The following is an 86981-nucleotide window of genomic DNA, read 5'->3' as shown; positions in this document are numbered from 1 at the left end:
TGTTCGTCTTCCTAATCCATACCTGACGCCTGCTGGCGCCTTTTCCATGACGCTCACGACAAGGGCTTTTGACCAATGCCGCTCATGGTGGTTTGCAACCCGCTCCTGCAAGCCGATTGCGAGGGGCCTACCCTCATCTCCTACGCCGCTTGCTGCGGCACACTGAAGTCGGCCACCCATTTCTGGTTTGGCGCCTCGGCATGGAACCGCCGGTCGAGCACGTTCTCCGCCACAGTGCTACGTGCTCCGCGATCCTTGGGCAAGCCTCGGCGTCGAGGACGAGCGCGTAACGCCTACTCACGCATCAAACGCTCGATGCGGTGCAAGCCACATGACAACCCTTGCTCAAGGACGTCGTGCCACACCCGCCGTGCTCCATAAGTGCGATCACTACGCACAAAGCTTTGCCTTACCTGAACAGCAAGCTGCTCGTCTTTTCGACTACGCTGGCTCTGCGGACGCGTCAGCCAGGCATAGAAACCGCCCCTCGAGACACCGAGCGCCTCGCACATCAAATTGACCGGCCAGACTCCTCGGTGCTTCGCAATGAAGCCGAACTTCAAATCGACTCCTTCGCGAAGTAGGCCGCGGCTTTTTTCAGCAGATCGCGCTCCATCTTGAGCTTGGCGACTTCCTTGCGCAGCCGTGCTATCTCCGCGTCCTGTGCCGTCATCTTGCCGTTGCCTGGGAATGCTTCTTCGGGTTGCTCGCGATGCTCGCGCACCCACTTGCGCAACACATTCTCGTGCACATCCAGATCCTGGGCCGCTTGGCGTACCGATACCCCGCGCTCCTCAATCAACTTCACAGCCTCGAGCTTGAACTCGCGACTGAACTGCCTTCTTGCTGCCATTGATTCCTCCTGACTCCATTTTCCACCTTAACTTGGTGTCTGTGGAATCGGCAGCAGGCCAGTTTTGTTACCCCACGAGGTCCACGCGTACGCACCTACGACTGTTAGATGACGGTCAATCAGATCGCTGAGCTTGACCGTAAACAGCTTCGGCTAGCATCTAAACCGCATAATGTATAAACAATTTATATCATTTTTTTAAAGTCATGGACGAATCAACGTCGAAGAAATCATTGGCCAGATCGGGAGAGAGAAGTAGGGAGACGCCCGCTATCAAACCTTTGTACCTAGAGCTAGCTGCTGTATCAGCCACTGTCTGCTTGGCGATGGCCACGATCCAGCGCCTTGTTCGCACGGGCAGCTTTCCAAGGCCTCGTCAATTATCGGATCGACGAGTGGCTTGGCTTGTTCGAGAAATTGAAGAGTGGGCCGAAGGTCGGCCCACGTCGGATCTCCCGCCACCGCTAAACACATCAAAGCAAAAAGCCGCCGTATCAAGGCAAGCTCACAGTGAAGACTGAGCTACTACTTCGTAGTGCTCACTGAGTTTAGTCAGCCATTCTCGGCGCTCGCGATCATACGCGTACTTATCATAGACACCTGCCACCCCATCCGGCATGTGCCCGATCACGGCTTCCGCAATCTCCCTGCGGCAGCCGAGCGCGGACAACTGAGTTCTACCGGTCCGACGCAAGTCATGTGGTGACCAATGGGTTACCGGCAAACGAGGCCTTATCTGCTCTGGACGGGTCTTCGAATAGGGCTGGTGATACCAGACTCCCACTCCTACCACTTTTTGTTCCACATGGCCGCTCTTTCCCGTGGACGGGAATAGATAGCCACTCTTCACAACCGCGATACGCCGGCGAACAACATCTACAGCCCGTCCAACCAGCGGTACCCGCAAGTCCATGGCCTCCTCGTGTCGCTCGTTCTTGGTTTTCGCCTTGGGAACGGTCCACCATACGCCGTCGGGCTCTTCCGAGATTTCACTGACTTCCATTGCGACGAGCTCCGAACCCCGTGCACAAGTCCACATATAAAGAATCAGGAGGTCATGGACTGCTTTCGAAAAGTTGGGTAGCCAACGAATCAACGCGCCCTGCTCCGCCGGCGTCAAAAAGCGCTTCGCTGTTCCGATTCGTTTGCCCTCGCGGACGCGCCCCTTGCTGCGAAGCTTTCCCCGCATAATGACGCGCCACCAGTTGGGCACATCCTCGGGGAGTTTGCCCGCGTCGTGACCGAAGTCCCACGCCGCGCCAAGCTCGAGCCGAACGCGCCCGGCTTGTACGGGGGTTTCGATAAATGTGTGCAACAAGGCGAATGCCCGTGCTCGGGTAACCTTCGCGGGGTCGAGATCGCCAAACTCTCCAGACCACTCTTCAGGACAAGTCGCACATAACGCATAGTTCAAGGTCCGACTGGTCTCGTCGATGCCTTTCTGTTTGCGCTTCCGTTCTATGTGCCCGGTTAGATAAAAATCGACCAATTTACGCACCGTCAGCGTGCGGTTCGACTTCACGCGCGCAGCTTCCTTCTCTTCGTTTTCCCGGGCGCGCTTGGCGCGACGCTCGGCAGCTGGGTCCTCACCGCGCGCGCGCTGGTCTCGCAATTTTTCCCATTCAACCTTCGCCGCATTGATCGATACCGCAGGCCAGGCACCGATCTTCACTTGGCGCATCTTGCCATCGACCGGGCTCTTGTAGCGATAGATCCACGCACGCGTCGTGGATGACACTTCGAACCGGAGACCTGGGCAGTCGGACATGGTGTAGTGCTCCCCCGGAGCTAGCAACTTGGCCGCCCTGGCATCAAATGCCATTGTTTCCTCCTTTCGCGTACGTTGACTTCATGCCGTGCAGCCAAGTGTAGGGTGTGCTCTGCAGCGTATCCTTGAGCCTCCTCGGATTGTCGGCTCCGCGCGTCCAGGCGTAGGCTCGGCGTAGCTTTTCACGTATACTTGCCGACCCTGCATCTCGCGCCGCAGGTCGACCAGTAGGACATGGTAAAGTGCACGTCTGGCGACAGCAGCTCGGCCACCCCAGCATGGTGCACATCACTCTCCCAGCAGAGGGGCCGGCGTAGCTTTTTGACCGTCCGCGACACCGGTTTGCTCCCTCAGCGTAGGTTCGACGGCAGAGCATCGAAAAAGCTACGCCAATCCGTGAAGTGAAGCGATGCCGTGTGATGCGTCGTGATGTGATCCAGATCCGGGCGAGCCAAAGGAATCCGCAACAAAATCATGAAGTTAGACGACGACATGCCGTTAGATCAACAATTTACCAAGTCCGGAAAAAGCCATCACACCCCGATGATGCAGCAGTACCTGAGCATCAAGGCCGACTACCCCACGATGCTCGTCTTCTACCGGATGGGCGACTTCTACGAGCTGTTCTTCGAGGACGCCGAGAAGGCCGCGCGCATCCTGGGCATCACCTTGACGGCGCGCGGCAGCTCGGGCGGGAATCCGATCAAGATGGCGGGCGTGCCCTTCCACTCGCTCGATCCTTACCTCGCCAAGCTCGTCAAGCTGGGCGAGTCGTGCGCGATCTGCGAACAGATCGGCGACCCGGCGCTGAGCAAAGGCCCGGTCGAGCGCAAGGTCGTACGCGTCGTCACGCCGGGGACGCTGACGGATGCCGACCTGCTGCCCGAAAAGGCCGAGCGCCCGCTGCTCGCCGTGTGCACGGTCGCGAACCGCAAGGTGGTCACGACGGGTCTCGCGTGGATGTCGCTCGCCAGCGGGGGACTCCGGCTGATGGAATTCGCGGGCGACGCCCGTGCGGCCGCCGTGCGCCTCGTGCAGGAACTGGAACGCATCGCGCCGGCCGAAGTGCTGCGCGCCGACGGCGGCGCCGACCTGTTCGAAGAATCGCCGGTCGGCCACACCGCGCGCGTGCCGGATTGGCATTTCGACGTCGTGCACGGCCACAAGGCGCTGCTCGACCAATTGGGTGTCGCTACCTTGTCCGGCTTCGGCGCGGACGGTCTCGGCGCCGCGTTCGGCGCGGCCGGCGCGCTGCTGCGCTATGCCCAGGCTACGCAGGGCCGCGGCCTGCAGCACGTGAGGAGTCTCGCGGTCGAATCGGAGAGCGAATTCATCGGCCTCGATGCGTCCACGCGCCGCAACCTCGAGCTGACGGAGACGATCCGCGGCCACGAGTCGCCCACGCTGTTTTCTCTGCTGGACGGCTGCCGCACGGCGATGGGTTCGCGCCTGTTGCGCCACTGGCTGCACCACGCGAAGCGCGACCAGCGCGTGGCCCGCGCGCGCCACGAGGCGATCGAGGCGCTGGCCCAGCGCGAGGCCATGCACGACCTGTCGGCGACTCTTGCACACGTGCCCGACATCGAGCGCATCACGACCCGCATCGCGCTCTTGACGGCGCGTCCGCGCGATCTCGCGAGCCTGCGCGACGGCTTGACCCAACTGCCCGCGCTGCGCGAGCAGGTGGCGCGCTGCTTCATCCCCGGCGACTCGTGCCTGCTGCGCGACATCCACGACGCCATCGCCGTGCCCGAGGCGTGCGCGGACCTCTTGCAACGCGCCATCGCGACGGAGCCGGCCGCGATGGTGCGCGACGGCGGCGTGTTCGCGCGCGGCTTCGACGCCGAGCTGGACGAGCTGCGCGCGCTGTCGGAAAACGCGGGCCAGTTCCTCGTCGATCTGGAAGCGCGCGAGCGTGCGCGCACCGGCATCGCCAACCTGCGGGTCGAGTACAACCGCGTGCACGGCTTCTACATCGAAGTCACGAACGGCCAGGCCGACAAGGTGCCGGATGATTACCGCCGCCGCCAGACCCTGAAGAACTGCGAACGCTACATCACGCCCGAACTGAAGGCGTTCGAAGATAAAGCCTTGTCCGCGCAGGACCGCGCGCTGGCGCGCGAAAAACTGCTGTACGAGCTGCTGCTGGCCGACCTCGCGCCGCACATCGCGTGCCTGCAGCGCATCGCCTCCGGCATCGCGCAGCTCGATACCATCACCGCCCTCGCCGCCCACGCCGTGCGCAACAACTGGTGCATGCCGCAGCTGGTCGAGGAGCCCTGCCTCACCATCGTCGAGGGCCGCCACCCGGTCGTCGAGAACCAGATCGAGCGCTTCATCGCCAACGACTGCAAGCTGTCCAACGACCGCCGCCTGCTCCTGATCACGGGCCCGAACATGGGCGGTAAATCGACGTTCATGCGCCAGGTCGCGCTGATCACGCTGCTGGCCTATGTCGGCAGCTATGTGCCGGCGACGAGCGCGACGATCGGTCCCATCGACCGCATCTTCACGCGCATCGGCGCGTCGGACGACCTGGCCAACGGCCGCTCGACGTTCATGGTGGAGATGACGGAATCGGCCACGATCCTGAACGGCGCGACCGAGCACTCGCTTGTGCTGATGGACGAAGTGGGCCGCGGCACGTCGACGTTCGACGGTCTCGCGCTCGCGTGGGCCATCGCGCGCCACCTGATCGAGACGAGCCGCAGCTTTACGCTGTTCGCCACGCACTACTTCGAATTGACGCAGCTGCCGGAACAGCATCCGAGCGCGGTCAACGTGCACCTGTCGGCCGTCGAGCACAAGGACAGCATCGTGTTCCTGCATGCCGTGCAGGACGGCCCGGCGTCGCAGAGCTACGGCCTGCAGGTCGCGCAGCTGGCGGGCGTGCCGCCCGGCGTGATCCGCGCCGCGCGCAAGCACCTGGCGCGGCTGGAAGCGCAGGCGCTCGATGCGACGCCGCAGCTCGACCTGTTCGCGCCGGCGCCGTGCGACGACGGCGACGCCGACGCCGCGCCCGCGCCGGCACCGATGCACGCGGCGGCCGAGTCGCCCGCGCTGACGCTGCTGGACGCCATCGATCCCGATGCCCTGACCCCGCGCGAAGCGCTCGAACGCTTGTACGAGCTCAAGCGGCTGGCCTCGGCCTGACGATGCCGCGACGCCGCTCGCTTCTCCTGTTCGTCCTCGCCTGCGCGCTGGCGGGCGGCGCGCGCGCGGACGCCCGCGACGATGACGCGCACCGTTTCGCCATCATCGGCCACGGTTTTACCGATGGCGGCGAAAAACGCCTCAAGCAGGCGCTCGCCGACAATGACGACAAGGACGTCGCCTTCCTGGTCGTCACCGGCATCAAGGGTGCGAACGAGCCGTGCACGGACAAGCTGTACCAGAAGCGGCGCGAGCTGATCGACGATGCGCGCCGGCCCGTCATCGTGCTGCCGGCCGGCAGCGACTGGACGGAATGCCGCAACAGTGCCGGCCGGACGAATGCGATCGAGCGCATGAACCGCATCCGCGAACTGTTCTACGGCGAGCCGTCCACGCTGGGCGCGCGCAAGCTGCCGCTGACGCGCCTGTCGATGAGCCCGCGCTTTCGCAGCTATGCGGAAAATGCGCACTGGTCGGTCGGCAAGGTGCTGTATGCGACCGTCAACATGCCGGCCAATAACAACCACTACCTGAACGAAGCGGGCCGCAACAGCGAGTACGAGGACCGGCTCGTCGCGAACCGCTTCTGGCTGCACCGGCTGTTCGCCATCGCCAGGCGCGACAAGCTGGAAGCGATCGTGCTGTTTTCCGAAGGCGATGTGAAGGCGTTGTCGCAGCCGACGGGCCTGCGCGCCCTGCTGCGCGGCGCCGTGCCGGACAACGACGGCTTCGCGGAGCCGCGCCGGCTGATCCTGTCGCTGGCGCAGAAATTCCGGGGCAAGGTGCTGCTCGTCGACGGTACGCGCATGCGTGCAAGACCCGTCATCGAATGGCGCGGCAATGTCGGCCATCTGGCGGCCGGCGCGGATGCGCTGGAGGTGGTGGTGAATCCAGAGACGAAGACCCTGTTCAGGGTCGATCCCCGCAAGGTCGAGACGGCGAACGGCGCAAGGAAGGACTGACGACCCGGCCGCAGCCGGGTCGACGCGCACCGCGTGCGTAGGTGATTATTGCAGCGGCTGGCTACGGAAGTGGTCGCCTTCTTCGCTGTCGTCGATCTCGCCGTGACCGTGGTCATGGCCGTGGGCGCCGTGCACGTGGCCGTGCGCGATCTCTTCCGGCGTGGCGGCGCGCACGTCGATCACGGACAGGTCGAAGCGCAGGGCCATGCCGGCCAGCGGGTGATTGCCGTCCAGCACGACCTTGTCGTCGGCCACTTCGGTGACGGTGAAGATGACCGGCTCTTCGTCGCTGCCCTCGGCCATGCCTTCGAACTGCATGCCGACTTCGATCGGTTCCGGCAGGCGGTTGCGGTCCTCGACCTTCACCAGGTTCGGATCGTAGTCGCCGAACGCGTCTTCCGGCTCGATCTGGATGGTCGACGTGTAACCCACGTCCTTGCCGTCCAGCTCTTCCTCGATCTTCGGCAGCGTGTTCTCGTAGCCACCGTGCAGGTAGACCATCGGCTGGGCGCCGTCTTCGATCAGGTTGTTCTGAGCGTCGGACAGTTTATAGTTGACCGACACAACCGTGTTCTGGGCAATCTTCATTGCACATCCTTTCGTGGGTAAGGTCTCGATTATACCCGGGGGCCTCGAAAAACCTACTGCTACGGTTTTTCGAGGCCCCTTTAGGCAGCGAGTTTACCAGCCTGGTTATAATGGCACATGCAAAAATTACAGCTCCTCGGCAATATCACGCCCGCCCAGTTCCTCCGCGATTACTGGCACAAGAAACCCCTGCTCATCCGTCAGGCCATCCCCGATTTCAAACCGCTGCTCAAGGTCGACAAGCTGGCCGAGCTGGCCAAACTGAACCACGTCGAATCGCGCCTCGTGACGCTCACCGACGGCAAGTGGGACATGCAGCACGGCCCGCTGGCCGAACTGCCGTCCAAGGCTCAGCGCGAATGGACCATGCTCGTGCAGGGCGTCAACCTGCACGAGCCGAAGGCCGATGCCCTGCTGCGCCAGTTCCGTTTCGTGCCGGACGCGCGCCTGGACGACCTGATGGTCAGCTATGCGACGGACGGCGGCGGCGTCGGTCCGCATTTCGATTCCTATGACGTATTCCTGCTGCAGGCGCAGGGCAAGCGCCGCTGGCGCATCGGCGCGCAGCAGGACCTGACGCTGGTCGAGGGCCTGCCGCTGAAGATCCTCGCCAACTTCGAGCCGGAAGAAGAATTCGTGCTGGAACCGGGCGACATGCTGTACCTGCCGCCGCACTACGCGCACGACGGCGTCGCCGAGGGCGAATGCATGACGTATTCGATCGGCTTCCGCTCGCCGTCGTTCCAGGAACTGGGCGAAGCCTTCCTGCAGTTCATGGCCGACTCCATCGACCTGCCGGGCCGCTATGTCGACCCGGGCCTGAAACCCGCGAAGAACCCGGCCGAGATCCCGCGCGACATGCTGGCCACCGTCACCGAAGAACTGAACAAGGTGCGCTGGGACGAGGAAGACGTCACGATCTTCATGGGCGAATACCTGTCCGAGCCGAAACACAACGTGTTCTTCACGCCGGTCGCAAAGCCGCTGACGGTGGGCCGCTTCATGGAACAGGCGGCGAAAAAGGGCCTGAAACTGTCGCCCAAGACGTTGATGCTCTACCGCGGCAAGCACGTGTTCATCAACGGCGAATCGTTCGCCGTCGGGCGCGCGGACAAGGTCGTGCTGGACGTGCTCGCCAACGAGCGCGGCTTGCCGGGCAGCCTGCTCGACCAGGCGTCGGACGACGTGCTGGAAGCGCTGTACACCTGGTACCAGGACGGCTGGATCGAGCTCGGCTGACATGAACGCGTCCTTCGACACCCGCGCCGCGTTCCAGCAGCAGCTGGACGAGGTATGGGCGCGCGCGAGGGCGACGCTCGTCATGTTCGATCCGGACTTTACGTTGTTCCGGCTGGGCGCGCCGGACGTGGACGCGGCACTGCGCCGCTTCCTGCACGCCGGCGGCCGCCTGCGGCTGGCGCTGCACGATCCCGCGCACCTGGAACGGGAGGCGCCCAGGTTCCTGCGCCTGCTGCGCGATCATGTGCACGGCATCGAGTGCCGACGCACGCCGCGGGCACTGCGCGCGCTCACGGATTCGTTCTGCATCGCGGACGACCTGCACATCGTGCGGCGCTTTCACAGCGATCACCTGCGCGGTGAGGCGGTCTTTGACGCACCGCAACAAACCGAGCTGTCGCGCCTGCGTTTTGACGCCATTTGGGCAGAATCACAAGCTGGTATACAGGCCAGTGTTTCCGGTCTGTAAATACTTGTTTTGGCTTGGTTTTCTCTATGAGAACTAGCGCACGGACAGGATGTATCCTGTTGCCTGAAGATGAACCTTGCCCGATCTGGCAACTGTTACGTCTTGACACGACTTTTCTATTGCGATTCAGTAAATTTGGCTATAATATCGGGTTAGGAAGGTTCCGTTGTCTGTAGGCACTTTTTCCAAAGTATACAAACAAGAGAATTCCTGACGAGCGATAATTACCGGTAATTATTCATCGCACCACCCTTTTGAATTAATTAAGGAAAAACCATGAAAAAATCTCTGCTGATCGTTTCCCTGCTGGCTGTTGCTCTGGCTGCCTGCTCGAAGAAAGAAGAAACCACCGTGACCCCGGCGGCTCCGGCTGCTGAGACCACCGCTCCGGCTGCTGCTCCGGCCGCTCCGGCTGCTGACGCTGCCGCTACCCCGGCTGCTCCGGCCGCTGCTGACGCTGCTGCTTCGGCCGCTTCGGCTGCTGCTTCGGCTGCTTCGGCTGCTGCTGACGCCGCTTCGGCTGCTGCTGCTCCGGCTGCTTCGAAGTAATTCGAATCGCGCTAAAGAAACCGGCCTGCGGGCCGGTTTTTTTACGTCCATTGCTTTTACATAGAATTGGACCGATAAAAAAACCGGCCACGCGGGCCGGTTTTTCATGCAGGCAAACCCAGATTATTTCAGCTCGTCCGCCAGCAGCTTGAGGATCTTGGCGCCGGTCGGCGACGTTTCCGGCTTGCCGTCGTTCGTCTGCACGGTCACGTCGGTCGAGGTCGCGCCCTGTGCCGTCGACACGATCACGCGGTATTTCTGCGCTTCCTTGTTCTTGTCTTCGCTACCGAACAGCTTGCTGAAGAAGCCTTCCTTCTTGACCGCGTCCGGATCGACGTAGCGCACGAAATAAATGCCCTGCACGCGGTCGCGGTCTTCCACCGTGAAGCCGACGCGGTCCAGCGCCAGGCCCACGCGGCGCCATGCGCGGTCGAAGCCTTCGTCGACGACGACCTTGCTGCCTTCCAGCTTGGCGTGCTGCGGTTCCAGCGGCGCGTTCGTCACGAACGCGGTCGCTTCCTTGACCTTGGTGCCGGTCAGCTGGGCCATCAGGCGGCCCAGGAATTCCGCTTCCAGTTCAGGATCGTTCGGACGCGCGGTCCAGGTGGCCTGCTCCTTCTGCGGACCGGTCAGCACTTCTTCCGCGCCGCGGTGGCTGATGTAGATCTCGGTCGAACCGTCCGGACGGCGCTCCAGGCGGGTGCGGAACTTGTCGCGCTCACCGGTCGAGTACGCGGAATCGAATACCTTGCCGATGGTGCGGCGGATGAAGTCCTGCGGGATCTTGGCGCGGTTCTCGGCCCAGTTCGTTTCCATGATGCCGGTCTGCGGCGACTCGGTCTCGACGGTGAAGCCCGAGTTATGCCAGAACTCCAGCAGTTGCGGCCACAGTTGTTCCGGCGTTTCCTTGATCACGAGCCAGCGCTGGTTGCCGTTGCGCTCGATGCGGATGGTGTCGGTGGGCACCTGGCCGATCTGTTCGCCGGACGCGGCCGCGATGGCCGGCGCGGCGCCGCGCTGCTGCTGGAAGCCGGACGCGGTGGCGATGCCTTTGCCATCCGGCACGGCGTAGCGGTTGTCCTTCTGCAGCTGGGTCAGGTCGGGCGGAATGTCCAGCGGTGCCGCTTTCTTGGAAGCCTTGTAGTCCACCTTGTCCGATTCGAACACGGTCGTGCACGCGGCCAGGCTCAACGCGATGGCGGTCAGGGCCACGGTGCGGGCTGCGGTGGAAGTCATCATCTTGCGATTCGTCATATCGTTAAAGCTGGTAATCAAAGGACGCCGGAAGCGCGCAGCGCGGTGCGGACGGTGTCGTGGTATTGCGCGGACAGCGGGGCCAGCGGCAGGCGCAGGCCGGCCGGCATCTTGCCCATCTCGGCCAGCGCCCATTTCACCGGCACCGGGTTCGGCTCGACGAACAGCTTGCTGTGCAGTTCGAGGACGCTGTTGTTGATTTCGATGGCGCGGGCGGCGTCGCCGTTCAGCGCGGCCTTGCACATCTCGGCCATCGCGCGCGGCGCCACGTTCGCGGTCACGGAGATGTTGCCGGCGCCGCCGCACAGCATCAGCGCCAGTGCGCTCGCGTCGTCGCCCGAGAACACGCCGAACGACTTGCCCTTGCCGGCAAACGAACGGTCGATGTCGCGCAGCAGCTCGATGCCGCGGGCCAGGTTGCCGGTCGCGTCCTTGATGCCGATGATGTTGTCGATGGCGGCCAGGCGCAGCACGGTCTCGTTGCTCATGTCGGCCACGGTCCGGCCCGGCACGTTGTACAGGATCACCGGCAGGTCGGTCGATTCGGCGATCGCCTTGAAGTGGCGATACATGCCTTCCTGCGACGGACGGTTGTAGTACGGGACGACTTGCAGCGACGCGTCCGCGCCCACTTCCTTGGCGTGACGGGTCAGCGCGATCGCTTCGACCGTCGAATTGCCGCCCGTGCCGGCGATGACCGGAATGCGGCCGGCGATGTGGTCGACGGTCAGCTTGATCAGTTCGCAGTGTTCGTCCGGGCTCACGGTGGCCGACTCGCCGGTCGTGCCGACGATGCAGATTGCGTCCGTACCTTCCGCCACATGCCAGTCGAGGAGTCGGCGCAGGCTGTCCCTGTCCAGGCTTCCATCCTCGAACATCGGTGTGACGATTGCTACTATGCTGCCCTTAATCATAATCAGTGGACCGTGCCGTTAATAAATAAATGTCGATTGTAGCGGATAGCCTGGCGTTATGGTTCATTCCACACCATATAAATGGCATGGTTACAGGTTGGTTACATATCGAGCCTGACTGCTCCCGGATCGACTTCCCGTCCCGCCGCGCACAGCCTTTGCACGCGCGCCGGACGGGGCGTCTCGATGATCCCGTCCTCGTAGGCGAGGACCTTCAAACCATGGCGTGCGGCGACGTCCAGCAGTTCGCCGGGCGCCAGCAGGAACGCCGGGCTGGATGGTTTGCCGAAGCGTTCGTTCCCGAGCGCGAAGGTTTCGTAGACGAGGATCCCGTTCGGCGCCAGTGCGCCCGCGAGATGCGCGAACAGCGGCCGGTGCAGGTAGTTCGTGACGACGATGCCGGCAAAACGTCCCGGCGCGAACGGCCATGCGCCGCCCTCCGCTTCGAGGTCGTACTGCAGGGTCGTGATGCCGGGACCGGCCACCTGCGCGAGCGATGCGGCGTCGCGGTCGACCGCGAGCACGGGATGGCCGAGCGCCGCCAGCAGGCGCGCATGACGGCCGCCGCCGCACGCGAGATCGAGCGTCTCGCCCGGCGCGATCGCCGGCGCGAAGCGCGCGACCCAGGCGGATGGACGGTCCGTCACGAGTAGGACAGTCCCATGACTTCGCGCACGTCGCGCATCGTTTCCTGCGCCAGCTTGCGCGCCTTCTCGCAACCGTCGGCGACGATGGCGCGCACGAGCGACGGATCGTCGACGTACTGCTGCGCGCGCTCGTGCATCGGCTCCTGCTCGGCCAGCACGGCTTCCACGACGGGCTGCTTGCACTCGAGGCAGCCGATGCCGGCGCTCGTGCAGCCCTTCATCACCCAATCCTTCGTGTTCGCGTCGGAATAGACTTCGTGCAGCTGCCACACCGGGCATTTGAGCGGATCGCCCGCGTCGCTGCGGCGCACGCGCGCGGGATCGGTCGGCATCGTGCGGATCTTCTTCGTGACGGATTCGGGATCTTCGCGCAGCGAGATCGAATTGCCGTAGCTCTTGGACATCTTGCGGCCATCGAGACCCGGCAGGCGCGATGCTGCCGTCAGCTTCACTTGCGGCTCGACGAGGATGATCTTGCGGCTGCCTTCCAGGTAGCCGAACAGACGCTCGCGGTCGATGTTCGACAGGCTGCCCGCCTCGTCCAGCATGGCCTGCGCCTGTTCCAGCGCGGCAGCAATGCCGTCCTGCTGGTACGCGGTGCGCAGTTCCGCATACAGCTTGGCGCGCTTGCTGCCCAGCTTTTTCACGGCGTCCAGCGCCTTCTGCTCGAAGCCCGGTTCCTTGCCGTACAGGTGATTGAAGCGCCGCGCGATCTCTCGCATCATCTCGATGTGCGGCACCTGGTCCTCGCCCACGGGCACCTGCGTGGCGCGGTAGATCAGCACGTCGGCCGCCTGCAGCAGCGGGTAGCCGAGGAAGCCGTACGTCGCGAGGTCGCGGTTCGCGAGGTTCTCGATCTGGTCCTTGTACGTCGGCACGCGCTCGAGCCAGCCGAGCGGCGTGGCCATCGACAGCAGCAGATGCAGTTCCGCGTGCTCCGGCACTTTCGACTGGATGAAGATCGTGGCCTGGGCCGGGTCGATGCCGGCCGCCAGCCAGTCGATGACCATGTCCCACGTGCTTTTCTCGATGATCGCCGGGTCGTCGTAATGCGTGGTCAGCGCGTGCCAGTCGGCGACGAAGAACAGGCAAGGCAGTTCGGACTGCATGCGGATCCAGTTCTTCAGGGCCCCATGGTAGTGGCCAAGGTGCATCAGCCCGGTCGGGCGCATGCCGGAAACGACACGGTCGGGAAACATAGCGGTATCAGGTCAGGAGAAAATTCAGGGGATAGACGATCAGGTGCAGCAGCAGGTTCGCGATCACGCCGACCCAGAACAGCCAGTAGCCGATCACCTTCAGGAAGATCAGCGCGAGCAGGATGATGAAGCCGTACGGCTCCAGGCGCGCGAACTGGAATGCGGCCTTGTGCGGCAGGATGGAAAACAGCACGCGGCCGCCATCCATCGACGGGATCGGCAGCAGGTTGAACGCCATCAGCCACAGATTCGTCTGCACACCCGCCTCGGCCACGAGGTGCGGGAACGACTCCTGCACCCCGAAGTAGTCGAGGAAGATGCTCAGCAGGAGCCAGATCAGCGCCATCAGGAAGTTTGCGCCCGGACCGGACAGCGCGACCCACGCCATGTCGCGCTTCGGGTTGCGCATCTGGCCGTAGTTGATCGGCAGCGGTTTCGCGTAGCCGAACACGAAGTGCACCGTCAGGTACATCACCACCGGAATGACGATGGTGCCGATCGGATCGATGTGGGCCAGCGGATTGAAAGTGGTACGCCCGGCGGCGTGTGCGGTGTTGTCTCCGAAGCGTTTCGCGACGAACGCCTGGGCGGCGTCGTGCATCGTCAGCGCAAAGAGGACAGGCAGTGCATACACTGCCAGATTGCGTATGAGTTCATCCATAACCTGCGATTCTATCAGAGCGCGCGGCGCGGCGGCCCCGGCCTACAGGCCGAACGCGGCCGGATCGCCCCGGCCTTCGCGTACGAGCGAAGCAATGGGCCCCGTGAGGTCGATGATCGTGGTGGGTTCGAGCGTGCCGGCGCCGCCGTCGATCACGAGCTCGATCTGCCTGTCGAGACGCTCGCGCACCTCGTCCGGATCGGACAGCATGTTGTCGTCGCCCGGCAGTTGCAAGGTCGTGCCGATCAAGGGTTCGCCCAGTTCTTCCAGCAGCGCCAGCAGGATCGCGTTTTCCGGCACGCGGATGCCGATCGTCTTGCGCGACGGGTGCGACAGCCTGCGCGGCACTTCCTTCGTCGCTTCCAGGATCACCGTGTACGGCCCCGGCGTGACGGCTTTCAGTTGCCGGTACTGGCGGTTGTCGACGCGCGCATACGTGGCGATCTCGGACAGGTCGCGCACGAGCAGCGTCAGGTGGTGCTTCTCGTCGACGCCGCGGATGCGCCGCAGCTTTTCCACGGCCGCCTTGTCGTCGAGGCGGCATACGAGGGCGTACGCGGAATCGGTCGGCGCGGCGACGATGCCGCCGCCCTGGATGATCTGCGCGGCCTGGCGGATCAGGCGCGCCTGCGGATTCTGCGGATGGACTTCGAAATATTGGGTCATCGCGCGAACCCCGACTGGCGCAGCGCCTGGAGGGCCGCGATGCGTTCTTCCATCGGCGGGTGCGACGCGAACAACGCGCCCCAGCCGCTGCCGTGGCCCGAGATGCCCGACGCGGCCATCGATTGCGGCAGCGCGCCCGGGTGCATGCCGGACAGGCGCGCGAGCGCATGCTGCATCGGCAGCGGGCTGCCCAGCAGCTGGGCCGAACCGGCGTCCGCGCGGAATTCGCGCTGGCGCGAGAACCACGCGACGATGATCGACGCGACGATGCCGAACAGGATCTCGCACACGAACACGGTGATCGCATAGCCGAAGCCCGGCCCGCGCGCGTCGTTCCCGCGGCGGAACACGACGTTGTCGACGAAGAAGCCGACGACGCGCGCGAGGAACACGACGAACGTGTTCACGACGCCCTGGATCAAGGTGAGCGTGACCATGTCGCCATTGGCCACGTGCGCGATCTCGTGGCCCAGCACGGCCTCGACTTCCTCGCGGTTCATGTTGGCGAGCAGGCCCGTCGACACGGCCACCAGCGCGGAATTTTTGAAAGCGCCCGTCGCGAACGCATTCGGCTCGCCCTCGTACACGGCCACTTCCGGCATCGCGATGCCCGCGCGCTGCGCGAGGTTGCCCACGGTGCCGAGCAGCCATGCTTCGGTGGCGTTGCCCGGCTGTTCGATGACGCGCGCGCCGGTGGACATCTTCGCCATCGGCTTGCTCATCAACAGGGAAATGATGGAACCCGTGAAGCCCACGACGAGCGAAAACACGAGCAGCGCCCCGACGTTGATGCCCTGCCCGCCGACCGGACGCCCGACGCCGAGGACGTTCAGCACGATCGACAGCACGAGCACGACGGCGAGGTTGGTGGCGAGGAACAGCAGTATGCGCTTCATCTGGGGAGCCTCAGGATGGGTTCAATATCAGTCCGACAAGATAAGGGCTGGATGTTGAAATTTCAAGCTCGTTTGCGCGTAAACGTCGTCCCTGCAGAGGCAGGGACCCAATTCGTCGTCCCTGCGGAGGCAGGGACCCAATTTCACGTCGCGTCGACGCACAAAACTTGGGTCCCCGCCTTCGCGGGGACGACGGCATGCATGTTGTGCTACCGGTCAGAACCAGTCATGCCAAACCGGCGTCACCCCACTCGGCAGCGGCGGCAACTGGTCGAACTCGACGCGCGACTCCCCCGGCGCGTGGAAATCCGTCCCGCGCGATGCGAGGAAACCGTAGCGGCGCGCCACCTCGGCATACGTCGCGTACTGGTCCGGCGTATGGCTGCCCGTGACGACCTCGATGGCATTGCCGCCCAGCTGCTTGAATTCGTCGAACAGCGCGCCCTCGGCCGTCGCGTCGAAGCGGTAGCGGCCCGGATGCGCGATCACGGGGACGCCGCCCGCCGCGCGGATCCAGCCCATCGCATCGGCCAGCGTCGCCCAGCGGTGCGGCACGTAGCCCGGTTTGCCTTCCGTGAGATAGCGGCGGAACACCTCCGACGTGTTGGAACACTTGCCGAGCTCGCACAGGTAGCGCGCGAAGTGCGTGCGCGACAACAGGTCCGGATTGCCGACGTATTTCAGCGCGCCTTCGTAGGCGTTCGGGATGCCGGCCTGGTCGAGCTGCGCGGCGATCTCGCGCCCGCGCGCGTCGCGCCCGTTGCGCGTGGCGGCCAGGCCCTGCACGAGGGTCGCATTGTCTTCGTCGACCTGCAGGCCGACGAGGTGCACGGTCTCGCCGGCCCACGTCACGGAAATCTCCACGCCCGGCACGAAGCGCATGCCCAGTTCCTCGGCCTTCGCGCGTGCGGCCTTGATACCGCCGATTTCGTCATGGTCCGTCAGCGCCCATGCATCGACACCGCCCTTGCGGGCATACGCGGCCACGGCGGCGGGTGCGAGCACGCCGTCGGAGACGTTGGAGTGGCAGTGGAGATCGACTTTCATGGGCAGCATCCGGACAGGGTATCGTTTCGAAATACCATTGTACGCAATGTCAGCCCGCGAGGAACGCCTCGATCATGCGCGCCAGCACTTCGGGTTGATCGTGGTGCAGCATGTGCCCCGCATCCGGCATCATGCGCGGCGTGACCTTGGCCAGCTGCGCGAGCCGGCGGTCGACTTCGTGGCGCGCCTCTTCCTTCGGGCCCATCCAGCGCCACATGTCCGTGTGCTCGGCCTCGACCCACAGCACGGGCGCCGTGATGCGGCGCCAGCACGCGAGCACCTCTTCCACCTGGTACAGCAGCGGCCCCGGCATCTTGTGCGCCGGGTCGCCCAGGATTTCCCACTCGCCCTGCGCATTCTGCGCGGCCCAGTGCCGGGCGAGGAAGGCGGCGCGGTCGGCAGGCAGGCGCGGGTTCGTCTTGCGCAGGCGCGTCGCCACCTCATCCAGGCTGGCGTAGCCGCGCATGGCGGGCGGGACCTTCACTTCGTCGAGCCACTTGGCGTAGCGGCCAGGCGCCTGGTCGGGGCGCGTGGCGGGCAGCCCGAAGCCTTCCAGGTTGATCAGCCTCGCGATGCGTTCCGGCCGCACGCCCGCATACACGCTCACGATGTTGCCGCCCATGCTGTGGCCCAGCAGGTTCACGGGTTCGCCGGGCGAATAATGGTCGAGGATCGCTTCCAGGTCGGCGAAGTAGTCGGGGAACCAGTACGTGTCGTTGCCGGAGCGCCCGGTCAGGCCGAAGCCGCGCCAGTCGTGGGCGATGACGTGCCAGTCGCCCTGCAACGCGTCGACGACGAACTGGAACGAGGCCGACATGTCCATCCAGCCATGCGCCATGAACAGCTTGGGCGCGCCCTCGCGGCCCCAGTGGCGGACGTGGGTGCGCAAGCCGCGGATGATGAGGAATTCGGAGCGGGACGGTGTCATGGCGGTTCCTGTTTGCGAGTTAAATTAGTACGACCGTTCGCATTATAAGCACGAAGCTTGTAATCCTGCAGGCCAGCCCCATCTGGGCCCCTTACGAGCGTGAAGGCGTAAAATACGGGCATCTCAACCTTCCGCGAGCACTCCATGGCGATTTACCAGCTGGGCGAAGATGCGCCCGAGATCGATCCGTCGGCCTATATCGCCGATTCGGCCACCTTGATCGGCAAAGTGACGGTCGCGGCGGATGCCTCGGTGTGGTCCGGCGTGACGATCCGCGGCGACAACGAGCGCATCACGATCGGCACCGGCAGCAATGTCCAGGAAGGCACGGTGATGCACACGGACATGGGCTTTCCGCTCGTGCTCGGCAAGAACGTCACCGTCGGCCACCAGGCGATGCTGCATGGCTGCACCGTCGGCGACGGCGCGCTGATCGGCATCCAGGCCGTGGTGCTGAACGGCGCGAAGATCGGCAAGGGCTGCCTCGTGGGAGCCGGCGCCGTGGTCACCGAAGGCAAGGAGTTCCCGGACGGTTCGCTGATCCTGGGCGCCCCGGCCAAGGTGGTGCGCACGCTCACGGAAGACGACCTGCTCCGCTTGCAGGGCAATGCCGCCAGCTATGTCGAGCGCGGCAAACGCTTCAAGGCGGAGCTCAAGAAAATCGGATAAAGAATGACGACTGATACCAGCAAGGACACCCTCCAGAAATTCATCTTCGACAACGCAGCCGTCCGCGGCGAGCTCGTCGAGATCTCCAACGCGTGGCGCGAGATCCAGTCGCGCCACGTCTACCCGAAGGCGGTGCGCGCCTTGCTGGGCGAAATGGTCGCCGCGGCGGCGCTGCTGTCCGCCAACCTCAAGTTCAACGGCTCGATCGTCATGCAGATCCATGGCGACGGCCTGGTGAAACTGCTCGTCGTCGAGTGCGACGCGAACCTGCGCATGCGCGCCACCGCCAAGCTGCGCGAAGGCGCGGACGTGCCGGACGACGCATCCGTCGCGCAATTGCTGAACCAGCATGGCCACGGCCGCTTCGTGATCACGCTCGACCCGCAGGACAAGGTCCCGGGCCAGCAGCCGTACCAGGGCGTCGTGCCGCTCGTCGGCGAGGACATCGCGACCGTCATCGAGAACTACATGCTGCGCTCGGAACAGATGGACACCAAGCTGTGGCTGGCGGCCGACGAGAACGTCGCGCGCGGCCTGCTGCTGCAAAAGCTGCCGCGCAATTCCAACGTCGAAGGCCAGGTCAAGCAGGCCAGCGAGGAAGAAGACCTCGAGACGTGGACCCGCGCCGTCATGCTGGGCCAGACCTTGAAGCAGGAAGAGCTGCTCACGACCGACGTGGAAACGCTGCTCCGGCGCCTGTTCTGGGAAGAGACGATCCGCGTGTTCGACCCGCTGCATCCGGTCTTCCACTGCACCTGCTCGCGCGAAAAAGTGGGCAACATGCTCAGGATGCTGGGCAAGGAAGAAGTCGAGTCCGCCCTGCACGACCTGGGCGAACTGGGCATCAACTGCGACTTCTGCGGCAAGCACTACGGCTTCGATGCCGTCGACTGCGCGCAATTGTTCGCCAGTGACACGACGGCCGACGCCGTGGCACCTGCTTCCAGCATCAAGCACTGATCGAACAAGGGGACGTCATTGACGTCCCCTATCATTTTGATTGGTAATATAAACTGCGGCTATTGGTGGTTCCTGCTAAGCTGTCATTAATGACAAACGGACAGGAGAACACCATGAGCAACATCAATATCGGCATCAGCACCGAAGACCGCGCCAACATCGCCAATGCCCTGTCGCGCGTGCTGGCGGACAGCTATATGCTGTACCTGAAGACCCACAACTTCCACTGGAACGTGACGGGTCCGATGTTCCAGACGCTGCACATCATGTTCATGGAACAATACACGGAACTGTGGAACGCGCTGGACAACATCGCCGAACGCATCCGCGCCCTCGGTCATTTCGCGCCTGGCACCTATGCCCGCTTCGTGGAACTGTCGTCGATCAAGGAAGAAGCCGGCGTGCCGAACGCGCAGGAAATGATCCGCCAGCTGGTCGACGGCCAGGAAGCGCTGATCCGCACGGTGCGCGAGGCGTTCAAGATCGCCGACGAGGCCAATGACCAGCCGAGCGCCGGCATGCTGAGCGACCGCATGGAGATCCACGAAAAGAATGCGTGGATGCTGCGTTCCTTCCTCGAGAACGGCCAGTCGGCCTGATCCCGCCTCTTCTGCCGCAGACGGCCCCTGATCAGGGGCCGATGCGGCATCCTCTTTATTGCCGGTCGGAAGTTAACCGGCAACCCTGTCGGAATTCCCTGATTCCGGATGACCGGCCGGTTCAAATTGCGCTGCATCAATTGGTTTAAATCAACGACGCGTTTCAATGGCCTCCAGTGTACGAACTCGTGCACTTGAGACCGGGAATGTGTCGCTTTTTCGCGTCCCGTTTTGCAAACTTTTGGAGAACCGGATGAAATCAGTACGCAGCAATGATGCAGCCACCAACGCCAACACAGCCACAGTCCAGGGCGCACCCCGTAAAGTGGTCGCCCGCTACCCCATCGCCACGATCGGTTCGCGCACCCGCCGCGGTGGCGAAGTCGTGCTCGCATCGCAGGGCGAGCCCGCGGACGATTTCCGCATCGCCTGCGTCGGCGACCGGGTTCGCTACCCGGACGGCAGCGAGAGCGTGATCGTGTCCGGCGCCGGACATGCGTCGACGTATGCGAACCGGCCGATCGCTCTCGTGGGCAGCCATATCGCGAACGGCGACCGCATCGTCGCGCGTGCGCAGAGCATCGGCGAGATCGTCGTCGTGGAAGGAGAACCGATTCCCGGCCTGCTGGAGCCGGGTTATGCGCCGCCGGGCGCCGTCGGGGCCGGCGCCTGACAGGGGCGCGGCCGCCGGCGTGCGCGGCTGCAATCAGTGGCGGCAGCGAACGCCGGCGGGCGCGAGAAGCTTGATCAATTGGGTGCGCCGTCGGCCGGACGGTGCAAATCGATGACCTTCATGATGGCCAGCAGGCTATCGAGGCCCATCTCGCCGCGGTTCATCGCCGCGGCGAGCAGGTCGCGCGGCAGGCCGGCCGCGGCGGCCAGGTGCGTGAGGCCCGCGGAGCGCGCGACCAACTTCAGCGCCTCCGTCATGGTGTCGGGATCGCCGGCATCGAACGCGGCGGCGAGGTAGCCCGCGACGGCCTCGAGCGTGTCGAGCGCCGGCGGGGAAGATTCCGTGGGGGTCATGGCGCGCCCTTCTTGACCTTCGGCGGCGGTGGCGGCGGCGGTTCCGTCATCATGACGGCCGGCTTCTCGTCCTTGCGCAATACCTGCACGAAGATCTCGTTCGACTTGATCATGCCGAGGTCGTAGCGCGCGCGTTCCTCGACGGCGCCGAGGCCGTCCTTCAGGTCGCGCACTTCCGATTCCAGCTTGGCGTTGCGGGCTTTCAGCTGCTCGGTCTTGGCGCGGCTCGCGGCCACCTGGGATTCCAGGTCGGCCACGGTAAGCCAGCCGCCCTTCCCCAGCCACAGGGGATACTGGATCAGCAGCAGCAGGGCTGCCAGGGCAAGGGTGATGAGGCGCATGGATGAATACGGCTGGCGGGGTGTCGACACGAGCCCGGCGAACGAACCCGTGTCCATACTACTCGATTACTTCAGGTTGTAGAACGCGTCGCGGCCCGGGTAGCTGGCGATGTCGCCCAGGTCTTCCTCGATGCGCAGCAGCTGGTTGTACTTCGCCATGCGGTCCGAACGCGACAGCGAGCCCGTCTTGATCTGCAGGGCGTTCATGCCGACGGCGATGTCGGCGATGGTCGAGTCCTCGGTCTCGCCCGAACGGTGCGAGATCACGGCCGTGTAGCCGGCGCGCTTGGCCATCTCGATGGCGGCGAAGGTTTCGGTCAGGGTGCCGATCTGGTTGATCTTGATCAGGATCGAGTTGGCGATGCCCTTCTGGATGCCTTCTTTCAGGATCTTGGTGTTGGTGACGAACAGGTCGTCGCCCACCAGTTGCACCTTCTTGCCCAGGGCGGCGGTCAGCGTTGCCCAGCCTTCCCAGTCGCCTTCGGCCATCGCGTCCTCGATCGAGACGATCGGGTACTTGTCGCACCAGGTGGCCAGCATGTTGGTGAAGTCCTGGGCCGACAGCTGCAGGCCGCCTTCGCCTTCCAGCACGTACTTGCCGTCCTTGTAGAACTCGCTGGCGGCGCAGTCCAGGCCGATGGCGATGTCCTGGCCGGCCACGTAGCCTGCCTGCTCGATCGCTTGCATGATCAGCTTGATGGCTTCTTCATGGTTCGCGACGGACGGGGCGAAACCGCCTTCGTCGCCGACGGCCGTGTTCAGGCCCTTGCTGTGCAGGATTTTCTTCAGGGTGTGGAACACCTCGGCGCCGTAGCGCACGGCTTCCTTGAACGACGGGGCGCCGACCGGGATGATCATGAATTCCTGGATGTCCAGGTTGTTGTCGGCGTGCGCGCCGCCGTTGATGACGTTCATCATCGGCACCGGCATCTGCATCGCGCCCGAACCGCCGAAGTAGCGGTACAGCGGCAGGCCGGATTCTTCGGCGGCGGCCTTGGCGACGGCCATGGAGACGGCCAGCATCGCGTTCGCGCCCAGGCGGCTCTTGTTCTCGGTGCCGTCCAGGTCGATCAGGGTGCGGTCCAGGAATGCCTGTTCGTTGGCGTCCAGGCCCATGATGGCTTCGCTGATCTCGGTGTTGATGTTCTCGCAGGCCTGCAGCACGCCCTTGCCGAAGTAACGCTTCGGATCGCCGTCGCGCAGCTCGATGGCTTCGCGCGAACCGGTCGAGGCGCCCGACGGGACGGCGGCGCGACCCATCACGCCGGATTCCAGCAGCACATCGCACTCGACGGTCGGATTGCCGCGCGAGTCGATGATTTCGCGGCCGATGATATCAACGATAGCACTCATGGTAATTCAATCTCCAGAAAGTAAAAAAAGCCAAAGCGCGAAATGGGAGGCGTTAAGCCGCAAACACATCCCACCGTCGTTCCCGCGCAGGCGGGAACCCAATTTTTGCTCGCGATTCGGTAACGCCGGCAATACTTGGGCCCCCGCCTGCGCGGGGGCGACGTACTTGTCGTACTTGTGATTCAGCCGAACGCAGGACCCCTTGGTACACTCGAGCCCCGCTTCCGTTTATTCAGTCGGGGGCAGAGCCCACCCGTGTGATTCGGGCTCCGACCCCGATTATCAAGAAAAATCGGACTCGATAAATCCAGCCTTCTTGACGATGCGGTCGATATCGACCAGTGTGGTCAGCAAATCCTTCATGCGGGCGAGCGGCACGGCATTCGGGCCGTCCGACAGCGCGCATGCGGGATTCGGGTGGGTTTCCATGAACAGGCCCGACACGCCCGCCGCGACCGCTGCGCGCGCCAGCACGGGCACGTGCTCGCGCTGGCCGCCGGACGACGTCCCCTGCCCGCCCGGCAGCTGCACCGAGTGGGTGGCGTCGAACACGATCGGGCAGTTCGACTCGCGCATGATGGCGAGCGAACGCATGTCGGAAACCAGGTTGTTGTAGCCGAACGAGACGCCGCGCTCGCACGCCATGAACTGGTCGGACAGGCCGGCTTCCGCAGCTGCGGCGCGCGCCTTGTCGATCACGTTCTTCATGTCGCCCGGTGCCAGGAACTGGCCCTTCTTGATGTTCACGGGCTTGCCGGAACGGGCGCAGGCGTTGATGAAGTCGGTCTGGCGGCACAGGAAGGCCGGCGTCTGCAGCACGTCCACGACGCTCGCGACGACCGGGATCTCTTCCTCGGTGTGCACGTCGGTCAGGACGGGCACGCCGATTTCCTTGCGCACGTCGGCCAGGATCTCCAGGCCTTTTTCCATGCCGGGGCCGCGGAACGACTTGCCGGACGAACGGTTCGCCTTGTCGAACGACGATTTATAGATGAACGGGATGCCCAGCGCCGAGGTGATTTCCTTCAGCTGGCCGGCGACGTCCATGGCCATCTGGCGCGACTCGATCACGCAGGTGCCGGCGATCAGGAAGATCGGCTGGTCGAGGCCGACGTCGAATCCGCACAGTTTCATGCTGCATCTCCTTGCAGTGCAGGCGTGTTTGCGGCCTGCTTGTTGCCGCTCGCTGCCTGGTGGGCCAGCGCGGCCTGGATGAACGACGAGAACAGCGGGTGGCCGTTACGCGGCGTCGACTTGAACTCGGGGTGGAATTGCACGCCCATGTACCACGGGTGGACATTGCGCGGCAGTTCCATGATCTCGCACAGGTCTTCGTTCGGCGTACGCGCCGCGACGACGAGGCCTGCAGCTTCGACCTTCGGCAGGTAGTAATTGTTCGCTTCGTAGCGGTGGCGGTGGCGCTCCGTCACGACGTTGCCGTAGATCTCGGCGGCCAGCGTGCCCGGGTTCACGGCGCAGGTCTGCGCGCCCAGGCGCATGGTGCCGCCCAGGTCGGAATTGACGTCGCGCTTCTCGACCTTGCCGTCGTGGTTCTGCCACTCGTTGATCAGGGCGACGACCGGCTGGTCGGTCTCCGGATCGAATTCCGTCGAGTTGGCGTTCGGCAGGCCGGCCATGTGGCGCGCGTATTCGATCAGCGCGACCTGCATGCCCAGGCAGATGCCCAGGTACGGGATCCGGTTTTCGCGGGCATAGCGGGCGGCCATGATCTTGCCTTCCACGCCGCGCTTGCCGAAGCCGCCCGGCACGAGGATGGCGTCGTACTTGGCCAGGTTGGCGCAGCCCGTCGACTCGATCTCTTCCGAGTCGATGTATTCGATGTTGACGCGGCTTTCCGTGTGGATGCCGGCGTGGCGCAGCGCTTCCGTCAGGGACTTGTACGACTCGATCAGGTCGACGTACTTGCCGACCATGCCGATCGTGACTTCGTGCTTCGGATTCTCCAGCGTGTGGATCAGCTTCGTCCACATCGACAGGTCGGCCTTGGGCGCCTCGAGGCCGAGGGCGTCGAGGATGATGTCGTCCAGGCCCTGGTCGTGCAGCACCTGCGGCACTTTATAGATCGTGTCGACGTCCCACACGGAGATGACGGCCTGCTCTTCGACGTTGGCGAACAGCGAGATCTTGGCGCGCTCATCGTCCGGGATGCGGCGGTCGGCGCGGCACAGCAGCGCGTTCGGCGAAATGCCGATCTCGCGCAGTTTCTGCACCGAGTGCTGGGTGGGCTTGGTCTTCAGTTCGCCGGCGGACGAGATGTACGGCACGAGGGTCAGGTGCACGAACGCGGCGCCCTTGCGGCCCTGGCGCAGCGACAGCTGGCGCGCGGCTTCGAGGAACGGCAGCGACTCGATGTCGCCGACGGTGCCGCCGATCTCGACGAGCGCGACGTCGACGCCTTCGGCGCCGCGGCGGATGTAGTCCTGGATCTCGTTGGTGATGTGCGGGATCACCTGCACGGTCTTGCCGAGGTACTCGCCACGGCGTTCCTTGCGGATCACCGATTCATAGATCTGGCCGGTCGTGAAGTTGTTCACCTTCTTCATCCGCGTGCTGATGAAGCGCTCGTAGTGGCCCAGGTCCAGGTCGGTCTCGGCGCCGTCGTCGGTGACGAACACTTCGCCGTGCTGGGTGGGGCTCATCGTGCCCGGGTCCACGTTGATGTACGGGTCGAGCTTGAGCATGGTGACTTTGAGACCGCGCGATTCGAGGATCGCGGCGAGGGAGGCGGCCGCGATCCCTTTACCCAGGGAAGACACGACGCCGCCAGTGACGAATACGAATTTGGTCATTGTGCAGAAGGTGCCGAACGGCACGCGCGGGAAATAGAAATTATACCTTAAACCTGCAAATACTTCCTCATTCCATCTTGGCAACATATCCCATTGCCAACAATGGGGAACTATGGCTACACTGGTGATCTTTCTTCCATGTCAAGAAAATCGGCCATGCACGCACCTGACGACCGTCCTTTCGATGCGCCGACTTCGCATGGCCTGTCGTTCTCCGGCAGCGGCGCCGAATACTTCCGCATCTGGATCGTCAACCTGATGCTGACGGTGGCCACGCTGGGCATCTACTCGGCCTGGGCCAAGACCCGCCGGCTGCAGTATTTTTACCGGAACACCCAGCTCGCCGGCGCCGGCTTCGACTTCCGCGGCGACCCGAAAGCGATCCTGCGCGGACGCATCCTCGCGGTGGCGCTGCTGGCGGCGTATCACTACGCGTTCGGCTTCTCGCTCAAGGTGGGCGTCGTCACCGTCGCACTGCTGCTGGCCGGCCTGCCCTTCATGATGCGGTCCGCGCTGCGTTTCCGCCTGTCGAACACGGTCTACCGCGGCCTGCCGTTCGGCTTCGCGGGCGGCATCAAGGAGGCCTACATCGTGTACTTCGTGCCGGTGGCGATCTTCGTGCTGCCCGGCGCGCTCCTCGCCCTGATGCCGGGGAATCCCGGCGTCGGCGCCATCTTCCTGCTGTACCTGTGCTGGCCGCTGATGCATGGCGCGATGAAGGCCTACCAGCACAAGCACCTGATGGCGGGCGACCAGCATGCCGCGTTCGGGCTCGACACGGCGGACCTCGCCAAGCCCTACGTGCGCGCATTCCTGATCGGCCTCGGCGTGATGGTGGTCGTCGGCCTGTCGATCGGCCTCTCGGTGTATCTGGCGCGCGGGCAAAAGTCGGCGGCGGCGTTCGCGGCGTTCCTCCCGGCCATCCTCGCCATCGTGCTCGCGTATCTCTACATGCTGCTGATGGGGCCGTACATCCTCGTGCGCATGAACAACCTGGCCTGGTCGGCCACATCCTTCCCCGGCATCCGCATCACGTGCGCGATGCGGACCTGGCCCTATCTGCGCCTGCAGACGGTCAACGTGCTGCTGACCCTGCTGACGTTCGGCCTGTTCCGCCCGTTCGCCGTCGTGCGCACGTGGAAATATCGCGTGGCCCACCTCAGCGTCGACGCGCCGGACGGGTTCGAGCAGGCCGTGCTGGCGGCGCGGCGTCCACCCGCGGCGGCGGCCGGCGACGGCATCGCCGACTTCCTCGGCGTCGACCTGTCGTGGTAAGGAGCGCAAGATGATCGCAGCCCATTTCTTCGATGGCCACGACGCCCGCCTGCAACCGGTCGGCCTGGACGTACGCGATGGCCACCTGCACGTCGATGCGTCCGGGTTCGAACGCAGCTTTCCCCTGGCGGACGTCGCGCTGGCCGAACCGTTCGAGCAGGCGCCGCTCGTGCTGCGCCTCGGCGACGCCACCTGCGAGGTGCCGTACGGCCCGGGACGGCAGGCGCTGCTGGCCGCGCTCGGCTACCGCAAGAGCGCCGTCGAGCGCTGGCAGGCACGCTGGCCCGCCGCCCTCGCCGCCCTCGTCCTGCTGCTGGCGCTGCTCGGCGCCGGTTTCGTGTGGGGCGTGCCGGCCGCCGCCGAATTTGTCGCCGCGCGCCTGCCGGCCTCGGTCGACACGAAGCTCGGCCAGGCTGCGCTGGCCGGCCTGGAAGCGCAGGGCATGCTGGCGCCGTCGCGCCTCTCGGACGACCGCATCGCCGACGTCGAAGCCCTGCTGCCCCGTGCGCTGCCCGCGCACCCGCGCGTGCCCGTGCGCCTGCTCGTGCGCTAGTCCGGCACGTTGGGCGCCAATGCGCTGGCGCTGCCGGACGGCACGATCATCGTGACGGACGCGATGGTCCGCCTCGCGCTCGACGACGACAACGAACTGGACGACAACGGCAAAGCCGCCCTGCTGGGCGTGATCGGCCACGAGGTCGGCCACATCGAACGGCGCCACGCCACGCGCGCGATGACGGGGTCGTCGCTGACGGCCGCGATGTCGGCCACGCTGTTCGGCGACTTCAGCGCCGTCGCCGCCGGCCTGCCGGCCGTGCTGACGCAGATGCGGTATTCGCGGGCGATGGAGCTGGAAGCGGACGACGACGCGGTCGCGGTCCTGCGCCGCAACGGGCTAGAACCGGACGTGTTCGCCGATGCCCTGGAGGCGCTGGAACGCGCGCGTCCGGGCGAGGACAAGCTCCCGCGCTGGCTGAAGAAATCGATGTCGTATCTGTCCACGCATCCCGACACCGCCGAACGCATCGCGCGCCTGCGCAAGACCGCCCGCTGAAGCAGTTGTCAACCTCATCATTGCTGTTAGCCGGCATGCATGAAGCTGTCACATGCCGGCAACATTATGGTGCTTATATGCACACATTTCGTGCACTGAGTTCCACAAAGCAACATAAATTTTCTTCCTGTACGTAGAATCAAGCCGGGAACAGTTTGTTACCTCTTCCCCACAACAATCACGCTTGAATCAAGGAAGAACCAAGATGGGCTTTCTCGCCAATATGAATATTGCGAAACGTCTCGGCGTGGGCTTCGCCCTCGTGCTGGGCCTGACCCTCGTCATCGCGGCCGCCGCCGTCTGGCGCCTGAACACGATCGCGGATGCGACGCGCGCGATGATGGCCGTTCCGCTGGCCAAGGAGCGCATGATGGAGGAATGGCATATGCAGACGTTCGCCGCCGTGCGCCGTACCGCCGCCATCGTCAAGAGCTCGGACCCCAGCCTCGTCGAATTCTTCAAGGCCGACGGCGTCAAGACCGCCAGCCGCTCGACCGAACTGCTGAAGCAGATCGAAGCGTTGCTCGACAGCGACGAGGAACGCGCGCTGTTCGGCCGCATCACCGAACTGCGCAAGGCCTACACGTCGTCCAAGGAACGCGCCATCAAGGCCAAGGCCGCCGGCGACACCGCGGAAGCCGAGCGCATCCTGAACCAGGAATATGTACCGACGTCGGAAGCCTACGAAGGCAAGCAGGCCGAACTGGTCAAGATGCAGCAGGACCGCATCGACACCGTCGCCAAGGAGATCGACAACGCCAGCCGCCACAGCGCGCGCATGATCATGATCGTGGCCGGCGTCGCCGTGCTGTTCGGCGCCGCCTGCGCGTGGGTGCTCGCGAATGCGATCGTCCGTCCGATCCGCCAGGCCGTCGACGTGGCCGAGAAAGTGGCCGGCGGCGACCTCACCCAGCACATCGACGCGAACGGCACGTGCGAAACCGGCGCCCTGCTGCGCGCGCTGCGCAACATGAACGACAGCCTCGTCGCGATTGTCGCCCAGGTGCGCAGCGGCACCGATACCATCGCCACCGCGTCGGCCGAAATCTCGGCCGGCAACATGGACCTGTCCTCGCGCACCGAACAGCAGGCCGGCTCGCTCGGCACAACGGCCAGCACGGTCGAGGAACTGACGGGCACCGTGCGCCAGAACGCGGACAACGCGCGCCAGGCGAGCCAGCTGTCGATCGCCGCGTCGGAAATCGCCACGCAGGGCGGCGCCGTCGTCGACCAGGTCGTGCAGACGATGGGCGCGATCAACGATTCGTCCAAGAAGATCGTCGACATCATTTCGGTCATCGACGGCATCGCGTTCCAGACCAACATCCTCGCGCTGAACGCCGCCGTCGAAGCGGCGCGCGCCGGCGAACAGGGCCGCGGCTTCGCCGTCGTGGCGGGCGAGGTGCGCACGCTGGCCCAGCGCTCGGCCGCCGCGGCGAAAGAGATCAAGGCACTGATCGTGGACTCGGTCAGCAAGGTCGAGGACGGCACGAAGCTGGTCGACCAGGCCGGCATGACGATGAGCGAAGTGGTCGACAGCATCCGCAAGGTGAGCGACATCGTCGCCGAGATCGCCAGCGCCAGCGGCGAGCAGAGCACCGGCATCGAACAGGTCAACCACGCGATCGCCGACATGGATTCGTCCACGCAGCACAATGCCGCCCTCGTCGAGGAATCGGCGGCGGCGGCTACCGCGCTGCGCGACCAGGCCGACAAGCTGGCCGAAGTGGTCGCCCTGTTCCATATCGACTCGAAAGCCATGACGGCACCGAAGGCCGCGCCCGCACCCGCTCCCTCGCGCGCCGTCGTGCCCGTGAAGACGAGCGTCCGCAAGGCGGCGCCAAAGGCGGCCGCTACCGAGGAGTGGGAGACGTTCTGAAGCCGTCCGTGCGTTCCCGGCCGAACCGGCGCGCCGGACTCGGGTTATCCTTGTGCTCCCGGACTGGAATGAGGCGAGGAGACGGAAAATGTCTTACGAGGAACGCGACGACTACGGCATGTACAAGAACAAGCATGGCAAGGGACCGGGCCCGGAGCTGATGGGCGCGAACACCCTGATCGGCGACCACGTCCACAACCTGCAGAACGAGCACCTGGGCGTCATCAAGGAATTCATGGTGGACATGCGCACGGGTGCCATCGCCTACGCCGTGATGTCGTCCAGCCGCTTCCTCGGGCTGGGCGAAAGACTCTTCGCCGTGCCCTGGCAGGCGCTGACCCTGGACCCGCGGCACAAGCGCTTCACGATGGACATCCCCAAGGAACGCATCGCCAGCGCGCCCGGCTTCGATACCGACCACTGGCCGGACATGGCCGATACGCGCTGGATGGGCGAGGTGCACGCGTACTTCGGCACCTCGCCGGTTACGGTTTGACCGGGCGACCTCGCTGAATCACGTCGTCCGATAATTGTCCAGGCTCGATTTGAGCTTGGCACCACAGCTCGTCACGTCGTCCTCGAAAGCCATGGAGACACCATTGATGCGATGGTGCGGTGACCCGCTGGCGATCGTGCAACCGCTGTGCCCTTGAATCGGACAACTGCACGCGTCGCCAACGCAGGCCACGGGAATGCCATTCACCTTGAAATGGCTGGCACGGGCACTGATCACTTTTCCACCGTGACTTGTCGCGTCGCCTAGCCGAATCACATTACGCATGTTTGCCTCGATCAGTGCCGTGCAGTCGCCAGGTCTTTCATAGCCGGACTTTCTTCTGCCCCGAGAACAGCGCCAACCGTCGGCGGCTTGTAGTTGTCGGAGTCAACAGCCGGCTTCACCTGGTGCTTGAACACATCCCGGCCCTCCTGCTTGCTCAGGGACGCCTCGGTCGGAGGGCTGATGAACACGATGCTTCCCCCTGCGGGGTCGCGCAGGTTGATCGCAGCCGACGTGCCTCCATGGATATAGCTGCCCATCACGCCCAGCGCCATCTGCATGAAGAACGTAGCGGCACCGGTATTGCCGAGGCGGCGATCGGTGTTGATGAATTGCGCCGTCTTACTGGTGTCGATCTCGCGCCCGCCCTGCGCGGCATAGGCATGCAGCACGCCTTCCAGGGCCGCCTGCTGGTCAACATGGTCGCCGAACGCACCGACGATCCGGGCCGGACCTTTTGCGCGCTCCGCGTCAGGCAAGGTCTGCAACGCTTGCTGCCAGCCGGCCTCAAGGATCTTCTGGCGGGCCTCGCGCCGCTTGACTGGCTGGCCGTGCTCGTCCTCGAACTTCACGAAGACAGGGCGGTGGATGTAGCCGAGCGAAGGCAGGTTGTCGAAGGCTTCCATCTGGTTGCGGTTCCATGGGACGGGGAACCACGGGGTCGGTTTCCAGTCCTTGGGCGGATCGTTCATCCAGCGGCGGAAGGCGGCCAGCGAGATGTCGGCTTCATTCTTGTCGAAGACCGGGCGCTTGGCGAAGACGGCTACGGCCTTCAGCCATTCGGCGACAGTGGGATTGCGGCCGCCGTCGAATTGTTCCGGGTGGGCCAGTTTTGCCGGCGTTGGTGCTGACTCCTTCAAGTGGTAGTACATCCTTCGAAGATTTTCCTGCAGATAGTCGTTGGCCGGGTCGTCCCATACGTAAGGTCGCAACGGCTCGACCCGCTCGCGTCGCGCCAAGACGAAAACAGCCGTGGAATCGGGCATGTCAGGGATATAGTAGCCATCCCTGATGAGCCGCGGAGCCTCTGGCGGAAGATCGCCATCACGTGTGGCCGAGCTGTCGTCCGCCAGAAGGATGACATATGGCAGGTCCGGATGGCTGTCGAAAAACGCGAACACCTGTTCTAGCAACTGGTCGGGGCGTTCGCTCAGCTGCCATGGTCCCGTGACGAACAGATGCCATGCCATGCCGGTGGTTTCCGCGCTGGCGGCCAGTCCTGCGATCGGCCGAAGCTCGCTCGGCTGTTGCGCAGGATCGGGAATCGGACTTCCGGCATAAAAGCTGGGGACGCCCCAGAACATCGGGGATGAGTCGGCGCCGTTTTCCAACGCGTCGCAGGCACGTCCACCGCTCGCGCCAATCTTGTCGTTAGCCGCCCATTCGTATTTGTTAGGATCCTGCTCGCGGATGCTGGTGAAGGGCGTCCCCATCTGAAGGACGTCCCACAGCTTCCCCTGCCGGTATTTTTCGTAGGTCACCCCAAGGCCGATCACTTCCAGCACGTATTCGCGGCGTGCCTTCCCGGCACGGGCGGCGGCTTCCTGTTCCTGGAGTTGCTGGTTTTTCTGCTGCCACTCGCGCTCGCGCGCGTTAGCGGCAGATGAAGCGTAAAGCCATTTGCCACCAAACAGCAGGATGACCAACACTAGCGGTACACTGAACCAACGCATTCTATCCATCGTCGTCTCCACGCTGACTTTTGCCAGTTCCGGGTGCAAGACCCGAAAATCGAGCATCATCCACAACAGGCATACAAAGGGAAAAGCGATGACCGCACCGGCAAAATACCGCCACGTCGCGGGTCGCTTGACGTCACTCGCAACTCCGATCGCCGGACTGCTCATGACGTCACCTTCATGTCGCTCGTCTGGGTTACGCGTTTTCCGGCCGTGGTCTCGGACACGACGATCCCCCACAGTTTCCCCGTCAACAGCGGAAGGCATGGAGGCAGGTTGCCGAAGCTGTAGTACTTTGCGTTGCCCTCGATGAGCTCACGCCGCCACGGTGGTTCGCACTGGAGGTAGGCACCGAAATCGGTCACGAACTTCTCCCATCTCAATATGCCGGGACGGGGTTTTTCCTTTGAATCCGGCATCTTCAACCGCCAATCCGCCACCGCACACAAATACGCATAAAACCTGGGATCACTGGACGCCTTCCCGCTCCCGATCGCGACATCATAAGCGGTCACCTGGCTATGGTTCCTGGCGCTGTCGAAGATGGCACTGTGAAAGGACTTTGCACCCAGTTCATGCTGCCAGCGCCGTCGCGCCACGTTCGGACTTTCGCCGATGACCGCGAGCACCCTGCCGTCCGGATGACGAATGGCGCTCAATACCGTGAACTTATCGTCTGGATTGGAATTGTTCGGATTCTTTTCGGCGTTGTACGCGGCCTCCATGCGCTGCAGGTCCAGGCCCGCGCACAAGCCGGCTTCCACGTCGGCATACCCGGCGCCCACATCGTTCACGCCGTGGATGATGATGATGTTGCCCGGCTGCTCCCGCGGGTGTTCGATGACTTTGTCGGACGCCCGCTTGTGCTGCAATACCGTCGTGGTCGTGTGCGCCACATACTCCGGTTTCGGATATTTTCCGGCCATCTTCTCCTCCCATGACGTTATTGTTCGCCACCTCGCATGAGCCCGATCTCGGCCATGTGCATCGCATCGCGTTCGATCAGGCTGGACTTGCCGTCGGCGCTGCTCCGGGCCTGTAACGCCGATCCATCGCTGAGCGCGATATTCAGCTTTGCGTCCTTGACGACCGCACCCGGCGGCCTCTCACCGGTCTCCAGCGGAATACCGGGCGCGTAACGGACCACGAGTTTCTGGTCCGCATTGCCATGGCCAAAACTCGGGAACCCGGCCGTCATGGTCTCCGGTCCGTCATAGAGAAAGTCTGGAGCATGGAACTTGAGCGGTTGTTTACTGCCAATGACGGGCGGACCGTCGCCCAGCTTCAGGAATGATCCGTCCTCGGCCACCAGCAGAATGACCTTGGCGGAGATTTTGGCCATACCTTCGGTCGCGGATAGCGTCAGGTTCTTGGCCGAGTTGATATCCGTATCGTCGTGCTGGCTCTGGAGCAGGACCTTGCCGAAGTGGGCGATACCGGTAAGGCCGTCATGGTGGGCGAACAGCGAGATGCCTTTGCCCGCGTTGAGATTGAAGCGCTGTCCTGCCGTCAGTTGCAGGTGCTGCTGCGCCACGGTATCGATGTTGCGTGCCGAATAGCTGACGATCGCACTAGTGCTGGCAAAGCCGATACCGGCTGGCGACGTGATGCCGATGACCGGCTCTCCCGGCTCGGCCGCTTCAGGCGCGGTGTTGCTGCCGTTTTCCCAATGCCTGAAGCGGGTCAGCAGTTTGTTCTGTTCCCCGGCGTCGAGCGACAGGCCATTGTGTTCAGCCGCGTAACTGCCAAGTGCGTTGCATAGCTCACCGCACTCGCGCAACAAGTCCAGGAAATCGTCGCGTGCCAGTTGTCTGCCTTTCGTGGCCGCGCCCCCCAACAACTTCCATGAACTCAGCAAGATGCCGCGGGCTGCACGCAAGGCGATCGTTTCATCGCTGCGCAACTCGGCCCCTTCGCCCCGCGGGGCGGCGCCGCCATCTCGGCGCGGCTCGGTCAAATAGCCCAGGTTCAACTCAGTCGACCCGTGGTCGCTCTCCAACTGCGCGCTGATCTGGCCCGGCGTATCGTCCAGTCGAAGCTGGTTGCCGCGCGCGCCCCTCACTTCGCGTGACCGGATACCGGACTGGTACTTCGTATCTGGCAATCGGCCCTCATGACGAAAGGCTGGCGGCAATGCCGCCCCGTTGAATACCTGTCCAACGATGATGGGCTTGTCCGGATCACCGCCGGCGAAGTCAACAAGTACTTCGGTGCCAACTGGAGGGAGCAGACGCGTGCCGCACTCGCCGTGTGTACCGAGCGCACTGCCGGCCCAACTGGAGGCGACGCGGACCCACGCCGAATCCCGGTCGGAATCGGAACTGCCTGCGCCCCCTGCATGAACATGGTCTTCCGGGCGGGCGGACTGAAAGCGGATCTTGACGCGTCCCAGCTCATCGCACCACACCTCCTCGTTCGCGGGTCCGACCACGATTGCCGTCTGCAAAGCGACAACCGGAAGCGGAGCGGGAGGAGGAACAATGCGGACGTCATGCCGCACACAGGTAAAGCGGGTTCTGAAGCGGATCGGCTCGCCCTTGACGTCGGCGAAGGCAGCATAGTCGCCGGCATCCCAGCCATTGCGATTCAACAGCCGTTCGACGCGTGCATCGATCTCGACAGGCAAATTGTTCCGCGCCGCGATATGTTGGCTCGTGACGACAAAATCGCGTTCATTGGTGGGATGCGTATCGATTTCGGGATGGCCTTCGAGGCTGAACCATTCACCAACCGACAGGTCGCGCACGCCACCCTCACCATGAAAATGCTTGGATTCATAATCGTGAAACGCCATCCGGACATCGCCCAGGTCGGAAAGATCGCGTGCGGTGTCGCCCAAGTGCGGCGGCGCGACCCAGTAATCGTCTAGAACTGCGGCCAAGTCATTTCCTTGCTCTCCTTGGTCGATCCGAGACCTCGTATGCGCTGCCATGAACGCGCTGCCGGAGGGCTGCTTGTAATCCCAGCTGTATAGCGACGCACTGCCCGGTCGCAGGCTACGGGCAGCGCCCCATCCATCGATTGCGTCACGCTCCTCCGTGGCGGCATCGCGGTGGAAACGCACGGTGCCCGCCATGTTCCGCGCGAGTTGGTTGGGGTCATCGAACAGCACCATTGTGTGGCCGATAGCAGGTTCTTGTCCGCGCCTTGCCTCGCGGCCCGGCAAACCACTGCGGAATATCGATGCAATCCCACGCCGCCACAGCAGGCGCCGGATGAATGCGGCGTCGGACTCGTTGTGCTGCATAATCAGTTCGCGTTGCGGATGCTTGTTCTCGAGCCCCGGGGCGATTTCCAGTTCGAATGTCGCGCGCAGCACGCTGCTGCGCGCGTGCCATTCAGACACCAGCGACCTGACGACATCCAATTCGCTCCGGTTACGAAACACACGAGTGTTGTTGCGGCCTTCCATGACCGACATCGCATCGCGTACGACCAACTGGTATGTCGCGAGAGCACCATCGCTCTGGCCGGATACTGCCTCGGTAACGATCCCGCAGATACGACGCAACTTTCCTCGATCGGTGACAATGCGCAGTTCGGCCGGCACGCCAATGAAATCCTTCAGTGCCAGGCCTGCATCGTCCGCCACGCACAGAATGCGGTAAGTAAAACCGCCGCAGATCGCTTCACTGCCGTGCACACGCTGAGGCAACAGCACGTCGTCACGCATGCCATTGGACCGAGCCAGCACAAGTCCGAGCGGACGTTCGCGCGTGGCGAGCCTGTATTCCGCCAGGTCGATCGCTTGCCCCATAATGCCCATGCCCATTACGACTCCCTCGATGTCAGTAGGCCATAGCGGCCATATCGTGATCAGGAACTCAGGAAAGGCATAATGATTCACGCACGCCTGATGTCTCATCATGCGTTGACGCAATTTTGGTGGAGAAATTACAAGAACGGCGAACCAATAAGGTCGCACAAGTGCCGACCGGAGCGATGCGGCCTTATGCTCCGCCGGGTGTAGAAACCGGCGGAGCGCGGCGGGACATTGCGCCCCGCCGTTTTTTACTTTTTCGCCGGCATCAGGTCGAGCAGGATCGCCGTCTCGGCCTTGATGGTGTTGACGACGGTCGGCTTGAAGTCCGGCGCCCACTGCGGCGAGTGCGTACCCGGCAGCGGCTGGCCCGCCTTCTTCGCGGCGTCCAGGCGGGCTGCGTCGACGGCGCCCACGTGCAGCAGGATCGCCTTCACGCCCGGCTGCTGGCCGTACTGCGAAAAGTCTTCCGACGTCATCTTCGGCGGCATCTCCTTCACGAACTCGGGGCCCACCGCGCCCTGCACGGCCTTCACCATGCGGGCCAGCGTCTCCGGATCGTTATAGACCGAATCCGTACCCGGCTTCACTTCCACCAGCGGCTCCTTCGGCGCGCCGGCGGCCATCGCTTCGCCCTTCGCTTCGCGCGCGATGCTGGCCAGCACGCGCTTGCGCACTTCCGGCTTGAAGGTGCGCACCGACAGCTGCATGGTCACCTGGTCGGGAATGATGTTCGCCTGCGTACCGCCGTGGATGCTGCCCACGGTGATGACGACCGGGTCGATCGGATTGTTCTCGCGCGAGACGAGCGTCTGCAGCGCCAGCACGATGCGCGACGCCATCACGATCGGGTCGCGCGCCTCGTGCGGCACGGCGCCGTGGCCGCCCTGGCCGAACACGGTGATGCTGACGACGTCGGACGACGCGCGGAACGGACCCGCGTGGTACATGATCGTCCCGGACGGCATGGACGCGTCGTCATGGAACGACAGCGCGTAATCCGGCTTCGGGAAGCGCGTGAACAGGCCATCCTTCAGCATCGCGCTCGCGCCGTTCACCGGCTCCTCGGACGGCTGGCCGACCAGCATCAGCGTGCCGCTCCAGGCCTTGCGGTTCCCGGCCATCAGCTTCGCGGTACCGTACCACGCCGACATGTGCAGGTCGTGGCCGCAGGCGTGCATCACGGAGACGGTGTCGCCGGCGGCGTTCTTCGTCGTGACCTTGCTGGCGAACGGCAGGCTCGTTTTTTCCTGGACCGGCAGTGCGTCCAGCTCGGTGCGCAGCATCACGGTCGGGCCGGGGCCGTTGCGCAGGATGGCGACGACGCCGGTGCCGCCGACACCGGTCGTGACGTCGAAGCCCAGCGCCTTGGCGCGCTCGGCCAGCTTGGCCGCGGTCTGGTGTTCGTTGAACCCGAGCTCGGGGTTGCGGTGCAGGTCCTGGTACAGCGTCTCGATGGCCGGGTAGCTGGCGTTCAGCTGTTCGGCGAACGGCGCGGGCAGCGCGGCGGCGCCGGCGACCTGGGTGCCGATGACGCCCGCCAGGAACAGGGTGGTGCGGAGAATGCGGGAAGATTTCATGGGTATCCGTGAACAAAAAAAACGGGTGGACGATGCCGCCACCCTTTTTTACGCTAACAGATGCGTCCAAATGCGACAATGGATCGTTTAACAATCCCCAGAGGAGGCTTGTGGAAACTACGTAGTGGAGTGTTGCGTAAAAGTTTCTTTACAGTATTTATTTATTCCAAATGGAAAGTATGATGCGTACAATACGCCCCTTCGTTTCACAAGGAATCACGATGGGACTCATTGCAAACATGAAGATCGGCCGACGGCTCGGCCTGGGCTTCGCCCTCATTCTCGCGATGACGGTGGCGATCGCCGCGGTCGGCGCGTGGCGCCTCACCGAAGTCGCCAATGCGACCAAGGCCATGATGACCGTGCCGCTCACGAAGGAACGCCTGATCACGGACTGGTACAGCCTGAACTACGCCTCGATCCGCCGCACCGCCGCCATCGTCAAGAGCACCGACCCGTCGCTCGGCCCGTACTTCAAGGACGACGCGGCCGCCTCGGTGAAGCGCGCCGCCGAACTGCTCAAGCAGATCGAGCCGCTGATCGCGGCCAGCGGTCGGGAACATGACCTGTTCGCGCAGATCCTCGAACAGCGCAAGACGTACAGCGCGTCGCGCGACGGCGCCGTCAAGGCCAAGGCCGACGGCAACGCGGACGAAGCCGCGCGCATCCTCGACCAGGCGTTCACGCCGGCCGCCCAGAAATACCAGGCGCTGCTGCAAGACCTCGTCGCCATGCAGCGCACCAGCATGGATGCCACCGCCGCCGCGATCGATGCCGACGCGACGCTCAGCACCCGCCTGATCGTCATCTTCAGCAGCTGCGCGCTGGCGCTGGGCGCCCTCGTGTCGTGGCTGCTCACGCGCGGCATCGTGCTGCCGATCCGCGCCGCCGTGGCCGTGGCCGAGACGGTGGCCGCCGGCGACCTGACGCACGCGATCGAAGCGCATACGCAGGACGAGACGGGCGCCCTGCTGCGCGCCCTGCGCCACATGAACGACAGCCTGGTGGGCATCGTCAGCCGGGTGCGCGGCGGCACCGATACCATCGCGACGGCCTCGCGCGAGATCAGCGCCGGCAACCTCGACCTGTCGGCCCGCACCGAGCAGCAGGCCGGCGCGCTGGAAGAAACGGCCGCGTCGATGGAAGAACTGACGACGACCGTGCGCCAGAACGCGGACAATGCGCGCCAGGCCAACCAGCTCGCCATCGCGGCATCAAGCATCGCCACGCAGGGCGGCGCCGTGGTGAGCGAAGTCGTCACGACGATGGGCGCCATCAACGCGTCGGCCAGCCGCATCGCCGACATCATCGGCGTCATCGACGGCATCGCCTTCCAGACCAACATCCTCGCATTGAACGCGGCCGTGGAAGCGGCGCGCGCCGGCGAACAGGGACGCGGCTTCGCGGTCGTGGCGTCGGAAGTGCGCAACCTCGCACAGCGCTCGGCCGCCGCGGCGAAGGAGATCAAGGACCTGATCGCCACGTCGACGGCCAACGTGGACGCGGGCACGAAGCTCGTCGACCAGGCCGGCGCGACGATGGAACAGGTAGTCGGCAGCATCCGCCGCGTGACCGACATCATGGCCGAGATCACGAGCGCCACGCAGGAGCAGACGGGCGGCATCGAGCAGGTCAACCAGGCCATCGGCCAGATGGACCAGGTGACCCAGCAGAACGCGGCGCTCGTCGAGGAAGCGGCGGCAGCGGCGGCGTCGATGCAGGAGCAGGCGGCGACGCTGGCCGAGGTGGTCGGCGTGTTCAAGGTCGAGCGCGGGTTCAGCCTGGCGGCGCGGGTGGCGGCAAGGCCCGTCGCACGCCCGGCCCTGCCGGCGACCTTCTGATCCTTACACCTTGCGCACGCTGCAGACCGTGTCGAACCACGACTGCATGCCCACCAGCGGCGCCGGATTGACGGGCAGGATGGCGTTGATGTTCACGCCGTTGCCGCGCCCGCCGCGGTGTGCGTCCCACCACACGCCGTTCGTGAGGTCGTCGACGCGCGGCGCCGGCGCAAGGCTCTTGCGCATCGACGCCTGGCCGGTGGCATCCAGCACAGCGTCGCGCGCGCCCGCGCGGCCCTGCGCGGCGCGCCCGCCCACCTGCCAGCCCAGCGAGTTCGACACGGCCAGCACCTTCGGATGGATGGCGTCGGTGACGAACACGCGGATGCGCGCGCGGCCCACCACCTCCTCGCGTCCCGCGGGCGCGGCCTTGAAGGCGACGTCGCCCCGGGCGCCCGAGCGGGGGCGGTAGGTCGTCAGTTCGACCATGTCGCCGGACTTCACCCCGATGCGCCGCGCCACCTTCGGATGCATCCACATCGGGTTGTCGTGCACGATCTCGGACAGGTATTTCTGCGACGCCGTGCGGCCCTGCGTGTGCACGTTCCACTTGAACGTCGTCAGGACGAAGCGATCGTCGGCAAGCCGGTCCAGGCCGGGCACGGGATGGAATGCCGGCATGCCGTCGTCCGTCATGCCCGCCTTCGTCGCGACCTCCGCCACTTCCGGCGCGAGGATCTCGAAGCGGCGCGACGGCGTGGCGAACCCGCGCAGCGGCTCGCCCTTCACCATCATCCCGATGGCGCGCTCCTTGCCCGTCTTGTCCATCTTGAGAATGCGGCCCGTGTCGTCGACGCGCGTACCGTCCAGTTGCGCAGCACCGAGCCTGCGGCGGTACACCTCGTAGGTCTTGGGCCGGCTCGTGTCCACGTGCACGCCGTAGTGTTTCATGTAGTCGAAACCCGACGCGAACGTGCGGCCGTCCGGACCTTGCGTCGGCAGCTTCGAACACTGCGCGCGCACGAAGTCCTCGTGCGTACCGAACGCGAAATACTTCGCCTGCTCCGGCGCCAGGCGCCGGCCCACGTCGAACAGCACCTCGGGGAAGGACCGCGCCTCGCCCGGCGGCGCCGTCATCGGCTGGCGCAGCATCACGTAGTGCTGCAGCTCGAGGTTGTTGCGGATGTCCATGCCCCACCGTTCGAGATAGGTCGCATCGGGCAGGATCAGGTCGGCCCAGTGCGCCATCTCGGAATACACGATGTCCGAGCAGGCGTGGAACGGGATCAGCTTTTCGTCGGCCAGCACGCGGGCGGCCGTCGTGCGGCCCTCCGGCCACGTCATCGGGGACACGACCGTGTAGCTCAGGTAGACGTCGAGCTGCGCGCGGCCCTGCTCCAGGTAGTCGTACACGACCTGGCCCACCTTCATCTTCTGCCACCGGTTCGCCAGCGGCCATTCGGGCGGGTCTTCCAGGTCGGTGCGGATCCTGGCTTTGGGCGGCTCGGGCTGCGGCGCCGGGTACTTCGCCGGCGCCAGCTTCTCCTCGAGCCCGTAGCAATAACCGCCCGGCCGCCCGACGGAACCGACCAGCGCATTGAGCATCACGACGGACCGTTCGTTGTTGAAGCCGTTGTAGTGCGCGCCCGTGCCGCGGTTGGTGAACGCGGCGACGGCGGGACGCGCGCGTGCGAACTCGATCGCGATCCGCTCGATGTCGGCGGCCGGCACCCCCGACTGGGCCTGCGCCCACGCCGGCGTGCAATCCGTCAGCCACGTGCGCAGCTGCGCCTCGCCCGGCTGCACGAAGTCCTCGATGAAGGCGCGGTCGTGCAGGTTCTCGCGCAGGATCACGTGCGCCATCGCGAGCGCGATCGCGCCTTCGGTGCCGGGATGCGGCTGGAACCATTCGTCGCTGCGCCCCGCGGTATTCGACATGCGCACGTCGAACGTCACGAGCTTGGCGCCGTGGTCGAAGCGCGCCTTGACGACCCGTTTCACCAGATGCAGGCCGCCCTGGTGCGCCTCATAAAAATTGGCGCCGAAGTTCAGGAAGTAGCGGCAGCGCTCGGCGTCGATCGATTCCCAGTCCGTCTCGCCCAGGCTCACGTAGTTGGCGGCGCGCTTGTTCGACGAGCACAGCGCGCGGTGGTTCAGCAGGACGGGCGAGCCGACCGCGTTCAGGAAGCGCGCGAACTCGGCTTCGTAGCGCGAGCGGCCCTGGTGGATCGCCACGCGCTCCGGGTGGCCGGCGGCGATGCTCTTGCGGATGCGCGCCGCGATCTCGTCGTACGCCTCATCCCACGTGATGCGCTTCCACAGGCCCTCGCCCCGCTTGCCCACGCGCTTGAGCGGGTACAGCAGGCGCTCGGGATACGTGTTGATCGTGGGACCGCTCTGCCCCTTCGCGCACGTCATGAAGCTGCCGAGGTTCGGATCGAGCGGATTGCCGCGGATCTTGACGACCTTGCCGTCCTCGACGAACCCTTCGATGCCGCACACGGTGGAGCAGTTCAGGCACACGCTTTTCACCGCCGTGGCCGTGCGGTAGTCGACGTGCCGCTTGCGCGCCTTGCCGTCCGCGTCGGTCGCGTAGTTCAGCGGCTCGGCGAGACCGGCCGCGGCATCGCCCGGAGCGAGGAGGATCGTTTCGCCGACCGCCAGCGTGGCCAGCGCGCCCAGGCCGGACTTGAGAAAACCGCGACGTTCCATTATTTGCCTCCCTTCGGCTTGGCCGTCGCATTGCCGACGACGGTGCCGTAATCGGCGCGCAACTCGGCCCACGTGTCGATCTCGTACGTGAACGGATCGTGGTTGCGGCCCTTCGGCAGCTTGTTCTCGACGGCGCGCGGCACCACGGTGCCGATGCCGCGGTAATGCACGGCCGGCCGCGTACCTTCCTGCGGCTTGAGCACGGCCAGGTCCTTCCCGTGCCGCGCGTTGAAGCGGCTCACGGCGCTGCCCGGATCGTTCAGGTCGCCGAACGCGAACACGTCGGCGGGACAGGCTTCCACGCAGGCCGGCTGCATGCCGGCATCGAGCCGGTGACTGCAGAAGTCGCACTTGTCCGCGACCTGCGCGACCGGATCGATGTGGATGGCGCCGTACGGGCACGCGGCGATGCAGTCGCGCGACCGGTCGCAGCTGTCCACGTCGATGCGCACGATGCCGTCCGGCCCGCGGCTGATCGATTCGGTGGGACACGCCTTCAGGCACGGCGCATCCTCGCACTGCATGCACAGGGCAGGCAGGAATGCGCGCTTCGGCGTGACCTTGCCGGCGGCGTTCTTGCCGTGGAAGTCGTGGTAATAGACCTTGGTGCGGAACATGCCGAGGTAGACCGAGTTCTCGACCTTGCAGGCGACGGAGCAGGCATGGCAACCGATGCAGCGCTCGGTGTCGATGGCCAGGCCCCAGTGCGGAGTTTTTTCAGGTGTCATGGCGTGAAGAATGGTGGGCCGCGCGGGCGCGAAACCCGCGATGATAAACGATCGCGCCGCGCGGCCCCTTCACATCGCGTTACGGCGCGGCCGCGAAGTGGCGGTTCACGCCACTGAGGATCGCCCGGAACGACGCGGTCATGATGCTGCCGTCCACACCGACGCCGAACAGCGAGCCGCCGCTGCCGACGCGCAGCTCGACGTAGCACGCGGCCTGCGCATCGGCGCCGCGGCCCAGCGCGTGCTCGTGGTAATCCATCACCTTGACGTCGAGGTCCAGCGCATTCACGAACGCGTCGATCGGGCCGTTGCCGATGCCGTGGCGGGTCGTGCGCACGCCGTCGGTCTCGATGTCCACCTCGAGCCGCGTGCCGTTTTCTCCTTCATTCGACATGGCATGACCGCGATAGATGTAACGGCCCGGGTCCAGGTACTGGCTGCGGAAGATCGCGTGGATGTCGGCGGCGGCCACTTCACGCCCGCTGCTGTCGGTCGCGTGCTGCACGGCGCGGCTGAATTCGATCTGCAGCCGGCGCGGCAGCACGAAACCGTATTCCTGTTCGAGCAGGTAGGCGATGCCGCCCTTGCCCGACTGGCTGTTCACGCGGATCACGGCATCGTAGTTGCGCCCCAGGTCCGCCGGATCGATGGGCAGGTAAGGCACTTCCCAGATCGCGTCGGATTTCTGCTGCGCGAAGCCCTTCCTGATGGCGTCCTGGTGCGAGCCGGAGAATGCGGTGAACACGAGGTCGCCCGCATACGGATGGCGCGGGTGGACAGGCAGCTGATTGCAGTCCTCGACGCACTGGCGCACCGCATCGATGTCGGAAAAATCGAGCCCCGGGTGGATGCCCTGCGTGTACAGGTTCAGCGCCAGGGTGACGATGTCCACGTTGCCGGTGCGTTCGCCGTTCCCGAACAGACAGCCTTCGACGCGGTCCGCACCCGCCATCACCGCCAGTTCCGCCGACGCGACGGCCGTGCCGCGGTCATTGTGCGGATGGACGGACAGGACGATGGCGTCGCGGCGCTCCAGGTGGCGGTGCATCCATTCGATCTGGTCGGCATACACGTTCGGCGTGCTGCACTCGACCGTCGACGGCAGGTTGACGATCATCCTGCGGTCCGGCGTCGGCTGCCAGATCGCGGAGACGGCATCGCACACCTCCTTCGAAAACGCCAGCTCCGTCATGCTGAACGTCTCCGGCGAGTACTCGAACACCCATTCCGTGCCGGGCCGCGCGTCGGTCAGTTCCTTGATCAGGCGGGTGCCGTTCAGCGCGATCTGCTTGACGTCTTCCCGGGTCGCGCCGAACACGATGCGGCGGAAGGCCGGCGCGATCGGATTGTAGAGGTGGACGATGGCGCGCCGCGCGCCCTGCAGCGAGTCCACGGTACGGCGGATCAGGTCCTCGCGCGACTGGGTCAGGACCTCGATCGTCACGTCGTCCGGAATGCGGTCTTCCTCGATCAGCTTGCGCACGAAATCGAAATCCGTCTGCGACGCGGAGGGGAACGCGACTTCGATTTCCTTGAAGCCGATTTTTACGAGCTGCTCGAACATGCGCAGCTTGCGCTCCACGCTCATCGGCTCGATCAGGGCCTGGTTCCCGTCGCGCAGGTCGGTACTCATCCAGATGGGCGGGCGTTCGATGATGCGGTCCGGCCAGGCGCGGGACGTGGTGGAAACGGTCGGGAAACGGCGGTACTTTGCTGCGGGGTTCGACAACATGGACAACTCCTTGTCAGGGCTGTGGGAAAACGCTGGCGTGACGGGTCCCGCCGCATGGCGCGCATGCGGTGCGAAAACCCGAACGAAATCAGAGGTGGCGGAAAGGCTGCCCGGCTGCCACGGGGCACGTGGCCAGGCAACCGGACGCTAGTCGAAAGACGGGAGTGAACATGGCATGGCGAACCTTATTCTGAAACCTCGGCGGTACGGCACGGCAGACGAACTGAGGACGATCTGCGGGAATGGCGATTCAGGCCAGGTGCGGTAGCACTAGCGGTAGCGCTAGGGAAGTCAGGAAGGTGAGGTTCGCGGTGAGCATTCTTTTAATATAAAAAGTTTATGCCGATTGTGTCAAGCAAAACCTAGCAAAAGTCACGACTGCGCGCATCGAGCTTGCCGAGCAGGTGCGACATGTCGACGAGGCGCCTGGCGACGAGGTGACGCACTTCGCCTTCGCGCTGCCACACGCCGTACACGCCCAGCAGCGACGCGTTCAGCACTTCGCGCCGCTGCTGTTCGACGAGCTGCGGCCAGACAATCACGTTGATGTTGCCCGTCTCGTCCTCGATGGTCAGGAACAGCACGCCCTTCGCCGTGCCGGGGCGCTGGCGCACGGTGACGATGCCGCACGCGCGCGCCAACTGGCCGTTCTGGAAATCGTGCAGCACGTCGGCCGGCAGGAAGCGCTGCGCCAGCAGCCGGTCGCGCAGCAGCGCCAGCGGATGGCGGCCCAGCGTGAGGCCCTGCGCGCGGTAGTCGCCGACGATCTCCTCGCCCTCCTGCGGCGCCGGTAGCTCGGGCACGTCCTCGACGGGCGCCGTGGGTTTTAATAAATCCTTGTCCGGCACGGCGCCGGCCGCCTCCCACAAGGCCTGGCGGCGGTGGCCCGCCAGCGGTCCGAGCGCATTGCCGGCCGCGAGCACCTGCAAATCGCCGCGATCGAGTCCCGCGCGGCGCGCGAGGTCGGCGACGTTCGTGAACGGCCGGAGCGCGCGCGCGAGCTCGATGCGCTCCGCCGCTTCCTGTGCCATCCCGCGCAGCATGTGCAGGCCGAGGCGCACGGCGGGCTGGCCGCGTGCATGATCGTCGAGATCTTCCAGCGTGGATTCCCAGGCGCTGATCGTGATGTCGACGGGACGCACCTCGATGCCGTGCCGGCGCGCGTCCTGCACGAGCTGCGACGGGCTGTAGAAGCCCATCGGCTGGCTGTTCAGCAGCGCGCACAGGAACGCGGCGGGCTCGTGGCACTTGAGCCAGGAACTGGCATACGCGAGCAGCGCGAAGCTGGCCGCGTGCGATTCGGGAAAGCCGTATTCGCCGAAGCCCTGGATCTGGCTGAAGATCTGCTCCGCGAACGACTGGTCGTAGCCTTTGGCCAGCATGCCGCCGACGATGCGCTGGTAGTATTTTTCGAGCCCGCCCTTTCTCTTCCACGCGGCCATCGCGCGGCGCAGCTGGTCCGCTTCGCCCGGGGTAAAACCGGCCGCGAGGATCGCCACCTGCATCACCTGCTCCTGGAAGATCGGCACGCCCAGCGTGCGTTCCAGCGCGACCTTCATGTCCGGGCTCGGATACTTGACCGGCTCCTTCTGCTCGCGCCGCTGCAGGTACGGATGCACCATGCCGCCCTGGATCGGGCCGGGGCGCACGATCGCGACCTGGATCACGAGGTCGTAGAACGTCCTCGGCTTCATCCGCGGCAGCATGCTCATTTGCGCGCGCGATTCGATCTGGAAGACGCCGACCGTATCCGCACGGCGGATCATCGCGTAGGTGGCCGGATCGTCGTGCGGGATGTCCTGCATCTCGAACGTCGTGCCATGGCGCAGGCCGACCAGTTCGAACCCGCGGCGCAGCATCGACAGCATGCCGAGCGCCAGCACGTCGACCTTCATGAGGCCCAGTTCCTCGAGGTCGTCCTTGTCCCACTGGATCACGCTGCGGTCTTCCATCGTCGCGTTCTCGATGGGGACCAGGCGCGACAACTGCCCGCGCGCCATCACGAACCCGCCCGGATGCTGCGACAGGTGCCGCGGAAAACCGAGCAGGCGCTGCGCCAGCGACGCCCATTGCTGCGACAGCGGCGCGTCCGGATCGAGCCCGCTCTCGGCCAGGCGGTTCAGCAAATCGGCCTTGCCGTCGAACCAGTGGTGCTGCTTGCAGACCTTGTCGACGATGGCGAGGTCCACGCCGAGCGCGCGGCCGCTGTCGCGCAGCGCGCTTTTCGGGCGGTAGCTGATGACGACGGCCGCCAGTGCCGCGCGCGTGCGTCCGTACTTCCGGTAGATGTACTGGATGACTTCCTCGCGGCGCTGGTGCTCGAAGTCGACGTCGATGTCGGGCGGCTCGTTGCGCTCCTTGGAGATGAAGCGCTCGAACAGCAGGTTGCCGCGCGCCGGATCGACTTCCGTGATGCCCAGGCAATAGCACACGGCGGAATTGGCGGCCGAGCCGCGGCCCTGGCACAGGATCTGTTGCGAGCGCGCGTAGCGCACGATGTCGTACACGGTCAGGAAGTAGTGCTCGTAGCGCATCTCGGCGATCAGCGCGAGCTCGTATTCGATCTGCGCCTGGACCTTCGCGGGGATGCCCTCGGTGAAGCGCCGGTGCGCGCCGATCCACGTCTGCTCGCGCAAATAGCTCGCGGCCGTGTGGCCGGCCGGGACCACTTCGTCCGGGTATTCGTAGCGCAGCTCTTCCAGCGAGAACGTGCACAGGCGCGCGATGCGGACCGTCTCGTCCAGCGCCGCGCGCGGATAGATGTTCGCGAGGCGCACGCGCGAGCGCAGGTGCTGCTCCGCGTTCGGCGCCAGCTGGTAGCCGCACTGCGCCACCGGCTTGCCGGCGCGGATGGCCGTCATCGTGTCCTGCAGGGGCTTCCTCGAACGGACGTGCATCGTCACGTGGCCGCACGCGACGATGCGCATGCCGTGCTGCCACGCCACTTCCTCGATGGTGGCGCGGTGCGCGTCGTCGAACGCGCGGTGCAGCAGCGTGAGGCCGAGCCACGCGCGGCCGGGGAACGTCTGCGCCAGCCATGCGGCCTGCCGGTGCAGGCGGTCGACGTCTTCGGGCATATGGCCGGGATAGGCGGGCAGCAGGATCGCCAGGCAATCCGGCATGCCGCGCAGGTGCTCGAGGCCTTCGGGCGGCGCGTCGAAATCGGACGGATGCAGCCGGTACGTGCCCTTCTCGCTGCGCGTGCGGCCCAGCGTGATCATCTCCGACAGGTTGCCGTAGCCGTTGCGGTTCTGCGCCAGCAGCAGGAGGGAGAGCGCGCGGCTGCCGTCTTCCGGATGCTGCAGATGAAAATGCGCGCCGACGATGAACGGCAGCTTCGCCCGCTTCGCTTCCGCATGCGCGCGCACGACGCCGGCCAGCGAGCACTCGTCCGCCAGCGCCAGCGCCGTGTAGCCCAGCTGCACGGCGCGGTCCACCAGTTCTTCCGCATGCGATGCGCCCTGCAGGAACGAGAAGTTCGACAGGCAAAACAGTTCCGCATACGCCGGTAGCCCTGCCGCCGCGCCGAGGTGGGGATCGTGCGTGGGTGGACTCAGGCGGGTCGGCGGAAGATTTGGCATGGCATTTCAGGCAAAATGGTGTATTATGAAATACTGTATATAAACCCAGTATATCCGACGAACCCGACCTTGCCAAATATGCACATCCATTCTTTGCGCTGCTTCAGTTCCCGTCCAGGTACCGGGAACCCGGCCCTCGTCATCGAGGACAAAGAACAAGACCCGGATGCACGCCAGGCCCTCGCCCGCGCGCGCGACACGACCTGCGTCTTTATCGACGTGGGGAGCGACGGTGCGCTGTTCGTCGATTACTACTATCCGCACAAGCGCAGCCCGCTGTGTCTCCACGCGACGCTGGCCGTGGCGGCCGTGCTGTTCGCGCGCGATCCGCACGCGGGCGCCATCGCCGTACGCACGGCGGTCGAAGGACAACATCTGGAACTGGTGCGGGGCGGCGAGGAATATTTCGTGCGATTGTCCGCGCAGCCGGTGGCGGCGCGGGACGTCGGCGCTGACGTGGCGGCCGAACTGCTGGGCGTACCGGCGGCGTCGCTGGCCACGCCGCCGCGCGTGGCGTCGGTCGGCAGTCCCAAGCTGCTCGTGAAGGTGGCGGATACGGACGCTTTATATGGCCTCGCGCCCGACCTCGCACGCATCGCCGCGTGGGGCAAGGAAGCGGGCGTGAACGGCATCTACGCGTGGTGCCGCCGGGACGACGGCACGTTCGAGGGCCGCAACTTCAACCACCTCGACCCGCGGCTGGAAGACAGCGCGACGGGCGTCGCGGCCGGTGCGCTGACGGCGCTGCTCGGCCTCGGCATCCGGCTGCGCCAGGGCCGCGCGACGGGCGGCGATTGCCTGATCCGCACGCGCAAGGAAGGTGCCGCCATCCTCGTCGGCGGCGCGGTCGAAACCATTTGATTCGCAGGCGTTGTACCCCCCAACCCACTCATCAAGGAGACCGAAATGGAACGGAACGTCGTAGGCTGGTTCGAAATCTATGTGGACGACATGAAGCGCGCCCGCGCTTTCTATGAAGCCGTGTTCGAAACAAAACTGGATAACCTCGCGCCGGAAGGCGGCGAAGCGCCGGGCGGCCTGGAGATGTGGGCCTTCACGGGCGACCCGAACGCCGGCGGTGTGGCCGGTTCGATCGTCAGGATGGAAGGCTGCAAGGCCGGCGGCAACAGCACGATCGTCTATTTCAGCTGCGCCGACTGCGCCGTCGAGGCAGCGCGCGCCGCCGCGAACGGCGGGCGCATCTTCAAGGACAAGTTCTCGATCGGGCAGTACGGCCATATCGCCCTCGTCGAAGATACCGAGGGCAACATCATCGGATTACACTCGATGAATTGAAGTCAATAAATTAATTCAAGCCTGGGGCGCCATCCAGGCGAGTTCCCAGATATGGCCATCGAGGTCTTCGAACCCGTGGCCATACATGAAGCCGTGATCCTGCGGCGGGCGCGGCGCGCGTCCGCCGGCAGCAACGGCTTTCGCCACCAGCGCATCCACTTCCTCGCGGCTCTCGCAGCTCAGGCAGACGAGGACTTCCGTCGCTTCCTTCGCCTGCACGAGGGGCTTGTCGACGAACGTCTTGAAGAACGGTTCCGTGAGCAGCATCGCGTAGATGCTGCCGTCCGCGATCACCATGCAGGCGCCGCTCTCGTTGGTGAACTGGGGATTGAACGTATAGCCCAGCGCCTCGAAGAACGCCTTGGATTTGTCCAGGTCCTTGACGGCCAGGTTGACGAAGATCTGCTTGTTCATGATGCCTCCTAGTGAACACCGGGGTCAGAGCCCGATTTTGGGCAATTTCCAAAAATCGGGCTCTGACCCCGGTTTGACGTTTGTCAGCCGGCCAGGAAACCGCTCAGCTTCGCCAGGTCGATATTGCCGCCGCTGACGAGAATCCCGACCTTCTTGCCGCGGAGTTCATCCCGCATGCGCCGCGCCGCCGCGAACCCGAGGCAGCCGGTCGGCTCCACGACGATCTTCATGCGCTCGGCGAAGAAGCGCATGCATTGCACCAGTTCATCGTCGGTGGCCGTCAGGATGTCGTCGACGTCGCGCCGGATGATCGGGAACGTGATATTGCCCAGGTGCTGGGTCTGGGCGCCGTCGGCGATGGTCTGCGGGGTGTCGATGTGCACGATCGCGCCGCTGCGGAACGATTGCTGGCCGTCGTTGCCCGCTTCGGGCTCCACGCCGTACAGGCGGCATGACGGCGACAAGGCGCGCGTGGCCAGCGCGGAGCCGGACAGCAGCCCGCCGCCGCCCAGGCACACGAAGAACGCGTCCAGCGGCCCGACTTCCTCGAACAGCTCCTTCGCGGCCGTGCCCTGCCCCGCGATCACGTCCGGATGGTCGTACGGCGGGATCAAGGTGAGGCCGTGCTTCTGCGCGAGGTCGCGGCCGATCTGTTCGCGGTCTTCCGTGTAGCGGTCGTACATGACGACGTTGCCGCCGTAGCCGCGCGTGGCGGCGACCTTGGCGGCGGGGGCGTCCTGCGGCATCACGATCGTGGCGGGGATGCCGAGCAGCTTCGCGGACAGCGCGATGGCCTGCGCATGGTTCCCCGACGAGAACGCGACGACGCCGGCGCGGCGCTGCTCCGGCGAGAACTTCATCAGCGCGTTGTAGGCGCCGCGGAACTTGAAGGCGCCCATGCGCTGCATGTTCTCGCACTTGAAAAAGACCTGGGCGCCGAAGGCCTCGTCGACGGTACGCGACGTCAGCACCGGGGTACGGTTGGCGGCGCCGGCGATGCGGGAGGCCGCCTGGACGACGTCATCGTAGGTAGGGAGCGAAGGTGTGCTCATCCTGTTTTCCTTTTGGGTTGGTCGATGGGTGGCAGCATTCTAATCCTTCCTTGTTGTACTTATGAGACGTCCAATGGTTGCCTTCATGGAAATTCATTAATATGCAATTTTTCCCTGGAGCCCACCCCTTGAAACTTACAACGATCCGCCAGTCCGTCCTGCTGGGCCTGTACGGCAGCGCGGCACTGGCTTTCGCGCCGGCCGCCTTGGCACAAAATGCCACCGCGCCCGCCGCTTCCGACGCCAATATCCAGAGCGTCAACATCGTCGGCTCGCGCCGCGTCGGCAACACGTCGTCCACCGATACCCCGGTGCCCGTCGACTACATCCCGCTGACGAAGGCCGCCGAGCAGAGCGGCCAGTTCGACCTGGCCCAGACCCTGGCCAACATCTCGCCGTCGTTCAACTCGACGCGCCAGACCGGTGCCGACGGCGCCGACCTGGTCGACTCCGCCGCGCTGCGCGGCCTGGGCTCCGACCAGACCCTCGTGCTCGTGAACGGCAAGCGCCGCCACACGACGGCCCTCGTGAACCTGTTCGGCGCGCGCAACCGCGGCAACACGGGCACGGACATGAACGCGATCCCCGTCCTCGCCATCAAGAACGTGCAGGTGCTGCGCGACGGCGCCGCCGCCCAATACGGCTCGGACGCCATCGCCGGCGTCATCAACGTGGAACTGCGCAAGGACCTGGGCTGCGAAGCGGTTGCCGGTTTCGGCGAATATTCGAAGCACGACGGCAAGAACTGGCTCGCGTCGGCCTACTGCGGCGTGGCCGTGGCGGACGGCGTGCTGGGCATCACCGGCGAATACTACGACCGCGGCCGCTCCAACCGCTCCGACCCGGGCAGCCTGCGCATCATCGGCGACACCAAGTCGAAGAACGAGACCGTCTACCTGAACGGCGAATTCCCGGTCGGTCCGGGCAAGCTGTACGTGACGGCCGGCGCGCAGACGCGCGACGCGTCGTCGGCGGCATGGGCACGCGGCGGCATCGGTTCGGACGACATCCCGTCGCGCAACTCGGCCGCCATGTACCCGGGCGGCTTCGTCCCGTTCATCAATGGCGACATCGACGACCGCTACGGCATCATCGGCTACCGCACCCGCATCGGCGACTGGGCCAGCGATTTCTCGCAGACCTATGGCTACAACCGCATGCGCTACGACATCGCGCACACGCTCAACGCGTCGATCGCGAACCTGGACCTGATCAACGGCGGCAAGGGCATCAGCCCGTCGCAGTTCGACGCCGGCGGCTTCTCGTTCCGCCAGCTGACGACCAACGCCGACTTCAGCCGCTTCTACGACGACATCCTCGGCGGCCTGAACGCCGCGTTCGGCTTCGAGTACCGCAAGGAGAATTACCAGATCTTCGCGGGCGAGCCGGGCTCGTACAACGACGTCGACGGCCTGGGCTTCGGCGGCAATGCCGGCAGCCAGGGCTTCCCGGGCTTCCAGCCGGGCGACGCCGCCAACCGCGACCGTCACAGCAGCGCCGCCTACCTCGACTTCGAGGCCGACATCGCCCCGCGCACCAAGCTGCAGGCCGCCGTGCGCCACGAGCGCTACTCCGACTTCGGTTCGACGACGACCGGCAAGGTCGCCGGCGCCTTCAAGGCCACGGACGACCTGCTGCTGCGCGCCTCGGCCAGCACGGGCTTCCGCGCACCGTCTCTGCAACAGGTCTATTTCTCGTCGACCTTCACCGACTTCGTCGCCGGCGTGCCGATGGATGTCGTGCTCGCGCCGAACGGCGGCAAGGTCGCCAACGCGGCCGGCATCCCGAAGCTGCATGAAGAGAAATCGAAGAGCTACACGCTGGGCGCGACGTGGACGCCGACGAAAGCCATCTCCGTCACGGCCGACCTGTACCACATCCAGATCGACAACCGCATCGTGCTGTCGGGCCGCTTCGACGCCGACAACTACCCGGCCCTCGGCGCCATCCTGCAGAACCTCGGCGTGGGCCAGGCGCAGTTCTTCGTGAATTCCGTCGACACGCGCACGCGCGGCCTGGACCTGACCGCGTCGCACCGCACGAACCTGGGCGCCGGCAAGCTGGCCACGTATCTCGCCATGAACTTCAGCAAGACCGAAGTGACGGGCGTGCACGCCCCGGCCGCGCTGGCCGGCTACGAGGACGTGCTGCTGTCCGAACGCGAGCGCCTGTTCATCGAGCAGGGCGGCCCGCGCCGCAAGGCCACGCTGGACTTCGACTACACGCTGGGCCAGCTGGAATCGGACTTCCGCATCATCCACTACGGTCCGCAGACGCTGGGCACGTTCTCCGGGCCGCCGGTGCCGAACCAGTATTACAAGGCCAAGACGTCGGCCGACCTCGCGTTCACCTGGTCATTCACCGAGAAGACCAAGCTGACCGTTGGCGGCACCAATATCTTCAACGTGCATCCGACCCAGCAGAATCCGGATGAGACGGATAACGGCTTCAAGTACGAAAGCGTGCAGTTCGGCCTGAACGGCGCGGCTTATTTCGCGCGTCTGTCGCACAAGTTCTAAAACTTACGCGCACCTGAAATACCGTCATCCTCGCGCAGGCGGGGATCCAAGTTTACATGAGCCGCCGCAACGCATGCAGAACTTGGGTCCCCGCCTTCGCGGGGACGACGTTTACAACGACGATTCCACAGCGAACTGAACGCATCTCCCAAGCATCGTCGCGTAACGCACGCGAAACGAAAAATCGAGTCCGTCCAACCTGTGTTATGTTTCATCGCTGATGCATAACCAGATTGTCGACGGATCGATATGAGCTTCCCCAACGAAACCATAGTTCCCGACAAGGTGACTGTCGGCCCGCCAGCCCCGCCCCTGCTGTCGCTCGTCGTGCCGTTCTACAACGAGCAGGAGATGATCCCGCATTTCTTCAGCGGCGTGATCCCGGAACTCGAACGCATTCCGAACATCCGCTTCGAGATCCTGTGCGTGAACGACGGCAGCCGCGACCGCACGCTCGACTCCCTCATCGCCTACGCCCACGCGGATGCGCGCGTGCGCGTCGTCGACCTCACGCGCAATTTCGGCAAGGAGGCGGCGCTGACGGCTGCCATCTTCGAAGCACGCGGCGACCTCATCGTCCCGTTCGATGCTGATTTGCAAGATCCGCCCGAGGTCATCGGCAAGCTGGTCGAGAAATGGCGTGAAGGCTATGACGTCGTGCTGGCCAAGCGGGCCGACCGCGAGTCCGATTCGCCGCTGAAGAAATGGACCGCGCAATTTTTCTACCGCATCCACAACGACATGGCCGACCTGCCGATCCCGGAAAACGTCGGCGACTTCCGCCTGTTCACCCGTAACGTGGCCAACGCCTTGAAGACGCTGCCGGAATCGTGCCGCTTCATGAAGGGCCTGTTCGCGTGGGTCGGCTTCAAGACGGCCATCGTCGAATACAAGCGTGCGCCGCGCGCGGCGGGGAAGACCAAGTTTTCCGGCTGGAAGCTGTGGAATTTTGCGCTGGAAGGCATCACCAGCTTTTCGACCTTGCCGCTGCGCATCTGGACTTACCTGGGCGTCTCCGTGGCAATCTTCGCGCTGACGCGCGCGTTCTGGCTCGTCATCCGCACGATGCTGTACGGCGTCGACGTTCCCGGCTATGCGTCACTGGCGACCGCGATCCTGCTGCTCGGCGGCATCCAGCTGATCGGCATCGGCGTGCTCGGCGAGTACGTGGGCCGCATCTACCTGGAGTCGAAAGGGCGGCCCGTGTACCTCGTGCGCAAGCGCTACGAAAAGGCGATGGCCCATGCCTGAACGCGGCGGCGTGGCCCGCTTCCTGATGTACGCCGCAGTCGGCGCCGCCGGGACGGCCGGGCATTACACCTTCCTGGTCACGGCCGTGTCGCTGGGCGTGCTGGCGCCCGTGCCGGCGTCCATCATCGGCGCCCTGGTCGGGGCCGTCATCAACTTCGTGCTGAATGCGGCCGTTACCTTCCGCGGACACGCGCACTCGCACCTGGCCTGGCGCACGGCCGCGCGCTTCTTCGCGACGGCCGGCGTCGCCGCCGCCCTCAACGGCGCCGCGATGGCCGTGCTCGTGAACGGCGCGCGCCTCGACTATCGCCTGGCCCAGGTCCTCGTGACGGGCACGCTGCTGTGCGTCACCTATGTCGTGAACTCGCTATGGACATTTCAAGCCAGCAAGGCCCGCTGACGCCCCTGTCGACCGCCGCACCACGCGGGCGCGACATTCCGCAGGCCCGCTTCTGGACGCTGGCGCTGCTCGTGACAGGCCTCGCCCTGCTGCTGCGCCTGCCGACCCTGGCCGGCCGCTCGCTATGGCTGGACGAGACGTACAGCGCGTGGTTCGCCGCCGTCCCGCTGCGCGAACTGTGGACGAGCGTGCCGCTGTACGAGACGCATCCGCCCTTTTACTACACCCTGCTCAAGGGCTGGACCGCGCTGTTCGGCACGCACGAGGCGGCGCTGCGCAGCCTGTCCGTCCTCGCCAGCGTGCTGACCGTGTTCGCGCTGCCCGCCGGCGCGCGCTGGGCGCGGCTCGGCGCGAAGGCGGAGCGCGTCGCGCTGCTCGCCGCCCTGCTCCTTGCCGTGAACGCGGCCAGCATCCAGTATGCGCAACAGGCCAGGCCGTACGCAATCCAGGCGCTGGCCGGGTCGCTGGCCGTGTTCTTTGCCGGCATGCTGGTACTGTCCTTCGTGCGACCAGATCCCCGCCGGTGGTGCTGGATGACCGGCCTTGCCGTCAGCACCGGCCTGACGATGTGGCTGCACAACACGGGCGTGTTTGCCGCGCTGGGGATGTGGACGGGGATGACGATCGCGCTGCTGGCAGGCACGCCCGGCCCGCGCCGCCCGCAGATCCTGGCCGTGGCTGCAGCCGGCATCGGCGCACTGCTCGTGTGGTCGCCGTTCGTGCCGATGCTGATCAAGCAGAACGCGGCGATGGCGCACCTGGCGTACTGGATCCGTTTTACGCCGCGTAACGTCACCGCGGCGTGGACCGTCATCAGCGGCGGACAGGTGCTGCACTACCCCGTCGCGCTGCTCGTGCTGCTGGGCTTCGCGTGGTTGTGGCAGCGGGCGCGCGCCCATTTCTGGCTGCTCGCGTGCGTGCTCGTGCTGCCGATCCTCGCGCTCGCCGGCTACAGCTATGTTGTGAAGCCGGTGTTCCTGTCGCGATTGTTCCTGTGGCTCGGGCCGTTGGGGATGGTGTTGACGGCGCTGGGCGTCGTCCGGCTGCCGTCGCGCTGGCGGCTGCCCGCCGTCGCCGTCGTGCTGGCGCTGTCGGCCCATGCGGTGCTTGGCTTTTATCGCTCACACACGGAAGACTGGCGCGGGATGCTGGCGCAGGTGGCGCGCGACAGCCGGCCGGGCGACGTCGTGCTCGCGTTCCCGAACGAAGTGCAGATGCCCGTTACCTACTACATGAAGTCGGGACCGGCCGTCGCCTATCTGCCGGGCCCCTTCCCAGCGCTGCACCTGGCGCGCACCTACACGGGCAACTCCGGCGCGCCGAACATCGCGCCCGAAGACGTCGCGCGGATCCGCGCGCTGACGGCCGGACATCCGCGCGTGTGGCTGATCGAGCGGCTGGCGAATCTGTACGATCCGGACGGGATCGTGATGAAGGAACTCGCCAATCGCTACCGGCTGGTGCAGACCATCGAAGGCAACGGGGCGAACATCCGGCTGTACCAAGCCGTCACACCGGGAACGTGACGGTCGCTTCGAGTCCGCCCAGCCGCTTCGATTCGCCCAGCGCCAGCGTCGCGCCATGCCGCTCCGCGATCGACTTGATAATGGCGAGACCGAGCCCGCTGCCCTTCGCGTCGCTGCCCGGCACGCGATAAAAGCGGTCGAACACGCGCTCGCGCTCCGCCGGCGGGATGCCCGGGCCGCTGTCTTCCACGGTCACGGTCACGCCGCGGTGTTCCGCCACCACCGACACATCGACCGTGCCGCCCTCCGGCGTGTACTTGATCGCATTGTCGATGAGGTTGCGCAGCAGGATCATCAACGCGTCCGGCTGCCCTTCCACTGCGGCGCTGTCCGCGCGCGGCAGGCCGAGATCGATCTGCTTCACGGCCGCGACGCCGGCCAGTTCCGCGACGGCCCGCCTGGCCGCGCCGGCGATGTCGACCGGCTGGCGCGGCGCGCCGCCCGCGACGCTCGCTTCCTGGCGCGCCAGCACGAGCAGCTGCTCGACCAGTCGCGTCGCGCGTTCGATGCCGGCCGTCAGGCGAGAGACGGCGACGCGCTTCGCGTCCGGGCTGTCCGAGCGCTCCAGGCTCTGCACCTGCAGCTTCAGGGCGGCGAGCGGCGTGCGCAACTCGTGCGCGGCGTCGGCGACGAAATGCTGCTGGGCGTCGAACGCCGTGCGCACGCGGCCGAACAGCAAATTCAATTCCTGCACGAGCGGGCGCACCTCGTCCGGCAGGCCGGCCTCGGACACGGGCGACAGATCGTCCGCCTGGCGCGACGCCACCTGCTTGCGCACGCGCGCGACGGGTTCCAGCGAGCCACTCACGACCCACCACACGACCAGCATCAGGATCGGCATCATGACGGCGATCGGCCCCAGCGTGCGCAGCGCGAGATTACTGGCCATGCTGCGCCGCACGGCGAGATCCTGCGCGACCTGCACGGTCTGGTTATCGGTCTGGATCGAGAAGATGCGGTACGTGGTGCCGTTCGCGCGCACGTTGGAAAAGCCCAGCACGGCGCGCTGCGGCAGGTGCGCGTGCGACGCGCTGCGGAACACGCGCACGCCGTCCGGCGACCAGACCTGCACGACGAGGTCGTCGTTGCCGCTGATCGGGGTGTCGGCGTCGGCGGTCTCGGTGCTCGTCAGCGGCACGCGCGAACGCAGCGACAGCGCCATCTGCTGCATGTGGTAGTCGAAGATCTGGTCGGCGTCGTTGAGGGCCGTGCGATACGCGATGGACGCCTGCGCGACGGCCGCGATGGTGATCGCCGCCAGCAGGAACCACAGCAATCGCCCGCGCAGGGAATGCGTGACCCGGACTTTCATGCGGAATCCTTCACACCTTCGGGACCATGTAGCCCACGCCGCGCACGTTCTGGATCAAGTCGCTGCCCAGCTTCTTGCGCAGGCCGTGGATATAGACCTCGACCGCATTGCTGGACACTTCGTCGCGCCAGCTGTACAGCTTTTCCTCGAGCTGGGCGCGCGACAGCACGGCGCCGGGACGCGCGACGAGCGCTTCCAGCACGGCCCATTCGCGCGCCGACAGCACGACCGGCTGGCCGTCGACCAGCACTTCGCGCGTGGCGGGATTCACGGCGATGTTCTTGTACTCGAAAATGGGCTCGGCACGCCCGGCGGCACGCCGCAGCAGCGCGCGGATGCGCGCCAGCAGTTCGTCGAGATCGTAGGGTTTGAGGACGTAGTCGTCCGCGCCGGCATCGAGCCCGGCGATACGCTGGGAGACGGCGTCGCGCGCCGTGGCGACCAGCACCGGCGTGCGGTCCTTGCGGGCGCGCATCGCACGCAAGACCTCGAGCCCGTCCTTGCGGGGCAGGCCCAGGTCGAGCACGACGAGGTCGTAGTTCTGGTTCTGCATGAGGGCCGTGTCGGCCATCTCGCCATCCTTGACCCAGTCGACGGCGTAGTGCTCGGCCCTCAGCAGGTCGAGCACTACTTCGCCGATCATCGTATCGTCTTCCACCAGCAGCAGCCGCATCCAATCCCCCGATTCTTTGAAACCAGTGCCGATATCAGACGTTACGATCCATCAGCTGATCGGCACCGGGATGAAGATCTTCTCATCCCCGCGCTGAACCAGCAAGGCCACCGACTTGGCGGACTTCTTCACCACGTCGCGCACCTGGGCCACCGACGCCACCGGCTTGCCGTTCACGGCCAGCACGACGTCGCCCGGCTGCACGCCGGCCACGGCCGCCGCGCCGCCCGCATCCTCGACCACGAGACCCGCCGCGACGCCGACCTGGCTGCGCTCGGCGGGATCCAGCGGACGCAGGGCCAGGCCCAGCTTGGCGCCGCCGTCGATGCCGGCGAGGTTGTCGCGGCTGGCCGGATCCGCCTTGGCGCTGGCCAGCGTCGCGGTCACCTGCATCTCCTTGCCTTCGCGCCAGACGTCCATCGCCAGCCTGTCGCCCGGCTTGGCGATCGCCACGATGGCCGACAGGTCGCCGCCCGAAATCAGGGCCTGGCCGTTGACCTTGCGGATCACGTCGCCCGCCTTGAGGCCGGCCTTCTCGGCCGCGCTGCCGCGCTCCACGTTCGCCACGAGCGCGCCGTCCGGCGACTGCAGCTTGAACGCATCGGCGAAGCTCTGGCCGACGTCCTGCAGGCTGACGCCCAGCTTCGCGTGCTGCACCTTGCCGGTCGCGACGATCTGGTCCTTGATGCGCACGGCGACGTCGATCGGGATCGCGAACGACAGGCCCTGGTAGCCGCCCGTCTGGCTGAAGATCTGCGAGTTGATGCCGACGACCTCGCCGCGCGTGTTGAACAGCGGGCCGCCCGAGTTACCCGGGTTGACCGCGACGTCCGTCTGGATGAACTGCACGCCGTTGTTGTCGATGGTGCGGCCTTTCGCGCTCACGACGCCGGCCGTCACGGTCGACTCCAGGCCGAACGGCGAACCGATCGCCAGCACCCATTCGCCGACCTGCAGGTTGCGCGTGTTCCCGAGTGGGACGACGGGCAGGTTTTTCGCATCGATCTTCAGCACGGCGACGTCGGTGCGCGGGTCGGAGCCGAGGACTTTCGCGCGGTATTCGCGGCGGTCCTGCATCTTGACCGTGACTTCGTCGGCATCGCGCACCACGTGCGCATTCGTCAGGATGACGCCGTCCGGGCTGACGATGAAGCCCGATCCGGCGCCGTAAACGAGTTCCCCGCGCCCGTTGCCGCCGCGCGGTTGCTGCGGCTGGAAGCGGCGGAAGAATTCGAAGAACGGATCGTCCTCGTCGAACTGCGGCATCTGGCGCTGCGACACCTTGGTCGTACCGACGACGCGGATGTTCACGACGGCCGGGCCGTTGTGCGAGACGATCTTGGTAAAGTCCGGCAGGGCCACGCTGGCAGGATTGCCGGCCACGGGTGCCGGCGTGGCCGCCAAGGGAGCCGGGGTGGCGGCGGGGTTGGGTGCGCCAGTGGCGGCCGCTGCGGCGGCGGCCAAGGCGTTATTGTGTTCGACTGCGATCGCGCCGACCGCGCCGCCAATGACACCGGCCGCGCACAGGGCCAGCGTGAGACGTTTTGCGGTGATGGCAGTAACGTTACCGTGGTTAGACATCGACGTGCTCCCAGATTGGAAAAAGTGGTTCTGAAAACTGCTCTTTTCGTAGGGAGTATATTGGCGCAGCAGTCTTAGACGTCCCTTAAGCTGGAGAGCGCCTGCGTTTCGCCGTTTTCGCGAGCGAAGCGCGCAGGCTCACGCTGACGGGGAAGGTGCGCGTGACGGGGCGGTTGAAGCCGTAGCACAGGTTGAGCAGCTCGGCGATGCCGTTCCTGGTCATCTCGCGCCAGGGGATGTGCACGGACGTCAGGCGCGGCGCCGAATACGCGGCGGCGGGCGCGTCGTCGTAGCCGATCACGGACACGTCCTGCGGCACGCGGATGCCCGCTTCGTGGAAGTACGACAGCGCGCCGAGCGCCATCTCGTCGTTGGCGCAGAACAGCGCGGTGAACGGCCGCCCGGACGCCACCAGTTCCATCGCGGCGGCCCGTCCCTCGGCCGAGGAAAAGTCGCGTTCCGAGATCCAGATGTCGTCCATGGCGATGCCCGCCCCGGCCAGTTCGTCCATGAAGCCGGCGATGCGGTCGACGTTGTCGGCGGCGGTGCAGGGCCCGGCGATGACGGCGATGTCGCGGTGCGCATGATCGAGCAGCGCCCGCGCCGCCAGCCGGCCGCCGAGCTTGTGGTCGACCGTGAAGCACTGGCCGGGCATGCCGTCGAAGCTGTCGTTCAGGGCCACCACGCGCTCGCGCTTGGGCCCCAGCGCGGCGAGGTCCTCCTCGGTGAGCGGCGACGTGAAGAGGACGACGCCGTCGCACCCGCGCTCGATGAGGAAGTTGACACCGTCGATGGCCTGGCGCCGCTCGTCCTCGCGGCTGACGCCGAACGCCACCATCATGTGCATGCCGGCGCCGCGCAGTTCCGTGTCGATGATCTGCAGGATCGACGTGTAGAAGGTGCCGGACAACAGGGGGATGTACACGCCGATCATGCGCGACGTGCCGTAGAGGAGTGAGCGCGCCGCGTGCGACGGCCGGTAGCCGAGTGCGGCGATGGCCTTCTGCACGCGTTCCATCTTGGCCTGCGACACCGATCCCTTGCCGCGCACGACGCGCGATGCGGTGCCCAGGCCGACTCCGGCCATGCGGGCCACGTCCTTGATGGTTGACACTTGTCTCCCCGGTTGGTCTGGTTTTTGGGCCCAAGCATACTGCAAGCCGTGGCATTTATCCACGTTTGCGGTCTACTCTCCCCGGTCGTCGCGATGCGGCGCGCGCCCGGCGGCACGACGCGGCCGGCGTGGGCCAGCCCGGCTGGACGAGCGGGTTACCGAATTGCCGCGAACACAGCCAAGAAAAAAGGCGCCGGAGCGCCTTTTATTCGAGGGTGACGACGCGATTACGCGGCGTGCTGTTGCTGGCCCGGTTGTTCCAGCACTTGCACGTTGTCGGTGTTGCCGTTGGCATCGGCGATCGCGATCTTGCGCGGCTTGAATGCTTCGGGCACTTCGCGCACCAGTTCGATGGTCAGGATGCCGTTGTCGAAGCCGGCGCTGACGACCTTCACGTGGTTGGCCAGCTGGAAGCGCTGTTCGAAATCGCGCTGGGCGATACCGCGGTGCAGGAAGGTGCGCTGCACGTCATCCTTCTGCTTGCGGCCGGTCACGAGCAGGGTGTCGCGTTCGGAGGTGATCTCGATTTCGCTGCGGGTGAAACCGGCGAGCGCCATCACGATGCGGTATTTGTCTTCCGACACCAGTTCGATGTTGTACGGCGGGTAGCTCGGCGCGCTTTCGGCGCGTTGCTCGAGCAGGTTCACCAGGCGGTCGAAGCCGATTGCGGAACGATACAGGGGGGACAGGTCAAAAGTACGCATGATTCGATATCCTCTAAAAAGTACAAGCGATAAGTTGACGGACCTCATCGTGAGCATCCGTTGGAACCAATCTAATGGCCACCTTCCAGCTTTTCAAGGCGTACAAAATATATTTTTTAAGGCCTGTTTTAAAATTTTGTTTTGATCGCTGCCCGGTGGAATCTCGGCCGATTGCGCAGTGCTACACTCGGCCGTTTATGTCTCTCCGCCAGGGTTTCAACCAATGACCGCTTCCAAGTTTGCTTCGTCCGTTTCAGCTGCCGCGCTCGCGCTGGCGCTGGCCTTCCCGGCACATGCCGACGTGCCTGCCCCACTCGACCAGCCCTACCCCGGCACCATCGTGTTGAACGTCGACGCGACCGATCTGTCGCAGCAGGTCTTCCGCATGCACATGACGATTCCCGTGAAGCCCGGCCCGCTCACCCTGCTGTATCCGCAATGGCTGCCCGCGAACCACGGCCCGAACGGCCCGATCACGCAGCTGGCGGGCCTGAAGTTCACGGCGAACGGCAAGCCGGTCGAATGGAAGCGCGACCCGGTGCAGGTATACGCGTTCCACCTGACCGTCCCCGAGGGCGCGACGAGCCTGGAGGCCGAATACCAGTACCTGTCGCCGCTGGAGCCGGGCCAGGGCCGCATCACGATGACGGACGATATCCTCGGCGTGCAGTGGATCTCGACGACCCTGTACCCGGCCGGCTACGTCGCGCGCGGCATCAACGTGCAGGCGAACCTGAAGCTGCCCGCGGGCTGGCAGTACGCCACCGCGCTGGAGACGGACAACCGCGCCGGCGACGACGTGCATTTCAAGTCGAGCGACCTGGAGACGCTGATGGATTCGCCGCTGTTCGCGGGCCGCTACAGCAAGCGCTTCGACCTCGACCCGGGCGGCAAGGTGCCCGTCCGCCTGAACGTGTTCGCCGACAGCCCGGAAAGCCTGGAAGCGAAGCCCGAGCAGATCGCGGCGCACCGCGCGCTCGTGCAACAAGCGTATAAACTGTATGGTTCGTATCACTACGACCACTACGATTTCCTGTTCGCGCTGTCCGACGAATTCGGCGGCATCGGCCGCGAGCACCACCAGTCCAGCGAGAACGGCGTCAAGCCGGGCTATTTCACCGACTGGGCCAAGAGCGAGACCGGACGCGACCTGCTCCCGCATGAATACACGCACTCGTGGAACGGCAAGTTCCGCCGCCCGGCCGGCCAGAACGTCCCCAACTTCAACACCCCGATGGACAACGAGCTTCTGTGGGTGTACGAGGGGCAGACGCAGTACTGGGGCAATGTGCTGGCCGCGCGTTCCGGCCTCGTCTCGGCCGCCGGCGCGCGCGACGCGCTGGCCGCGAGCGCCGCGCGCTACGACAGCGTCGCGGGCCGCGCGTGGCGCGCCGTGCAGGACACGGTCTACGACCCGATCCTCAACGCGCGCCGCGGCCTGGGCTGGCCGAACTGGCAGCGCAGCGAGGATTACTACGTCGAGGGCATGCTGATCTGGCTGGACGTCGACACGCGCATCCGCGAACTGTCGGGCGACAAGCGCTCGCTGGACGATTTCGCGCGCGCCTTCTACAGCGTGAACAACGGCAGCCACCTGCCCGCTTTCTACACGTTCGACGACGTCGTCGCGACGCTCAATCAAGTCCAGCCGTACGACTGGGCGCCTTTCCTGCGCGCGAAGCTGGACGGCCACGGCCCGGGCGCCCCGCTGGACGGCCTCGCCCGCGCCGGCTGGAAGCTGGTCTACACGGACACGCCGACGGACTACCTCAAGGGTGTGGACGACCGCAACAAGGTGCTGGACCTGACGTACTCGCTCGGCTTCACGGTCACGCAGGACGGCGCCGTGCGCAACGTCGTGTGGGACGGCCCGGCTTTCCGCGCGGGCCTGGCCGCCAACACGACCGTCATGGCCGTGGGCGACCGCGTTTACAAGCCGGAACTGTTGAAGGCCGCGGTCAAGGATGCGAAGGACGGCAAACCCATTCGTCTGCTCGTCAGGAAGGGCAACGTGCTGCGCACGATCTCGCTCGACTACCGCGGCGGCCTGCGCTATCCGCGCCTGGAACGTATCGAGGGCACGAAGGACCGTTTGACGACGATCTTCTCGGCCCTGAAGTAGGTCATCAAACTGTCATATTTGCCCCGTAAGCTGGACCTGCCGACAACAACAAACAGGGGGGCAACATGAAATGGATCCGAGAACTGCGCGCCGCACGGCTGCGGCGCACCTCGCCCTGGCAGGCCGCACTTGCGGACCTGCCGGCGGGACTGGAGAGTCAATGGCGCGCGAGCGCCCCACGCGAATACGAAGGCATCCGGACGGATGCCTTTTTTTATACCCGTGCGGCGGAAGGCCTGCTGCGCTTCTTCGACGCGGTCCGGCACAGCGGCCGGCCCTGCGCGCTACCGTCGGAGGCGGCGGACTCCGTGTGGCACGCGTGGCTGCGCTGGAATCCCGCCTCGCTGGAACGCTTCTGCCTGCGCCACTTCGGCGTGGCCGTGCCGCACGTCGAACGGGCGGCGCTCGCCGGGAACGCCCTGCTGCACACGTTCGCGGCCTGCCGTGAACGCGACGGCATCCAACCGCGCAGCATGCGCCTGCCCGCGCTGTTCGGCCTGGACGCGCAACTCCGCATGCCGGGCGGGCACGGTTACTGGAGCCGCGCCGGCGAGATCGTCCACGCGCGCCTGAACGAACGTGGGCGCGGCATGTGGCGCGCACGGCCGCATCCGGAACTGGCGCTGACGGTGCTGGTTGCGGCGGGCGTCGTCGACCGGCACCTGCTGGCCGCCCACCTGGGCGGGCGTGAAGCCACCGCCGACGGGGGTTCCTGCGGCGGCATGGCCTTCGCGGACGGTGGCGACGCCTGCGCCGACGGCGGCGGCGGCGACGGCGGCGGGGGCGACGGTGGCAGCGGTTGCGGCAGCAGCTGCGGAGGTGGGTGCGGCGGAGATTAAGATGCGCGTGACTTCGAGTCGTCATCCCCGCGCAGGCGGGAACGACGGCATCGCGTTCAGCGGATGATCTCCACCAGCTCTTCCGCCACCTGGCGCCCCAGCAGGTGGATGTGCCAACCGTCGACGAACCCGTGATGCGCCTGCACGGAGAACGGCAGCTGCAGGCCGTCCGGCCCGTCGCGGAAACGGCCCCACGCGAACGACGGGATGTCCGGCGCGGCGATAGACGCCATCGGATGCTGGATCGAGGTGAAATCGAGCCACGGCATGCAGGTGACGAACACCTGGTCCTTCGCGTCGCGCGGCGACATCGTGCGGTATTTGACGTTCAGCTCCGTCATGGTCGACGCCTCTTCCCGCGCCGCCATGCCGCGCGCGACGAATTCGCGCACGTCGTCGGACCAGTCGAACTGCGCGAAATTCAGGTCGCCGTACTGGTTCATCACGGTGAACGACGGCACCAGGCGGTCGATGCGGATGACCTTACCTTCCACGATGCGGTAGCGGAAGTTCTCCACCTTCAGCACCGCGCGCAGCACGGCGCACAGCATCACGTGGAACGGCGCCAAGCCCTGCGCTTTGCACCACGGCCGGAAATCGGGCACGTCGAGCGTGAAGCACAGGTTGACCGCCGGGCTTTCCATGCGGTCGAAAAAATCGAAGCGGTCGCGCCGCCGTTCGAACCCGATCATGCGCCGCTCCCGTCGAGATAGCGCGCGCTCCACGCCGAGATGACGCCGGCCACGTACGCGGCATCCTCGCGCCGCGTGATCAGGTGGTCCATGCCGTCGAGCGAGATGAAACTCTTCGGATGCTGCGCCAGCTCGAAGATGCGGGTGGCGTTGTCCATGCTGACGGTGTCGTCCTGCGGCGCGTGCATCACGAGCAGCGCGCGGCCGAGGGTCGCGATCTTCTCATGCAGCCGGTGTCGGCCGGCGTCTTCGACGAAGTGCTGGCGGATGTTGAAATCGCGCCCGGCCAGTTTTACCCGTGCCTCGCCCAGTTGCGCGATCGTGTCGAGGTGCTCGCCCAGCAGCGTGTTCACGACGTAATGCGGATCGCTGGGCGCCGCGATCGTCACGATGGCCTTCGCTTCCGGCACGCGCTGGGCCGCCGCCAGCACGGCCGCGCCGCCCAGGCTGTGACCGATCAGGAGCTGCGGCGCCGCGAATTTCGCGCGCATGGTGTCGGCGGCCGCGACGAGGTCTTCGACGTTGGACGAAAAATTGGTGTCGGCAAAATCGCCGTGGCTGGCCCCGAGGCCGGCGAAGTCGAAGCGCAGCACGGCCACGCCCAAGCTCGCGAGGCCGCGCGAGATGAAGGTGGCGGCCAGCACGTCCTTGCTGCAGGTGAAGCAGTGGGCAAAGATGCCGTAGGCGCGCGGCGTGCCGGTGGGGGCGTCCAGCTTGGCGGAGAGCTTGCCGTGGGGGCCGGGAAAGTCGATACGTTCGGTGAGCATGATGGTTCCGTGTTCGTTGCAGTGCGCATTGTGGAACAAGCCGGCAATCTTTGCTCGAAATCGCGTTCCGCGGGTGGAAATGCGTGAGCTTTCGGGGCCGCGAAGGCGTTATGCTGGAGGCTTACCTGAAGGAGAACAACATGCGCCTCATCATCGCCCTGGTCCTGCCCTGGCTGACCTTTTTCACCATCGGCCGCCCGATCGCCGGCATCATCTGCCTGATCCTGCAAATCACGCTGATCGGCTGGCTGCCGGCCACCATCTGGGCCGTGTATGCGCTCAGCCAGTTCAAGACCGACCAGAAGATCGAGCGGGCGCTGCGACAGCGGGCATGAACGTACCGGGGCGCCTCCTGCCGTTGCTGGTGCTGCTGACCGCCTGCGGGCAGCCCCTGGCGCCGCAGGCACCGTTGGTGCCCGCCTTGGCAACAGGCCTGGATGCGTACCGCACGGCTGCGGCGTCCGGCACTGCCTTCTACGCAATCGACCCGGGCGCTTCGCTGGTGGCCGTGACGGTACGCCGCGGCGGCCTGATGGCGCGGCTCGGGCATGACCACGTCGTGGCCAGCCACACCTTGACCGGCTATGCCGCGCCCGGCATGGGCCGTGCCGACGTCTCGTTCCGCCTCGACCAGCTCACGATCGACGAACCGCAACTGCTGCGCGACGCGGGCATCGGCACGTCGCCGTCGCCGGAAGCGGTCGAAGGCACGCGCAAGAACATGCTCGGCCCGGTGCTCGACGCCGAGCGCTATCCGGTGGTGACGCTGCATGCCGAACTGCCGGCGGACGGCCGCCTGCGCGTGGACATCACGCTGCACGGCACGACGCGCCGGCTGGAACTGCCGGCCGCTGTGCAGGTCGACGCGGCCCAGGTGACCGCAAGCGGCGCGGCGCGCCTGAAGCAGACCGATTTCGGCATCACGCCATTCGCCGTGGGCGCCGGGCTGCTGGCGGTGCAGGACGAGCTCGCGGTAAGCTTCAACATCGTCGCCCGGCGCTGGACCCCGCCTGTGAAATAAAAAACGCCGTGTTCCAAGGGAAGACGGCGAAAAGGACAACCATGCATCGATGCCGGTACCGCAGCGGCGGGACCCGATGGTCGCCGCCGCACAGGCCCGGGAAGCGTATCAACGTGTCTGGCCGGGGGTCTTGTTCACGGGTTGGCGGGCCTGGTTGCCTTGCATATTGCCCTGGGCGCTGACTTTGCCGGCCGGACCTTCGGCCTCGACGCGGGCACTGGCTTCGTCACCGCCGCTTTGCAGGTTGCCCTGGTATTGTGCGCCGGCCTTGTTGCCGCGTGTGCCGTTGCCTTCGAACGGATCGCGGAAGCTCCTGATGGTTTCGTCCTGCTGGCGCAGGCTCTTGTCCGTTTCTTCGGCAGCGGCGCGGGTGACGTCGTCGGCCAGCACGCGGGCGGTACGTGACGTCTCCTGCACGTGCTGCTCGGCGACGCGCGTCAGGTCGACCTGGGTCGACGCGGCCAGCTGCGAAAGGTGGTGGTGGTAAGCGCGCAGCTTGTCGGTAGCGGGCTGGGCATGCGCTGCCGCGACCGACATCGCGTCGGCCGGGCGATCGATCGTCAACAGGCGCTGGCCGGCATTGGCGACTTCCTCGAACAGTGTCTGGTTCAACTGCATATTCAGTTGGCCGGCCTGCTGGAAGGCACGCGACATGACCTGGGACAGTTCGTTGAAGAAAGCGACTTGGGCGTCGATGTGCGAGCGGAGGGCGGGATTGACGGATTGCGGGAATGGATACATGGAGTACCTTTATTTAAAAAGTAAGTAACGGGAATGCGATGGGACGCCGGAGGGATGCGCGAGGCGCGTGGCGTTCGATGGGCGGAGCAGCATGGCTGCCTCGAAGGATGACGATCGCTGAAGATCGCGTGCAAGTGGCTTACTATGCGCTGTTTTTGGCGCGCACGCCGGAAATCCGTAAATGTATTTTCGTGTAATGGGCGCCGGAAAGAGAAGTTTGAAATCGCCAAGGCGCCGTGCAATACGCGTCAGCCGCCCGGTCTGGCGAGCCCGGGCGCATGCTGCGCATACGCGAGCGCGGCGGACAACAGGTCGTAGCGATACGGGCCATAACAATAGCGTCCGTGTTCGTACACGATGCCGTGCGCCGCCATGTGCAGCCGTTCTTCCGGCGTCGGACCGGCCCATTGCTTCCACTGGCGCGGCGTCGTATCTTCGCGAAAATCGGGCCTGTCCCGGTCCTGTCGTGCATACGCGAGCGCGTCCGCGATGCGCTCGTAGCTGTATTCCCGATAGTGATAGGCGCGGCCGTCGAACGAAATACCTAAAGCGGTTGCAGAGGGTGGCAGAACAGGTGATGCGTCCATGATGTCCTCACTGGAAAGGCGCGACGCCGGTGGCCGGGACGGCAAGATGCCACCCTGAAGATACACCAGGATGGCGCTTCACCCGGCACGTTACGCATTGCCCTGCCCGGGTGGGAATGCGTGAGCTTTCGGGAGCGTTGAGTTGCTATGCTGCGTGTTCCATTGAGGGAGGTTGCCGTGCGGTTCGCCATTGTCGAGGGTACGAAAAGCGTCGCCGGTCTGCTGTTCTGGTCGGCCGGACACGTCGTCAACGCCCTGGTCCTGCTGGCGGGCGGCATATATGTCCTGTTCTGCGTCGCCTGGCTGCACGCGCCGCTGCTGGACGTCCTGCGCGTGACCGCCACGATGGCGCTGCCGGTCCTCGGGCTGGCCTGGTTGATCCGCCGGGGCGGCCGGCGCCTGTGGAAACCTGCGCCCGCGCCCTCGCCCGTCAGGCGCGGATTGCTGGCCGTGGCCGGCGTCGCCGTGGTCATCGCCTGCGGCTCGATCGTCCGCACCGGCGTACGGGACTACCAGTGCAGCGTCGACCGGTCCCGGCACGCGGCCGGCACGCAGAAGGATGGTGTCGAGCGGGTGTGCGCGATCGATCTCGATCGTTACGACATCGGGTTCCAGTCGCTCGCGAGGGCCACCCGCAAGCTGGCGTTCCCGCCGGTCGACCTGGCACACACGCCGTTCGCGCAGTTCGAGAGCCTGGGCGGCCGGGCCGAATTTGTCAACGACATCCCCTCGCGCCTGTACCGCGGCTTCCGCATGCCGGACGGGCACCAGGTCACCCTGTTCGAACACGACATGTCCGCCGACGGCAGCCGCAGCTGGCGCGATCCGAAAGACGAGCCGGAACGCATCAATGGCCTGCCGGCCAGGCTCGTCATCCTGGAAACCTCGTCAGGCAAGGCGGTCTCGGTGCTGTCCTGGTTCGAAGGGCGGCGCGGATACCAGTTGTGGGTCGATGCCAACGTCGTGCGCGTTCCCTTGCGCGACCGGTTGTTCGCGCTGGCCGCATCGCTGCCGCGCGCCATCCCGGCCTGCCCCAACGAGCCGCCGCGCCCACCGCTGCGCTTCGATGCGGACGGCAATCCTGTCGCCGAGCCGATGCCCCAGGTAATGACGCAGGCGCAAATGGATGCCATCGTGGACGGGAGCAGGCGGCCCTGCAAATGAGATCAGATCCTGACCCAGCGCCGCCCCGCGAGCGATGTGAACGCGACGAGGGTGAGGGTGGCGGCCAGGTGCATCGCCAGGTCGAACAATTGCCCCGCCACCGGGTGACACAGCCCCAGCAGCATTTGCGACGTCGCCGCGATCCCCAGGCCCGCGACGGCCAGGCTACGGACCGGATGCAGCGAACGGGTGCGCCGGATCGCGGCAACCATGATCGCGACCATCGGCAGGCCGACGACCATGAGGAAGGCGTAACAATAGATCCCGTCTCCGGCATGTCCGATCTTGTCCAGCGAATTCGTCACACCGGTCAGGCCGATCAGTAACCAGGCAGCGGTCAGTGCGGCAAGGCCGCGCCAGTGCCTGATGCGTTGCCCGGCAATGCTGAGGGCAAAGGCTGTTCCGATGGCAAGCATCCCGAGGCAGAACGACGCCACGACCCATAACCCTGCCCACAACGCGCCCGGGCTGGACCAGTCCGGGCGTGCCTGCGGCAGGATCAGGGAGGCGAGAAAGCCGCAGGGCAGCGCCACGAGCATCCATCCTGCCGCCCGGCGCCAGGGCGGTGCGGTCCGCTTCACGGGATGCGCGTCGCGGCACAGCCGTTCGATCAGGGCATCGTGATTATTCATGGTCGGTTTCCTTGTTGCGGCGAAGTGTGGCGAAAGCGCGGTGCAGCAGGGACTTCACTGCCGCCAGCGTCGTGCTGCTGGCAGCCGCGGCGTCGGCGAGGCTCATGTCGGATAAATGGACGAGTTCGACCACCCGCCGTTGACGCGCGGGGAGACGGCTCAGCAAATGATCCACTTGCCGCTGCGCCTGCCCATCCGGGCCGGATTCGTCCGGATGCCCGAGCACGGCCTCGTCGTCGCTCACCTCCCAATGTTCCCTGCGGCCGCGCGCACGCAGCGCGTCGATGGCGCGCGCGGCGACGATGGCGGACAGCCACGGCAAGAAGGGCCGATCGGGATCATAGGTGTGCCGGACCCGGTGGACGGTCAGCAGGACGTCCTGCACCACGTCTTCGACCAACGCATCGTCCTGGTAAATTTTTCGTCGCACGAGCGCGCGGATGGCGGGTACGATCGCCTTCAACAGGCGACAGTACGCCGCCTGGTCGCCGTCCTGGGCGCGGAGCATGAGCTGCGGCCATGCCGCCCTCGAAGCATCGTTCTCGGTTGCGTTGTTCAAGACTTGTTTGCCGAAGCCTTTTTCAAGGCGGACACCACGATATCCGGACTGAGCAGTTGCGGCAGCAGCACCGGTGCGCCCCCATCGGCCGGATACACGACGTACACGGGCAGTCCTCCCCGGCCGAACTGGTTGATGGCCTGGTCGATCTCCGGATTATATGTGGTGGAGTCGGCGACCATGTAGATCGTGTCCGTCCGGGCCAATGCCTCTTGCACGACCGTGGTGGATAACGCCGCGCGATCGTTGACCTGGCATGTGATGCACCAGGAAGCGGTGAAATTGACGAAGATCGGCTTGCCGTGTCCGCGCTGCGCGGCGACCGCGTGCGGTGTCCACACGACCGGCATCCCCGCGCGTGCCAGCGTGCCGCCGCCAGCGCTCGTCGCCGGCAGGCCGGCCAGGGACACGCCCACGCCCGCGACAAGAAGCACGGCAAAGCCCAGCAGCGGCCGGTAACGCACTCCGGCAATCTGGCGCCGTTGTGCCAGGCCGTACACCCAGGCGGCCAATCCCAGCACCACGGCCGCCGCGAGCAGCGCGCCCAGTGCGGCGGAGCCTCCCTGCCGGTCGAGGACCCACGCCAGCCATGCCGCCGCGCCCAGCATCGGGAACGCCAGCACGTGCTTGAGCGTCGCCATCCACGCACCGGGCTTCGGCAAGAGCCGCGCGCAGGCCGGTACGAGCGCCACGACGGTGAAAGGCGCGGCAAAGCCCAGCGCCAGCGCAAGAAAAATCGCCACGCCCTCGGCCGGTGGACGCAGCAGCGCGGCGCCGACGGCGCCCGCCATGAACGGCGCGGTGCACGGCGTCGCCACGACGATCGCCAGCGCACCGGTCAACGCGGCCCCGAGCGGCCCCGAGCGGGAGCCGGAGAGGTTACCGAGACGCTGCGCGGCCAGTCCGATCTCGAACACGCCCATCATGTTGAGCGCCAGGGCGAGCATGACGAGCGCCAGCGTGGCAATCAATACCGGCGACTGCAACTGGAAGCCCCACCCGACGGCGGCGCCACCGGCCCGTGCCGCCAACAGCGTGGCGCACAGCAGGAGCATGGTGACCACGACGCCTGCCAGGAACGCGAGTCCCTCCACCCGCGCCGCGCGCCGGTCGTGGACATGACGGATGAGACCGAACGCTTTCAGCGAGATGACCGGAAAGACGCAGGGCATGAGGTTGAGAATCAGCCCGCCCAGGAAGGCGGCGGCCAGGGTCGCGGGCATGCTCATGCTCATGTTCATTTGGCCGCGTCATGCCAGGCCTTGACGGCATCCATGGTTTTCCTGATGTGCTGTTCGGGGTTGGCATCCGTGTAGCTGAGCAGGATCCTGCCGTCGGGTGCGATGACGAAAGAGGTGCGCTCGGACAGCAGGGTGCCGCCCTTGGTCTTGAACTGGGTCTGGTATTCCCCGGCCACCTTGGCGCCGGGATCGGCCGCCACCGCGAACTTGTCGCGGCATTCGAGTTTCGAAAACTCGGCGACGCGGTCGGCATTGCCCGCGGTAACGCCGATCACCGTCGCATTCAGCTTCCTGAAATCATCCGTCGCTTCGGCGAACGCATGCGCTTCCAGCGTGCAGCCCTGCGTGAATGCGGCGGGGAAGAAATACAGCACGACAGGCCCCTGGCGCAATGCTTGCGCCAGCGAGAACGTCATCGGCTTGCCGGCAAGCGCGGCCTGTAATCGGAAATCGGGGGCTTTCGCGCCTTCCGGCAAGGCGGCGAGCGCATGGGATGCCGAAAATGCCAGGATGGTTGCCGCTTGTGCCAGATAGGTGCCGAATCGTGCCATTGTGAACTCCTTGAAAGGTTGGTTGGCGATCCTCTTATCGCCCTACCCCCCCAGTTCGCCGACGGCAGCCTGAAAGTTGCGGTCCACCATAAAAAATTTTTCTCACCCGAACAACCCGTGCAAGAACCACTTCGGCCCATCCTCGCCCATGCCGACCCGCTCCCGATACACCCAGTACAACGTGTGATCGAGTCCCTCGGCGATGAAATAGTCGCGCGTCTCCGGCCCATCCCACCAGCCGGCCTCGATACGCTCCGGATTCGACGCCATCCGCAGCGGTGAGCCATAGAACGGCCGGTGATCGCGCATCAGCAGCGCGATCGGCCGCGCCAGCAGCCACGTGGGACGCGGCAGGCTCAGGACGTCGGGCGGCAGTTGCGCATTGCGGGCCCTGGCGCTGACCTTTTGCTGCACCGGCACCCAGACGTTGGCCTGTTCCGGGCGGTAGTCGGCCAGCGGCAGCGGTTGCAGGACGTTTTCCGGGCCCAGGCGCGCGGCCAGCAGTTCCAGCATGCGCATGCGGTCTTCCTCGCTGCCACCCGGCTCGGGGAACAGCGACGCGTTCGGCGGCGCCATCGGCCGCACCTGCAACGCTTCCAGCGCGAGGCCGATCACGGGCGCCTCCAGCGTCAGCCGGCCCAGGCGTTCCTTCAGCAGGCGCACGAGGTGCTCGTCGCGCCACGTCGGTTCGGCCAGCACGACCTCGACGCTGGTCGGCGGGCGCGCGACGCGGCCCCGTTCATGCTCCAGCTGCAGGGTAATGCGCTCCACCGCCAGCTGGCGCGCACACAGCCACCCCGTCAGCTGCAGCAGCAGGCATTGCGCGCCCGCCAGCAGCAGGTCGGCGTCGTCGATGCGGTCGTACAGTTCCAGGCGCGCGCGGAAAGTTTCCGGCGGCGCGATCCACTCGTACAGTTCCGGCACGAGACCGTAGGCGGCGTCGAGCAGGTCGAGCAGCTCGCGGCCGCAGCGCCGCTGCAGGCCGGGGCGCGGCAGGCGGCGCAGGTCGCCCAGCGTGTGGCAGCCGATGCCGTCGAACCACGCGGCGTACGGCCGGGCCGGCGGCATCAGGAGTACGGCCAGCCGGTCGAGCCGGCGCAGCAGCGCTTCCATGCGGACGGCGCGGCCTGCATTCGCGCGCGCCAGCAGCCACGCGCCGCGCGCGGTGGGCGCGCACGCGAGCGAGGCCGTGAAGCCCAGCGCGCGCACGTTGGCGCGCACGCGCCGGCACAGCGCGCGGATGCCGCCGAACAGGCGCAGGCTCGCGCCCACGTCCATCAGCAAGGTCGATTCCTCCCCTTCCGCGACCTGCGGCGTGTATTGCAGCAGGGCCAGCGCCACCGCCTGGCGCGCGTCCGCCTCCTGCGCCGGCGCCCGCTCGTGGATGCGCGCGTCCGGCAGCAGCATCAGCACGCCGCCGCGGCGCATGCCGGTGCGCACGCCGGCGTCCTGCGCGTATGGCGAGGCCACCAGTACGCGCTCCTGCTCGAGTACCACGGTGCCAACGTCAGTGCCCGTGTCAGTGGACCAGCTCGGTGTGAACACCTCCAGCGGCAACCGGGGCAGGTGCAGTGCGATCCACAGGCGCATGGCGATTGGGCAGGTAAGAGTTCAAGGGAAGGAACAGCGTCGCGTCACGCTGCGGCCCGCGGCGTTTGACGAAACCGATCTCGATGCCGCCCGCCTGCGGCCGCAGGGACAGGCGCAGCGGCGCCGGCGAGGCGTCCTGCCCGGCCGCCAGCGGACGCATCATGAAGAACAGGGTTTCCCCCGCCTGCGCGGCCAGGTGCAGGCGGCGCAGGTTGTCGGCGCGGATATTGTTCTGCCAGAACAGCAGCGCGCCGCAACTGCCGCTGCGCAGCACTTGTTCCGCGGCCCACAACGCGTCCGCCGTGCGGGTCGCGCGCAGCCAGATCAGTTGCGAGGGCGGCACCCCGAGCGCCGCCATGGCCAGCGCCTGGGGCGGATGCGGCGGCTGCAGCAGCACGATGCGCCGCTGCGCCACGGCCGCCAGCGCGGGACGCAGCAGGCGCATCTCGCCGATGCCGGGCTGTTGCAGCAGCAGGTCGACGAGCGTCCCGGTCGGCCAGCCGCCGCCCGGCAACTGGGCCGACAGCGTGGGATGGCCGGTATCGATGCAGCGCGTGTCGCTACGCGCCAGCTGCGAGGCAAGCCAGAGCGACGGATGCAAGGCCTCCGGCGCCGCAGATATTGAACCTGAGCAATTCATGTATGATGCGAAGAAATACTGTATAAACATACAGTACTATTCTCATCAGGTTTTGGCAAGGTTAATCTTCTTGAATGTCAGGTTGTGAACAATGCTGAGACTTGGTCAAGAATGATGAGGACGGGGCGTGTCCTCTCGATGGAAGGCTCAGGCGCCGATGGCCTGGCGCCTGAGATACTGAACAACGGGATCCAGCTCAGGCAGCGGCGGCGCGAATGTGCAAGCCTGCGCTGCCGAAGTCCAAGGGTAGCCCGCGCGCTGGAGCCACGGAAATATCTGACTGGCCGTGCTCGGCGGAAGCACCACCATGGCATGGATGGAAATCACGAGCGCGCTGGCCAAACGCGGCGCTCCGGAACTGAACGTCCAGTCGTAGGTGCCACATCCGACGCGGGTGTTCTTCGTGTCCTTCTCTGTCATTCCGACGAGCCACGCGCAGCAGAAAGCATCGGCAGCTTCCGGTGGGCGCGCCAGATAGAAAGAGTAGATGTTCTCGTAGGTCTTGCTGAACTGCGTGACCAGCGTATCGGCGATGGCGCCGCGCCCTTGCGTGACTGTCGGGAATGCTGCAACTATTGTCGATGTGGAGCGATGCATCGGATGTGAAAACGCGGTCCAGCAAACAGGGGCGATTTTCATCCTTGGCATGAAAGTAGTTTCGCAGGACGACTTCGGGCGTAAGCAAGGGGGAAGGAGACATGGTGCATCCGGTATGATGGAAATACATGCTGCATGGTCATACAGCACGATTCCCATCGGGTTTGGCAAACTTAATCGTCTTGAATGCCTACGCAATCAAAACGCATGCCGTATCCCCACATCGACCGCCCCGTTCCCCGTCCCCCCTTCGATGGCGCTGCCCACCGTATAGCTGGCGCCATGCCGGTTCACGATGTGCGCGATCGAGGTGTACAGCTCGGTCCGGCGCGACAGCGCATAGCGGTAGCCCAGCGCATACTGACTCGCATCCTGGTCGAGCGCGCCGCGGTCGTCCTTGTGGATCCACGACACCATCCACGTGTGCGGGCCGGACGGGATCGTCGCGCCGAGCAGCACGTCGCGGCTGTCGCTCGATGCGACCGGCGTCCCGGGCCGGCCGTACGGGTTCGCCGTGTTGCGCAGCAGGGAACTGTTCGGGCCCTTGTCGACGCCGTACGCGACGTGCGCCTTCACGACGCCGAAGTCGTAGACCGCGGCCAGCACCGTGTTCTTCGCGCTGCCCGCATTTTTGATTGCCGCGGTGTCGTTGTTGCGGTTGTGGTAGCCGAGCCGCACGCGCAGCGGGCCGCTGGTGTAGTCGAGCGCACCGCCGAACTGCCGGCCGGCTGCACTGTCTCCCGTCACCTCGCCGGCGCCATACACCAGTTCCGCGCTCACGCCGCCGATGGCGGGCGATACGTATTTCAGCGAGTTGTCCATGCGGCTGGCCGAGTTGCCGGTCGGGGCCATCAGGTTCTTCGTATCGCCCGCGTAGCCGGATGCGAACGGATCGGCCATCACCACCGTCAGGTATTGCGGCGTGTACTGGCGGCCCGCCGTCAGCGTGCCGAAGCCGCCCTGCAGCCCCGCATATGCCTGGCGCCCGAACAGCAGCCCGCCCTGCCCCAGCGCGCCGGTGTCGGCCTGGAAGCCGCTCTCCAGCAAAAAGATGGCGGCGATGCCGTTCCCCAGTTCTTCGCGGCCCTTGAAGCCGAGCCGCGAGCCGGCGCCCACGCCGCTCGTGAGCTTGGTGACGTCGCCGCCGCTGCCGCCCGTTTCCCGGACGAGCGCGACGTCGACCAGGCCATACACGCTGACCGACGCGCCATCCGCAGCGACGGCATTCATGCAGAGCGCGCCCAGCGCGCCGGCACACAGGATTGTTTTCATCGTTGTCCCTTTCTCGTTGTGGTTATTCGTGGTTCGCGGCCGGCGCATACCCGCCGCCGCCTGGCGTCTCGACGACGAACACGTCGCCCGGCTGCACGTCCGTCGTCGCCACGAAGCCGAGTTCCTCGACCCTGCCGCCGGCGCGCACGACGTAGTTGCGGCCGCACTTGCCGGGCTCTCCGCCCGCCATGCCGAACGGCGGGACGATGCGGTTGTTCGACAGGATCGAGGCCGTCATCGGCGCGAGGAAGCGGATCCTGCGCACGCCGCCATTGCCGCCATGCCAGCGTCCGCGGCCACCGGAGTCGTGCGCGATTTCGTAGCTGTCCAGGCGCACTGGATAGCGCCATTCGAGCACCTCCGGATCCGTCAGGCGCGAGTTCGTCATGTTGGTCTGGACGACGTCGGTGCCATTGAAACCCTCGCCCGCGCCCGAGCCGCCCGCGATGGTTTCGTAGTACTGGTAGTCCGCATTCCCGAACGTGAAGTTGTTCATCGTGCCGGGCGACGACGCCTGCACGCCGAGCGCGCCGTACAGCGCGTTGGTGATGCAGCTCGACGTCTCCACGTTGCCGGAGACGACGGCGGCCGGGTAGCGCGGATTGAGCATCGAGCCTGCCGGGATGATCACGTTCAGCGGCTTCAGGCAGCCGGCATTGAGCGGAATGTCGTTGTCGACGAGCGTGCGGAACACGTACAGCACGGCCGCCATGCAGATCGAGCTCGGAGCGTTGAAATTATTGTCGAGCTGGGGCGACGTGCCGGTGAAGTCGATGTCGGCCGTGCGCGCCGCGTGGTCGACGCGGATCGCCACCTTGATCACGGCGCCGTTGTCCAGGCGGTACGTGTAGCTGCCGTCCTTGAGCGCGCGGATGACGCGGCGCACGGCTTCCTCGGCGTTGTCCTGCACGTGCCGCATGTAGGCCTGCACGACGTCGAGCCCGAACTGGTCGACCATCTTCAGCAGTTCCTCGACGCCCTTCTGGTTCGCGGCCACCTGCGCCTGCAGGTCGGCGATGTTCTGCGCCACGTTACGGCACGGGTAGTCGCCCGACCGCAGCAGCGCCATCGTCTCGCGTTCCAGGAAGCGGTCTTCGCGCACCAGCTGGAAGTTGTCGATCAGGACGCCCTCTTCCTCGACCCTGCGGCTGTTCGCCGGCATCGAGCCGGGCGCGATGCCGCCCACGTCCGCATGGTGGCCGCGCGACGCGACGTAGAACAGGATGTCCTTGCCCGCGCGGTCGAACACGGGCGTGATCACGGTGATGTCCGGCAGGTGCGTGCCGCCGTGGTACGGGTCGTTGAGCATGTAGACGTCGCCCGCCCGCATGCGGCCGCGGTTCGCTTCGATCACGGTGCGGATGCTCGCGCCCATCGATCCCAGGTGGACGGGGATGTGCGGCGCGTTGGCGATCAGGTTGCCCTCGGCATCGAACAGCGCGCACGAGAAGTCCAGGCGCTCCTTGATGTTCACCGACACCGCCGTGTTCTGCAGCCGCAGGCCCATCTGCTCGGCGATGCTCATGAACAGGTTGTTGAAGACTTCGAGCATGACCGGATCGGCCTCGGTGCCGATGGCCTTGCGGCGCGCGCGCGGCGCCACGCGCTGAAGCACGAGGTTGTCGTCCGCCGTGACTTCCGCGATCCAGCCCGGTTCGACCACGTTGGTGCCGTTCGCCTCGACGATGATCGCGGGTCCCGCGATGCGGTCGCCGGGTCGGGTCTGCGCGCGCAGGTACAGCGCGCTGTCGTGCCACTGGCCGCCCGAATACACCGCCACCGTCTCGTGCGGTGCCAGCGGCGTGGCGCGCGGTGCGGGGTCGAAGGCGAGGCCGGCGCCCGCATCCGTGGCGCCGATCGCTTCCACCGAGATCGCCTCGACGACGATCGCCTTGTCCGGCATGAGGAACGAATAGCGCTTGCGATACGCTTCCTCGAACTGCGCCTGCATCGCGGCCACGCTGCCGTGCTGCACGATGATGACGGAGTCCGTGCCCTCGTAGCGCAGGTGCGCCCGTTCGACGACCCGCACGGCGTCCGCCGCGATGCCCTGCGCGCCCAGTTCCGCTGCCGCTTCGTCGGCGAGCGCGTCGAGCGCGGCGCGCAGCCCGCCGTCGGACAGCGCCGTTTCCATGGTCCGCTCGCGCATCGCGGTCTGGCTCGCGAGGCCCATGCCGTATGCAGACAGCACGCCGGCGAACGGGTGGGCGAAGATGCGGGTCATGCCGAGGGCGTCGGCCACCAGGCACGCGTGCTGGCCGCCGGCGCCGCCGAACGTGGCCAGCGTGTATTCCGTCACGTCGTGGCCGCGCTGCACCGAGATGAACTTGATGGCGTTGGCCATGCTGCCGACCGCAATCTCCAGGAAGCCTTCGGCCACCTCTTCCGGCGTGCGGCGCTGGCCCGTCTCGCGTTCGATGCGCGCGGCGATCTCCGAGAATTTTTCGCGCACGATGGCCGCGTCCAGCGGCTCGTCCGCGTGCGGGCCGAACACCGCCGGGAAGTGCGCGGGCTGGATCTTGCCGAGCATGACGTTGCAGTCGGTGACCGTGAGCGGGCCGCCGCGGCGATAGCTGGCCGGTCCTGGATTCGCACCCGCGCTGTCCGGGCCGACGCGCAGGCGGCTGCCGTCGAAGTGCAGGATCGAACCGCCGCCCGCCGCCACCGTGTGGATGCTCATCATCGGCGCGCGCATCCGCACGCCCGCCACCTGCGTCTCGAATTCGCGTTCCAGTTCGCCCGCGTAGTGCGACACGTCGGTGGACGTGCCGCCCATGTCGAAGCCGATCAGCTTGTCGAAGCCGGCCTTGCGCGCCGTGCCGACCATGCCGACGATGCCGCCGGCGGGGCCGGACAGGATCGAGTCCTTGCCCTGGAAGCGGTGCGCGCCCGTCAGGCCGCCATTGCTCTGCATGAAGAGCAGGCGCACGCCTTCCATCTCGGCCGCGACCTGGTCCACGTAGCGGCGCAGGATCGGCGACAGGTACGCATCGACAACCGTCGTGTCGCCGCGCGAGACGAGCTTCATCATCGGGCTGACCTGGTGCGAGACGGACACCTGCGTGAAGCCGGTTTCCGCCGCGATGGCGGCGATCGCGCGTTCGTGGTCGGGGTAGCGGTAGCCGTGCATCAGCACGATCGCCACGGAACGGAAGCCGGCGGCATGCAGGTCGGTTAGTTGCATACGTACGGCAGCCGTATCGAGCGGCACGATCACGTCGCCGTGCGCGCCCACGCGCTCGTCGACTTCGACGACGCGTTCGTACAGCAGCTGCGGCAGCACGGGATGGCGGTCGAACAGGCGCGGACGGTTCTGGTAGGCGATGCGCAGCGCGTCCCTGAACCCTTTGGTGATCAGGAGCGCGGTGCGCTCGCCCTTGCGCTCCAGCAGGGCGTTCGTCGCGACCGTCGTGCCCATCTTGACGGCTTCCACGAGGTCGGGCGTGATCGGCGCGTCGGGCGCGATGCCGAGCAGGCGGCGGATGCCGGCGACGGCGGCGTCGCGGTACTGCTCGGGATTCTCGGACAGCAGCTTGGCCGTCACCAGCGCGCCGTCCGGCTTGCGCGCGACGATGTCGGTGAACGTGCCGCCGCGGTCGATCCAGAACTGCCAGCGCTGGCGCGGCGTGTTGTCGTGGTTGGTCTGTGGGTACATGGTCTTGCCTCTTCAAAAATCGGGGCGCGCACAGGCACAGCGGTGCCCTCGCGCGCCGCGCGTGAAATCGTCGTGTGTGAAATCAGGGAAGGATCAGGATTCGAGGCGCTTGCCGCGGGTCTCGGGCAGGGTCAGCGCGGCCAGGACCATGATCCCGTAGGCGCCGGCCGCGAACAGGCCGATGGCGTGGCCCAGCGGGACCGTCTGGCCGACCGCGCCGATCGCGAACGGGAACAGCGAACCGATCGCGCGGCCCATGCTGTAGCAGAAGCCCTGGCCGGAACCGCGCATGCGGGTCGGGAACAGCTCGGTGAGGAACGCGCCCATGCCGCTGAAGACGCCGGAGACGAGGAAGCCGAGCGGGAAGCCGAGCACCAGCATCACGTTGTCCGTCACGGGCAGCCGGGTGTAGGCCAGCGCGATCGCCAGCGAGCCGGCGGCGAACAGGATGAAGTTGCGCTTGCGGCCCAGGCGGTCCGTCAGGTAGGCGCTGACGATGTAGCCGACGTACGAGCCGGCGATGACCATCGCCAGGTAGCCGCCGGTGCCCAGCACCGTCAGGTGGCGCTCCGTCTTCAGGAACGTGGGCAGCCAGGTCGTGATCGCGTAGTAGCCGCCCTGCGCGCCGGTCGTCAGCAGCACGGCACGCAAGGTCGTCGACAGCATGCGCGGCGAGAAGATCTCGGTGAACTTCGCCTGCTCCGCTTGTGCGCCGCGGCGCTGCTCGGCCAGGAACACGTCCGGCTCTTCCACGAAGCGGCGGATGTAGATGACGAAGATGGCGGGGAGGATCCCCAGCAGGAACAGCGAGCGCCACGCCAGTTCGGCCGGCAGCAGCGAGAACATCAGCGCGTACAGCAGCGCCGAGACGCCCCAGCCCAGCGCCCATCCGGCCTGCACCATGCCGACCGCCTTGCCGCGGTCCTTCGCGCGGATGACCTCCCCCATCAGGATCGCGCCGGCCGTCCATTCGCCCCCCATGCCGAAGCCCATCAGGCCGCGCAGCACGAGCAGCTGGTTGAAGGTCTGGGCAAAGCCGCTCAGCACCGTGAACAGCGCGAACCACAGGATCGTCAGCTGCAGCGTCTTCACGCGGCCGATGCGGTCCGACAGGATGCCGGCCAGCCAGCCGCCCAGCGACGACGTGAGCAGCGTGACGGTGCCGATCAGGCCGGCGTCGCCTTTCGACAGGCCCCAGGTCGCGATCAGCGTGGGGATGACGAAGCTGAGAAATTGCGTGTCCATCGCGTCCAGCGCATAACCGACCTTGCAGCCGATGAATGTGCGGCGTTCCGTTTTCGTGAGTTGGCGCAGCCAGCCGAAATGGCTCGTATCCTCCACGCGCTCCTGCGCGAGTTCTTGTGTGTTCATGTCGTCTCCGTTTGGTTTGTTTTTACAACGTCGCCAGCGATGCATTCGGGATGTCGGTCACCAGCATGTAGCCCGGGCGATGGGTGATCACGACCGGCAGGCGCGCCGCCCGGATCGCCTCCTGCGGCGTGACGCCGCAGGCCCAGAACACGGGCACCTCGTCCGCCATGACCTCGACGGCGTCGCCGTAGTCGGGCCGCGCGAGGTCGGCGATGCCGATCAGGCGCGGGTCGCCCAGGTGCACCGGCGCGCCGTGGATCGCGGGGTAGCGGCTGGTGATCTGGATCGCACGGATCGCGTCCTTCGCCTTCAACGGCCGCATGGACACGACCATGTTTCCGCCGAACGGCCCCGCCGCCGCGTTCGGGATGTTCGTGCGGTACATGGCGATGTTCCGGTCCTGCTCGATGTGGCGCAGCGGGATGCCGGCGGCCAGCAGCATCTCCTCGAACGAGAACGAGCAGCCGATCGCGAACGCGACCAGGTCGTCGCGCCACAGGCCTTCCAGCGATACCGGCGCTTCCGCCAGCTCGCCGTCGCGGTACACGTAATAGCCCGGGACGTCGGTGCGCAGGTCGAGGTCCGCGCCCAGCGCCGGCACGCTCCACGCGCCCGGCTCGCCGACCGCGAGCAGCGGGCAGGCCTTCGGATTGCGCTGGGCAAACCGCAGGAAATCGTGGGCCTGCGCGTCCGGCAGGATGACGAGATTGGCCTGGGCATAGCCGCCGCAGACGCCGGCGGTGGGCTTGCGGAATTCGCCTGTGCGGACCAGGTGGCGGAACTGGATCGGGTTCATGATTTCTCTGCTCGGTGATGACATGTAATCAAGCATAGAGGCATCATACGATTCCGCCAAACCACTTATTTTTATCGCATGTGTTAAGTTTTCCTAAACGCGCTTTTGCTCCATTCCACTTAGGCTTAAAGTATTCTTGACGCCATGAATACACGCTTCCTCGAAACCCTGATCACCCTCGCCCAGCTGCGCAGCGTCCGCGCGACGGCCCGCGCCATGCATGCGACGCCGGCGGCGATCTCGTTGCGGATCAAGGCGCTGGAAGAAGAACTGCAGACGGAACTCATCGACCGCAGCACGCGCGAATTCCGGCTGACGCCGAACGCGGACTACCTGTTGAACCACGCGAAGGCCGTGGTGGACGCGACCCGGCGCCTGCGCGAGGCGGCGCGCACGGAAAGCGCGGTGCGGGGCCGGCTGCGGCTGGGGGTGATCGAGACGGTGGTGCACAGCTGGCTCGCGCATTCCGTGCGCCAGCTGAACGCCAGTTTCCCGGAGCTGGAAATCGATCTCGTCGTGGACATGAGCACGACGTTGGAAAAACGTTTACTGGCGGGAGAGCTCGACCTCATGGTCGGCATCGAGGGCGTGAACAGCAGCGAGATCACGTCCGAGCCGCTGGCCGTGTACCCAGTGCGCTGGATCGCGCGGGCCGGATTGCTGTCGGCGCAGCGCGAGGGCCTGGCCCAGCGCCTGCTGCAGTTCCCGATCCTGACGTTCGGCCGCGGCACGGCGCCGCACCGGATGCTGGAAGACATCGTCACCCGGCTCGCCAACCTGAGCGCGGTGCCGCTGGAACAGACGCGCATCACCTGCTCGCCGTCCGTGGCCGCCATCATCCAGCTGATCCGCAACGGCTTCGGCGTGGCCGCGATTCCCTGGCTGTTCGTCAGCAGCCATCTCGAGAACGGCGAATTCGTGGAGGTGCCGCTGCAGCCCGTGCCGCCGCCGATCATCGTGTCGATGAGCCGGCGCACGAACGCGCCGGTGGCGGTGCATGCGGCGGCGTCAGCCGTGCGCGCGGCCTGCGCCGAGTATTGCGCGCAGGTGGACGGGCGGTATATCGAAAGCCTGGGCTGAGCGCGTCCGTCAGGCCGGACGGCGCTGCGACAGCGTCATTGCTGGCGCTTTTTCTCTTCCTTCTTGACTTTCTTGTCCGCTTTCTTTTCCTTTGCGGTCTTGGCCGGTTCCTTCTTCGTGGACTTTTTCGCGTCCTGGCTTTTACTCATTGTTTTCTCCAGTCAAATTAATGGATCACGGATCCGCGCAGCTTCGGCAGAGGCTGGAGGGCGGTGGCGACTTCACCTTCGGGATCTTCCTCGGTTTTCAACTGGATCCATGCCAATACCTCGGCAATACTGGCCAGGCCGCTGTGCAGGGATGCGCGCGCTTCGAAAAATTCGGACACTTCCGGGTTGCCGGGTTCCGGCACGAGGAGAACGGAATGCCCCAGTGCACGGATACGCGTTTCCAGCTCTTCCAGATCGGACGCCAGCGCGTCATGGAGTGCTTCGATGGCCGCCACTGCATCATCCATATCGTAGGATTCTTCATTCATCGCAGTTCTGTTTCAGCCTTATGGTTGTCTTGGTGATACGCGGCACGGAGAAGTCGCCCGTCCCATCGACCGGGTCGTGCAACGGCAGCAAAGCTTGATGACGGAAGAGCTAGACAGGACCGCCCCGAAGGGCATGGCAAGGAGGACAACAATCCGGACGCGTGGACACACGATACAGCAATTATGCAAATGCCGCTCAGGCGTTGCTGGACGGGGCGTCGGTCAACCGCCGATCCTGCCCGCGCCGCGGCAGCGTCACCGTAAAGGTCGTGCCGTCCTGCACGTTCGACGCGACATGGATCTGCCCGCCATGGGCGTGCACGATTTCGCGCGCGATGAACAGGCCGATCCCGAGGCTGGTGTACTCGGCCTGGTCGCTGCCGATGCGGGACGCGACGCGGACGAGGGGATCGAACACGGTCGACACCTTGTCGGGCGGGATCGGCGGGCCCTGGTTATTGATGGCAAGGATGATATCGTCGTCAGTGGCGGCCAGGCCGACCCGGATCGGGGCATTCTTGTCGCCGTACTGGATGGCATTGCCGATGAGGTTGGACAGCATCTGCGCGACGCGGCCGTCGTCGAACACGGCATCCAACAGGGGCGGCACGTCCAGTTCGATCCACCGCTCCGGATGGAAGGTGCGCGATTCATCGACCACCTGTTGGCACACCAACACCATGCTGCCCTGCCGGACGCGGATCGGCATGCCCGGCCCCAGGTGGGTACGGGTGAAGTCGATCAGGTCGTTGACCAGCTTGCTCATGCGTTTGGCGCTGCTGAACATCCGTGTCGCCACGAGGATGTACTTCGGCGGGATATCGGTTGCCTGCATGACGAAACTCGCCCCGCCGACCAGCGTGCCCAGCGGATTGCGCAGGTCATGGCCGAGGATCGCCAGGAACATGTTCTGCGATCGCTTGACCAGTTGCTCATACCGCGCCACCGACTCGGCCAGGGCCTGGTCGACCGCCTCGTTGAAGCGCACCATGTCGCCCATGTCCGTGGCGAGGCTCCCGGGCGCCGCGTCCCGCCACAACGCCAGCACGCTCGAGCGTAGGGCGCGGTACTCGGACACCAGTTGCACGACGGTATAGCCGGACAACAGGCGGGCCTGGGCATGCGCTTCGGCGGCCGTTTCCTGGCCGTCGCGCCTATCCTGTCCCCTGGATTTGGCCATGCGCTCCTGGTCGGACTGGCGGCAGCCGAGATCGTCCGCGAAAGCGAGCAGCATCAGGCGCGCGTGGTCGCGCAGCGCTTCATCATCCATTGTCAGGGCCGGCGGTTCGATGGTGCGCGCAAAATCTTCCCATTCCTGCAGGATCGCGTCCATATTGTCGCGTATAAAATCGGCAAGCCGGGATTGCTGCATTGTCATAAAGAACCTTGTATTACCCGATTCCGCGACATTCACTTCGAAGGGGTAAGTGATAATAACAGCGCTATTCCCCACCCAATGGATAATTCGACAAAACCTGCCTTTCGAAAATAAATCCGAAATGATTAGGTGAATTCGGGAAAGTCCTGTATCTTTCTTCTGGCACTACATCAAGTCGTTGTTATTGTTGGTCTTTCTCTCCCGTTCGCCTCCCGGCGGTCCTGTTTGATTTCCTCCTTACTCTCTTGGTCGTACTGCATTCCGGGCGTCTTGCCCAAAGCATCCATAAGGACTGAAACAAAATGACGACTCAAACCGGCACCGTGAAATGGTTCAACGATTCCAAAGGCTTCGGCTTCATTACGCCTGACGCAGGCGGCGGCGACCTGTTCGCCCATTTCCAGGACATTCAATCGGAAGGTTTCAAAAGCCTTGCCGAAAACCAGCGCGTTTCGTTCGTGCGCTCGACCGGCCCCAAGGGCGAAAAAGCCGGCAATATCCGCGCTATTTAATCGGTCTGATTAATTGCCGAAATGCACCACGCAGATAGCGTAGGCGTTTCAAAAGCGATAAAGAAAACGGATTCATGTAATGTGAATCCGTTTTTTTATGGCTGTGTTCGCGGTAGTTCGGTAACCCGCTCGCCTAGCCGAGCTGGACCGCAGCGCACAGCAGATGAGCCGGCTTCGTGAGCCGACGATCGTCCAGCACGCGCTGCCAGCCCGAGTAATGGATCAGGTAGCGGCTCGCCACGCCGCGAAACCGCACCAGCCAGCTTTTGAACCGGCTGTGCCAGCTGTTCACGTTTTGAATGTGAATCGCGCCGCGCGCCCGGACGCCCGCTTCCACGTTCACCGCTTCATGCGTGATGCCGGCCTGCTCCGCGAAATGCTGATAGACGATGGCGCCGTCGGTGATCAACAAGGCGTCGTCCGGCAAAACGGGTTTGAGGCACTCATGCAATTGCCCCACCGTCACCTGGCCGCGCCCCGTATGAAAATCGAGTGTCCGGCCGCTGCGGTCGCGCGCGACGAGCAGGCAATCGTGTTCCCGATTGATACCGCGCCGTTTGGCGACGCCACCCCGTTTTCGGGGTGGCCGCGTCAGGTTGCGCGCCCCCTTCTGCGATTCGAGCCGGTACGTCTCGTCGGCCTCGACGATGGCCGACAGCGTCGCCGGCCGGTCGCGCATGGCGCCGCGCACGAACCGGTGGCGCCACCGGAAGCTGGTCGTGCGATGCACGCCGACGACTCGCGCGGCATCGCGCACGGTGCGC

At 65.5% G+C, this 86981-nt stretch carries 80 protein-coding genes and 1 pseudogene; 29 read left to right on the top strand and 52 right to left on the bottom strand.

Translation table 11 applies throughout. From position 1 onward, the window contains the following. Positions 1–161: 161 nt before the first annotated feature. Positions 162–853: pseudogene (locus QPK29_RS27950) on the bottom strand (IS3 family transposase); the annotation flags it as partial. 190 nt (positions 854–1043) lie between these two features. Beyond that, entirely contained in the window at positions 1044–1187 is a 144-nt protein-coding gene (locus tag QPK29_RS27945; RefSeq protein ID WP_371770231.1) for a hypothetical protein, read from the bottom strand. Here QPK29_RS27945 and QPK29_RS27940 point away from each other — a divergent pair. Next, entirely contained in the window at positions 1180–1374 is a 195-nt protein-coding gene (locus QPK29_RS27940; RefSeq protein WP_371770036.1) for a helix-turn-helix transcriptional regulator, read from the top strand. The genes QPK29_RS27945 and QPK29_RS27940 overlap by 8 nt on opposite strands. Here the strand turns inward: QPK29_RS27940 and QPK29_RS27935 are convergent. Further along, complete coding sequence (locus QPK29_RS27935) at positions 1359–2675, bottom strand: tyrosine-type recombinase/integrase (protein ID WP_371770037.1); 1317 nt, start codon at positions 2673–2675, stop codon at positions 1359–1361. The two genes, QPK29_RS27940 and QPK29_RS27935, sit on opposite strands and share 16 nt — an antisense overlap. Positions 2676–3164: 489 nt before the next feature. Here QPK29_RS27935 and mutS point away from each other — a divergent pair, with 489 nt between their 5' ends. Together mutS and QPK29_RS27925 are read left to right on the top strand one after the other, a co-directional pair. Continuing rightward, on the top strand, positions 3165–5774 hold the full coding sequence (gene mutS, locus QPK29_RS27930) for a DNA mismatch repair protein MutS (protein ID WP_371770038.1): 2610 nt from the start codon (positions 3165–3167) through the stop codon (positions 5772–5774). A 2-nt stretch (positions 5775–5776) separates the two neighbouring features. Next, a complete protein-coding gene (locus QPK29_RS27925) occupies positions 5777–6736 on the top strand; it encodes a hypothetical protein (protein WP_056136638.1) in 960 nt (319 codons plus the stop codon). 45 nt (positions 6737–6781) lie between these two features. Here QPK29_RS27925 and QPK29_RS27920 read toward each other — a convergent pair whose 3' ends face one another. Further along, a complete protein-coding gene (locus tag QPK29_RS27920; protein WP_056136636.1) occupies positions 6782–7324 on the bottom strand; it encodes an FKBP-type peptidyl-prolyl cis-trans isomerase in 543 nt (180 codons plus the stop codon). Positions 7325–7441: 117 nt separating this feature from the next. On the opposite strand from QPK29_RS27920, the gene QPK29_RS27915 reads away from it, so the two are divergent. From QPK29_RS27915 to QPK29_RS27905, 3 genes are all read left to right on the top strand, one after another. Beyond that, positions 7442–8563, top strand: a complete 1122-nt coding sequence (locus QPK29_RS27915; RefSeq protein ID WP_371770039.1) for a JmjC domain-containing protein — start codon at positions 7442–7444, stop codon at positions 8561–8563. A 1-nt stretch (position 8564) separates the two neighbouring features. Next, on the top strand, positions 8565–9032 hold the full coding sequence (locus tag QPK29_RS27910; RefSeq protein ID WP_371770040.1) for a DUF7931 domain-containing protein: 468 nt from the start codon (positions 8565–8567) through the stop codon (positions 9030–9032). Between the two features lie 276 nt (positions 9033–9308). Next, complete coding sequence (locus QPK29_RS27905; RefSeq protein ID WP_082439717.1) at positions 9309–9581, top strand: hypothetical protein; 273 nt, start codon at positions 9309–9311, stop codon at positions 9579–9581. Positions 9582–9704: 123 nt separating this feature from the next. On the opposite strand, the gene bamC is transcribed toward QPK29_RS27905, so the two are convergent. From bamC to QPK29_RS27860, 9 genes are all read right to left on the bottom strand, one after another. Further along, positions 9705–10820: an outer membrane protein assembly factor BamC gene (gene bamC, locus QPK29_RS27900; RefSeq protein ID WP_200948782.1), complete on the bottom strand. Its 1116-nt coding sequence runs from the start codon at positions 10818–10820 to the stop codon at positions 9705–9707. 32 nt (positions 10821–10852) lie between these two features. Then, positions 10853–11749, bottom strand: coding sequence for a 4-hydroxy-tetrahydrodipicolinate synthase (gene dapA, locus QPK29_RS27895; RefSeq protein ID WP_371770041.1), 897 nt, complete (start codon positions 11747–11749; stop codon positions 10853–10855). A 101-nt stretch (positions 11750–11850) separates the two neighbouring features. Beyond that, positions 11851–12396 carry a class I SAM-dependent methyltransferase gene (locus tag QPK29_RS27890; protein WP_371770042.1) on the bottom strand — a complete coding sequence of 182 codons (546 nt, stop codon included), beginning with the start codon at positions 12394–12396 and terminating at the stop codon, positions 11851–11853. Beyond that, entirely contained in the window at positions 12393–13595 is a 1203-nt protein-coding gene (locus QPK29_RS27885) for a tryptophan--tRNA ligase (RefSeq protein WP_371770043.1), read from the bottom strand. The genes QPK29_RS27890 and QPK29_RS27885 overlap by 4 nt, the downstream gene beginning before the upstream one ends. A 7-nt stretch (positions 13596–13602) precedes the next feature. Continuing rightward, a complete protein-coding gene (locus tag QPK29_RS27880; RefSeq protein ID WP_056136622.1) occupies positions 13603–14256 on the bottom strand; it encodes a site-2 protease family protein in 654 nt (217 codons plus the stop codon). A gap of 42 nt (positions 14257–14298) precedes the next feature. After that, positions 14299–14922: an L-threonylcarbamoyladenylate synthase gene (locus tag QPK29_RS27875; RefSeq protein ID WP_371770044.1), complete on the bottom strand. Its 624-nt coding sequence runs from the start codon at positions 14920–14922 to the stop codon at positions 14299–14301. Next, positions 14919–15818 carry a protease HtpX gene (gene htpX / locus QPK29_RS27870; protein WP_056136618.1) on the bottom strand — a complete coding sequence of 300 codons (900 nt, stop codon included), beginning with the start codon at positions 15816–15818 and terminating at the stop codon, positions 14919–14921. The genes QPK29_RS27875 and htpX overlap by 4 nt, the downstream gene beginning before the upstream one ends. Positions 15819–16034: 216 nt before the next feature. Continuing rightward, complete coding sequence (locus tag QPK29_RS27865; protein WP_056328613.1) at positions 16035–16874, bottom strand: 3',5'-nucleoside bisphosphate phosphatase; 840 nt, start codon at positions 16872–16874, stop codon at positions 16035–16037. A 40-nt stretch (positions 16875–16914) separates the two neighbouring features. Continuing rightward, a complete protein-coding gene (locus QPK29_RS27860) occupies positions 16915–17793 on the bottom strand; it encodes an alpha/beta fold hydrolase (protein WP_371770045.1) in 879 nt (292 codons plus the stop codon). 144 nt (positions 17794–17937) lie between these two features. On the opposite strand from QPK29_RS27860, the gene QPK29_RS27855 reads away from it, so the two are divergent. From QPK29_RS27855 to QPK29_RS27840, 4 genes are all read left to right on the top strand, one after another. Continuing rightward, a complete protein-coding gene (locus tag QPK29_RS27855) occupies positions 17938–18462 on the top strand; it encodes a gamma carbonic anhydrase family protein (protein WP_056136612.1) in 525 nt (174 codons plus the stop codon). A 3-nt stretch (positions 18463–18465) separates the two neighbouring features. Next, on the top strand, positions 18466–19422 hold the full coding sequence (gene hslO, locus QPK29_RS27850; protein ID WP_056136609.1) for an Hsp33 family molecular chaperone HslO: 957 nt from the start codon (positions 18466–18468) through the stop codon (positions 19420–19422). 113 nt (positions 19423–19535) lie between these two features. After that, a complete protein-coding gene (locus QPK29_RS27845) occupies positions 19536–20021 on the top strand; it encodes a Dps family protein (protein WP_056136607.1) in 486 nt (161 codons plus the stop codon). Positions 20022–20274: 253 nt separating this feature from the next. After that, positions 20275–20694 carry a PAAR domain-containing protein gene (locus QPK29_RS27840; protein ID WP_371770046.1) on the top strand — a complete coding sequence of 140 codons (420 nt, stop codon included), beginning with the start codon at positions 20275–20277 and terminating at the stop codon, positions 20692–20694. 74 nt (positions 20695–20768) lie between these two features. Here the strand turns inward: QPK29_RS27840 and QPK29_RS27835 are convergent, their stop codons facing one another. The 5 genes from QPK29_RS27835 to QPK29_RS27815 all read right to left on the bottom strand — a co-directional run bounded on the left by QPK29_RS27835 (position 20769) and on the right by QPK29_RS27815 (position 25551). After that, a complete protein-coding gene (locus QPK29_RS27835; RefSeq protein ID WP_056136603.1) occupies positions 20769–21047 on the bottom strand; it encodes a helix-turn-helix domain-containing transcriptional regulator in 279 nt (92 codons plus the stop codon). Then, positions 21044–21388, bottom strand: coding sequence for a cell division protein FtsB (gene ftsB, locus QPK29_RS27830; RefSeq protein WP_056136910.1), 345 nt, complete (start codon positions 21386–21388; stop codon positions 21044–21046). Before ftsB ends, QPK29_RS27835 begins: the two co-directional genes overlap by 4 nt. Before the next feature lie 66 nt (positions 21389–21454). After that, the gene (eno, locus tag QPK29_RS27825; protein ID WP_056328604.1) at positions 21455–22741 is read right to left on the bottom strand and encodes a phosphopyruvate hydratase; all 1287 of its coding nucleotides are present in this window, start codon (positions 22739–22741) and stop codon (positions 21455–21457) included. Positions 22742–23023: 282 nt separating this feature from the next. Next, the gene (gene kdsA / locus QPK29_RS27820) at positions 23024–23875 is read right to left on the bottom strand and encodes a 3-deoxy-8-phosphooctulonate synthase (protein WP_371770047.1); all 852 of its coding nucleotides are present in this window, start codon (positions 23873–23875) and stop codon (positions 23024–23026) included. Then, positions 23872–25551: a CTP synthase gene (locus tag QPK29_RS27815; protein ID WP_056136597.1), complete on the bottom strand. Its 1680-nt coding sequence runs from the start codon at positions 25549–25551 to the stop codon at positions 23872–23874. The genes kdsA and QPK29_RS27815 overlap by 4 nt, the downstream gene beginning before the upstream one ends. Positions 25552–25707: 156 nt before the next feature. Between QPK29_RS27815 and QPK29_RS27810 the strand changes: the two genes are divergently transcribed. The 5 genes from QPK29_RS27810 to QPK29_RS27790 all read left to right on the top strand — a co-directional run bounded on the left by QPK29_RS27810 (position 25708) and on the right by QPK29_RS27790 (position 30255). After that, positions 25708–26826: a YjgN family protein gene (locus tag QPK29_RS27810; protein WP_371770048.1), complete on the top strand. Its 1119-nt coding sequence runs from the start codon at positions 25708–25710 to the stop codon at positions 26824–26826. Positions 26827–26836: 10 nt separating this feature from the next. Then, positions 26837–27379, top strand: a complete 543-nt coding sequence (locus QPK29_RS27805) for a DUF7092 domain-containing protein (protein WP_371770049.1) — start codon at positions 26837–26839, stop codon at positions 27377–27379. Positions 27380–27388: 9 nt separating this feature from the next. Continuing rightward, on the top strand, positions 27389–27880 hold the full coding sequence (locus QPK29_RS27800) for a M48 family metallopeptidase (RefSeq protein ID WP_371770050.1): 492 nt from the start codon (positions 27389–27391) through the stop codon (positions 27878–27880). Between the two features lie 223 nt (positions 27881–28103). Then, on the top strand, positions 28104–29759 hold the full coding sequence (locus tag QPK29_RS27795) for a methyl-accepting chemotaxis protein (protein ID WP_400189874.1): 1656 nt from the start codon (positions 28104–28106) through the stop codon (positions 29757–29759). 88 nt (positions 29760–29847) lie between these two features. After that, a complete protein-coding gene (locus QPK29_RS27790; protein WP_371770052.1) occupies positions 29848–30255 on the top strand; it encodes a PRC-barrel domain-containing protein in 408 nt (135 codons plus the stop codon). Positions 30256–30273: 18 nt separating this feature from the next. Here the strand turns inward: QPK29_RS27790 and QPK29_RS27785 are convergent, their stop codons facing one another. From QPK29_RS27785 to QPK29_RS27765, 5 genes are all read right to left on the bottom strand, one after another. Beyond that, positions 30274–30540, bottom strand: a complete 267-nt coding sequence (locus QPK29_RS27785) for a PAAR domain-containing protein (protein ID WP_371770053.1) — start codon at positions 30538–30540, stop codon at positions 30274–30276. An 11-nt stretch (positions 30541–30551) separates the two neighbouring features. Then, positions 30552–32384, bottom strand: coding sequence for a type VI lipase adapter Tla3 domain-containing protein (locus QPK29_RS27780; protein ID WP_371770054.1), 1833 nt, complete (start codon positions 32382–32384; stop codon positions 30552–30554). After that, a complete protein-coding gene (locus tag QPK29_RS27775; protein WP_371770055.1) occupies positions 32381–33142 on the bottom strand; it encodes an effector protein Tle3 domain-containing protein in 762 nt (253 codons plus the stop codon). The genes QPK29_RS27780 and QPK29_RS27775 overlap by 4 nt, the downstream gene beginning before the upstream one ends. A gap of 17 nt (positions 33143–33159) precedes the next feature. Further along, positions 33160–35988 (bottom strand): type VI secretion system Vgr family protein, encoded by a 2829-nt coding sequence (locus QPK29_RS27770; RefSeq protein ID WP_400189873.1) that lies wholly within the window; start codon positions 35986–35988, stop codon positions 33160–33162. 239 nt (positions 35989–36227) lie between these two features. Further along, a complete protein-coding gene (locus QPK29_RS27765; RefSeq protein ID WP_371770057.1) occupies positions 36228–37556 on the bottom strand; it encodes an amidohydrolase in 1329 nt (442 codons plus the stop codon). Between the two features lie 221 nt (positions 37557–37777). Here QPK29_RS27765 and QPK29_RS27760 point away from each other — a divergent pair, with 221 nt between their 5' ends. After that, positions 37778–39397: a methyl-accepting chemotaxis protein gene (locus tag QPK29_RS27760; protein ID WP_371770058.1), complete on the top strand. Its 1620-nt coding sequence runs from the start codon at positions 37778–37780 to the stop codon at positions 39395–39397. Positions 39398–39400: 3 nt separating this feature from the next. Here the strand turns inward: QPK29_RS27760 and QPK29_RS27755 are convergent, their stop codons facing one another. The 4 genes from QPK29_RS27755 to QPK29_RS27740 all read right to left on the bottom strand — a co-directional run bounded on the left by QPK29_RS27755 (position 39401) and on the right by QPK29_RS27740 (position 48090). Continuing rightward, positions 39401–42049 (bottom strand): molybdopterin-containing oxidoreductase family protein, encoded by a 2649-nt coding sequence (locus tag QPK29_RS27755; RefSeq protein ID WP_371770059.1) that lies wholly within the window; start codon positions 42047–42049, stop codon positions 39401–39403. Continuing rightward, the gene (locus tag QPK29_RS27750) at positions 42049–42777 is read right to left on the bottom strand and encodes a 4Fe-4S dicluster domain-containing protein (protein ID WP_371770060.1); all 729 of its coding nucleotides are present in this window, start codon (positions 42775–42777) and stop codon (positions 42049–42051) included. Before QPK29_RS27750 ends, QPK29_RS27755 begins: the two co-directional genes overlap by 1 nt. A gap of 79 nt (positions 42778–42856) precedes the next feature. Beyond that, positions 42857–44509, bottom strand: a complete 1653-nt coding sequence (leuA, locus tag QPK29_RS27745) for a 2-isopropylmalate synthase (RefSeq protein WP_371770061.1) — start codon at positions 44507–44509, stop codon at positions 42857–42859. 362 nt (positions 44510–44871) lie between these two features. Then, complete coding sequence (locus tag QPK29_RS27740) at positions 44872–48090, bottom strand: error-prone DNA polymerase (protein WP_371770062.1); 3219 nt, start codon at positions 48088–48090, stop codon at positions 44872–44874. Positions 48091–48168: 78 nt separating this feature from the next. Here QPK29_RS27740 and QPK29_RS27735 point away from each other — a divergent pair, with 78 nt between their 5' ends. After that, the gene (locus QPK29_RS27735) at positions 48169–48951 is read left to right on the top strand and encodes a PhzF family phenazine biosynthesis protein (RefSeq protein ID WP_371770063.1); all 783 of its coding nucleotides are present in this window, start codon (positions 48169–48171) and stop codon (positions 48949–48951) included. A 45-nt stretch (positions 48952–48996) separates the two neighbouring features. Continuing rightward, on the top strand, positions 48997–49386 hold the full coding sequence (locus QPK29_RS27730) for a VOC family protein (RefSeq protein WP_371770064.1): 390 nt from the start codon (positions 48997–48999) through the stop codon (positions 49384–49386). Between the two features lie 15 nt (positions 49387–49401). On the opposite strand, the gene QPK29_RS27725 is transcribed toward QPK29_RS27730, so the two are convergent. Together QPK29_RS27725 and QPK29_RS27720 are read right to left on the bottom strand one after the other, a co-directional pair. Continuing rightward, a complete protein-coding gene (locus tag QPK29_RS27725) occupies positions 49402–49800 on the bottom strand; it encodes a VOC family protein (RefSeq protein WP_176936259.1) in 399 nt (132 codons plus the stop codon). Between the two features lie 83 nt (positions 49801–49883). Continuing rightward, positions 49884–50852, bottom strand: a complete 969-nt coding sequence (locus tag QPK29_RS27720) for a threo-3-hydroxy-L-aspartate ammonia-lyase (protein WP_371770065.1) — start codon at positions 50850–50852, stop codon at positions 49884–49886. 128 nt (positions 50853–50980) lie between these two features. Between QPK29_RS27720 and QPK29_RS27715 the strand changes: the two genes are divergently transcribed. The 4 genes from QPK29_RS27715 to QPK29_RS27700 all read left to right on the top strand — a co-directional run bounded on the left by QPK29_RS27715 (position 50981) and on the right by QPK29_RS27700 (position 56548). After that, the gene (locus tag QPK29_RS27715) at positions 50981–53371 is read left to right on the top strand and encodes a TonB-dependent receptor plug domain-containing protein (protein ID WP_400189872.1); all 2391 of its coding nucleotides are present in this window, start codon (positions 50981–50983) and stop codon (positions 53369–53371) included. A 249-nt stretch (positions 53372–53620) separates the two neighbouring features. Further along, the gene (locus tag QPK29_RS27710; RefSeq protein WP_371770067.1) at positions 53621–54622 is read left to right on the top strand and encodes a glycosyltransferase family 2 protein; all 1002 of its coding nucleotides are present in this window, start codon (positions 53621–53623) and stop codon (positions 54620–54622) included. After that, the gene (locus tag QPK29_RS27705; protein ID WP_371770068.1) at positions 54615–55022 is read left to right on the top strand and encodes a GtrA family protein; all 408 of its coding nucleotides are present in this window, start codon (positions 54615–54617) and stop codon (positions 55020–55022) included. Before QPK29_RS27710 ends, QPK29_RS27705 begins: the two co-directional genes overlap by 8 nt. Continuing rightward, a complete protein-coding gene (locus QPK29_RS27700) occupies positions 54992–56548 on the top strand; it encodes a glycosyltransferase family 39 protein (RefSeq protein WP_371770069.1) in 1557 nt (518 codons plus the stop codon). Before QPK29_RS27705 ends, QPK29_RS27700 begins: the two co-directional genes overlap by 31 nt. On the opposite strand, the gene QPK29_RS27695 is transcribed toward QPK29_RS27700, so the two are convergent. The 5 genes from QPK29_RS27695 to QPK29_RS27675 all read right to left on the bottom strand — a co-directional run bounded on the left by QPK29_RS27695 (position 56532) and on the right by QPK29_RS27675 (position 61932). Next, on the bottom strand, positions 56532–57860 hold the full coding sequence (locus tag QPK29_RS27695) for an ATP-binding protein (RefSeq protein WP_371770070.1): 1329 nt from the start codon (positions 57858–57860) through the stop codon (positions 56532–56534). The genes QPK29_RS27700 and QPK29_RS27695 overlap by 17 nt on opposite strands. Positions 57861–57870: 10 nt before the next feature. Further along, positions 57871–58533, bottom strand: coding sequence for a response regulator (locus QPK29_RS27690; protein WP_056136559.1), 663 nt, complete (start codon positions 58531–58533; stop codon positions 57871–57873). Between the two features lie 51 nt (positions 58534–58584). Continuing rightward, complete coding sequence (locus QPK29_RS27685; RefSeq protein ID WP_371770071.1) at positions 58585–60114, bottom strand: Do family serine endopeptidase; 1530 nt, start codon at positions 60112–60114, stop codon at positions 58585–58587. Positions 60115–60199: 85 nt separating this feature from the next. After that, entirely contained in the window at positions 60200–61228 is a 1029-nt protein-coding gene (locus QPK29_RS27680) for a LacI family DNA-binding transcriptional regulator (protein ID WP_371770072.1), read from the bottom strand. Positions 61229–61455: 227 nt separating this feature from the next. Continuing rightward, positions 61456–61932, bottom strand: a complete 477-nt coding sequence (locus QPK29_RS27675) for an Hsp20 family protein (protein ID WP_056136553.1) — start codon at positions 61930–61932, stop codon at positions 61456–61458. Positions 61933–62155: 223 nt separating this feature from the next. Here QPK29_RS27675 and QPK29_RS27670 point away from each other — a divergent pair, with 223 nt between their 5' ends. Beyond that, positions 62156–64054 carry a M61 family metallopeptidase gene (locus tag QPK29_RS27670; RefSeq protein WP_371770073.1) on the top strand — a complete coding sequence of 633 codons (1899 nt, stop codon included), beginning with the start codon at positions 62156–62158 and terminating at the stop codon, positions 64052–64054. Between the two features lie 65 nt (positions 64055–64119). Then, positions 64120–64893: a glycine-rich domain-containing protein gene (locus QPK29_RS27665; RefSeq protein ID WP_371770074.1), complete on the top strand. Its 774-nt coding sequence runs from the start codon at positions 64120–64122 to the stop codon at positions 64891–64893. Positions 64894–64949: 56 nt separating this feature from the next. Here the strand turns inward: QPK29_RS27665 and QPK29_RS27660 are convergent, their stop codons facing one another. Together QPK29_RS27660 and QPK29_RS27655 are read right to left on the bottom strand one after the other, a co-directional pair. After that, entirely contained in the window at positions 64950–65585 is a 636-nt protein-coding gene (locus tag QPK29_RS27660) for a CatA-like O-acetyltransferase (protein ID WP_371770075.1), read from the bottom strand. Further along, entirely contained in the window at positions 65582–66352 is a 771-nt protein-coding gene (locus tag QPK29_RS27655; RefSeq protein ID WP_056136546.1) for an alpha/beta hydrolase family protein, read from the bottom strand. The genes QPK29_RS27660 and QPK29_RS27655 overlap by 4 nt, the downstream gene beginning before the upstream one ends. Positions 66353–66492: 140 nt before the next feature. On the opposite strand from QPK29_RS27655, the gene QPK29_RS27650 reads away from it, so the two are divergent. Together QPK29_RS27650 and QPK29_RS27645 are read left to right on the top strand one after the other, a co-directional pair. Beyond that, complete coding sequence (locus tag QPK29_RS27650; protein ID WP_056136544.1) at positions 66493–66687, top strand: YqaE/Pmp3 family membrane protein; 195 nt, start codon at positions 66493–66495, stop codon at positions 66685–66687. Continuing rightward, positions 66684–67373 carry a YceI family protein gene (locus QPK29_RS27645; protein WP_371770076.1) on the top strand — a complete coding sequence of 230 codons (690 nt, stop codon included), beginning with the start codon at positions 66684–66686 and terminating at the stop codon, positions 67371–67373. Before QPK29_RS27650 ends, QPK29_RS27645 begins: the two co-directional genes overlap by 4 nt. Positions 67374–67481: 108 nt before the next feature. Here the strand turns inward: QPK29_RS27645 and QPK29_RS27640 are convergent, their stop codons facing one another. After that, positions 67482–68114, bottom strand: a complete 633-nt coding sequence (locus tag QPK29_RS27640) for a phasin family protein (RefSeq protein ID WP_371770077.1) — start codon at positions 68112–68114, stop codon at positions 67482–67484. Between the two features lie 248 nt (positions 68115–68362). After that, the gene (locus QPK29_RS27635; protein WP_371770078.1) at positions 68363–68701 is read right to left on the bottom strand and encodes a hypothetical protein; all 339 of its coding nucleotides are present in this window, start codon (positions 68699–68701) and stop codon (positions 68363–68365) included. Positions 68702–68878: 177 nt separating this feature from the next. Here QPK29_RS27635 and QPK29_RS27630 point away from each other — a divergent pair, with 177 nt between their 5' ends. After that, the gene (locus tag QPK29_RS27630) at positions 68879–69865 is read left to right on the top strand and encodes a hypothetical protein (RefSeq protein ID WP_371770079.1); all 987 of its coding nucleotides are present in this window, start codon (positions 68879–68881) and stop codon (positions 69863–69865) included. A gap of 2 nt (positions 69866–69867) precedes the next feature. Here QPK29_RS27630 and QPK29_RS27625 read toward each other — a convergent pair whose 3' ends face one another. The 11 genes from QPK29_RS27625 to QPK29_RS27575 form a co-directional block, all read right to left on the bottom strand. Beyond that, positions 69868–70497: an NrsF family protein gene (locus tag QPK29_RS27625; protein WP_371770080.1), complete on the bottom strand. Its 630-nt coding sequence runs from the start codon at positions 70495–70497 to the stop codon at positions 69868–69870. Next, positions 70490–71056, bottom strand: coding sequence for a sigma-70 family RNA polymerase sigma factor (locus QPK29_RS27620; protein ID WP_229502126.1), 567 nt, complete (start codon positions 71054–71056; stop codon positions 70490–70492). Before QPK29_RS27620 ends, QPK29_RS27625 begins: the two co-directional genes overlap by 8 nt. Beyond that, entirely contained in the window at positions 71053–72279 is a 1227-nt protein-coding gene (locus QPK29_RS27615; RefSeq protein ID WP_371770081.1) for a protein-disulfide reductase DsbD family protein, read from the bottom strand. The genes QPK29_RS27620 and QPK29_RS27615 overlap by 4 nt, the downstream gene beginning before the upstream one ends. Before the next feature lie 14 nt (positions 72280–72293). Then, positions 72294–72848 carry a peroxiredoxin gene (locus QPK29_RS27610; RefSeq protein ID WP_371770082.1) on the bottom strand — a complete coding sequence of 185 codons (555 nt, stop codon included), beginning with the start codon at positions 72846–72848 and terminating at the stop codon, positions 72294–72296. A 102-nt stretch (positions 72849–72950) separates the two neighbouring features. Next, positions 72951–74438, bottom strand: a complete 1488-nt coding sequence (locus QPK29_RS27605) for a Y-family DNA polymerase (protein WP_371770083.1) — start codon at positions 74436–74438, stop codon at positions 72951–72953. Further along, entirely contained in the window at positions 74368–75078 is a 711-nt protein-coding gene (gene imuA / locus QPK29_RS27600) for a translesion DNA synthesis-associated protein ImuA (protein WP_371767665.1), read from the bottom strand. The genes QPK29_RS27605 and imuA overlap by 71 nt, the downstream gene beginning before the upstream one ends. 147 nt (positions 75079–75225) lie before the next feature. Then, positions 75226–75717, bottom strand: coding sequence for a hypothetical protein (locus tag QPK29_RS27595; RefSeq protein WP_371770084.1), 492 nt, complete (start codon positions 75715–75717; stop codon positions 75226–75228). A 156-nt stretch (positions 75718–75873) separates the two neighbouring features. Continuing rightward, positions 75874–76947, bottom strand: a complete 1074-nt coding sequence (locus QPK29_RS27590) for a porin (protein ID WP_371770085.1) — start codon at positions 76945–76947, stop codon at positions 75874–75876. A 22-nt stretch (positions 76948–76969) separates the two neighbouring features. Continuing rightward, positions 76970–80602, bottom strand: coding sequence for a hydantoinase B/oxoprolinase family protein (locus QPK29_RS27585; protein ID WP_371770086.1), 3633 nt, complete (start codon positions 80600–80602; stop codon positions 76970–76972). A 93-nt stretch (positions 80603–80695) separates the two neighbouring features. Continuing rightward, positions 80696–81973, bottom strand: coding sequence for an MFS transporter (locus QPK29_RS27580; RefSeq protein ID WP_371767672.1), 1278 nt, complete (start codon positions 81971–81973; stop codon positions 80696–80698). Between the two features lie 22 nt (positions 81974–81995). Next, complete coding sequence (locus QPK29_RS27575) at positions 81996–82769, bottom strand: putative hydro-lyase (RefSeq protein WP_371770087.1); 774 nt, start codon at positions 82767–82769, stop codon at positions 81996–81998. Between the two features lie 144 nt (positions 82770–82913). Between QPK29_RS27575 and QPK29_RS27570 the strand changes: the two genes are divergently transcribed. After that, positions 82914–83849, top strand: coding sequence for a LysR family transcriptional regulator (locus QPK29_RS27570; RefSeq protein WP_371770088.1), 936 nt, complete (start codon positions 82914–82916; stop codon positions 83847–83849). Positions 83850–84015: 166 nt separating this feature from the next. Here QPK29_RS27570 and QPK29_RS27565 read toward each other — a convergent pair whose 3' ends face one another. Together QPK29_RS27565 and QPK29_RS27560 are read right to left on the bottom strand one after the other, a co-directional pair. Further along, positions 84016–84327 (bottom strand): hypothetical protein, encoded by a 312-nt coding sequence (locus QPK29_RS27565; protein ID WP_156403725.1) that lies wholly within the window; start codon positions 84325–84327, stop codon positions 84016–84018. Positions 84328–84523: 196 nt separating this feature from the next. Continuing rightward, positions 84524–85660 carry a sensor histidine kinase gene (locus QPK29_RS27560; protein ID WP_371770089.1) on the bottom strand — a complete coding sequence of 379 codons (1137 nt, stop codon included), beginning with the start codon at positions 85658–85660 and terminating at the stop codon, positions 84524–84526. Positions 85661–86007: 347 nt separating this feature from the next. Between QPK29_RS27560 and QPK29_RS27555 the strand changes: the two genes are divergently transcribed. Further along, complete coding sequence (locus QPK29_RS27555) at positions 86008–86217, top strand: cold-shock protein (protein ID WP_056136492.1); 210 nt, start codon at positions 86008–86010, stop codon at positions 86215–86217. A 133-nt stretch (positions 86218–86350) separates the two neighbouring features. Here QPK29_RS27555 and QPK29_RS27550 read toward each other — a convergent pair. Further along, the coding region (locus QPK29_RS27550) for an IS1595 family transposase (protein WP_400189871.1) at positions 86351–86981 on the bottom strand (631 nt) is incomplete at its 5' end.

The organism is Massilia orientalis (assembly GCF_030411975.2).
Classification (GTDB): domain Bacteria; phylum Pseudomonadota; class Gammaproteobacteria; order Burkholderiales; family Burkholderiaceae_D; genus Telluria; species Telluria orientalis.
The sequence above is the reverse complement of the archived record's forward strand: the minus strand, read 5'-3'. Positions and strand labels throughout refer to the sequence as shown.

Excerpts from the sequence above, each read along its gene's own strand:
- QPK29_RS27940 (WP_371770036.1), top strand. The coding sequence starts at position 1,180 with ATGGCCACGATCCAGCGCCTTGTTCGCACGGGCAGCTTTCCAAGGCCT.
- QPK29_RS27935 (WP_371770037.1), bottom strand. The coding sequence starts at position 2,675 with ATGGCATTTGATGCCAGGGCGGCCAAGTTGCTAGCTCCGGGGGAGCAC.
- mutS (WP_371770038.1), top strand. The coding sequence starts at position 3,165 with ATGATGCAGCAGTACCTGAGCATCAAGGCCGACTACCCCACGATGCTC.
- QPK29_RS27925 (WP_056136638.1), top strand. The coding sequence starts at position 5,777 with ATGCCGCGACGCCGCTCGCTTCTCCTGTTCGTCCTCGCCTGCGCGCTG.
- QPK29_RS27920 (WP_056136636.1), bottom strand. The coding sequence starts at position 7,324 with ATGAAGATTGCCCAGAACACGGTTGTGTCGGTCAACTATAAACTGTCC.
- QPK29_RS27915 (WP_371770039.1), top strand. The coding sequence starts at position 7,442 with ATGCAAAAATTACAGCTCCTCGGCAATATCACGCCCGCCCAGTTCCTC.
- QPK29_RS27910 (WP_371770040.1), top strand. The coding sequence starts at position 8,565 with ATGAACGCGTCCTTCGACACCCGCGCCGCGTTCCAGCAGCAGCTGGAC.
- QPK29_RS27905 (WP_082439717.1), top strand. The coding sequence starts at position 9,309 with ATGAAAAAATCTCTGCTGATCGTTTCCCTGCTGGCTGTTGCTCTGGCT.
- bamC (WP_200948782.1), bottom strand. The coding sequence starts at position 10,820 with ATGATGACTTCCACCGCAGCCCGCACCGTGGCCCTGACCGCCATCGCG.
- dapA (WP_371770041.1), bottom strand. The coding sequence starts at position 11,749 with ATGATTAAGGGCAGCATAGTAGCAATCGTCACACCGATGTTCGAGGAT.
- QPK29_RS27885 (WP_371770043.1), bottom strand. The coding sequence starts at position 13,595 with ATGTTTCCCGACCGTGTCGTTTCCGGCATGCGCCCGACCGGGCTGATG.
- QPK29_RS27880 (WP_056136622.1), bottom strand. The coding sequence starts at position 14,256 with ATGGATGAACTCATACGCAATCTGGCAGTGTATGCACTGCCTGTCCTC.
- QPK29_RS27875 (WP_371770044.1), bottom strand. The coding sequence starts at position 14,922 with ATGACCCAATATTTCGAAGTCCATCCGCAGAATCCGCAGGCGCGCCTG.
- htpX (WP_056136618.1), bottom strand. The coding sequence starts at position 15,818 with ATGAAGCGCATACTGCTGTTCCTCGCCACCAACCTCGCCGTCGTGCTC.
- QPK29_RS27865 (WP_056328613.1), bottom strand. The coding sequence starts at position 16,874 with ATGCTGCCCATGAAAGTCGATCTCCACTGCCACTCCAACGTCTCCGAC.
- QPK29_RS27860 (WP_371770045.1), bottom strand. The coding sequence starts at position 17,793 with ATGACACCGTCCCGCTCCGAATTCCTCATCATCCGCGGCTTGCGCACC.
- QPK29_RS27855 (WP_056136612.1), top strand. The coding sequence starts at position 17,938 with ATGGCGATTTACCAGCTGGGCGAAGATGCGCCCGAGATCGATCCGTCG.
- hslO (WP_056136609.1), top strand. The coding sequence starts at position 18,466 with ATGACGACTGATACCAGCAAGGACACCCTCCAGAAATTCATCTTCGAC.
- QPK29_RS27845 (WP_056136607.1), top strand. The coding sequence starts at position 19,536 with ATGAGCAACATCAATATCGGCATCAGCACCGAAGACCGCGCCAACATC.
- QPK29_RS27840 (WP_371770046.1), top strand. The coding sequence starts at position 20,275 with ATGAAATCAGTACGCAGCAATGATGCAGCCACCAACGCCAACACAGCC.
- QPK29_RS27835 (WP_056136603.1), bottom strand. The coding sequence starts at position 21,047 with ATGACCCCCACGGAATCTTCCCCGCCGGCGCTCGACACGCTCGAGGCC.
- ftsB (WP_056136910.1), bottom strand. The coding sequence starts at position 21,388 with ATGCGCCTCATCACCCTTGCCCTGGCAGCCCTGCTGCTGCTGATCCAG.
- eno (WP_056328604.1), bottom strand. The coding sequence starts at position 22,741 with ATGAGTGCTATCGTTGATATCATCGGCCGCGAAATCATCGACTCGCGC.
- kdsA (WP_371770047.1), bottom strand. The coding sequence starts at position 23,875 with ATGAAACTGTGCGGATTCGACGTCGGCCTCGACCAGCCGATCTTCCTG.
- QPK29_RS27815 (WP_056136597.1), bottom strand. The coding sequence starts at position 25,551 with ATGACCAAATTCGTATTCGTCACTGGCGGCGTCGTGTCTTCCCTGGGT.
- QPK29_RS27810 (WP_371770048.1), top strand. The coding sequence starts at position 25,708 with ATGCACGCACCTGACGACCGTCCTTTCGATGCGCCGACTTCGCATGGC.
- QPK29_RS27805 (WP_371770049.1), top strand. The coding sequence starts at position 26,837 with ATGATCGCAGCCCATTTCTTCGATGGCCACGACGCCCGCCTGCAACCG.
- QPK29_RS27795 (WP_400189874.1), top strand. The coding sequence starts at position 28,104 with ATGAATATTGCGAAACGTCTCGGCGTGGGCTTCGCCCTCGTGCTGGGC.
- QPK29_RS27790 (WP_371770052.1), top strand. The coding sequence starts at position 29,848 with ATGTCTTACGAGGAACGCGACGACTACGGCATGTACAAGAACAAGCAT.
- QPK29_RS27785 (WP_371770053.1), bottom strand. The coding sequence starts at position 30,540 with ATGCGTAATGTGATTCGGCTAGGCGACGCGACAAGTCACGGTGGAAAA.
- QPK29_RS27780 (WP_371770054.1), bottom strand. The coding sequence starts at position 32,384 with ATGAGCAGTCCGGCGATCGGAGTTGCGAGTGACGTCAAGCGACCCGCG.
- QPK29_RS27775 (WP_371770055.1), bottom strand. The coding sequence starts at position 33,142 with ATGGCCGGAAAATATCCGAAACCGGAGTATGTGGCGCACACGACCACG.
- QPK29_RS27770 (WP_400189873.1), bottom strand. The coding sequence starts at position 35,988 with ATGGGCATGGGCATTATGGGGCAAGCGATCGACCTGGCGGAATACAGG.
- QPK29_RS27765 (WP_371770057.1), bottom strand. The coding sequence starts at position 37,556 with ATGAAATCTTCCCGCATTCTCCGCACCACCCTGTTCCTGGCGGGCGTC.
- QPK29_RS27760 (WP_371770058.1), top strand. The coding sequence starts at position 37,778 with ATGGGACTCATTGCAAACATGAAGATCGGCCGACGGCTCGGCCTGGGC.
- QPK29_RS27755 (WP_371770059.1), bottom strand. The coding sequence starts at position 42,049 with ATGGAACGTCGCGGTTTTCTCAAGTCCGGCCTGGGCGCGCTGGCCACG.
- QPK29_RS27750 (WP_371770060.1), bottom strand. The coding sequence starts at position 42,777 with ATGACACCTGAAAAAACTCCGCACTGGGGCCTGGCCATCGACACCGAG.
- leuA (WP_371770061.1), bottom strand. The coding sequence starts at position 44,509 with ATGTTGTCGAACCCCGCAGCAAAGTACCGCCGTTTCCCGACCGTTTCC.
- QPK29_RS27740 (WP_371770062.1), bottom strand. The coding sequence starts at position 48,090 with ATGCCAAATCTTCCGCCGACCCGCCTGAGTCCACCCACGCACGATCCC.
- QPK29_RS27735 (WP_371770063.1), top strand. The coding sequence starts at position 48,169 with ATGCACATCCATTCTTTGCGCTGCTTCAGTTCCCGTCCAGGTACCGGG.
- QPK29_RS27730 (WP_371770064.1), top strand. The coding sequence starts at position 48,997 with ATGGAACGGAACGTCGTAGGCTGGTTCGAAATCTATGTGGACGACATG.
- QPK29_RS27725 (WP_176936259.1), bottom strand. The coding sequence starts at position 49,800 with ATGAACAAGCAGATCTTCGTCAACCTGGCCGTCAAGGACCTGGACAAA.
- QPK29_RS27720 (WP_371770065.1), bottom strand. The coding sequence starts at position 50,852 with ATGAGCACACCTTCGCTCCCTACCTACGATGACGTCGTCCAGGCGGCC.
- QPK29_RS27710 (WP_371770067.1), top strand. The coding sequence starts at position 53,621 with ATGAGCTTCCCCAACGAAACCATAGTTCCCGACAAGGTGACTGTCGGC.
- QPK29_RS27705 (WP_371770068.1), top strand. The coding sequence starts at position 54,615 with ATGCCTGAACGCGGCGGCGTGGCCCGCTTCCTGATGTACGCCGCAGTC.
- QPK29_RS27700 (WP_371770069.1), top strand. The coding sequence starts at position 54,992 with ATGGACATTTCAAGCCAGCAAGGCCCGCTGACGCCCCTGTCGACCGCC.
- QPK29_RS27695 (WP_371770070.1), bottom strand. The coding sequence starts at position 57,860 with ATGAAAGTCCGGGTCACGCATTCCCTGCGCGGGCGATTGCTGTGGTTC.
- QPK29_RS27690 (WP_056136559.1), bottom strand. The coding sequence starts at position 58,533 with ATGCGGCTGCTGCTGGTGGAAGACGATACGATGATCGGCGAAGTAGTG.
- QPK29_RS27685 (WP_371770071.1), bottom strand. The coding sequence starts at position 60,114 with ATGTCTAACCACGGTAACGTTACTGCCATCACCGCAAAACGTCTCACG.
- QPK29_RS27675 (WP_056136553.1), bottom strand. The coding sequence starts at position 61,932 with ATGCGTACTTTTGACCTGTCCCCCCTGTATCGTTCCGCAATCGGCTTC.
- QPK29_RS27670 (WP_371770073.1), top strand. The coding sequence starts at position 62,156 with ATGACCGCTTCCAAGTTTGCTTCGTCCGTTTCAGCTGCCGCGCTCGCG.
- QPK29_RS27665 (WP_371770074.1), top strand. The coding sequence starts at position 64,120 with ATGAAATGGATCCGAGAACTGCGCGCCGCACGGCTGCGGCGCACCTCG.
- QPK29_RS27660 (WP_371770075.1), bottom strand. The coding sequence starts at position 65,585 with ATGATCGGGTTCGAACGGCGGCGCGACCGCTTCGATTTTTTCGACCGC.
- QPK29_RS27655 (WP_056136546.1), bottom strand. The coding sequence starts at position 66,352 with ATGCTCACCGAACGTATCGACTTTCCCGGCCCCCACGGCAAGCTCTCC.
- QPK29_RS27650 (WP_056136544.1), top strand. The coding sequence starts at position 66,493 with ATGCGCCTCATCATCGCCCTGGTCCTGCCCTGGCTGACCTTTTTCACC.
- QPK29_RS27645 (WP_371770076.1), top strand. The coding sequence starts at position 66,684 with ATGAACGTACCGGGGCGCCTCCTGCCGTTGCTGGTGCTGCTGACCGCC.
- QPK29_RS27640 (WP_371770077.1), bottom strand. The coding sequence starts at position 68,114 with ATGTATCCATTCCCGCAATCCGTCAATCCCGCCCTCCGCTCGCACATC.
- QPK29_RS27635 (WP_371770078.1), bottom strand. The coding sequence starts at position 68,701 with ATGGACGCATCACCTGTTCTGCCACCCTCTGCAACCGCTTTAGGTATT.
- QPK29_RS27625 (WP_371770080.1), bottom strand. The coding sequence starts at position 70,497 with ATGAATAATCACGATGCCCTGATCGAACGGCTGTGCCGCGACGCGCAT.
- QPK29_RS27615 (WP_371770081.1), bottom strand. The coding sequence starts at position 72,279 with ATGCCCGCGACCCTGGCCGCCGCCTTCCTGGGCGGGCTGATTCTCAAC.
- QPK29_RS27610 (WP_371770082.1), bottom strand. The coding sequence starts at position 72,848 with ATGGCACGATTCGGCACCTATCTGGCACAAGCGGCAACCATCCTGGCA.
- QPK29_RS27605 (WP_371770083.1), bottom strand. The coding sequence starts at position 74,438 with ATGCGCCTGTGGATCGCACTGCACCTGCCCCGGTTGCCGCTGGAGGTG.
- imuA (WP_371767665.1), bottom strand. The coding sequence starts at position 75,078 with ATGAATTGCTCAGGTTCAATATCTGCGGCGCCGGAGGCCTTGCATCCG.
- QPK29_RS27595 (WP_371770084.1), bottom strand. The coding sequence starts at position 75,717 with ATGAAAATCGCCCCTGTTTGCTGGACCGCGTTTTCACATCCGATGCAT.
- QPK29_RS27590 (WP_371770085.1), bottom strand. The coding sequence starts at position 76,947 with ATGAAAACAATCCTGTGTGCCGGCGCGCTGGGCGCGCTCTGCATGAAT.
- QPK29_RS27585 (WP_371770086.1), bottom strand. The coding sequence starts at position 80,602 with ATGTACCCACAGACCAACCACGACAACACGCCGCGCCAGCGCTGGCAG.
- QPK29_RS27580 (WP_371767672.1), bottom strand. The coding sequence starts at position 81,973 with ATGAACACACAAGAACTCGCGCAGGAGCGCGTGGAGGATACGAGCCAT.
- QPK29_RS27575 (WP_371770087.1), bottom strand. The coding sequence starts at position 82,769 with ATGAACCCGATCCAGTTCCGCCACCTGGTCCGCACAGGCGAATTCCGC.
- QPK29_RS27570 (WP_371770088.1), top strand. The coding sequence starts at position 82,914 with ATGAATACACGCTTCCTCGAAACCCTGATCACCCTCGCCCAGCTGCGC.
- QPK29_RS27565 (WP_156403725.1), bottom strand. The coding sequence starts at position 84,327 with ATGAATGAAGAATCCTACGATATGGATGATGCAGTGGCGGCCATCGAA.
- QPK29_RS27560 (WP_371770089.1), bottom strand. The coding sequence starts at position 85,660 with ATGGACGCGATCCTGCAGGAATGGGAAGATTTTGCGCGCACCATCGAA.
- QPK29_RS27555 (WP_056136492.1), top strand. The coding sequence starts at position 86,008 with ATGACGACTCAAACCGGCACCGTGAAATGGTTCAACGATTCCAAAGGC.